The following is a 113413-nucleotide window of genomic DNA, read 5'->3' as shown; positions in this document are numbered from 1 at the left end:
GGTCGCGCAGGAACAGGTTGTCGTCGATCGGGTGCTCAGGCGTGGACAGCGACGACAATTCCATGCAGCCCAGCACACCGAGCCGGTAGTTGACCGACACGTAGACACAACCGCGGCGGGCCAGCGCGGCGCCGTCGTAGATCGGCGTCGCCGAACTGCCCAGAATGTAGCCACCGCCGTGCACGAAGAACATCACCGGCAGTGGACCTTCGGGCGGCGATTGCGGCGCAACCACGTTGAGCGTCAGGCAGTCCTCGCTCATCGGCTGGTACTTGCCGACCCCGACCATGGTGTAACGGCGTTGTTGCGGCGCGCAGTACCCGAACCCGTGGCAATAGCGCACGCCCGGCCAAGGCTCCGCGGGCTGCGGCGCACGCAACCGCAAGGACCCGACCGGTGGCCGCGCGTAGGGAATGGAACGCCAGCGGTGTACGCCGTCGCGCGTGAAGCCCTCGATGATCCCGGTGCCGATCTCTGCGCGGACGGTCCGTTCGTGCATCACTCGACGGTAGCGAACATCGCTCGCCCACGACGCGCCTGGTCGGCGCACGCGAACTCGACCGCTAGCCTGGCGGGATGCGCATTGCTGTGATCATCGCGGCGTCTGTGCTGTTGGCAGCGTGCTCGCCGGGTCGGGAAGCCGAACCGACGTCGCAACCCCGGTTGTCGGTGCCGACCGCCACGACGCATCCGAGCGCCAAACCGTCACCGACGACGACAACCTCTCCGCTGCCCACAACGGCTCCGGCCGCGGGAACTCCGATGCCGCAGGTGATCAAGTGGGTTGAGGCAGGAAAGCCGGCCGACGCCGCGGGTTTCCACACCGCCACGCGCGACGGCGAAACCACCGATCTCGGTGACGACGTCGCGTTCGTCGCGGCGGGTACCCGGTGCGCGACCGACAAATTGGTCGGTGGCCAACTGTCGTGCCTGGTCGAGGCCGACGGGCTGCCGGACAAGCCGTCGGACGTCGAGGGCAACTGGGTCGCCGGCTGGGTCGACTTCGCCGGCCCGACGGTGGACATCGGCGCACTACGCGGCGATCCGGGGCGATTCACCTACGGCGACGGCGCCGAACTGCCTGCCGGGCAGGCACTCGGATTCGGCGACTATCGGTGCCGCGCCGACGCCACCGCCCTGGTGTGCGTCAATTACGCACACCAGTCGGCCGTCCGGTTCAGCGCCACCGGTGTCGAGCCGCTCGGCTGCCTCCAGCCAGTCCCACCGCCGGTCGGCGTGGGCAGGCAGTTCAGCTGCCCGCCGGACTAGGCGACGCCTTTGCGTCTGAGGATCGGCAGCACGCCTTCGGCAAACCAGTACGCCTCTTCCAGATGCGGGTAGCCGGACAGGATGAACTCGTCGAAGCCGAGTGAGTGGTACTCGTAGATGAGGTTGGCGACCTCCTCGTGGCTCCCGACCAGCGCGGTTCCCGCGCCGCCGCGGACCAGGCCGACACCGGCCCACAAGTTGGGGTAGATCTCGAGCTGGTCCACCCGACCACCGTGCAACGCCGTCATCCGGCGCTGCCCTTCCGACTCCGACTTGGCATGCAGCGCAGTCGCTTTGGCGATCTGCTCCGGGCTGAGCTCGGCCAGCAGCTCGTCGGCCACGGCCCACGCGGCGGCCGAGGTGTCGCGGGAGATCGTGTGCAGCCGGACGCCGAACCGTACGGTGCGGCCACGTTGTTCGGCCAGTTTGCGGACCTGTTCGACCTTGGCGGCGGCGGCCTGCGGCGGCTCACCCCAGGTGAGGTACACGTCGACGTGCTCGGCGGCGATCGGCAGTGCGGCCGCCGACGAGCCGCCGAAGTAGATCTGCGGCAACGGGTCCGGCGGCGCCGAAACCCGCGCGTCGGCCACCGAGTAGTACTCGCCCTTGTACGTCAGCGATTCGTCGGGCCCTTGGCGCCACAGCGAATTGACGATGTGGAGGAATTCCCCGGTACGCGCGTATCGCTCGTCGTGGCTCAGCCAGTCGCCGAACCGGCGTTGTTCGACGTTGTCGCCGCCGCTGACGATGTTGAGCAGCACGCGGCCCTCGGAGAACCGCTGCAGCGTCGCGGCCTGCTGGGCGGCGAGCGTCGGCGGAACCAGGCCGGGCCGAAACGCGACGAGGAACTTGAGCCGCTCGGTCTCGGCGAGCAGCGCCGACGCGGTCAGCCACGCGTCCTCGCACCACGTCCCGGTCGGGGTCAGCACCCCTTCATAGCCCAGACGATCGGCCGCGCGCGCGATTTCGGCGAGGTAGCGACGGGTGGGTGCACGATAGTTGTCCGGGATGGTGTGATGCGTCGAGGCGTGCGACGCTCCGACGATCGAGCGGCTGTCTCCGTTGGTGGGCAGGAACCAGAAGAATCGAGCGGATGGCTGGACTGTCACGGACGTCCCCTTCCTAGTTGCGGTTGAGGTACAGGGGCCGCAGCTGATCGGCGAAGCGGCGGTCGACCCAGTTGGCGAAGTCGGGTGCGGCGGCGATCTGGCCCGATTGGGCGAACAGGTCGGCCATTTCCTGTTCGGACGCGATCAGCTGATCGGAGAGATCGGTCGGCAACCGCAGGCTGCGGCCCTGCGCAACGGTCGCCACCGCGGGGTCGAGCCCGACCTCGGCGGCGTAGCGCGACACCCACTGGTCGCGATGGTCGTTGGCCCATCGGACCGCCTTCGCGTAACGCACCAGCAGATCGGCCAGCGCGGTGTTGCGTTTCGGATCGGCCAGCGCCGCATCGGACGCGACGCCGAATCCGGCGCCGTTGGTGACGCCCGTCGCGCGCGCGATGCTGCGCACCGGAAGCTCCTTCTCGGCCTGGGCGGTGTAGGGATCCCACACGGCCCAGACGTCGACCCGGCGCTGCGTGAAGGCCGACAACGCATCGGCGGGTTGCAGGAACACCAGCTTCACGTCGGCCGGGCTGAGCCCGGCACGGCTCAGCTGAACGAGGGTATGACCGTGAGCCGAACTGCCTTTCGCGATCGCGATGCTCTTGCCGCGGAGATCGGCGACGGTCTGGATCGGCGAGTCGGCGTGGACGACGATCTGGTCGCCGAACCCGCCGCCGTCGTATGCCGATACCACCTTGACCTTGGCGTTCGACGCCGCACCGAAAATCGGTGGAGTGTTGCCGGTGATCGCGAAGTCGATCTTGCCCGCCGTGGCCGCCTCGATCTGTGGTGGGCCCGAGGTGAACGTCGAGAACGCCACCTTGTACGGCAGATCGTCCAGCGCGCCCGCGGCGCGCAGCAACGCTTCGGTGCCGCCCTTCTGGTCGCCGATCTGCAGCGTCACCCCCGCGAGCTCTGAGAGCGGCACCGTCGCGGGAGCCTGCTGAGGAGCCGAATTATCTTGCCGGGACACACAACCCGTGAGCAATCCGGCGACAAGCAGCAGTGCCGCGAATCTACGGGTGGATGCGGACATACGCGTTCTCCTCACGTCAGAGCGCGACGCCGAGGCTGTCTAGCAGCTCGGCCCGGTAGCGTTCGGTGTTGGCGGATGGATCGCCCGGCGATCGCCGGGAATCGGTGATGTCGAGCGTGTGCACCACCCGGCCCGCCTCCAACACCAGAACCCGGTCGGCCAGCGCAACCGCCTCGTCGACGTCGTGGGTGACCAGCAACACGCCGAAGCCGTGCTCGCGCCACAGGTCGAGCAGCAGCTTGCGCATGCTCAGCCGGGTCAGCGCGTCGAGCGCGCCGAACGGCTCGTCGAGCAGAAGCAGCTCGGGCTCGGCCACCAGGGCCCGCGCCAGCGAAACCCGTTGTGCCTGTCCGCCGGACAAGGTCAACGGCCAGGCGTCGGCGCGATCGGCCAAGCCCACGTCGGCCAGCGCCCGCTCGGCCCGGGCCAACGCCTGACCGCGCGAGATCCGGCTGCGGGTCAGGCCGTAGGCCACGTTGGTGCGGACGTCGCGCCATGGGAAAAGCCTCGGTTCCTGGAACGCCAACGCCGGCGCACCCGACACCACCCGCTCCCCCGTGTGGTCGGTGGACAACCCCGCCAGCACGCGCAGGACCGTCGACTTGCCGGATCCACTCCGTCCGATCAATGCGACGATCTCACCGCCGCCGATGCGCACCGACACGTCGCTGAGCACGTGATGTTCGCCGTACCATTTGTTCACGCCGCGCAGTTCACCGGCCACCTTGGTCGTTCGGTCCGAAATCACGGTCATGTGCGATACCTCAGGGCTCGACGTTCCAGCATGCGGACAATGGCATCGGTGCCGATACCCAACAGCGCGTAGACGATCAGCCCGAAGATGATGATGTCGATGCGCAGAAAGTCGCGGGCGTTGTTGATCAGGAAGCCGATTCCCTTGTCGGCGTTGATCTGTTCGGCCACGATCAGGGTGAGCCAGGCGATCGCGAGTGACTGCCGGAACCCGACCAGCACCTGGGGTGCCGCACTCGGCACGATGATGGTCCGGAACCGCTGCCAGAACGAAAAGCCCAGCACCTGAGCGGTTTCGAACAGTTTCGGGTCGACCTGACGTATCGCCGAGAAGGTGTTCAGGTACAGCGGGAAGCTCACGCCCAACGCGACCAGCAGCACTTTCGGCAGCTCGCCGATACCGAACCACAGGATGAACAACGGGATCAGGCCGAGGTGTGGCAGCGCCCGGATCATCTGCATCGGCGGATCGACCGTGGCCTCCAGCCAACGCGACAGCCCCACAGCGGTTCCCAGTGCGACGCCGACCACTCCGCCCAGCAGCAGGCCGACGATCACGCGGATCCCGGACACCTGCAGCGCGTCGGCGAGCTGACCGTTGCGGATTAGTTCGATCCCGGCCTCGAGGATCAACGACGGGGCCGGCAGGACGTCCTGCGATATCACTCCGACCGCACTGCCCAACTGCCACAGCGCAAGCAGAACAACGGGTGAGATCAGCCGGATGACGCCCCATTTACGTTCGCTCGACCGGCGATTGGCGACGGTCGCCGCAGGGGCGGCCAATTCGGTGGGACTGGTCACGGTGATTCGACGTTACGTACCCCGCCCGTCACGGGTAAGAGTTGAAATCGGACTGAGCGAAACCGGATACACGAAAATCCCCGCCGGATGTGTTCCGGCGGGGATTGATCGGTGCGGCAACGCCGCTCAGCCGAAGCGCGTGTTCCCGGTCACGAGCGAGGCGACCACGTCGTGGCCGTTGATCTTCGAGGTGAACGTTCCGTTCTGCAGCCGCACCAGCTGCTGGGCCTGCTGGAGCTTGCGCTTGTTGCGCACCTGGGACTGGAACTGCTGGGCGTTGAGCTGTTGGAGCTCGGCCTGTTCGAAGTCACGACCGCTGATGCCGCCGTTGAACTGCACGCCGACCGCAGAGCCGTCGGGACGCACGACCCACGACGCGCGCACGCCCTCGTAGTCGGCGGTGTACATACCGGCCGGATCGGCCACCGCCGCCGCGGTGAACTTGTAGTTCACGCCGTTCATCGTCAGGTCGCCCGTGGCGTCGGTGGCGGTGAAGTCCGCTTTGAGGGTGTCGCGGAACTTCGAGGTGATGTCGATGTTGCCGTCGGTCTGGTTTCCGAAGAACCAGGCCTCGTCGTCGACGCCGTTGCACGCGTAGGCGGTGACGTTGTTGCCGTCGACGGAGATGCCGATGGTCATCTTCTTGCCTTCGGACTCCATGTCGGCCATGTAGCGGACGGAGGCCGGAAGCGGGGCGGCGGCCGAGGTGGTGGTCGGAGCCGCCGATCCAGACGTTTCGGCCTCGGTCGACGATCCACCGGAGCAGGCGGGGATGGCGCCGAGGGCGATGATCGCACTGACGCCCACAAGGAGGTTGCGCAGGTGTTTTCTCATGTCACCAGCATGTATGGCGACGCCGTTACGCACATGAAGAATGCATGGAGATTGCATGGAGAACCGAGGCGAACCACAGCCGTCAGCCCGCGAGGAATGCCTCGACCTCCGCGCAGAACACCGGCCAGGCCGGTTCGGTGGCCGTCAGCAGGTGGTTGTTGCTCGCCAGGGCGACCAACCTGGAGTCGTCGATCAGACTGGCCAGTTCCTCGCCGAACTGCATCGGCACCCGATGGTCGTCGCGGGAGTGCATGATCAGTGTCGGGCAACGGACTTCGCTCGCCGCGTCACGCACATCGATGCGGGCGAACTCCTCCAGGAACCGCACCGCGTTCTCGGGCGAGGTGGTGCGCCGCTGCAGCTGGTCGAACGCCGCCCAGTCGGCGCGGGTGCCGTCCGGTAGGAACTGCGCGGCGAACACCTGCCGGAACGCCGGATCGTCACGTCCCCAGCCGACGCGCGCCAAGTCGAGATCCAGTGCGGCGGCCCGTTTTTCCTCATCGCCGACGGCACGTACGGCGCGCCCCCGCGCGTACGCACCGCACAGCACCAGCCGGCTGACCCGCTCCGGGTGCCGCGCCGCGTACGCCACCGCGACCGCACCGCCTTGCGAGACACCCAGCAACGGAAAGCGTTCCAGCCCCAGCGCCTCGACGACCGACTCCAGATCGGCGACCCAGTCCTCGAAGGAGAAGTCGGTGGCTTCCCAGTCCGACAAGCCGCAGCCGCGTTCGTCGTAGCGAATGAACGTGTGGTTGCGGGACAGATCGCGCACCCAATGGCTCCACACCGGGCTTTCGATGTCGTAGCCGAGATGGGTCATCCAGTTCGCCGCGCGCACGAGCGGCGGGCCCTCCCCCGCGACGGCGTACGCGAGCCGGACCCCGTCGGCGGCCCGACAGAACGCGATGTGCTGGCGCGGCGGCGGCTCCGGGTTGATCGGTTGCGGCGCGACGGGTTGCGGCGCGGGCTGGTCCAGCGGTGCGGCGATGGTGCCGACGAACTGATAGCCCCGGCCGCGGACGGTACGGATGTAGCGCTGCGATTCCCCGTCGTCGCCAAGCGCGCGGCGCGCCGCCTTGATGCGGCTCGTCAAAGCCGCTTCGCCGACGAATCGCCCACCCCACACCGAGTCGAACAGTTCCTCTTTGCTGACGAATCGATCGTGATGACTGATCAGTTGGGTGAGCACGTCGAACACCTGGGGCTCGACCCGGATCACCTCGTCGTCACGGCGCAACTCATAGCGCCCGGTGTCGAGGACGAAGTCGTCGAATCGCCAGGTGCGGGGCGATTCGGTGCGTTCAGGATCGGATGTGGCGGCCACCGACGCAATCGTAGGGCCCCGCGCATGTGAGGAGCAGATCAGACCCCGCGCAGATCAGACCTATCGCCAGCCGTCAGCGGCCTTGGCCGCCTGCATCAACGCATCGCACAGCTGGCGGAGTTCGTCGGCCCCGGCGCCCTCGTCGACCGCCGTCGCGAGATCCTCGGCCGCACAGCGGACCTGATACACCCGATCCGACAGTTGCGATGCCTCGTCGGCACTCAGCACCACCGAATCCGGCGCGAGCGACGTGCCCTTGACCATTGCGCGTTGTTCGTAGGCGCGCTGCCGGCAGGACTGTCGGCAGTACTGGCGGCGGCGTCCCATCTGAGCGTCGGAGACTTCGCGCCCGCACCACCGACACGGCTGCGGACGGTGGCGTCTGCTGTTCCCGGTGGCCATGTGTCCTGACTGTAGACGGACCCTTGCCGCATCCGGCGTATCATGGACGGTCGAGTCGGGAACTTGGCAACGCCGTTGTGCGTTGTGTTATCCGGGCCAAATCGCGTGATGAGGAGTGTTTGACGATGGCTGATCGTGTCCTGAGAGGCAGTCGCCTCGGAGCCGTGAGCTACGAGACCGACCGCAACCATGACCTGGCGCCGCGTCAGGTCGCGCGCTACCGCACCGAGAACGGTGAAGAGTTCGACGTTCCGTTCGCCGACGACGCAGAGATCCCAGGTACCTGGCTGTGCCGCAACGGCCTGGAGGGCACTCTGATCGAGGGTGACGTGCCGGAGCCGAAGAAGGTCAAGCCGCCGCGCACCCACTGGGACATGCTGCTGGAGCGTCGTTCGGTCGAGGAACTCGAAGAATTGCTCAAGGAGCGTCTCGACCTGATCAAGACCAAGCGTCGCGGTAGCTGAACGACGTAGACAGAAAGAACCGCGAGCGTGTGTACGCTCGCGGTTCTTTTTGCGTCTGGGCAGGTGTGCGCTAGCGGACGACACCGCGGGCGCGGTCGAGGCGGCCGCGGATGCCCCACTCGGCGACCTTGAACATCGCCTCGCGGATGTTGGATCCGCTCATCTTCGACACGCCTAGCTCGCGCTCGGTGAACGTGATCGGGACCTCTACGACGGTGAAACCGTTGTTGATCGCGCGCCACGTGAGGTCGATCTGGAAGCAGTAGCCCTTGGAGTCCACCGCCGACAGGTCGATCTTCTCCAGCACCTCGCGCCGGTATGCGCGATATCCGGCGGTGATGTCGTGGATGTCGACGCCGAGCAGGAACCGGGAGTAGGTGTTGGCGGTCTTGGACAGCGCCAGGCGCCGCCACGGCCAGTTGCGCACGGTGCCGCCGGGGACGTACCGCGATCCGATGGCCAGGTCGGCGCCCGCATCGACGGCGTCGAGCAGCCGGCTGAGCTCCTCCGGCGCGTGACTGCCGTCGGCGTCCATCTCGACCAGCACCGAGTAGCCGCGACCCAGGCCCCACTCGAACCCGGCCAGATAGGCCGCGCCGAGCCCGGCCTTGCTGGTGCGGTGCATGACGTGGACGCGATCGGGGTCGGCGAGTGCCAGCTCGTCGGCGAGCTTGCCGGTGCCGTCCGGGCTGCCGTCGTCGACGACCAGGATGTGAACCTCAGGGCAGGCGTGGTGTACGCGCCCGACGATCAGCGGCAGATTCTCCCGCTCGTTGTAGGTGGGGATGATCACCAGAGTGCGCTGACTCGGGCTCATGTTGCTCCTTCATCATCGCCGGCGTTTGCCGCCCGGCGCCGAAAACTTTTTGGCACGAACCTTCCATTGTGCATCATCGCCGTGAACAACGCGGTGCCAGCTACCCAGAGGACTGCACCGAAACCCGCGATGACCAGCACCGCCTGCACGATCGGACCCCACTGCGTCGCAGGCGTCAGGTCGGACTTGAGGCGGATCTGGCTGTCGAGGTACGCGGGCCGGAACCACTCGGTGCGGGCCAGCTCACGGCCGTCCGGGGCGATCACGGCGCTGATCCCGGTGGTGCCGGCAACGACGACGTAGCGGTTGTGCTCGACGGCGCGCAGTTTGCCGAACGCCAGTTGCTGGGAACTCATGGCCTCGTCGAACGTGGCGTTGTTGGTGGGCACCGCCAACACCTGGGCACCGTTGAGGACCGACTCCCGTGCCGCCCGGTCGAAGATGACCTCCCAGCACGTCGTGACCCCGATCGGGACTCCGGCCGCATGCACGACGCCGGTGCCGTTCCCCGGGATGAAGTAGCCGGCCCGGTCGGCGTAGGACGACAGGTGCCGGAAGAACCCGCGCCACGGCAGGTACTCGCCGAACGGTTGCACGATCTGCTTGTCGTGTCGCTCACCGGGGCCGTCGGTGGGGTTCCACACGATCACGGTGTTGTTGGCGACCGGATTGTCCGGGGTGTAGCCCGGCGCCTTGACCACACCGCCGACGAGGATCGGCGCGTCGATCGCCTCGGCCGCCGCCGTGATTTGCGCGGAGGCGTCGGCATTGGCGAGCGGATCGATGTCGGAGGAGTTCTCGGGCCACACGACGAACATCGGTTGTGCGGCACGGCCGGCCCGGACGTCGTCGGCCAGCCGCATCGTCTCTTTGACGTGGTTGTCGAGCACGGCACGCCGCTGTGCGTTGAAATCGAGTCCGAGCCGCGGCACGTTGCCCTGCACCGCGGCCACCGTGACGGACGGATCGTCGCCTGCGCCCATGCCGGAGTGGCGCACACCCGGCCACAGCAGAGCGGTCGACAGGAGCACCACGGCGACCGACACGCCGGGCAGCAGAACAGCGGGGGCGGGCACCCCGGGCTTGTGTCCGTGATGCCACCACCGCACGATCTCGAGCGCCACCACAGTCAGGCTGAACCCGGCCAGCGCGACGGCGAACGACAGCAGTGGCGCGCCACCCAGGCGTGCGATGGGCAGTAACGGACCGTCGGTCTGCCCGAATCCGACCACACCCCACGGGAATCCGCCGAACGGCACAGTCGACTTGAGCCATTCCTGGGCGGCCCACAGCGCGGCGAACCACACGGGCCAACCCGGCAGCTGTCTGATCACGACAGCGAGCACACCGAACAAACCGCAGAACAGGGCCTGCGCCGTGGCCAGCGCCAGCCACGGCACCGCCCCGACCAGACCGCTGATCCACGGCAGCAGCGGCACGTAGAACGCCAGGCCGAACAACAGTCCGTACCCGAACCCACCCGCGCGGGTGGTCGACCGGAGGGTGAGAACCCAGGCCAGTAGGCCGAATCCGACGAACGCGGCGAACCACCAGCCCACGGGCGGGAAACTCGCCCACAGCGCAAGGCCGCCGCCGATCGTCGCGCTCAGTTGCGGCCATCGGTCCGCCACCGCGCGGCCGAACCGGCGGGCCCACGCAGATCGCTTGGCCTTCTGGTCCTTGTCGACGTCCGCGTCGAGATCCGTGTCGAGGTCTGTGTCGAGGGCGTCGGGCAATGAATCGTGGTCGAAGTCGTCGGCAAGTTCGTCGTCGACGGGTTCGTCGTCGCCGATCGCCGGTATCACCTCGGTGACCTCGTTGGGCCCCTCCCGGAGCCGGTCGAACCGGCTGCCCGAATGCCTCGGCCGGTCGCTAGCCATGGATGGTGACACCTCGGCGGACCGTTTGACGACAACGGGGCAGCGCCACGCCGGCAGCCAGTCGCGGCAGTGCCGGGACGCGGGAGCGCGGGTCGGTGGACCAGCGCTGCGCGGCGTTAGCGGGTGCGCTGACCTCGAGATCGTCGGCGTCCCACACAGCAAAGCTGGCGGCCGCACCGGCCACCAGTGTCCCGGTGACGCCGTCACGCACGCCGCCCGCGCGCCACCCGCCGCGGGTGGCGGCGGCGAACGCGGCGCGGGCCGACACCGCACTCGACGGGGTGCGGTGCTCGATCGCGGCCCGAATCGTCTCCCAGGGGTTCATGCTGGTGACCGGGGTATCGGAGCCGAAGGCGAGGGGCACGCCTTCGGATGCTAACAGCGCGAGCGGGTTGAGCCGATCGACTCGATCAGGGCCGAGACGCTGCGCATACATGCCGTCGCGACCACCCCACAAGGCGTCGAAGTTGGGTTGCATACTCGCCGCGACACCCCACGTCCCGAGTTGGCGGGCCTGCTCCGGACTGACCATCTCAAGGTGCTCCAGCCGGTGGCCGCACCGCGCGACGGCCGGTGCCCCGAGCCGGTCGACGACGGTCGCCACGGCATCGACGACGGCCGTCACGGCCGCGTCACCGATGACGTGGAACCCGGCCGGGATGCCGGCCTCGGTGCAGGCGTGCACGTGCGCCGCGATGGTTTCGGCGTCGAGGTAGCGGTTGCCGCACGTGTCGGGGGCATCGTGGTACGGGGCGTGCAGCCAGGCCGTCCGCGAACCCAGTGCGCCGTCGACGAACAGATCGCCGGCCAGCCCGGTGGCGGCGGTCTCGGCGATGAGCGCCCTGGCGTGCTCGGCGTCGTGTGCGGGTTCACCCCAGTAGCCGATCACCTCGACGCCGTGGTCGAGCTCGCGCAGTTCCTGCCAGTCGACGAGGCCGCCGATCTGTGGCCCGGCGCATTCGTGCACGGCGACGATCCCGAGCGCGGCCGCATGGTCGAGCGCCGCGACACGCGCCTCGTGGCGTTGCCGTGTGGTCAGGCGGTCCCGGGCCGCGGCGCGGACCAGGTGGTGGGCGTCGGCGCGCAGCGGCTGCTGCGGCGAATAGCCCTCAGCTGCGGCCAGTTCGGGGACCAGCCGACGCAGCGCCGATGTTGCGACCGCCGAGTGGACGTCGACCCTGGCCAGGTAGGCGGGCCGGTCGCCCAGCACCGCGTCGAGGTCATCGGTGGTCGGCGGGGTGCGCTCGGGCCAGCCGGATTCGTCCCACCCGTGGCCCCACAGCGGTCCGTCCGGATGCTTCGCGGCGTGGTCGCCGATCAACCGCAGACAGTGTTGTAGCGAGGTGGCCGTCCGCAGATCGAGGCCGCGGAGGTTCAGCCCGGTGGCGGTGACGTGGACGTGACTGTCGACGAACGCCGGTGCCACGAAACCGCCGTCGAGGTCGACGATGTCGGCGCCAGGGAATTGTGCGCGGCCGACGTCATCGCTGCCGAGCCACGCGATCACACCGTCGCGCACCGCCATGGCGGTCGCGTCGGGATGGCTCGGGCTGTGGATGTGCCCGTTGAGCAGCAGCGTCGTCACGCTCAAGAACGTACTTGGCGGCCGGTGACGGCTCGTTATTCGGGCTGGGGCCTGATCGCCGGACGGGTTGGCGTCCAGGTGCCGGGTGCATCGTGGACGTCGATGACCTCGCCGTCGATGTAGTCGCGGCGCGGGGTGATGAACGTGACGTGCCGCGCGACGCCCCGCGCGGCCAGGCCCGCCGCCAAGGGACGCACCGCCGAGCGGGTGAGCGGGACGAGCATGAGCAGGCCCACTGCCGTGGTCACCAGGCCGGGGACGAACACCAGAACGGTGCCGAGCGCCACCAGGGCGCTGTCGGTGACCTGGGCACCGGGGTTGGTCGTGCCGCGGCGCAGCGTGGCGAGCTGCTTGCGCAGCTGCGAGCCGGCCAGCGCCAGCCCGACGACGAACGCGCCCACGAGGGCCAACAATGTCCAGCCGACGCCGATGGTGGCCGCGAGCGCGACGATCACCGCCATCTCCACGATCACGTAGAGCAAGAAGTACCGCATCAGCATGCAGTGACAACGGACGAGCGACGTCCAGGGTTCCGCCCGCGCTCAGATGTCGATGGCGGCGTGCGTTACGCCACGGCCCGGATTTCGAGCGCCACGTTGTTCTTCATGCCGCCGCGCAGCTTGGAGAAGAAGTTGAACGTCTTGCCGAGCAGCCCGTAGCGGCTGCCGATGGCGCGGTAGGCGTCGGCCGTGCGGACCGCGTTGACCGCCGCGACCGCTTCCACCGGCTCGCTCTTGGGATTGCCGCGCATGTCGCACTTGGCGATCGTGACGCGCGGGGTGTTGCGGATCCGCTTGACCTTCCAGGACTTTTCCTGCGTGATCACGATCAGGCCGTCGCCGTCCGGGGCGGCCCAGATCGGCGTCGGCTTCTCGCGGCCGTCCTTGGTGAACGTGGTGAGCAGGATGTATTCGGATCCCGCGACATCGGCGAAGGTGAGGGCCATGCCACGAACTTAGCGTGGGCTCACCCTTCGAGCTCGCCTTCGGTTTCCAGCAACACCTGTCGCAGCCCGTCGAGCGTGGCCTGTTCGGGGTGTGCCCACATGCCACGGCCCGCGGCCTCCAGCAGGCGCTCGGCCATGCCGTGCAGCGCCCACGGATTGGATTCGGCCATGAACTTGCGGTTCTCGTCGTCGAGCACGTATTCGGCCGACAGCCGCTCGTACATCCAGTCGGCCATCACGTGGGCCGTGGCGTCGTAACCGAACAGGTAGTCGACGGTCGCGGCCATCTCGAACGCGCCCTTGTAGCCGTGGCGGCGCATCGCGTTGATCCAGCGGGGATTGACGACGCGCGCCCGAAACACCCGGTTGGTCTCCTCCGACAGCGTGCGCGTGCGCACCGCGTCGGGGCGGGTGTTGTCGCCGATGTAGGCCGCGGGCGCTTTGCCGGTCAGCGCGCGCACCGTGGCGACCATGCCGCCGTGGTACTGGAAATAGTCGTCGGAATCGGCGATGTCGTGTTCGCGCGTGTCGGTGTTCTTGGCCGCCACGGCAATTCGGCGGTAGGCGCGGTTCATGTCGTCGGCGGCCGGTGCACCGTCGAGTCCCCGCCCGTACGCGAAGCCACCCCATGCGGTGTAGACCTGGGCGAGGTCGGCGTCGTCGCGCCAGTTGCGGCTGTCGATCAGCTGCAACAGCCCGGCCCCGTACGTGCCGGGCTTCGAACCGAAAATGCGTGTGGTGGCGCGCCTTTCGTCGCCGTGCTCGGCCAGGTCGGCTTGGGCGTGCGCGCGGACGTAGTTGTCGGCGGCGGGCTCGTCGAGACCGGCCACGAGCTTGACCGCGTCGTCGAGCATCGTCACGACATGCGGGAACGCGTCGCGGAAGAACCCGGAGATACGCACCGTGACGTCGATGCGGGGCCGGCCGAGCTCGGCGAGCTCGATGGGCTCGAGGTTGACGACGCGCCGCGACGCGTCGTCCCACACCGGCCGAACGCCCAGCAGGGCAAGCACTTCGGCGATGTCGTCGCCCGCGGTGCGCATGGCCGATGTCCCCCACACCGAAAGCCCGACCGACTGCGGCCAGCGGCCGTGATCGGTGCGGTAGCGCTCGAGGAGCGAATCCGCCATGGCGACACCGGTTTCCCAGGCGAGCCGCGATGGCACGGCCTTGGGGTCAACCGAGTAGAAGTTGCGGCCGGTGGGCAGCACGTTGACCAGGCCGCGCAGTGGTGAGCCCGACGGCCCGGACGCGATGAAGCGACCGTCGAGCGCCCGCAACACCTGGTCGATCTCGCGTTCGGTTCCGGCCAGCCGCGGGACGACTTCGGTCGCGGCGAACCGCAGGATGCGCGCGACCTCGGGGTTGTCCGTCAGCCGGTCGACAGCGCCTGGGTCCCAACCGCTTTCCTGCAGGGCGGCGACCAGCTCACGGGCCCCGGCCTCGGCCGCGTCGACCGCGGCGCGATCGTCGGAACCGTCCTCGGTCAGGCCCAGCGCCTGCCGCAGGCCCGGCACCGTCTGTTCACCGCCGAACAGCTGCCGGGCCCGCAGGATGGCCAGCACGAGGTCGAGTTCCCCTTCGCCGGTGGGTTTCTGGCCGAGTACATGAAGGCCGTCGCGGATCTGCACATCCTTGATCTCGCACAGCCAGCCGTCGACGTGCAGCAGCATGTCGTCGAACGAATCCTCGTCGGGACGGTCCTCAAGCCCCAGGTCGTGGTCCATCTTCGCGGCCCGCATGAGCGTCCAGATCTGCTGACGGATCGCAGGCAGCTTGCCGGGGTCGAGCGCGGAGACGTTGGCGTGCTCGTCGAGAAGCTGTTCCAGACGTGCGATGTCGCCGTAGGTCTCGGCCCGCGCCATCGGCGGGATCAGATGGTCGACGAGCGTCGCGTGGGCACGCCGCTTGGCCTGCGTGCCCTCGCCCGGATCGTTGACCAGGAACGGGTAGATCAACGGCAGGTCGCCGAGCGCGGCGTCGGTACCGCAGGCCGCGCTCATGCCAAGGGTCTTGCCGGGCAACCACTCCAGGTTGCCGTGCTTGCCGAGGTGCACGACGGCGTCTGCTTTGAAGTGGGCGTACGAGTCGCCGAATTGCCCGTCTAGCCAACGGTAGGCGGCCAGGTAGTGATGGCTGGGCGGCAGATCCGGGTCGTGGTAGATGGCCACCGGGTTCTCGCCGAAACCGCGCGGCGGTTGGACCACGATCACGACGTTGCCGGCCCGCATCGCCGCGATGACGATCTCGCCGTCGGGGTCACGGCTGCGGTCGACGAACAGCTCACCCGGCGGTGGACCCCAGTGCTCGACGATCGCGTCGGCCAGTTCGGCGGGCAGCGTCGCAAACCACGCGCGGTAATCCTTGGCGGACACGCGGATCGGGTTTCCGGCGAGTTGGCCATCGGTCAACCAATCCGGGTCCTGGCCGCCGCGCTCGATGAGTGCGTGCATCAGGGCATCACCATCGCCGGACTCCAGACCGGGGATGTCGTCGGCCTCGCCCAGGTCGTATCCGGCCTCCCGCATCGCGCGCAGCAGCGCGAGCGCGCTCGCCGGGGTGTCGAGGCCGACCGCGTTGCCGATGCGGGCGTGTTTGGTGGGGTACGCCGAAAACACCAGGGCGACGTGCTTTTCGGCGGCCGGGACGGATCGCAGCCGGGCATGCCGCACGGCCAGTCCGGCCACCCGTGCGCAGCGTTCCTGGTCGGGCACGTAGGAGATCAGGCCCTCGTCGTCGATCTCCTTGAAGGAGAACGGGACGGTGATGATGCGGCCGTCGAACTCGGGCACCGCGACCTGGGTCGCGACGTCGAGCGGGGTCAGGCCGTCGTCGTTACCCGACCACTGTTCACGGGAACTGGTCAGGCACAGCCCTTGCAGAATCGGAACGTCCAGCGCCGCGAGGTGGGCCACGTTCCACGAGTCGTCGGCTCCCCCGGCGCCCACCGTGGCCGGGGTCGACCCACCCGCGGCCAGCACTGTGGTGATCAAAGCGTCTGCGGTGCCGAGCAATTCGAGTAGTTCAGGTTCGGCGGTCCGCAGCGACGCGCAGAAGATCGGGAGCGGGCGCCCGCCGGCGTTCTCGATGGCGTCGCACAGCGCGTCGACATAGCCGGTGTTTCCGGCCAGCTGCTGGGCGCGGTAGAACAGCACCGCGACGGTTGGGCCGTCGGCGGCGGTGTTCGCCCGTTCCAGCACGCCCCAGTTCGGCGTGCTGACCGGCGGCGCGAAGCCGAAGCCGGTCATGAGCAACGTGTCGGACAGGAACGCGTGCAGGTTGCGCAGATTCTCGACGCCGCCCTGGGCGAGATAGATGTGGGTTTGCAGGGCCGCACCCTGCGGCGCGGTCGAACGGCCCATCAGGTCGGCGTCGGGTGATTGTTCGCCGCTGACGACGACGGCCGGCACGCCACTGGCCACGACCGTGTCGATGCCGTCCTGCCAGGCTCGGTAGCCGCCGAGGATCCGCACGACGGCGACGTCGGCACCGGCGAGCAACTCCTCCAGCTCGCCGCCGACCAGCCTCGACGGATTGGCCCACCGGTACTCCGCGCCGCTGGCGCGGGCAGTGATCAGATCGGTGTCCGACGTCGACAGCAGCAGGACGGTAGGAGCAGCGGACGTGGTCGGATCAGCCGGATCAAGTGGGTCAGACACTCACCATTCGTACCGCACCGGCTGCGGCAGTGGTGCAGTCGGTGCGGTACGCGACGGTGTCAGCGCTGGATTTCGCCGAAGCGGTCGTGCCACGACTGCCGGTACGGCCGGCCCGTGGCGGCCACGAGCACCAGTACGAACGCGACGAAGACGCCAAAGGCAAGCATGGTCGCTCCTTTCTAGAACCGGTTTCAACTTGCGGTACCGGTGGTCCCGGGTACTTGCCGCAAACGTACGCCCAAAGCCGCCGAAAATCGTCGATCTGTAAGGGACGGAACAGCTTTCCAGTTCTGTGACGGATGTCACATCTGACGGTAGTTGGCCGCGGTCCAGCGCTGCTCACCGATGAACGGGCGCAGCGCCAGCAGGTACACGACACCCGCCACCAGTGGGGCGAGCAACGGCACCCACGGCACCGTCACAGGCAACGCGGCGGCCGCCAGCGCCAGCACGGTGAACCCGATGGCGGTGAGCATCGTGGGGCGCGTCGTCGTCACCACCTCCGGGGTGCCGACCGCGTACCTGATCACGAGATACGCCACTGCCGAAAGACCCGCGAGGGCCGCGAACACCGGCTCGGGTTCGGACAGCGCGAGTGCGGACGCGGCCGCGACGACGGCAGCCGTCGCGACGGGCCGCAGCAGCAATGCGACAAGAACGCCCACCGCGGCGACCGCCGCTGCCACCAACGCCGGACCGTCCGCCGGAGCCGCCGTGGCGGCAGCCATGAGCAACCCGAACACCGTCGAGAACGCACGCGGGGCCGGTTGCGCCGACATCGTCACAACCGCCGGTGCACGTGCCGGTGCCGGTCGGGTATCAGGCGCATCGCGTCCTGCAACGGGCCGTCGCTTCGCCAGTGCACGACGTCGACGCCGATCGTGCTCATGTCGCGGTACATCGCCGACCGCTGCAGCGCCCACATCCGCGCGATCAGCGGATCCAGTTCGCCGTCGAACGGCGCCCCCTCCAGCACGTCGACCGCGACGACGTGGTGACCGCGCTTGGACAGTTCGATCAACGCCAGCGCGAATTCCGTGCTCAGCAGCGTCGAGAAGGCTACGACGATCGCACCGGGTGGCACTGCCGCGCGCGGGGCCAACGTGCCGGTCGTGGTTTCGAACCCGCTGCCGACGCCGAGCACGGCGTCGAGCACGCGGTAGAACTGCCTGCGCCCGATGTCGAGGCCGAGCCAGCGCGGCCGGCGACCGCCCAGCGCGACGATTCCCGCGCGATCGCCGTTGCGCAGCGCGCTCTGCACCACCTGGGCCGCGCCGCGCGCCGTACGTTCGGTGGCCTGCGTTGCCGGTCCGGGCGCCTGGTCGTGCGTGTCGATCAGCACGACGACGTCGGCCCCGCGGTCGGTGAGCCGTTCGGTGACATGCAACCGTCCCCGCCGCGCGCTCACGGGCCAGTTGACGGTGCGCAGATGGTCACCCGGCACATAGGGCCGCACGTCGGCGTACTCGACGCCGGGCCCGGTGTGCCGGGTCAGGTGGGTGCCGAGCCGATCGGGCAGTTCAGCCCGCGGGATCGGGGTGCCCTGCGGCGCGGCAAGCGGGAACACGTACAACTCGGCGGCCTCGACGGTCGCTTCCCCGACCATCAGCCCGCCGGGCGGGATCACCTCGACACGTGCCCGCACCGGATATCGGCCCCACCGCGTCGCCCCGGCCGCAACCGTGGCTCGGTCACTCGTCGCCGCACCGACGTCGACAGTCATGCCCCGGCTCGGCTGGACCGTGAGCACACAACCGGTACCGGGAGCGGCCGCGACGCGCACCGACACCGGGACAGTCTCGTTCTCGAAACACCGCACCGCGGCGGGCTCGCCGCACACCTCGACCCGGCCCGCCGGCCGCTGCCAGTGGACCGAACACAGCACGCCGAGCAGCGGAGCCGCGAAAACCACCAACTGCCAACGTGATCCGGCTACCGCGGCCACCAGCACCAACGCGGACGCGGTGGCGATGGCCTTGGCCAGTGGTGCCGCGCGCCAGTGCGGTACGGCTTCCACGCGACGGACCTCGGACATGGCCGGATCAGGCCGGCCCGGGATGGGTACGAGGCACCGGAAGCCTGCGCAGTAGTTCGTTCATCACGTCCGAGCCGTGGATGCTGCGCACCCACATCTCCGGGCGCAGGCTGATGCGGTGTGCGATCGCCGGGACCGCGAGCGTCTTGACGTCTTCGGGGATGACGTAGTCGCGGCCGAGCAGCAACGCGCGGGCCCGCGCCAACTGGACGAGGTCCAGTTCGGCACGCGGACTGGCACCGACCGCGACCTGCGGATGATGCCGGCTCGACGCGGCCAGGGCCACGACGTAGTGCAGTACGTCGTCGTGCACGCTCACCTGTTCCACCGCTTCGCGCATCGCGAGGAACTGCGGGCCGTCGATCACCTGGTGCACGTTGACCTCGGCCGACCCGCGGTCAAGCCGGCGCCGCAGCATCGCGGTCTCGTCGGCGGTCGAGAGATATTTGAGCTCAAGGCGTATCGAGAACCGGTCGAGCTGGGCCTCCGGCAACGGATAGGTACCTTCGTACTCGATCGGGTTGTCCGTGGCCAGCACGATGAAAGGGGCTGGCAGTCGGTGTGTTTGGCCGTCGATGCTGACCTGCCCCTCGGCCATCGCCTCCAGGAGCGCGGCCTGGGTCTTGGGCGGCGTCCGGTTGATCTCGTCGGCCATCAACAGGTTGGTGAAGATCGGGCCCGGCCGGAATTCGAAACGGCCGGACTGCATGTCGTAGACCGTCGAGCCGAGCAGATCCGCGGGCAACAGATCCGGGGTGAACTGCACGCGCGTGAACTTGAGCCCGAGCGCGGCGGCGAACGACCGCGCGATGAGCGTCTTCCCCAGCCCGGGAAGATCTTCGATGAGCACGTGCCCGCGGGCCAGCAGCGCGGTGAGGATCAGCGTCAGTGCCTCGCGCTTGCCCACCACGACACGTTCGATCTCGTCGAGCACGGCATGTGCGGTCGCAGCCGCCGACTCCTGCGCGGATACGGGCACCGGGCCGGTCATAGCCGCTCCAATCGTTCGAGGATCTCGCCGAGAACCGCGCGCCCCGGACCGGGCTCGTCGGCGCGGCCTGCCGAGGAGGCGACGTTGTTCGGATCCACCCACTGCCACAACTGTTCTCCGAACAGCATCCGGCCGGTCGCGTGGAACGCCGCGGGATCGCCGGCCTGGCGGTGCCCGGTTGCCGCGGCGAACTCCCTGGCCAGTCGCGGCCGCAGATGCCGGTCCCATTGCAGCCGCGTGGAATCGGCCCGCCGGATCAACGTTTCGGTCTCGGCCCGCCACTGCGCGAGCAACTCCGCGGCATCGTCGGAGGACGACCATCGATCGTCTGCCTCGTCGTCGGAGCGCAGCGACCAGCGCATCGCGAGCAACAGGATTGCCAGTGCCGCACCGGCCGCCCAGCCCACCAGGCTCCGATCGGGTAGCGCAACCGACCAGGCCTCGACCAGGATCACCAGCAGAAAGCCCGCCACCACAGTTCTTTTCACGCCAGGCTCCGTAAATCGGCAAGTACCCGGTGCAGCGCCGCCACCGCGGCGTCGCGGTGGGCCTCGGTCATCACGTGCGGGCTGAACCTGGCCTCGGTGAACAACTCGACGAGTTCGGTTGCGCTGTCGGCGGACAACGCGTGGTGGTTGACCGCGCGCGCCAGCACCTCCGACGGGGTGTCGGAATCCTGCGGTACCGCACCCGGTGCCTGCGCCAACCCGTGCTCCATCGCGGCGTAGCACGCGATGATCGCGGTGCGCGGGTCGCGGCTGAGATCTGCGATCTCGGCCAGGCCGAGTTCGGCTGCGCGCGCGAGAGTTTCGGGCCCGCCAGGGCTCGGCGGTGACGCGATGTGCTCGCCGTCGTCGAACCAGGTCCCCGGGCGCGCACGCCGTCTGGCCTGCACGACGGTGCCGAACGCCACGATCAGCAACAGGATCACGGACGCCACAGCCAGATACCTCAGCGCGCTGTCCCCGCCGCCGACGGGGTCGGGCGGTTGCTGCGGGGGCGACCCCGGCGGCGCAGAAGCCGGCGGTGACGACGACGGCGCCGGCTCATCGGGTTCGGCCAGGCGGGTGATCAGTACGAGCACCAGCAGCCACCACAACAGCGCCGCCAACGCGACAAGCGCCCACCGCCAGCGCAGCCGGACCTGCAGCCCGCGCAATTCCAGGCGTCCGAAGCCCTCATCACCGACTGGGCGGTCGAGTTTGCGGGGTGCGGCGATCACGGCGAACGCGAACCCCGCGAGCGCGACCGCCAGCAGGGCGATCAACGCCACGAGCCCGGCCGGCGAATCGGTCCGGGCCTCGGCGGGCGCACGCTGCCCGCCCGGCACATAACCGCGCAACGCGATGGCAGCCACGACTACAAGCGCGAGCACTGTGGCCACGCGCCCTGCCGCCTTATCGATGCCGGGCATTGCCTGGACAATCGTCGCACGGTTTTCGATCGTGGCCAGCGAAATGCTTTACCCGACCGCGCGCGGATGACGCAATGATCGAGTGAGTGAAACCCGCGCAACCAGCCTGACCATCACCAAACTCGGTGCGCACATCGGCGCCCGCGTCGAGGGTGTGCGCCTCGGCGGCGATCTGGACGCCTCGACCGTCGACGCCGTCAACGCCGCGCTGCTCGAGCACAAGGTGCTGTTCTTCCCCGATCAGCACCACCTCGACGACGATGGGCAACTCGCATTCGCGCACCTTCTCGGCACGCCCACCACCGCACATCCCACGCTGTCGCGCGGAGAGCAGGTGCTTCCCATCGACTCCCGCTACGACAAGGCCAACAGCTGGCACACCGACGTCACGTTCGTCGACCGGATCCCCAAGGCGTCCCTCCTGCGCGCGGTGGCGCTGCCGGACTACGGCGGCACCACGACGTGGGCCTCGACCGAGGCGGCCTACGATCAGCTGCCCGCACCGCTGCGGGCGCTGGTCGAGAATCTGTGGGCCACCCACACCAACCTGTACGACTACGCCGCCCAATTCCCGTCGCCGCACGGCGACAACCCCAGCGAGACCGAGCGCGCATATCGCGACCAGTTCGTCTCCGACTATTACGAAACCGAGCATCCCGTGGTGCGCGTGCATCCGGAGACCGGCAGGCGTGTCCTGCTGCTCGGCCACTTCGTGAAGAAGTTCGTCGGGCTCGGTTCGACCGAGTCGGCGGCGCTGTTCCGCTTGTTGCAGGACCGGATCACCAAGCTGGAGAACACGGTTCGGTGGAGCTGGCGGCCGGGTGATCTCGCGATCTGGGACAACCGCGCGACCCAGCACTACGCGGTGGCCGACTACGACGACCAGTACCGCAGGCTCAACCGCGTCACGCTCGCCGGCGACGTCCCGGTCGACATCCACGGCGAGCGCAGCCGCGTCGTCAGCGGCGACGCGTCGGCGTACTCGAACGTGGTCGCCCCGGTCGCGCTCGCCGGCTGATCCTTAGAATGGGTCCGGTATGGCTCGGACCCGTGACCACGACGCCTGCCCCGGCGCGCTGACCGTGCATCAGGCCGCCGATGGCGCCCTGGTGCGTATCCGGCTGGCCGGCGGCGCGATCACCGCGGCCCAACTCGCGACGCTCGCCGAGGTGGCCACCGAGTACGGCTCCCCCGCAATGGAACTCACGTCGCGCGGCAACATCCAGCTTCGGGGCCTCACCGACACCGCCGCCGTCGCCGGTGCGCTGACCGGGGCCGGGTTGTTGCCGTCACCGACCCATGAGCGGGTGCGCAACATCGTGGCCTCACCGCTGTCGGGCCGGTCCGGCGGCCTCGCTGACGTCAGGGGCCTGGCCGCCGGGCTCGACCTCGCCATCCAGGCCGAACCGGCGCTCGCCGAGCTGCCCGGCCGGTTCTGGTTCAGCCTCGACGACGGCCGCGGTGACGTGTCCGGATCGGGGGCCGATGTCGGCGCGCACGTGCTCGACGGCGACACCGCCGCCCTGTTGCTCGCCGGCACCGACACCGGGGTACGGCTGGAGGTCGCCGATGTCGTACCGACACTGGTCGACGTGGCGCGGCGATTTGTCGTGACGCGCGGGAAAGCCTGGCGGACAACCGAACTCGACGACACATCGGACTTGCTCGCGGGCTTGACCGCGAGTGCGCCCGCCGGCACCCGGTGGCCGCCGACCGTCAAACCGCCGGTCGGCTGGATCGAACAGCACGACGGCAGGATCGCACTGGGCGCCGGATTACCCCTAGGCCTGCTCGGCGCGCGCGAGGCGCAGTTCCTGGCGGCCATCGAGGCGCCGATGGCCATCACCCCGTGGCGTTCGGTTCTGGTGTTCGACCTGGACGAGGGCACCGCCGACGTCGCGTTGCGGGTGCTGGCCCCGATGGGGCTCGTGTTCGACGAGAACTCGCCGTGGCTGGACGTCAGCGCCTGCACCGGCAGCCCGGGTTGCGCGAAGTCGGCCGCCGACGTGCGGTCGGACGCGGCCGCGGCCACGGCCACCCCTTCACCGACACACCGGCACTTCGTCGGCTGCGACCGGGCCTGCGGCAGCCCGCCCGTCGGCGAGGTCCTCATCGCCACCGAGGACGGATACCGACTGCGTCAACCGCCCCCGTAGGGTTAGCGGGTGCTCGACTACATCCGCGATGCCGCCGAGATCTACCGGCAGTCGTTCGCGACGATCCGCGACGAGGCGGAGCTGTCGCGATTCCCCGCCGACGTGTCGCGCGTGGTGGTACGCCTGATCCACACCTGCGGCCAGGTCGACGTCACCGAGCACGTCGCCTATACCGACGACGTCGTGGTCAGGACGCATGCCGCGCTCGCCGCGGGCGCCCCGATCCTGTGCGATTCCTCGATGGTGGCGGCCGGTATCACCAGGTCGCGGCTGCCCGCCGACAACGAGGTGGTCTCGCTCGTGGCCGACAGCCGCGCACCCGAGCTCGCCGCGCGGCTCGGCAGCACCCGGTCGGCGGCCGCGGTCGATCTGTGGGCCGACCGGCTCGACGGCGCGGTGCTCGCGATCGGCAACGCTCCGACGGCCCTGTTCCGGCTGCTCGAACTGCTCGACGACGGCGCGCCGACGCCTGCGGCGGTACTCGGCGGACCGGTCGGCTTCGTCGGGTCGGCGCAGTCCAAGCAGGAGCTGATCGACCGGCCCCGCGGGATGTCCTACCTGGTGGTCACCGGCAGGCGCGGTGGCAGCGCCATGGCCGCGGCCGCCGTCAATGCGATTGCGAGTGAGCGGGAATGACCTCAAGAGGAGTGCTCTACGGCGTCGGCCTGGGACCCGGCGATCCGGAACTGGTGACGGTCAAGGCCGCCCGGCTGATCGGCGAGGCCGATGTCGTGGCCTACCACAGTGCCCGGCACGGCCACAGCATCGCCAGGAGCATCGCCGAACGCTATCTGCGGCCCGGGCAGCTCGAGGAGCACCTCGTCTACCCCGTCACCACCGAGACCACCGACCATCCCGGCGGCTATGCCGGGGCGATGGAGGATTTCTACACCGAGGCCGCCGAACGGATCGCCGAACACCTCGAAGCCGGGCGCGACGTCGCGTTGCTGGCCGAGGGCGACCCGCTGTTCTACAGCTCGTACATGCACATGCACACCCGGCTGACGCAGCGATTCGACGCCGTGATCGTGCCCGGCGTGACATCGGTCAGCGCCGCGTCCGCCGCCACCGGCACGCCGCTCGTGCAAGGCGACGACGTGCTGACCATCCTGCCCGGCACCCTTCCGGAGGACGAGCTCAAACGGCGGCTGGCCGACACCGACGCCGCCGTGGTGCTCAAGCTCGGCCGCTCCTATACCAAGGTGCGCGAAGCGCTTTCGACGACCGGCCGGCTCGACGAGGCCTACTACGTCGAGCGGGCCAGCACACCGCGCGAGCGGGTGGCACCCGCGGGCGAGGTCGACGCCGCGAAGGTGCCGTACTTCTCGCTCGCGATGATCCCGGGCGGCGAGCGCCGCCCCGCGAGCGAGGGCAGCGTGGTCGTCGTCGGGCTCGGACCCGGTGACTACGACTGGATGACGCCGCAGAGCCGGCGCGAGCTCGCGGCCGCGACGGACCTGATCGGCTACGGCCCCTACCTGGACCGGGTGGGCATCCGGCCGGGTCAGCGCCACCACCCCAGTGACAACACCGACGAGCCCGAGCGGGCACGGCTCGCGTGCACGCTGGCTCAGCAGGGTCGGGCGGTCGCGGTCGTGTCGTCCGGCGACCCGGGTGTGTTCGCCATGGCCACCGCGGTGCTCGAGGAGGCCAAACAGTGGCCGGGCGTCGAGGTGCGCGTGATCCCGGCGATGACCGCGGCGCAAGCCGTGGCGAGCCGCGCCGGCGCGCCCCTGGGCCACGACTACGCGGTGATCTCGTTGTCCGACCGCCTCAAGCCGTGGGATGTGATCGTCGAGCGACTGACCGCCGCCGCCAAGGCCGACCTGGTGCTCGCCATCTACAACCCGGCGTCGAAGACGCGCACGTGGCAGGTCGGCGCGATGCGTGACCTGTTGCTGACCTATCGCGATCCGAGCACGCCCGTGATCATCGGACGGAGCGTTTCGGGCGCGCGGCCCGGCCCCGGCGAGAGTGTCCGCGTGGTCCGGCTCGCCGAACTGGACCCGGCCGAGGTCGACATGCGCTGCCTGCTGATCATCGGATCGTCGCAGACACAGTGGTACAGCGACACGGCCGACGGCAAGACCGAAGAACGCGTCTTCACCCCGCGCAACTACCCGGACTGACTGTCGTCGATTTTTATTGACTGCTGTCAGAATCCCGATTAGTGTCCGGCGTCACACCTGTTCGATGGGAGACGCGTGGCACAGCAGGGCGCATCGGTACGTTCGCCGATCGATCGTCGACAACCCCAGCGCAGCGATCAGCGCCGCACCGCGATCCTGGAGGCGCTCGACGAGCACCTGATGCAGACCGGCTTCGACGCGCTCAACATCGCCGAAGTCGCGCGGCAGGCCGGGGTCGGCCGATCGGCTTTCTACTTCTACTTCGAGAACAAGGCGGCCGCGGTCGCCGCGCTGCTCGAGCCGATGCACGACGCGCTGCTCGCCGCGAACAACATCCTGGCCGACACCACCGCGCCGCCGCGCGCACGGATACACGACACGCTTGACGCGGTACTCCGGACGGCCGAAGACCACCGCTACCTGTTCCAGGCCATGCTGGAGGCGCGCGGAGTCAGCGGGGCGGTGCGAGACATGTGGGATCAGGCTCGCGAATCGTTCGTGCCCACGGTCGCCGCGGTGATCACCGCCGAGCGCGCGAGCGGCCGCGCGCCGGACGGGGCGGACGCACACGTTCTCGCGAGCCTGCTGATGGAGTTCAACGACCGACTGGTGGAGCGGCTCATCATCGGCGGGCCGCTGACCCGCCGTCAACTGCTGGAAGGTGCGGAGGCCATGTGGATGGGCACGATCTACGGAGTGGTGCGGTGACCGCGGCGGTGTCGATCCCCAGCAGGCCGGCCGACGTCACCTCGTCGTGGCTGTCGACGGTCCTCGGGGTCGAGGTCAGTTCGGTGGCGACCGCACCGATCGGCACCGGCCAGACCGGTGCGACGTATCGGGTGTCGGTCACCTACCAGGGCTCGACGGATCTGCCCGCGACGTTCGCGATCAAGCTCCCGTCGCAGGACGACACCGTGCGCGACCGCGTCGTCATCGGATACCGCTCCGAGCACGCGTTCTACACCAATGTCGCCGACCACGTGCAGATTCCGGTGCCGCACTGCCATCACTGCGAGATCGCCGGTGAGGGAGCCGACTTCGTGCTGCTGCTGGCCGATATGGCGCCTGCGGTCCAGGGCGACCAGATCGCCGGCTGCACCCGCGACGAGGCCGCGCTTGCCGTTCGGGCGCTGGCCGACCTGCACGGGCCGACATGGTGCGATGCGCGATGGGCGAACTTCCCCGGTATCGCCATGCCCAAGCCCGAACCGGATTCGGCGAAGGGCTTCGGCGACATCGCCAAGATGGCCGCCGACATCACCCTCGACAAACTCGGTGATCGCATGAGCGCCGAGAATCGCGAAACCTTGAGCGCGGCAATGTCCGTGGTGACTCCGTGGCTGCTGGCCGAACCCGACCGGTTCACCGTGCTGCACGGCGATTACCGTCTCGACAACATGCTGTTCGACCCCGACCGCACCCGCATCACGGTGGTGGACTGGCAGACTCTCGGCTCCGGGCTGCCGGCCCGCGACCTGTCGTATTTCACCGCGACCAGCTTGCTGCCCGAGACCCGGGCGGCGGCCGAAGCCGATCTGGTCGACGAGTACCACCGCACGCTGTGCCGCCACGGCGTCACTGGATACGACCGTGAGACCTGTTGGCGCGATTACCGATTGGGCATGCTGCAGGCACCGCTGATCACCGTGTTGGGGTGTGCGTTCGCGACGTCCACCGAACGCGGTGACGACATGATGGTCGTGATGGCCGAGCGTGGATGTCAGGCGATCCGCGAGCTCGGCACGCTCGACCTCATCGCAGCGCTCTGACCCACGCCTGCGCTTCGTCGACCGTGGCGACGGATCGCACGCCCTCGGGCAGCGGAGGGCGGTCCACCATCACCACCGCGACCCCCGCCGTGGCCGCGGCCCGCAGCTTCGGCTGGGTCATGTCGCCGCCGCTGTTCTTGGTCACCAGCGCGTCGATGTCGTGTTCGCGCAACAGCGCCAGCTCACCCTCGTAGTGATAGGGGCCGCGCGACAGCAGTAGCTCATGGCGGGCCGGCAGCGTTTCGGCGTCCGGCTCCGTGACGGCTCTGATCAGAAACCACGCGTCCACGTCGCGGAAGGCCGTGGTGCCCGACCGCCCGGTGGTCAGGAAGATCCGCGAAAACCGCTGTTGCGTGATCACTTTCGCGGCCTCGGTGTCCGATCCCACCAGGATCGCGTCGCCGGGCGGCCAGGCCGGCCGGGCCAGGACCAGATGCGGTAACCGCAATTCGGCGCAGACCTGTGCGGCATGCGCGGTGATGGTCGCGGCGAATGGATGCGTCGCGTCGACCACGCCGTCGACGGCGGAATCCACGAGCCAACGGCGCATCCCGTCGACCCCGCCGAACCCACCGACGCGCACCTCGCCGACCGGCAGCGCCGGATCGGGCACGCGGCCGGCCAGCGAGCTGATCACCTCGACGTCGGGGTGCAGCGCCGCAGCCAGCGCGCGCGCCTCCCCCGTCCCGCCGAGCAACAGGATCTTCATCGTCGGTCAGTGCCTGCTGCCGCGGCGCCGGCCGGACGAATACAGATAGCTGTCGGTGAAGCCCTCGGCGGCGAGCACGTCGCCGATCACGATCACTGCCGTGCGGGTCACCTGCGCGGCGTGCATCTTCTCGGCGATGTCGGCCAGGGTGCCCCGCAGGACGATTTCCTCGGGCCAGCTGGCGAAAGCCACCACGGCACAGGGCGTCTCGGGCCGGTACCCGCCGTCGATGAGCTGCGGCACGATGGCGTCGATCTGCGCGGCGGCCAGATGCAACACCAGCGTCGCCCCGGGCCGCGAGAGCGTGCGCAGGTCCTCACCCTCCGGCATCGCGGTCGACAACGTGGCGACCCGGCTCAGCGTGACGGTTTGCGCGACACCGGGAACCGTGAGCTCCCGGCCGAGCACCGCGGCGACGGCGGCGAAAGCCGGTACGCCCGGCACGATCTCGTACTCGATGCCCAGTGCGTCGAGCCTGCGGCATTGTTCGGCCAGTGCGCTGTAGATCGACGGATCTCCGGAGTGCAGGCGCGCGACATCGAGACCGGCCCGGTCTGCCGTGACCAGTTCGTCGACGATCTGGTCGAGGTTCAGCGGCCCGGTGTCCACCACCTTCGCGTCGGCCGGGCACAGGGCAAGCAGATCGGCGGGCATGATCGACCCGGCGTAGAGGCATACCGGGCAGCTGCTGAGCAACCGCTGGCCCCGCACGGTGATGAGATCGGCCGCACCCGGTCCGGCGCCGATGAAGTACACCGTCATCGCTTGACCACCGACCACTGCGTGACGGGCAGCGCCGGGCGCCACGCGGTGAATCCACCGACTGCGCCGCCCCGATAGTGCTGATACCGCCGCAACTCGCCACCTTCCTTCGAATACCACTGTGCGACTAGCGCTTCTGACTCGACCGTGACGGCGTTGACCACGAGCCTGCCCGCGGTGGGCAACCGCTCGTAACACGCGTCGACCAAACCGGCCTGGGTGACGCCGCCGCCGATGAAGATCGCGGCAGGCTGGTCCGCGCCGTCGAAGGCCTCGGGTGCCCCGTCACGCACCTCGACCCTGGCCCCGAACGCGGCCGCGTTGCGGGTGATCCGGTCACGCCGCGCGTCGTCGCGTTCGAATGCGACCGCGCGACAGCCTGCTCCGCTTCGGCACCACTCGATCGCGATGCTGCCCGACCCCGCGCCGACGTCCCACAGCAGTTCGTCGGGCCGGGGCGCGAGCGCAGCCATGGTGACCGCACGCATGGCCTGCTTCGTGATCTGTCCGTCGTGGTCGAACACGTCGTCCGGCAGGGTGGTCAGCATCCGGTCGTCGGGCAGATAGCGCACGGCCATGACGTTGAGCGCGTCGACGTCACGCGGCGGGCGCATCGCCCACTCCTGCGCGGCGGCCGAACGACGCAGTTCCCTTGGCCCGCCGAGCTGTTCGAGCACCGTCAGCTCGGAGTCGCCACGCCCGGTCTCGGCCAACAACTTCGCGAGGGCGGCGGGCGTTGTGCTGTCACGCGACAACACCACGGCCTGCCCACCGCGCCGCACCGCGGTATGTGGTTGGGCGGTGACCAGACTGATGATCTCGGTGTCCTGCACCGACCACCCCATCCGCGCGCACGCCAGCGTCACGCTCGATACGTGCGGCAGCACGGCGACGGCGTCCGGACCGTACATCCGGATCAGCACGCTGCCGATCCCGTGCAACATGGGATCGCCGCTGGCCACCACGTGAACGTCTTGGTCGGCGCCGTCCAGAAGCGTGCGCAGCGCGGGCAGCATCGGCGACGGCCAGGCCCGGCGATCTGCCGTCACGGTGTCGTCGAGCAGGTCGAGCTGGCGTCGTGAGCCGTAGACCACCTTCGCCCTGGCCAACTCCGCGCGCGCGGCCGCCGACAACCCCGTCATGCCGTCGGCCCCGATGCCCACCACAATGATCATCGCGGCATCCTCCGCCAGATCATCTGCGGCACAAACCGCGTCACGAAGATCATCGGCCGGATCGCCCACGGCACCCACACCGCACGTTTGCCCCGGGCGAGTGCCTCCGCGACCGCATCGGCGACCTGGGCCGGCGTGCTGGAGAACGGGGCCGGGTCCATGCCTTCGGTCATCCGCCCGATCACGAAACCGGGCCGCACGATGAGCAATTGCACGCCGGTCCCATGCAGCGCATCCGACAGGCCACATGCGAAACCGTCGAGTCCGGCCTTCGCCGACCCGTAGACGTAGTTCGCGCGGCGCACCCGCGCACCGGCGATCGAGGAGAACACCACGAGCCGGCCGCGTCCCGCCGCGCGCATGCGCTGAGCGAGGACCGTCAGCAGACTCACCTGCGCGACGTAGTCGGTGTGGACGACGGCGACGGCGTGCGCGGCGTCGGTCTCGGCGCGGGCCTGATCCCCCAACACTCCGAACGCCAGAACCGCGGTGTCGATCCGGCCGTGCTCGGATTCGATCGCATCGACGAGCCCCGGATGCGATGCGACGTCGTCGGCATCGAACTCGCAGGTGTGCACGGCCGCCGCACCCGCTGCGCGCACCGCGTCGACCTGCTCGGTGAGCCGGTCGGCGCCTCGGGCGGCCAACACCACGGTGGCCCCCGAGGCCAGCCGAACTGCGAGCTCGGTGCCGATCTCACTGCGGCCACCGAAAACAACCACGACACGACGATCCGTGTCAGCCGTGTCTTTCATGGCAGCGATTATGTCCTGCGCTAGTTTGGACATCGATGGCGAAGGCAACCACCCGGCTCACGAACGACGCGCTGGCGTTTCTCACCGAACGCCATCTGGCGATGCTGACCACGCTGCGCTCGGACAATTCCCCGCACGTCGTGGCCGTCGGGTTCACCTTCGATCCCAAGACGCACATCGCCCGGGTCATCACCACGGGCGGGTCGCAGAAGGCCGTCAACGCCCACGAGCGTGGCGTCGCGGTGCTCAGCCAGGTCGACGGTGCCCGATGGCTGTCGTTGGAGGGCAAGTCGACCGTGAGCACCGATGCCGACGCGGTACGCGACGCCGAGCTGCGCTACGCCCAGCGCTACCGGACCCCACGAGTGAATCCGCGACGCGTCGTGATCGAGGTCCGCATCGAACGGGTGCTGGGCTCCTCTGAACTGCTCGACCGCGGACCGGCCTGAACCTGCCTGAATCCCGGCCTATCGGGGCCTTACCGGTCGGCCCGCCTACGAGCGACAATGTCGCTGACGACGTCCCACCGACACCATGTGTCACTGGAGTCCCACACTGCAGGTAACTGCTGACACTTCTGCCTCAGCATTCTCACTCGTAACGCGATTTCGGCTGCCCGCATACGAGCGACATTGTCGCTCGCAGGACGGGCACGCAACCACTGAGACCGATGTGGCAGGGCGTCACTTCCGAGACAGATGTGACCACGCCCACTGTGACCGGCGATGCCGCTGAGACCGCTGAGGCGATTTGAGCGACATTGTCGCTAATAGGCGGGCGAACCGACCACACCGATCACCCGGCCGCCCAGCCGGGGCACCTACCGCACGGGCACCACGACGAGATCGTGCGCCTGGTTGTTGACCGACAGCGCCCCGTCTTCGGTGACGACGACGATGTCCTCGATACGCGCACCCCATTGCCCCGGGAAGTACACGCCGGGCTCGACACTGAACGCCATGCCCGCCTCGAGCGGCAGGTCGTTGCCCGCCACGATGTAGGGCTCCTCGTGCACCGACAGGCCGATGCCGTGCCCGGTGCGGTGCACGAACGCATCGGCCAGACCTTCGGCGGCAAGCACGTCGCGCGCCGCGGCGTCGACCTGCTCGGCGGTGATCCCGGGCCGCACCGCGGAAACCGCGGCCGCCTGAGCGCGCTGCAGTACCGCGTAGCGTCGCGCCACCTCGGGGTCGGGCTCACCGATGCTGTAGGTGCGGGTGCAGTCGGAGTTGTAGCCGGGCTCGTAGGGGCCACCGATGTCGACGACGACGATGTCCCCCTTCTTGAGTTCGCGGTCCGAGCATTCGTGGTGCGGATCGGCGCCATGCGGACCGGACCCGACGATGATGAACGCGACCTCCGAATGTCCTTCGGCGACAATCGCTTCGGCGATGTCGGCGGCGACGTCGGCCTCGGTGCGGCCCGGCACCAGGAACTCGGGCACCCTGGCGTGTACCCGGTCGATCGCCGCGCCCGCCTTGCGCAGGGCGTCGATCTCGGCGGAGTCCTTGATCATGCGCAGCCGCCGCAGCACGTCGGTCGCGAGTACGGGTACGACGCCGAGCATCTCGGCCAGCGGTAGCAGGTGCAGCGCGGGCATGGAATCGGTCACCGCGACGGCGACGGGCGCTCCCCCGAGCGCGTCGACCACGAGCCGGTACGGGTCCTCGCCGTCAACCCAATCAGCCACTGCAACACCGAGTTCGGTGACTGCCGATTCCTTGAGCGAGGCCAGCTCGAGGCGCGGCACCACGATGGTGGGGGCGCCGTCGGCGGGCAACACGAGAGCCGTCAGCCGTTCGAACGTCTGAGCGCGCGAGCCGACCAGGTAGCGCAGGTCATAGCCGGGCGTGATGACCAGGCCGGCCAGCGCCGGCCTCCGCGGCTGCGGCCGCGGCCGCCCGCAGCCGCTGGGCATAGACGTCTGTACTGAATCGGCTGATCGTCATGGCATCGAGGCTAATCGCTGCCGACCCGCTACTGTCGCTGGAATGTTGCGTGATATCCGCGACCTCGCCGCCGACCCCGACGCCGTCACCGCGGCCTCCTACCTGTTCCGGAGGATCAATTGAGTTCTGTCCTGCTGCTCGACGGCGCCAGCATGTGGTTTCGCTCGTACTTCGGTGTGCCGTCGTCGATCAAGGCGCCCGACGGCCGGCCCGTGAACGCCGTCCGCGGCTTCCTGGACTCGATCGCCACCCTGGTCGGCCGGGAACGGCCGTCGCGCCTGGTGGTGTGCCGCGACGACGACTGGCGGCCGCACTGGCGGGTCGAGCTGATCCCGTCCTATAAAGCTCACCGGGTGGCCGAGCCGGAGCCGGACGGTGTGCCCGACATCGAGGAAGTTCCCGACGAGCTCACGCCCCAGGTCGGCATGATCATGGAGTTGCTGGACGCGTTCGGTATCCCGACGGCCGGCGCGGCGGGGTTCGAGGCCGACGACGTGCTCGGCACGCTCGCCGGCCGCGAACAGCGTGATCCCGTCGTGGTGGTCAGCGGCGACCGCGACCTGCTGCAGCTCGTGCGCGACGAACCGAAGCCACCGGTCCGCGTGCTCTACATCGGTCGGGGCCTCGCCAAGGCCGTGAAGTTCGGCCCCGCGGAAGTGGCCGAGCAATACGGTGTGCCGGTCGAGCGCGCCGGCGCGGCATATGCGGAGCTGGCTCTGCTGCGCGGCGACCCGTCCGACGGGCTGCCCGGCGTCGCAGGCATCGGCGAGAAGACCGCAGCCTCGCTGCTGGCCCGTTTCGGCTCACTGAGCGCCATCCAGGCGGCCGCCGACGACCCGAAATCCAGTCTGTCGAAAGCACATCGGACGAAATTGCTCGCCGCGGCGGATTACATCGCGGCGGCCGAGCCGGTGGTGCGGGTTGCCACCGATGCGCCGGTGAAAATGTCGACTCCGACCGACGCGTTACCGCTGGCCGCCGGCGACCCGGGGCGGGTCGCCGAGCTGGCCGCGGCGTACGGCGTGAGCTCCTCGATCAGTCGACTGCAGACGGCCCTTGACCAACTGCCCGGCTGACGGCTACTTCGGCCGGCCGACCTCGTAGGTGCCGTCGTCGTTCTGGAAGGTCACCGTGACCTGACGCTTGGTGCCGTCGATGCTGACCTCGCACGTGAAGGTGTCACCCTTCTTCACCGTGGGGTTCTCGCCGTCGTTGCACTTGACGTCCTTGACGTTCTTGGCGCCATACCCGTTGGTCTCGTCGGTCAGGATCTGCTGAACACCGCTCTGGGCCTTGTTGATGTCGAGCTGAGTCGTCACCGCCCAGCCCGGTAGCCAGAACGCGGTGACCGCGACGGCGATGATCACCAATGCGACCAGACCGCCGACGATCCCGCCGATGACACCGAGCGACCGCTTGGATCCGTCGGCGGCGCCGGGCGGGGTGTACTGGCCGAACTGACCGGGCTGGCCGAATTGTCCGGGCTGTCCATATTGCGGTTGCTGACCGTACTGGCCCGGCTGGCCGTACTGACCCGGCTGACCATACTGGCCGGGCTGTCCCGGCTGACCGGCTTGACCCGGCTGGCCGTACTGGCCGGGGTAACCCTGCTGCTGGCCGAACTGCTCGGTCGACGGGTACTGCGGCTGCTGCGGCTGCTGGCCGTACCCCGGCTGCGACGGCTGCTGGTACTGCGGGTACTGCTGCTGCGGTTGCTGGGTGTATGCGGGCGGCTGCCACGCGGGAGTGTGGGTGGTCGGGTCATCGGAACCCCCGGCCGGCGGTTGCCACGCCTCGCCGCCCGACGGCTGATCCCTGCCGGGCTCCGGTTGCTGACCGGGCCACGGCTGCGAGGGATCAGATCCCTGCGGTCCGCTCATGATTCTCCTTGATCTGAGTTCGCTATCACCGTTGCCACACACTACCCCGCATCAACAGCCACGACGCCGCGTCGAACATCGTTGATGGCGCGTTTCGCGGTATTGCGCAGCGCGGGTGTGGGCGCCGCGTTGCGCACCTGGTCGAGCAGATCGAGCACCTGACGACACCACCGCACGAAATCGCCTGCGGGCAACGGCGAGCCCGAACCCGCCACGTCCGAAGCGGCGAGTGCGGTTGCCAGATCACCCGTCGTGGCCCAGCGGTAGATCGCCGCGACGAACCCCTCGTCGGGTTCGCGGCTCGGGGCGATGCGGTGGCGCTGCTCGTCGGCGCGTAGATCGGCCGACAGTCGCCGGGTCGCGACCAGCGCGCGGCGCAATCCCGCTGTCGGAGCGTCGACTCCCGGCGGCACCCCCGGCGAATCGCCGCGCGCCTCGAACAGCACGGCAGACAACACGCCTGCCAGTTCGGCCGGCTGCAACCCATCCCAGGCACCGTTGCGCAGACACTCGGCCACCAGAAGGTCACTCTCGCTGTAGATGCGGGCGAGCAGCCGGCCCGCATCGGTCACGCGCTGCTCGCCGCCGTCGGCTTCGATGAAGCCGCGTTCGCTCAGCAGCGCCACGATCCGGTCGAACGTGCGGGCCAGTGAATTCGTCGCTGCCGCGACTTTCTGTTGGATCTGGGCGTTGTCGCGTTCGATCCGCAGATAACGCTCGGCCACCCGCACGAGGTCCTCGCGGTCGGGCAAGTGGTGGGCCGGATGGCGGCGCAGCTGTTCGCGAAGACCCGCAAGCTCCGGATCAACGTCGCGCTCTGGTGCGCCGCGGCGCGATTTGTTCGACGGCACGTCCAGCCCGGCGGCCGCCGACCGCAGGGCCGACGCCAGATCGCGGCGCACGCGGGGCTGACGGTGCTCGACGCGTTTGGGCAGTGTCATCGCGCCGAGCCGGGCCGAGGCACCCGAGTAGTCGGCCGACGAGATACGCCCGGCCCAACGGTGTTCGGTCAGTACGAGCGGTCGCGGGTCGTCAGGGTCGCGGTCGGGTTCGAGGACGACGGCCAGCCCGCCGCGGCGGCCGTGCGTGATGGTGATGATGTCGCCGCGGCGCAGGTCGGCGAGCGCGTCGTTGGCGGCCTTACGCCGTTGCAGCCGTGAGGCTCTCGACTGGGCGCGTTCGCGTTCGCCGATCTTGGCGCGCAACCGCGCGTAGTCGAGAATGGGCGCGTCTTCACCGCCGAGTTCGTCGGCGCCGCCGAGTTCGGCGGCGATCTCGGCGAGCATCCGTTCACCGCGGCTGATGCCCCGCACGAGCCCGACCACGGATCGGTCGGCCTGATACTGGGCGAACGACCGCTCGAGCAGTGCGTGCGCCTGCTCCTGGCCCATCTGCTGCACCAGGTTGATGGTCATGTTGTAGCTCGGCGCGAACGAGCTGCGCAGCGGGAACGTGCGGGTCGAGGCCAGGCCGGCGACCTCGGCCGGTTCGGCGGTGCTGTCGTCGGGGCGCCACAGCACGACGGCGTGGCCCTCCACGTCGATGCCGCGACGGCCGGCCCGGCCGGTGAGCTGCGTGTACTCCCCCGGTGTCAACGGCACATGCTGTTCGCCGTTGAACTTCACCAGCCGCTCGAGCACAACCGTGCGGGCCGGCATGTTGATGCCCAATGCCAGTGTCTCCGTGGCGAACACGGCCTTCACCAGACCGGCGGTGAACAATTCCTCGACGGTGTGCCGGAAGACGGGCAGCATGCCGGCGTGATGGGCGGCGAGGCCACGCAACAGCCCTTCGCGCCATTGGTGATAGTCCAGCACGATCAGATCGGATTCGGCGAGATCGGCGCAGCGGCGGTCGATCACCGCGGCGATGGCCGCCCGCTCTTCTTGGGTTGTCAGCCGCAGCGGCGAGCGCAGGCACTGTTTGACCGCGGCGTCGCATCCGGCGCGCGAGAACACGAACGTGATGGCGGGCAGCAGGCCCGCGGAGTCGAGGCTGGCGATCACATCCGGCCGGCCCGGCGGGCGATAGAGCTGCGGTGGCCGAGCGCGGCCGCGCCCACGCGGCTGCCAATCGGCGAGCCGGTCGGCTTCCCGGCGATGGCTGATGTGGCGCAACAGATTCGGGTCGACGAGCATGCTGTCGCTGCCCTCGAACAAATCGAAAAGCCGCTTGCCGACCAGCATGTGCTGCGAGAGCGGCACCGGGCGGTGCTCGTCGACGACGACCGTGGTGTCGCCGCGCACGGTCTGGATCCAGCCACCGAATTCCTCGGCGTTGCTCACCGTGGCCGACAGGCTCACCAGCCGGACTTCCTCGGGCAGGTGCAGGATGACCTCTTCCCACACCGCGCCCCGCATGCGGTCGGCGAGGAAGTGCACCTCGTCCATGACCACGTGGGAAAGCCCGTACAGCGCCGGTGAATTGGCGTACAGCATGTTGCGCAGCACTTCGGTGGTCATCACCACGACGTCGGCGTCGCCGTTGATGGACTGGTCACCGGTGAGCAGCCCGATCTTCTCCGCACCGTAGCGGGCGATGAGATCATTGTGTTTCTGGTTGCTCAGCGCCTTGATCGGTGTGGTGTAGAAGCACTTGCGGCCGGCCGCCAATGCCAGGTGCACGGCGAATTCGCCGACGACCGTCTTGCCCGCGCCGGTGGGCGCACACACCAGGACGCCGTGCCCGTTCTCCAGCGCCTGGCAGGCCCGCAGCTGAAAACCGTCGAGTGCGAACGGAAGCTGCGCGGTGAACGCGGCCAGTTCCCGGCCCAGTTCGCCACGCGACCCGACATCGGCGTCAGGTGGCATCGTCGTCGACCGTGAGCCGAGACGGTGCGGAGACCGGGCTCGGCGCCTCGATCGGCTCGGCTTCGCCGATCGGCGCCGCCTCGTCCTCGGGTACTTCCAGGGCCTCGCGCCGAGCCTTGCGTTTGTCGTTGAACCGGGCCACCTGGATGGCGAATTCCAACAGCACGGTGAGTGCGCACGCCAACGCGAGCATCGTGAACGGGTCGGAGCCGGGCGTCGCGAACGCCGCGAACACGAACAGGCCGAAGATCAGACCGCGCCGCCACGCCTTGAGCCGCTCGTAGGTGAGCATGCCGACCAGGTTGAGCATGATGATCAGCAGCGGGAACTCGAAGCTGATGCCGAACACCAGCAGCAGGTTGATCAGGAACCCGAAGTACTTGTCACCGGACAGTGCGGTGACCTGGACATCGCTGCCGACCGTCAGCAGGAAGCCCAGCGCGGTGGCCAGCACCACGTAGGCCAGCACGGCGCCTGCGATGAACAGCACGGCGCCGAAGCCGACGAACACCATCGCGAACCGGCGTTCTTTCTTGTACAGGCCGGGCGTGATGAATGCCCACAGTTGGTAGAGCCACACCGGGCAGGCCAACACCACCCCGGCCGCCATGGCCACCTTGAGGCGCAGCATGAACTGGTCGAACGGCGCGGTGGCCAGTAGGCGACACTCCCCGTCCGGCGTGATGCTGGCCCGGGCCGACGCGGGCAGTGCGCAGTACGGGCCGCGCAGCCATTCGCCGAGGCTGTGGAATCCGAAGATGCCGTGGGTGTACCAGAGGAACCCGAAGATCGTCGTGACGACGACCGCGGCAACCGCGATCAGTAGTCGGTTGCGGAGTTCCTGGAGGTGGTCGACCAGCGACATGGTGCCGTCGGGATTGACCCGCGAACGCCGATGGCGGGGATCGAACTTCTTGAAGATACCGGGGGTCTGCACGTGCTTTGCTTCACCAGGCCTGTGGGAGACGCAGCCTCACGACGCGGCCGGTGACCGCGGTCAGGATGTCGGCCGAGTCAGGCCGTGTGGCGGTCCGGGGACTGCTGCTCGGGAGCAGGCGTCGTCTCGACACGCTCGGAGGTGATCGGCTTGGCGGGTGCAGCCTCCTCCGCTTTGGACTCGGACTGCATCTCCTTGATCTCGGACTTGAAGATCCGCATCGACTTGCCGAGTGAACGGGCCGCGTCCGGCAGCTTCTTGGCGCCGAAGAGCAGCACGAACACCGCGATGACAATGACCCAGTGCCAGGGTTGTAGACCACCCAATTTGGTTACCTCCAGACGTCTGAGGCGAGTCTACCCGTGTGCGGCGCCGGCGTCGTACGCGCGCAGCGCCTCTGCGGCCGCCCGCTGGACGCGCTGCGCCAACGAGTCCGGGGCCAGCACCCGCACTGCCGAACCGAACCCGAGGACGAATCGCGCCATCCATTCCTCCGACGCATACGTCATCGCCGCCTCGCAGGCACCGTCGGGTAATTCGGTGACCACGCGCAGCGGGTAGTAGTCGAACATCCACGCCGCCGAAGGCTCGATCAGCAGCGTGGCCGCCGGCAGCGCCGGATCGGCGTCGAACAACGACGTGTCGGGGCCGGCCTGGACCGCGGGCGGAGGCGGCGCCGCCGGGTCGTCGAGCAGGTGGGCGTCGACGATGCGGTCGAACCGGAACAGCCGCACCGCCTCAGCGCTGCGACACCACGCCTCCAGGTAGCTGTTGTCTCCGACGAGGACCACACGGATCGGATCGACCGTGCGGCTCGTGAGCGAGTCACGCGAGGCCGAGTAGTACTCCAGCGTCACGGCGCGACCGTCGCGCACCGCGGCCCGCACGGCCGCGGCCGCACCGGATTCCGCCGGAATGGACTCCTCGACCGCGGCCCGCTGGCTGCCCGCGGCGGATTCGATCTTGGCGATCGCGCTGCGGGCGGCTTCGGGATCGACCATGCCGGGCACGTCGACCAGAGCACGCAACGCGACCAGAACCCCGGTGGCTTCCGTCGACGTGAGCCGCAGCGGGTGATCGACACCCGCCGAGAACGTCACTTGGATCGTGTCGCCGACGAAGTCGAAGTCGATGAGGTCGCCCGGGCTGTAGCCGGGCAGGCCGCACATCCAGAGCTGGTCCAGGTCGGCGTCGAGCTGTTTGTCCGATACGCCGAGCGCTGCCGCCGCCTCGGCCCGCGTCACCTTCGGATTCGCCTGGAAGTACGGAACCATGTTGAGCAGCCGTACCAGCCGTGTCGACACCTGACTCATGCGCGATCCGCCTCCGGCTCCTCGCTGACCCTCATTACCGGCCGCCTCCCGCCTGCGCCCTCAACCGCGCCACCACCTCATCGCGCAAGGATTGCGGTTCGAGCGCCACCGCATCCGCGCCGTAACTCGCGATCTCGCGGGCCAGCCGATCCGACATCCCGAGGTCGACGGTGATCTCCTCGCCCGCGCGTCCGCCAAGCGTCCGGGGCGCGGTCGCAACGGCCTGGCGGCGCAGTGCGGTCGCGCGCCCGCCGGCGATCCACACCTTGGCCTGTTCCCCGGTCGGCATCTCGGCCACCACGCGGCTGACGATCTCGCGAAGGTTCACCCCGTCGGGTTTGCTCACCACGCCGGACGGGCCGACGGGCCTGACTCCGGAGTCGATGCGGGACAGCCGGAAGGTGCGGGTGTCGTTGCGGTCACGGTCGTGCCCGACGAGGTACCACCGGCCGCGGTGCGTGACGATGCCCCACGGTTCGACGTTGCGCGTCGTGTACTCGGCGCTGCGCATCGGACGATGCTCGAACTGCACCGCGCGCCCGGAATCGATGGCGGACAACAGGATTCGCAGCACCTCCTCGGAGCCGCGGAGCCCGGGAAGCGTCGCGGTGGAGGCGATGGCAACCCCGGCGTCGTCGGCGTCCACGTCGACGCCCGCCGCGCGCAGCTTGAGCAGTGCGCCCTGCGTTGCGGTGACCAGTTCGGGTGACTGCCACAGCTGGGTCGCCACGGCCACCGCGGCGGCCTCGTCGGCCGTCAGCTGCACGGGCGGCAGCGCATACGAGTCCCGGTTGATGCGGTAACCCTCTGTCGGGTCGAACTTTGACACCCGGCCGGTCTCCAGCGGGATGCCGAGATCGCGCAGTTCGTTCTTGTCGCGCTCGAACATCCGGGAGAACGCCTCGTCACTGGGGCTGTCGGCGTAGCCGGCGACACTCGTGCGGATCTTCTCGGCGGGCAGGAATGTCCGGGTGGACAGCAGTGCGATCACGAGGTTCATCAACCGCTCGACTTTGGAGACCGCCACTCGCAACAGCTTAGGGCGTCGGTTGTCCGCAACCGTAGATCGGCGGGCCGGAAGTGTCGCCGGACGAGGCCCAGCCCGCCGTCCGGGCTACATGCTGGCGATCAGCCGCTTCACGCGCTCGTCGACCGACCGGAACGGATCCTTGCAGAGCACGGTCCGCTGAGCCTGGTCGTTGAGCTTGAGATGTACCCAGTCGACGGTGAAGTCGCGGCCCGCTTCCTGTGCGGCGCTGATGAACTCGCCGCGCAGTTTGGCTCGCGTGGTCTGCGGCGGCGTGTTGACCGCGGCGTCGATGTCCTCGTCGGTGGTGATCCTGGCGGCCAGGCCCTTGCGCTGCAGCAGATCGAACACCCCGCGACCGCGCTTGATGTCGTGATAGGCCAGATCGAGCTGGCTGATCTTCGGGTCGGACAGCTCCATGTTGTAGCGGTCCTGGTAGCGCTGGAACAGCTTGCGTTTGATCACCCAGTCGATCTCGGTGTCGACCTTCGCGAAATCCTGGCTCTCGACCGCGTCGAGCTGACGTCCCCACAGGTCGACGACCTGTTCGATCTGGGTGTTCGGCTCGCGGGTCTGCAGATACTCCACGGCGCGGGTGAAGTACTCGCGCTGGATGTCGAGCGCACTGGCCTGGCGGCCGCCGGCGAGCCGGACCGGACGCCGACCGGTGAGGTCGTGGCTCACTTCGCGGATCGCGCGGATGGGGTTGTCGAGCGAGAAGTCGCGGAACGGAACCCCGGCCTCGATCATCTCCAGCACGAGCGATGCGGTGCCCACCTTCAGCATGGTGGTCGCCTCGCACATGTTGGAGTCGCCGACGATGACGTGCAGGCGGCGGTACTTCTCGGCGTCGGCGTGCGGCTCGTCGCGCGTGTTGATGATCGGGCGGCTGCGCGTGGTCGCGCTGGAGACACCCTCCCAGATGTGCTCGGCGCGCTGGCTCAGGCAGAACGTGGCTGCCTTGGGCGTCTGCAGCACCTTGCCCGCGCCGCAGATGAGCTGACGCGTGACGAGGAACGGCAGCAGGACGTCGGAAATCCGCGAGAACTCGCCGGCCCGCACGATCAGGTAATTCTCGTGGCAGCCGTAGGAGTTGCCCGCCGAGTCCGTGTTGTTCTTGAACAGGTAGATGTCGCCGCCGATGCCCTCGTCGGCCAGTCGCTGTTCGGCGTCGATCAGCAGATCTTCCAGGACGCGCTCACCGGCGCGGTCGTGGGTGACCAGCTGGATCAGGTTGTCGCATTCGGCGGTCGCGTACTCGGGATGGCTGCCCACATCGAGATACAACCGGGCGCCGTTGCGTAGGAAGACGTTGGAACTGCGGCCCCACGACACCACCCGCCGGAAGAGATAGCGGGCGACCTCGTCGGGACTGAGCCGGCGATGGCCATGGAACGTGCAGGTCACACCGAATTCCGTCTCGATGCCCATGATTCGTCGCTGCACGTTATCGAGCTTACGGGGTGGCTCACAGGAACGGTGGGCAAGGCGTGGTTTGCGCGTCGCCCGAGTCGGCTCATCCCGATACAGTCAGCGAGCCCGGTGTCATGCCGAGAATCCGCTCGAACGCCTGCAGGTATGCGCCGAGCACGCGTTGCGCGCGCGGTCCGCTGATGTCGATGCCGCTGTGCCCGTCCTGTTCGATCGCGGCGGCGTAGGCGTCGGCCAGTACACCGTCCAGGCCCGCGATGAACATCGCGGCCTCGTGCGGGAACGCGGTGTCGAACACGCCTTCGTCGCAGCCCTGCCGGATGATCGCTTCGAGCATGGGCACCGAGGTGCGCATCGACTCCTGGGCAAGTTTCTGCCGGAACAGCGCGTTCTCGTCGCGCCACAGCTGGACCAGTGTCGCCACCGCCGTCGGGTTGTCGGCCTTCCAGGTGGCGGACGCGTTCATGTAGGCGTTGAGCTTGTCGATCGCGCCGAGACCGGCGTCGTCGACAACCGCGCGCAGCGGCCGCGACGCGCTTTCGGCGAGCGCGTCCACGATGCCTTCCAGCAGCGCCTGTTTCGAGCCGAAGTAGTGGTAGAGCGCACCTTTGGACATCTGCAGCTTGGCCAGCACGTCGTCGATGGTCATCTTCTCGTAGCCCTTGTCATGCATGAGCTGCAGCGCGACGTCGAGGATCTCGCCCCGGCGTGCGGCGTACTCCTCGGGCTTCACGCGACGGGCCAACGCGACCTCCTGTTGACGGTGACTTCTCCGCGAGCCTACTCTAAAAATAGACCGTCCGTCGGTTTATTGATTGGAGTCTCATGCCGCAGGCAACCCTCGAAGCTCAACAGCGCACCCGGTCGTTCGCCCGCGTGCTCGGCCCGTTCGTCGCGCTCGCGACGCTGATCATCGCGATCCGGCTGCCCGACCTCACCGGCCTGCTCGGCGGCCTGTTCGACAACGCTGTCCTGCCGTGGATGCTCGGCGCGGCCATGCTCGTGATGGGCCTTGTCGTGATCGCGTTCCACCAGTACTGGTACAGCGTCACCGCCGTGCTGATCTCGCTGTTCGGCTGGTTCGTGGGGTTGCGCGGGCTGGCGATGATGGCGATTCCGTCGGCAATCGATTCCGGGGCGAACGCGACCGTCACCAGCCCGGGCCTGCTCGTGGCCGCGCGGGTCTTCTTCCTGCTGCTGACGGCGACGGGGCTGTGGCTGACGTATGTGGGCTGGCGGCCGGAGCGCGCGACGTAGTAACCCTGGCGTGGCTTCGCCTACTTGTCGGACCCGTCGCTTATACAGTCCTGTTGGATTCGGCGACGAGGAACAGGCGGGTGACCGGCGTGCTGTCAGGGGAAGTTCGGAATCAGATCGATCGCATCTGGGATGCGGTGTGGTCGGGCGGGATGTCGAACCCGCTGGAGGTGGTCGAACAGATCACCTACCTGCTGTTCATCAAACGGCTGGATGACGAGCAGGAACGGGCGCTCGAGAAGGCGCAACTGCTTGGCAAACCGGTCCAAGGTGCGCCGTTCCCGGTCGGCCGGGACGAGTTGCGTTGGTCCTTCATCAAGAACATGCACCCCGACGACGCCTACGACGCCGTCGCCAACCAGGTGTTCCCGTACATCCGGGAGATGGGCGGTGACGACTCGACGTTCGCCGAGCACATGAAGGATGCCCGGCTGACGATCCCCAGCCCTGGGCTGTTGGCCAAGGTGATCGACATGCTCGACGAGGTCCCGATGGCGGATCTCGACACCAAGGGCGATGTCTACGAGTACCTCCTCTCCGAGATCGCGAGCGCCGGCAAGAACGGCCAGTTCCGCACACCTCGGCACATCATCAAGCTGATCGTGGAGATGATGGCCCCCAAACCAGGTGACACCATCGTCGATCCGGCGTCAGGAACCTGCGGATTCCTCGTCGCAGCAACCGAGTACATGCGGGCACACCACGCCGACGAGATCGCCGGCAACAAGTGGCGCAACCACTTTCACCACGAGATGTTCACCGGTTTCGACTTCGACCGGACCATGCTGCGGATCGGGTCGATGAACATGCTGCTGCACGGCGTCGAGCAACCCGATGTGCGCTACCGCGACTCGCTCGCCGAGGCCAACACCGCCGACGCTGAGAACTATTCGATGGTGTTGGCCAATCCCCCGTTCGCCGGGTCGTTGGACTACGAGAACACCGCCAAGGATCTGCAGCGGATCGTCAAGACCAAGAAGACCGAACTGCTATTCGTCGCGCTGTTCCTTCGGCTGCTGACACTCGGTGGCCGCGCGGCGGTGATCGTGCCCGACGGCGTGCTGTTCGGATCGACGAAGGCGCACAAGGAGCTGCGCCGCATGCTCGTGGAAGACCACAAGCTGGACGCGGTGGCAAAACTGCCGTCCGGCGTGTTCAAGCCATACGCCGGTGTCTCGACGGCGGTGTTGTTCTTCACCAAGACCGGTGTGGGCGGCACGGATTTCGTGTGGTTCTACGACGTGAAGGCCGACGGGTACTCGCTAGACGACAAGCGCACGCCCTTGCTCGACGTGGACAAGTTGGGGCCGCTCGCAGAGCTGTCCGAGGACGAGCACGAGAAGAACAACCTCCCTGATGTCCTCGAACGATGGACGCTTCGGGACGGATCCGAACGCAATAGGGGGCGAACCGACCAGTCGTTCTGCGTGCCGCGGGAGGAGATCGCCGACAACGGCTATGACCTGTCGATCAACCGGTACAAGGAGATCGTCCACGAGGAAGTCGAGCACCGCCCGCCCACGGAGATTCTCGATGAGCTGGTCAAGATCGAGGATGAGATCCGCGAGGGTATGTCCGAGCTTCGGCGGATGCTGGCGGGACCGAAATGAGCCGATGGCCATCAGTTGCCCTAGACGAACTGGCCACCATAAACCCAGGGCTAGAAAGATCGCCAAAAGCTGAAGAACCCATTTCCTTCCTAGGCATGGCAGATGTGTCCGAATCAGGTACAACATCTCAAGGTTGTGAACGTTTATATAGGGAAGTCAAGAACGGATATACTTCGTTTCAAAATGGCGATATTTTGGTGGCGAAGATAACTCCATGCTTTCAGAATGGGAAGATCGCGCTCGCAAGCATTACTCATCAATACGGTTTTGGATCAACCGAATTTCACGTCGTGCGACCACGAAATGCAATCAATCCGCGATATCTACTTCACTATTTGCGCCAATCTCAGATTCGCATTGAGGGCGAAAGTCGCATGACGGGTTCTGGTGGCCAACGGCGTGTACCGACGAGTTTCTTGACAACACTGCCCGTTCCACTTCCTTCTCATGACGAACAGCGTCGTGTCGTCTCAATCCTCGACCAAGCCGAACGACTCCGCAGACTCCGAAGACAAGCAATCGCGTCGACTAGCGCTTTTATAGATTCGGTATTCGTCCAACTATTCGACCCTTCTGCACCGGCAATATCGCTTGGAGAGATAGCGGACATCGCCTCTGGACTCACGAAGGGGCGGCGCCTTAACCCGACAGCCTCGACACGATCAGTTCCCTATATGGCAGTGGTGAATGTGCAGGACCGCCGACTCGATCTGTCCATGGTCAAGATGATCGATGCAACCCCCGCTGAAATCGACAAGTTTGCATTGAAGGAGGGCGACTTATTGCTAACGGAGGGGGGAGACCCCGACAAGCTCGGGCGGGGCACCGTGTGGCAGGGAGAGATTCCCGAAGCGATTCATCAGAACCACATATTTCGCGTTCGCGTAACAAATAAAGACTGCGAGCCACTCTATTTAAATTGGTTGATTAGCAGTCCGTACGGCAAGAAATATTTCATTCGTTCAGCGAAACAAACGACGGGGATCGCTTCGATCAACAAGTCGCAACTATCCAGTTTTCCCGTAGTGTTGCCGCCTAAAGGCCATCAGGTGAAATTCGTAGATGCCGTTCATGACGTCCAATCGCTGTCATCGAAGCACACCCGAGCTATCCACCACCTTGATGCTCTGTTCGCAGTCCTCCAAGCCCGAGCCTTCGCCGGCGAGCTATAGCAATGCCGTTCACGCCGCGATACACGATCACCAACGCCACCACACGTGACCTGGCGAAGATCGAGCGCGCCCGCGGATTTCTCGAAGGGGCAACACTTTCCGAGGAATGGCTCGACCGGATGGGCCGGCGTGCGTTGCTTCTCGAAGCGCATCACACCACCCACATCGAGGGCACGCAGTTGACCATCGAGGAAGCCGCGCAACTGTGGAATGGCGCCGACGTAGAGAACGTCGACCCCGACGACCGCCGGGAACTGCTGAACTACCGCAACGCTTTCGACCTCGTCGCGTCATCGCTCGCCCATGGCGAACCCATCACCGAGACGTTGATCCGCGCCATTCACGCTGACTCGTTGCCGGTGTGCGGGGCGGTGAGGGTGCCCCAGGCGCCTATCGAACCGTGCAAAACCATGTCGCGGATGCAGTGACTCGCCGCATCATCTACACGCCGCCCCAACCACACGATGTCGGCCCGCTGATGCAGGAACTCGTGGACTGGTTGCGCGAGCCGGGTGACGTGCATCCGGTTTTGGTCGCGGGGATCGCCCAGTTCCAGCTCGTGCACATTCACCCGTTCGTCGACGGCAACGGGCGCACCTCCCGGTTGCTTTCGACGCTGGTGCTCTACCGAGCCGGCTACGACTTCAAGCGGTTGTTCACGATCAGCGAGTTCTACGACCGTAACCGCGCCGCGTTCTATTCAGCCCTGCAACGAGTCCGCGAAGCGGGCATGGATCTAACCGGGTGGATCGAGTTCTTCGTCTCTGGCTTGGCCACCCAACTGCTCGAAGTGCAGGAACGCAGCACCGCCGCCATCACCGCCGAGCAGATCGGGCGAGCCCATGGTCTCGGCCAGCGCCAGGTCGCGGTACTCGACGAACTGCTCGCACAAGGGCAAGCGGGTGTAGAAGATCTTGAGGTCGCGTTCCCGAACGTCAGCCGTCGCACCTTGCAGCGCGATCTGGCCGCGCTCCTCGACGCCGGTTTGATCACGACCTCAGGTGACCGCACCGACCCCACCCGCCGGTATCGTGCCTCGCCCCCCGAGCTGTGACAAGCTGTGACAGCGAGCTGTGACAGGACTTGTCACACCCCTTCCGTAACGTGCGGCGGTTGCCCAGAAAACGGCAACGCATATGCCAAGATCAGCGACGGGAGGGAGGCCAGGCGATGACCGGTAACTTCGAGTTCCTCAAGGCCCAGTGGCCGCGACTCTATGCCGAGGCGCGTAGCGCCGAACGTGATGCGCTGTTCGACGCGCGGACCACCTGCTTCTATGCCCGTCGGGCCGTCGAGCACACAGTGGCGTGGCTCTACCGCATGGAGGGCATCGACGAGGCGTACAAGAGCGACCTCGCGGCACGGATCAATAAGGCCGAGTTCGTCAACCTGGTCGGTCACCCGGTGCGGCAGAAGCTCGACCTGATCCGCAAGCTGGGCAATGTCGCCGTGCACGAGCACAAGCCGGTGCCCAAGGACAAGAGCCAGGTAGTGCTGCGCGAACTGTTCCACGTCATGTCCTGGCTTGCCCGCACCTACGGCGCCGACGAGGCCAGCAAGCCCGATCCCGCCGCACAGTTCAATCCCGCCTTGCTCCCCAAGCCCGCGGGCCAGGCCGTCGCCAAGTCAATCGCCCAGATCACCAAGCTCAACGACGAGCTCAAGGCCAAAGACGCCGCGTTGGAAGCGGCGGCGGCCGCCAAAACCAGCCTCGAGGCCGAACTCGCCGCCGCCCGGGCCGAACTCGCCGCCATCAAGGCCGCCAATCAAGCGAAACCCGACCTCCATGACTACGACGAGGCCACCACCCGCACCGAGTTCATCGACGCCGATCTCTTGGAGTCTGGCTGGACGCTCACCTATGACCGCGACCGCGAGTTTCCGGTGCAGGGCATGCCCGACGGCAAGACCGGCTATGTCGACTACGTGCTGTGGGGCGGCGACGGCAAACCCCTCGGCCTCGTCGAGGCCAAACGCACGGCCAGGGACGCGAAAGCCGGGCAGGAGCAGGCCAGACGCTACGCCGATTGCCTGCAGCAGATGTTCGGACAGCGGCCGATCATCTACTACAGCAACGGGTTTGAGCACCACGTCTGGGACGATCTGCAGTACCCGTCGCGGCCGATCAACGGGTTCCACACCCGCGACCAGCTCGAGCTGCTCATCCAGCGCCGGGCCACTCGGAAACCATTGGTAGACATCGCAATCCCGCCGGGGATCGTCGATCGCCCCTACCAGGAGCGCGCCATCCGCCGCGTCCTGGAGCGGTTCGAGATCGAGAATCAGCGCGAAGCCCTGTTGGTGATGGCCACTGGGGCCGGCAAGACGCGGACCGTCATCGCCCTCACGGACATGCTCGCCCGCGCGAACTGGGTCAAACGAGTCCTCTTTCTCGCCGATCGCGTTGCGCTCGTCAAGCAGGCGGCCAATGCGTTCAAGAGCTTGCTGCCCGATTCGGCACCGGTGAACTTGTTGACCGACAAGAACACCGACAGCCGCGTCTACGTGGCGACCTATCCCACCATGATGGGCTTGATCGACGAAACCAATGGCGGCACACGTCGATTCGGCCCCGGTTACTTCGACCTGGTGGTAATTGACGAAGCCCACCGCTCGGTGTACCGGAAGTATCGCCACATCTTCGCGCATTTCGATTCGCTACTGCTGGGCCTCACCGCCACGCCCGAGGAGGAAGTCGACCGCAACACCTACCAGCTGTTCAAACTCGAAGACGGAGTTCCCACCGACAACTACGGCCTCGACGAGGCGATCGACGACGGCTACCTGGTGCGGCCCCGCGCCGTTGTCGTTCCGCTCCATTTCCCTTTGCGCGGGCTGCGATACGACGACCTGTCCGAAGAAGAAAAGGACGAGTGGGACGCGACTGAGTGGGACGAGGAGGATGACGACGCGCCTGACGTCGTCGCCGCCGACGCCGTCAACAAGTGGCTGTTCAACGCCGACACCGTCGACAAGGCACTCGAAGTGCTCATGCGGCACGGCCATCGCGTCGCCGGAGGCGACCGGCTGGCCAAGACGATCATCTTCGCGCGGAACAATCGGCACGCTCAGTTCATCGCCGACCGGTTCAATGCCAACTATCCCGAATACAAGGGCGAGTTCGCTCGCGTAATCACCCATGCCGTCGAATTCAGCCAGGCCCTGATCGACGATTTCTCGCAACCAGCCAAGGCACCGCACATCGCGATCTCGGTGGACATGCTCGACACCGGCATCGACGTGCCGGAGGTTGCCAACCTGGTGTTCTTCAAGCCTGTCCGGTCGAAGTCCAAGTTCTGGCAGATGGTCGGCCGCGGCACCCGGCTGTGCCCCGATCTCTACGGGCCGGGACTGGACAAGAAAGACTTCCTGATCTTCGACATCTGCGCCAATTTCGAGTACTTCGGTCAAGACCTACCCACCGCCGACGGTGTCGTCACAAAACCCTTATCCGAGCGGCTCTTCGCCGCCCGCACCGAATTCGTCGGTTCGCTGGACAAGCAGCGGGCGTACCCGGAACTACGGGCGGATATTGCCCACGTGCTGGTCCATCACGTTCAGGGCATGCGACTGGACAATTTCATCGTCAAACCCAAACGTGCCGTCGTCGAGAAGTACTCCGACCCCAAGAACTGGGAGTCGCTGGTCGAGGAACAGATCGCTGAACTCATCGCTGATGTCGCCCCGCTGCCGACCACCGTGCGGGACAGCGACGAGCCCGCGAAGAGATTCGACCTGATGGTGGTACGCAGCCAGATCGCCGTCCTGCAAGACCACGACTACGAGCCGCATCAGGTGCGTATCCGCGAGATCGCCGATGGTCTGCTCGACCAGCTGAGTATTCCCGAGATCAAGAAACGCGAGGAACTGCTGCGTGAGGTTGCCAGCGACGAGTGGTGGCAAGACATCACTCCGCCGATGCTGGAACAGGCACGCCGCCAGTTGCGCTCGATCGTCGGGCTCCTCGAGAAAAAGAAGCGCCCGTTCGTCTACGCCGACTACGAGGACACCCTGGGCGACGTCACCGAGGTTGCCATGCCGGCTCTCGCACAATTCACCGACATCGACCGATTCAACGCCAAGGTCTACGACTTCTTGGTCCGCCAACCCGACAACCTGGCGCTGCAAAAGCTCAAGAAAGCACACCCGCTCACCGAAACCGACCTGCAGTCACTGCAAGAGCTTCTGCTCGCCAGCGGCGTCGCGGACCCCGCCGACCTCGACCGGGCAGCCGACACAGCACACGGTTTCGGGCGGTTCATCCGGTCACTGATCGGACTGGACCGTCAAGCCGCCACAAGCGCCTTCGCAGAGTTTCTCGACGGCAAGACCGCCAGCGCCGATCAGATCCAGTTCATCCAACTCGTGATCAACTACCTCACCCGTCACGGCAGCATGTCGCCGGACCTGTTGTTCGAGCCACCGTTCACCGACAACGCTCCGAAAGGAATCGCCTCGGTGTTCGACAGCGCAAAGGCCCGCGCCGTGATCGATGTCATCGAGCAGCTCAACGCTTCCGCTGACGCCGGCTGATCGGCCAACCCGGCACATAACCCGGCGGCGGGGATGAGAATTGAACGATGTCGTCGAGGTCGTCGCGCAGCGCTCCGGTGGACGGATTCCGACTGGCCTTCGACCGGCACGGCATCTCGGGCGGCCCCGCGGTCATCCTGCTGCACGGCTGGCCGGGTAACCGGCGCGATCACCGGCACGTCGTCCCGCTGCTGACCGATATCGCCGACGTCGTCGTACCGGATCTGCGCGGCTTCGGCGGCTCGGACAAGCACGCGGTGTCGGTGCAGCACTTCTACAGCGCGAGTGCCCAGGCCGCGAGCGTGGTGGGACTCATCAACGAGCTCGGCCTCGACGATGTGGTGCTGGCCGGCTATGACGTCGGCAGCCGGGTCGCCCAGAGTGTAGCCCGCATGCATCCGCACCTGGTCAAGGCGCTCGTGCTGTCACCGCCCCTGCCCGGCGCCGGGGACCGCGTGCTGAGCCCCCACGCCATGCACGAGTTCTGGTACCAGGCATTTCACCAGCTCCCGATCGCCGACCGCATGATCGACGGCAATCCCGACGCCGTGCGCGAGTACCTGCGCCACTTCTGGGACCACTGGTCGGGCCCGAGTTTCCAGGTCTCCGAAGACGACCTGGACCGCCTCGTCGCGGACTACGCGCTGCCCGGCGCGTTCACCGCGTCGCTGGGCTGGTACCGCGCCGGGGCGGGCACCGTCGCGCAGTCTCTCACCGAGCTGCCGCCCGGCCGCGCCGTCAAGATCCACGCCAGCACCGATGTGCTGTGGCCTCAACACGATCCGCTGTTCCCACCGGACTGGGCCGACCGGCTCGAGCACTACTTCGTCGACGTCCGGCTCCACAAGGTCAATGGCGCAGGTCATTTCACACCGGTCGAATGCCCCGAGGAATTCGCCGCGCTCATCCGGCGCGCGGTCAGCTGACCGGCGGCTTGAGCCCGTCCAGTACGAAGCCGAGGTGACGGCGCCATACGGCGTCGCATCCGTCGGCCATCGCGATCACCTTGGACATCGCCCACATCAGTGTCGCGAGGTCTTCGGTTCCGAAATCGGTGCGCAGCACGCCCGCCTGCTTGGCGCGCTCGACCACCTCCTCCAGCAGCCCGCCTGCCCTGCCGCACTCCCCCGCGACGTCGACCGAGCCCACCGGGTTGCGCGCGATCGCATCGTTGATGCTCCGATCGGTGGCCTGCATCGAGAACAGACCGTCCAGGAAGCCGGTGAACCCGCGCCACGCATCGGGATCGTCGAGAGCGTCGCGCGCCATCCGGTCGATGGCGGCCAACCGGTCGGGCAGCACCGCATCGAGCAATGCACCGCGGTTCGGGAAATGGTTGTAGAGGGTGCCGATGCTGACGCCGGCGTGCCGCGCGATCTCGTCGAGCGGCACGTCGACGCCGCGCTCGGTGAACAGTTCGGCGGCGGCCGTCACCAACCGGTCCCGATTTCGGACCGCATCCGCACGCATCGCCGCCACCGGCCCAGCATAGCGAAGTTGAGGGCATACTCAACTTGTGCTAGTAAGTTGAGTATGACCTCAACTTCTGCTCCCGTTCTGGTGGTCCTCGGTGTGGGACCCGGCCTCGGGATGTCTGTCGCACACCGCTTCGGCGCCGAGGGCCACCGCGTGGCTCTGATTTCGCGTTCGCCACAACGACATCCGGACTATCTGGCGGCACTGGCCGACAAAGGCGTCGAGGCCGCCGCATATGTCGCCGACGCCAATGACTCGGGCCGGTTGCGCACGGCGCTCGACGCGGTCCGCGACCGGTTCGGCCGCATAGACGTGGGTTACTACGGCCCGGCCGCATTCGAGACGGCGCCCACCGGTGACATCACCGGACTCGATGCCGCGGGCGCACAGGCTGCGCTCGACGGCGTCGTACCTGCGGTCGACTTCGCCTCGCAGCTGCTGCCGGAGATGCGGCGGCGCGGTAGCGGAGGTTGCTGTTCGCCGGAGGGCTGAGCAGCGTGGTGCCGATGCCGCCGCTGGGCGGTTTGGCACTCGCCGCGGCGGCGCTACGCAATTACGCCGTCACGCTCCACGCGGCACTGAAACCCGAGGGGATCTACGCGGGCACCATCACCATCGGCGGTCTGATCGAACGCGGCGACATCCACCGGGCGATGGCAGATAACGCCGAGTTCGCCGGCGCGACGACAGGCACCATCAACCCCGACGATCTCGCCGAGCAGCTCTGGCGCCTCTACCGCGAGCGCACGGCGGCCGAAGAGGTGGTCAACCTACTCGTCTGACGGCTTCTCGTCCGCCGCAGGCGGCGAATCAGCTTCGGGCAGCAGGGCTTCCAGCGCCGTACCGGTGATCCGGCGGAACGCGCGACGGGGCCGCTTGGCATCGAGCACCGCCACCTCGAGGGTCGACGGGCCGAGCGTGCGCGCTTCGGCTCCGTTGCCGCTCGCGCTCAACGCCGCGACGGCGATCTTCACGGCGGCAGCCAGGTCCGCGTTCTCGACGTAGGACTCCCCGAGCGCGGTCGAGATCGGCTCGGTGGTACCGCCCATCACGACGAAGTGCGGCTCGTCCGCGATCGACCCGTCGTAGGTGATGCGGTAGAGCTCGGGTGCCTTCGTCTCGCCGTAGTGCGCGACCTCGGCCACGCACAACTCGACCTCGAACGGCTTGGCCTGTTCGGTGAAGATCGTGCCGAGTGCCTGTGCGTAGACGTTGGCGAGCTGACGGCCGGTCACGTCGCGACGGTCGTAGGCGTATCCGCGGGTGTCCGCGTACTGGATGCCGGCCACCCGCAGCTTGTCGAACTCGTTGAACCGTCCGACCGCGGCGAAGCCGACGCGGTCGTACAGTTCGCTGACCTTCTGCAGCGACCGCGAGGGATTCTCGGCGACGAACAGAACGCCGCTGTCGTAGGCGAGCGCGACGACGCTGCGGCCGCGGGCGATGCCCTTGCGCGCAAGCTCGGAACGCTCGCGCATCGCCTGCTCGGGCGAGATGAAGTACGGAAAGCTCATCAGCCTTCACCGCCCGTCCGCGTACGGCGCGCGATGACCTCGCGGGCGAGTTCGGCGATGCGTTCCTCGGAGATCTCCTCAGCCCCTTCTGCACCGATGGTGACCGCGGTCGGATAGATGCCACGCACCAGATCCGGTCCGCCGGTCGCCGAGTCGTCGTCGGCGGCGTCGTAGAGCGCCTCGATGGCCACCTTCAACGCCGAATCCGCGTCGACCGCTTGCGGATACAGCTTCTTGATCGAGGATTTGGCGAAGATCGAGCCGGAGCCCACGGATTGGTACCCCTCCTCCTCGAGGTTCCAGCCGCCCGCGGCGTCGAACGACACGATGCGCCCGGCGTTCTGCGGATCGGGATCGTCGACGTCGTAGCCGACCAGCAGCGGCAGCGCCACGAAACCCTGCAGGGCCGCACCGAGATTGCCGCGCACCATGATGGCCAGCCGGTTGACCTTGCCGCGGAACGTCAGCGGCACACCTTCGACCTTCTCGTAGTGCTCCAACTCGACGGCGTACAACCGCGCGAACTCCACGGCGATGGCCGCCGTACCGGCGATGCCCGTCGCGGTGTAGTCATCGGTGATGTAGACCTTCTGGACGTCACGACCGGCGATCATGTTGCCCTGCGTGGAGCGACGATCGCCCGCGATGACGACGCCGCCGGGGTATTTGAGCGCGACGATCGTGGTGCCGTGCGGCACCGCGTTGGTCGCGTTCACCCCGTCGGCGACGCGGTTGACGGGTAGCAGTTCGGGCGACTGCCGGCGCAGCAGATCAGAGAAGGACGATAAATCCACAGGTACGGAGGGTGCTCCGAGAGTCGGTTGGGTGAAGGCCAGATGTTCGTACTTCGGCCAGGTCACTGTCCGCCCTTTTGGACGTACGCGCGGACGAAGTCCTCGGCGTTCTCTTCGAGAACGTCGTCGATCTCGTCCAGCAGGTCGTCGGTCTCCTCGGCGAGCTTCTCGCGACGCTCCTGGCCGGCGGCCGAAGCACCGGGGAGGTCGTCGTCCTCGCCGCCGCCACCGCCACGCTTGGTCTGCTCTTGAGCCATCGCTGCCTCCTGCAATTGTCATCGGCGGGCTCACTCGGGCTCACTACGGCCCACCGGTTCTTCCACAGTACCGGTAGGCATCCGAATTGCTCGGGATAGCGCACCGGTGGGGACTTCTAGGTGGTCAGTTGTTCGACCAGCTCCACGGCGCTGTCGACGGAATCGAGCAGTGCGCCGACGTGTGCCTTGCTGCCGCGCAGCGGTTCGAGGGTTGGAATCCGGACGAGCGAATCGCCGCCGAGGTCGAAGATCACCGAGTCCCAGCTCGCCGCGGCGATGTCGGCGCCGAAGCGGCGCAGGCACTCACCGCGGAAGTACGCGCGGGTGTCGGTGGGCGGATTGTCGACCGCGTCGAGCACCTGCTGTTCGGTGACGAGCCGCTTCATCGAACCGCGTGCCACCAGCCGGTTATACAACCCCTTGTCGAGCCGCACGTCGGAGTACTGCAGGTCGACGAGGTGCAGGCGCGGCGCGGACCAGCTCAGGTTCTCCCGGTTGCGGAAGCCTTCGAGCAGCCGCAGCTTGGCCGGCCAGTCCAGCAGGTCGGCGCATTCCATCGGATCGCGCTCGAGCAGGTCGAGGACGTTGGCCCAGGTTTCGACGACGTGGCTCGCGCGCGGGTCGGGATCGCGGCTGTCGACCAGCTTGGCCACGCGGTCCAGATAGATCCGTTGCAGCGCAAGCGCGGTCAGCTCGCGGCCGTCGGCGAGTGCCACGGTCGCCCGAAGGGACGGGTCGCGGCTGATGACGTGCACGGCGTGCACGGGGCGGGCCAGCGCCAGGTCGCTGAGGTCGATACCTTCCTCGATGAGGTCGAGCACGAGCGAGGTCGTGCCGACTTTCAGGTAGGTCGACGTTTCGGCCAGGTTGGCATCGCCGATGATCACGTGGAGTCGCCGGTACTTGTCGGCGTCGGCGTGCGGCTCGTCGCGGGTGTTGATGATGCCGCGCTTGAGCGTGGTTTCCAGACCGACCTCGACCTCGATGTAATCGGCGCGCTGCGACAGCTGGAACCCTGGCTCGTCGCCCGAGGGCCCAATGCCGACGCGGCCCGATCCGGTGACCACCTGGCGCGACACCATGAACGGCGTCAAACCGGCGATCACGGCCGAGAACGGTGTCTGACGACTCATCAGGTAGTTCTCGTGCGAACCGTACGAGGCGCCCTTGCCGTCGACATTGTTCTTGTAGAGCTGCAGTTTGGCGGCCCCTGGCACGCTCGCGACATGGCGGGCGGCGGCCTCCATGACGCGTTCGCCCGCCTTGTCCCAGATCACCGCATCCATCGGATCGGTGCACTCGGGAGCCGAGTACTCGGGATGGGCATGGTCCACATACAGCCGGGCGCCGTTGGTCAGGATCATGTTGGCGGCCCCGACCTCGTCGGCGTCGACGATCGGCGGTGGGCCCGAGGATCGGGACAGGTCGAATCCGCGAGCGTCACGCAGCGGCGACTCCACCTCGTAGTCCCACCGCGTGCGCTTGGCCCGCTGGATCCCGGCGGCGGCGGCATACGCCAGCACCGCCTGCGTCGACGTCAGGATCGGATTTGCGGTCGGATCGGACGGCGACGATATGCCGTACTCGACCTCAGTTCCGATAATCCGTTGCATGGCCTCAGCCTAGGTGACGCTGGTTGCGCACCGGGCTGCCAGGTATTCGGGCCGCCGCCGCGGCGCCGCGTACGGCTCCTCCAACTTGTTCTCGACCGAGTTGAACACCAGGAAGATGTTCGAACGCGGCAACGGCGTGATGTTCGAGCCCGACCCGTGCAGCAGGTTGGCGTCGAACCACAGCGCCGAGCCGGGCGGCCCGGTGAACTGGTCGATGCCGTGCTGATCGACGGCCTTCGTCAGCGTGGTCTCGTCGGGGACGCCGATGCTCTGCACCACGAGCGAGGTGTCGTGGTTGTCCTCCGGCGTTGCGCCCACGCACGGATAGAACGTCTGGTGCGAGCCAGGGATGACCATGAGCGAGCCGTTGTACGGGTAGTTGTGCGTCAGCGCGATCGAGCAGGACACGGCACGGATGGCCGGCATGCCGTCCTCGGCGTGCCAGGTCTCGAAATCCGAATGCCAGTAGAAACCCGTACCGGTGAAGCCCGGCATGAGGTTGATCCTGGCCTGGTGGATGTAGACGTCGCTGCCGAGCAGTTGGCGCGCGACGGGCAACACCGTGTCGAGGCGGACCACCTCGGCGACGAGCTCGCTCAACAGGTGCGGCTCGAAGATCGAGCGGATCGACCCACCCGGCTCCCGGATGACCCGGGGATCGCCGGGCTCGAGATCCGCTGCGATCCGGTCGAGTTCGTGCCGCAGCGACGGCAGCCGGTCGTCGGCGACGGTGTCGGGCCGGATGAGATAGCCCTGTGCCGACATCCGGTCGAGACGGTCCTGATCGAGCGGGCCGTCGGTCGCACTCCCCCACACCGTGGGGTCCTGCCGCGGGATCGGCGCGATCGCGTGATCGAGGCGCGTCGGGTACGGGTCCTCGAGGGCGGGTGACGCGCTCATGCGACCGACTGCGGCGGCGGGTAGGCGCCGGTCTCGTCGTGGACTTCCTGTCCGGTCACCGGCGGGTTGAACACGCACAGCATCCGGAGCTGCTCGTCGCACGTGACGCGGTGGCGCTCATGGCCGTTGAGCAGATACATGGTGCCGGGCCTGAGCGGGTGGCGCTCACCGGTCTCCAGGTTGGTCAGCGTGCCCGTACCCTCCACGACCCAGACGGCCTCGACATGGTGCTCATAGCGGAACTCGTTGACCGAACCGGCCTCGATGGTCGTCTCGTGGAACGAGAAGCCGACACCGTCGCCGGCGAGGATGATCCTCTTGGACCGCCATGTCCCGTCCGACACATCGCGGTCGGTTCCGGTGATTTCTGCGGTGGTTCGCACAATCATGTGGGTTTCTCCCTCTCAGCTCAGGGTGACAGCGATCGATTCGGCCAGGATGTCGAGTCCGGCTTCGAGGTCGGCTGCCGAAGTCGTCAGTGGCGGAAGCAGTTTGACGACCTCGTCGGACGGCCCGCTCGTCTCCATCAACGCACCCCGGCCGAATGCCGCCCGGCACACCTCACCGGCCCGGACATCGTCTTCGAACTTGAGTCCCTGCGCCATCCCCCTGCCCCGCGCCGACACACCGTCGTAGCGTGCGGCGATCTCTTCGAGCCGGGCCCTGATCAGGTTGCCCTTGAGGGTCACGTCGGAACTGAATTGGGATGTCGCCCAGTAGTTTTCGAGTGCGGCGGTGGCGGTGACGAAGGCCGGATTGTGTCCGCGGAACGTGCCGTTGTGTTCACCGGGCGCCCACACGTCGAGATCCCGCCGGAACAACGTCAACGCCATCGGCAATCCGTAACCGCTCACCGACTTCGACAACGTGACGATATCGGGCACGATGCCCGCGGCCTCGAAGCTGAAGAACGGCCCGGTGCGGCCACAGCCCATCTGGACGTCGTCGACGATGAGGAGGATGTCGCGGGTACGGCACAGATCCGCAAGGGCCTGCAGCCATTCGATGCGCGCGACGTTGAGACCGCCTTCGCCCTGCACGGTTTCGACGATCACCGCAGCGGGCCGGTTGAGCCCGCTCCCGGAGTCGTCGAGCACCCGCTCGAACCATTGGAAGTCCTCGGTCACGCCACCGAAGTAGTTGTCGTAGGGCATCGGCGTGGCGTGCACGAGCGGGATGCCGGCACCGGCCCGCTTCATCGAGTTACCGGTGACCGACAGTGCGCCGAGGGTCATCCCGTGAAAAGCGTTGGTAAAACTGATGACCGACTCGCGGCCGGTGACCTTCCTGGCGAGCTTGAGCGCCGACTCGACGGAGTTCGCCCCGGTCGGCCCCGGGAACTGGACCTTGTAGTCGAGCCCGCGCGGCTTCAGGATCACCCGTTGGAACGCCTCCAGGAATCGCTGCTTGGCCTCGGTCGCCATGTCCAGCGAATGCACGATTCCGTCGGAAGCCAGGTACTGCATCAATGGCGCCTTGAGGGCCGGGTTGTTGTGTCCGTAGTTCAGCGCGCCCGCTCCGGCAAAGAAGTCGATGTAACGACGACCGTCGGTGTCGGTGACCCAGGAGTCCGTGGCGCTCTGCATGACCGTGGGCCAGCCGCGGCAGTAGCTGCGAACCTCGGATTCGACCGAGCTGAACACCTCGGGCAGGTCGGATTCGGTCATCGGTGCTGTCGTGGCGAGCGTCAAGATTGATCCTCCGATCAAAGGAAATCGCTACTTATCAAACGGTTTCGAGCGTGCGGCCTCAGCGGGACAGCGGGGTCGCGATCGGGCCGATCCGCAGGATCGGCTCGTCCTCGTGGCCGCCTTCGGCATCGAGGAGATCGCTCTCGAAATGGGGGTGTTCGACGAGGGGAACGCCGTGGCGGCGCGCGAAGGCGCCGAAGAACGCGCGTGACGCCGTATTGCCCGGCGACACAGTGGCTTCCACGGTGATGGGATGTCCGCGCCGTTGCGTGCGCACGCGGTGCACGAGGCCGTCGAGCATCGTGCTCGCCAGCCCACTGCCCTGCGCCGACGGCGCCACGGCAACCTGCCAGACGAACAGCACGTCGGGCCGCGGTGGTGGGTGATATCCCGTGATGAACCCACGCAGTTCGCCGCCGGATTCGGCCACAATTGACGTCGCAGCAAAATCGGTCGCCAGCAGCAGGTAGGCGTAGGTGGAATTGAGATCGAGCACTCCGGTGGCCGCCGCGAGTTCGCGGATGCCGATCGCATCGGAGCCCTGCGGCAGGCGCAGGAATTCTTCCCGGGAATGGCGTCCCGGGGCGCTTTCTAAAACGCGCATATCGAGTTGAGAGTCACCACCGAACAGTCAGCAATCATCGTCAGTTCACGTCATCGGTGCCTGGGACCGTAAGCACACGCGGGGGTCATGATCAAGCCGCGACACCGCGATCGGCGCCGGATCGGGTTCGCGACAACCGCGCTTGACCTGCGGAAACGCCGCGACCGAAAGATTTTGAAGAAACATCAGTGACGTTATCGAATCGTTACCTTGCGGTCCGGCGCCGCCTCGCCCGGTTCGCGGCAGTCGCGCCGTCGCCGCGTCTCGGGCCGGAATGAAATGTCGCCCGAGCCATTTCACCCGTCGGCAATTCGCTATTCCTCGGGAAGTCATTCCTTAGCTGAACAAAAGGCGAATTGACGGCAAACATTGACAACTCGGCGATCTCCCGCTCGCCTCCGGATCGGCCGTTGAGCAGGGGAATTCCCTCTGATGACGCCTTCTCAGCGTCCTCACAGCGATTACTTGGCACTCTCATCCGGCCTCTAGGTCAACGGTGACCGCAGCGAGGTTTATCGGCGTTGACATAGCTAGGGAGAAAATGAAGGCAATCAGTCGGATGCTGATCGCGTTGACAACCGCGATTATTGCGGCCGTCGCGGGTCTGTTCGCGAGCACGGGTACCGCACATGCTGGTCTGGACAACGAGCTGAGCCTGGTTGACGGTCAGGACCGCACCCTGACCATCCAGCAGTGGGACACCTTCCTCAACGGTGTGTTCCCCCTGGACCGCAACCGCCTGACCCGTGAGTGGTTCCACTCCGGTCGCGCCAAGTACATCGTCGCCGGCCCCGGTGCCGATGAGTTCGAGGGCACGCTGGAGCTCGGCTACCAGATCGGCTTCCCGTGGTCGCTGGGCGTTGGCATCAACTTCAGCTACACCACCCCCAACATCCTCATCGACCAGGGCAACATCACCCAGCCGCCGTTCGGTCTGGATTCCGTCATCACGCCCAATCTGTTTCCCGGCGTGTCGATCTCGGCTGACCTGGGCAACGGCCCCGGCATCCAGGAAGTCGCCACCTTCTCGGTCGACGTCTCCGGTGCGGCCGGCGGCGTGGCGGTCTCCAACGCCCACGGCACCGTCACCGGTGCGGCCGGCGGCGTGCTGCTGCGTCCGTTCGCTCGCCTGATCGCCTCCACCGGTGACAGCGTCACCACCTACGGCGAACCGTGGAACATGAACTGATCGCGGCACAATGGAAGCCAGAACAGGGCCGGCGCCTCACGTTTCGCCATGTCATGCTCTCGTTGACAATTGACTGGTTGCCCGAAACGTGACGCGCCGGCCACCCGCGCATGAAGGGATGTACCGCAGGTGAAGGTGCTGGTCGTCGAGGACGAGCCGCGGCTGGCATCGACGCTGACCGTGGGACTGCAAGCCGAGGGCTTCGTCGCGGTGACGGCCTCCGACGGCGTGGACGGCCTGTGGCAGGCCACCGAGCACGACTTCGACGTCGTGGTGCTCGACATCATGCTTCCCGGCATCAGCGGTTACGAGGTGTTGCGGCGGATGCGCGGGCAAGGCGTGTGGACGCCGGTGCTGATGCTGACCGCCAAGGACGGTGAGTACGACCAGACCGACGCGTTCGATCTGGGCGCCGACGACTACCTGACCAAGCCGTTCTCCTTCCGGGTTCTGGTCGCCCGGCTGCGCGCGCTGGTCCGCCGCGGTGCCCCGCAACGGCCGACGGTGCTCACCGCGGGCACGCTGTCGCTGAACCCGGCGCGCCGGACCGTCGAACGATGCGGGACGTCGATCGCGTTGACGCCGCGCGAGTACGGGCTGCTGGAATACCTCATGCGCAACAAGGACACGGTCGTCACCAAGACCGAGATCCTCCACAACGTATGGGACGCCCACTACGAGGGACCCGACAACGTCGTCGAGGTCTACGTCGGATACGTGCGGCGCAAGATCGATATCCCCTTCGGCACCAACACCATCGGCACGATCCGCGGGGTCGGCTATCGGCTCGATTCCGGTGCGTACGACGCACCGGCCAGGGGCAATTGAACGGTCACGCGCGTCCCGCCCGCTGGGCTGTCCTCGATTCGCACGCTACCGTGATGTGCGGCAACGACTTCCGCGACGATCGCCAAGCCGAGTCCCGACCCGCCGCCGCGGCGTGACCGGTCCGGGTCGAGCCGGACGAAGCGATCGAACACGCGCAGCCGGTCCGGCTCGGGAATGCCGGGCCCGTCATCGCCGACACTCATGACAGCGCGATCGCCGTCGGTGTGCACCGAGATGTCGATCAACGAAACCGTATGTCGCGCCGCGTTGTCGACGAGATTGCGCAGGACTCGCGCGAGCGCGCCGGCGTCGCCGGTGACCCGCGTCGGGCTGATGTCGGCCCGAATCTGCAACGACGTTTCGCGCCGGAGCTTCTCGGCTTCCCGCGCCGCGAGATCATCGAGATCGACATCGTCGTGCCCCATGGCGAGCCCGTGCTCATCGGCACGCGCGAGCAACAACAGGTCGTCGACCAACAACCGCATGCGGTGCGCCTCGGGCATGAGGGTGCTGACTGCCAGTTCCTGGTCGAGCAGCTCGGGGTGATCGGCCGCGACTTCCAGTGCCGAGATGATCGTCGCCAAGGGGCTGCGCAGTTCATGGGAGGCGTCGGCGACGAACCTCTTCTGCGCGGCGTGGCCGTCCTCGATGCGGGCCAGCATCTCGTTCATGGTCTGCGCCAGCGCGGCGATCTCGTCGCGGCTGTTCGGCACCGGCACCCGCTCGGCCAGATCGGACGTGCTGATCTCGGCGACCCGTGTCCGGATCCGGTCGACCGACCGCATCGACCGCCGGACGAGCACGAACGTGGCCGCCGCCGACACCCCCATGACAAGCGGTGTCCACACGGCGAGCGCGATGGCGACGGCCTGCACGGTCGACATCACCGCCTCGGTGCCCTCGCCCACCAACACGATGTACCGACCGCTGCGCGTATCGACTGTTCCTGAGCTGAACTGGATCTGGCCGAACGGCGAGGCGTGTTCCGGTATGCCGATCTGCAGTCCGGGACCGATCTCGTCGAGCGGGATCAGCGGCGTGGTCGGCGCCGATGGCGATCTCCGGACCACCGTCCCGTTCGGCGTCATCACCTGCACGGCGAGGACTCGTCGGTCGGTGGCGAGCAACGTGGCGTCGAGCTGGGCCGGTCCGCCGGATTCCAGGTCGGCGGAGATCTGACCCACCCGATGCACCGCCGCGCTCTCGACCCCGGACAGCAGGGTCCGGTACACGACGGCGGCGAGCACCACACCGGCCACCGTGAGTGCCACGAACACCACGCTGCCCGCGACCGCGGCCGAGCGCGCCGACACACCCCAGTATTTGGGCTGGAACAGCCGGGCCAAGCGGTCGGGCATGCGCGTCATATCCCGACCAGTCCACCACCAGAGCCAGGTTCGCGCCATCTCGGCGTGCTGCACCGCCGCGCCGAGGGAAGTCGCGCACAATATGCCCGTGGCCGACATGCGCGGTGTGCACGATTGGTTTCTCCACCGCGGGCTGCCGTTGGTGCTGACCCGGCGAGTCCGGTCCCACCGGCTGATCGAACGGTCGGCGCCCATGGTGGGCGCACTCGGGGGCGTGATCGCGCTGATGCTGACGTTGGCCGAGATCACCGAGCCCGACGTCGACGTCGGCGCGGTGATCAAACTGGGCGTGCTGACGGCGGTGTTGTTCGCCGCACCGTTCGCACTCGAATTGCTGCACCGTGCCAGGACGACCCGCGGCGACGCCGGAAGACGGTCCGCGGCACTGCTCGTGATGGCGCTGTTCGTGTTCGGCCTGCCATTCGCCGACGGCGGCTTCTCCGGTTTCGCCGCGGCGGAGGCGATCGGCTTCGCGGTCGTCGCAGCACTGGCGGTATGGCTCACCTACCTCGGGTTCGGCTCGATCGCGTTGTGGGCCTTCCGGTTCGCCTGGGTGCAGCTCGGGGCACTGGGCACGTTGATGAGCCGGGCGCTGCCGTTGATGATGCTGACCGTGGTCGTGTACTTCACCGGCGAGCTGTGGCAGTTGTCGGCGCGCATGACACGCCAGCGGCTGTGGGAGACGATCGCGTTCCTGGCCGCCATCGCGATCTTGTTCATGGTCGCCACGATTCGCGACGAGGTCCGGGCGCTGCGGGAGGACCGCGCGGCACTCGACGACCCCGCCACGCTGCTGGCCGGTACCCCGTTGGCGTTGGAAACCGGGCGGGAGGCGCCGCGACGGACACCGCTGTCGTTGGCCGAGCAGTTCAACGTGGTGGCCGTCATGGTCGTGTCCCAGGCGATTCAGGTGGTGTTCTTCACCATCGGACTGTTCGTGTTCTTCCTCGGGCTCGGGATGATCGCGATCCCCGACGATGTGCTGGTGCTCTGGTCGGCCGAGGAGGTCTGCCAGGTGGGCGAACCGCCCTGCGCCGGAACGTGGTTCGGCATCCACATCCCGCTCCCCCAGACCGTGGTGCACATGTCGTTGTTCGTCGCGGTGTTGTCCGGGCTCTATTTCACGGTGAGCACAAGCGTCGATCCGTTGTACCGGCAGCGGTTCTTCGATCCGCTGATCGCCGACGTCGCGGTGAGCCTGGCCGGCCGTGACGCGTATCTGGAGCTTGAGCGTCGGTGACCGGCGTCAGAATGGCCCGGCCCCAGCCGGTGCCCGTCAACACGAGCACCGCGCCGGCGAACCCCGCGACCGTCACCGCGTCTCCGGCCAGTGTCACGCCGATGCCGGCGGCCCACAGCGGCTCGGTTCCCAACAGCAGGCTCACGCGCGCCGGATTCGCCGTCGCAAGCGCACGCAGCTGGATCAGGAATGCGAACACCGTGCACGCCAAGGCCAGATAACAGGTGAGCACCCACTGTGCCGGGTTCAGCGTCGTCATCAAGGCGCCGACCGACTGCCCCGAGGCGCCGGTGAGCACCATCGACACCGCGGCCACGGTGACCAGCTGAACGAGAGTCGTTCGGGCCGGGTCGATCTCACGCGCAACAGACAATCGCGCCATCGTGACCACGTGGACGGCGCGCAACAGTGCCGCGGCGGCGACGACCATGTCACCGGTGCCGGGCACGGCCCAGCCGCCCGCCTGCGTCAGCAGCCCACAGCCGACCATCGCGAGTGCGCCGGCAACGTAGAACCGCGGCGCGACGGCCGACCGCTGCAGTATCGGCGTCGCCACGATGGTCAGTGCCATGATCAGTCCGGCGTTGGATGCCGAAGTCTGTGTCACGCCATAGGTTTCGCATGCGCAAACGGCCGCGAGAAGGATTCCGCCCACCGCGCCCGATGCCACCTCGGCCTTCGTCAGAGCCCGCAGCCGGCGGCTCAGCACGATCGACAGAACCGCTGCGGCAATGGCGAACCGCACGGTCAGCACGGCGAAAACGGTGTCGGGGCCGGCGATCGCCTTCATGGCCAGGTAGCTGGATCCCCACACCGCGGCCACGCACAGCACAGCGAGGTCTGTACGGCGGTTGGGCATGACGACCAGCCTGCGAGCCGACCTCAGTTCAGTCAAGCTAATGTTTCTTCAGTTTATATGTAGAATTTCTACATGGATGCGGGTCGCCTGCGGATGCTGCGCGAACTTGCCGATCACGGCACGGTGGGCGCGGTCGCGCAGGTGCTGTCCATGACACCGTCGGCCGTGTCGCAGCAGCTGAAAATCCTGGCGAAAGAGGCCGGCGTGCCGCTGGTCGAACCCGACGGCAGACGGCTGCGGCTCACCGATGCCGGCCGGGTTCTCGTGGGTCACGCCGACGCCGTGCTGGCGGCGCTCGATCGGGCGAAAGCGGAGATGGATGCCTACGGCACAACGCCGCGCGGCACCGTCAGGGTGTCGTTCTTTCCGTCCGGCGCCGCGATGTTGTTGGCCCCGTTGATCAGCGGTGCGGCACGTCGCGGGGTCACGATCCTCGGCCGCGATATCGACCTCCCCGCAGCGCAGGCACCTGCACAACTCGCCGACTTCGACGTGGTCGTCGTCCACCGCGACGATCGCGATATGTCGCCATGGGGACCGCGGTTCGAATCGATCGAGCTCCTGCGGGAGCCGCTCGACATTCTGCTGCCGCCCGGACACCGGCTCACCGAACGCGACCACGCTCGGCTCGCCGAGCTGGCCGACGAGGAGTGGGTCGGTGTCGAAGGTGGACTCATGGTCGACGACGTACTCAACTCGCTCACGATCCTGTCCGGGATCGCGCCCCGAATCGCGCAGCGGGTCAATGACTTCCGCGTCGCCGAGGAACTCGTCCACGCCGGCATCGGTATCGCGTTGATGCCCAGGCACGTGCGGTTGGCCCGCGCCCTGGTGCGCTTGCCGATCAGCGACATCACCTTGGCCAGGCGTGTGGAGGCCATCACCCGCGCCGGGGCGAGCGCGCGGCCGGCGGTGGCCGCGACACTCGACGTGTTGTGCACCGTCGCCGGCGACATCACCTCAGCAGCCGCCGAACATGCTCGCGGGCAATCCGTTCGGCCAGCTCGGCACTGACCCGATCGGGCTCGACGGCGACCGAACAGGCGAGCCCGTCGAGCAGTGCCAGCAGCTCCACCGCCGCCAGGTCGGCGTCGACGCCCGGTGCGGCGGCCGCGATCGACTCGGCCAGCCACTTCGCCACGCGCGCCCAGTCTTCGCGGTGACGCACCGCGGTCTGCTCGTCGACCGCGGCTCTCGCGAGCCGTAACAACCACGCCACGCTGATGTCGCGATCTCGTGGATCGGGACACACGAGGGCGACCGCGAGATCCTCCAAGCGCTGCGCAGCGGGTGCATCCGGCGACAGCCGCTCACCGAGCCGGGCCAGGAACCGTGCATTGGCGCGGTCCATCGCGGCGGCCAGCATCGCATCCTTGGTCGGGAAGTGATGCTGCACCGCGCCGATCGAAACCTTCGCCAGCGCAGCGACTTTGCGCACCGATACGCCTTCGAATCCGTCGGCCACCAGCACGCTCAGTACCGCATCGGCCATCCGCTCATACGGCGCGCTCACCGCTCAAGCATACTCCCACCAATACGTTCGTATGGTAGCGTGCGCGGCATGCCCTCGACACGGCTGCAGTCGCTCGACGTCCCGCGCGGAATCGCGATACTCGGCACGTTGGGCACCAACATCTGGATCTTCACCAACCCCGAGGGCCTGATCGGCTACCTCAACGGCCCCGCCGACTCCCCCTGGCGCGGCGTGGAAGTTGCGTTGCAACTACTGGCGCAAGGCAAGTTCCTGGGATTGCTGACCGTCATGTTCGGAATCGGCCTTGCCTTACAACAACGTTCGGCCATCGCGGCCGGGCAGCGGTGGCCCGGCAGCTATCCGTGGCGCGCACTGCTGCTGCTGATCGACGGCATCGTCCATTTCCTGCTCTTCACCGAGTTCGACGTACTGATGGGCTACGCCATCACGGGTTGGATCGTCTCGTATCTGCTGGTGACGTCGCCGCGCACGCAGCGCCGGATCATCGCCACCGCGGCCGGCGTCCACGTCGCGATGCTGGCACTGCTCACCTGGGCGCTGCTGGCGATGCCCGCACCCGATGGCCCGGCACCGAAGCTGGACCCGAATCCGTATGCGGACGGCTCATTCTGGGACCTGGTGCTCTTTCGCATCGATCATCTGGCGCTGTTCCGCCTGGAGACCGTGCTGATCTTCCCGATGTCGATAGCCCTGTTTCTCTTGGGCGCGCGCCTCTTTCACGCCGGGGTGCTGGAGGCGCGTGGAGCCGCACTACGGCGCAGGCTCATGTGGATCGGTCTCGCGGTGGCGCTGCCGCTCGACATCGCCCTTGAGGTGGCCGGCGGGGACACCGGGCTGATTCTGGCCCGTTACGGCGTGGCACCGTTCGTGTCGCTGGCCATCCTTGCCGTGGTCGCCGAACTCTACATCCGGCGGCCAACTCCCGGCTGGCCCGGCCGGCGGCTTGCCGAAGTCGGCCGAATGGCGTTGTCCAGCTATGTGTTACAGAACGTCGTCGCCTCGTCGATCTGCTACGGCTGGGGCCTCGGGCTGGCCGCGACGATTCCGGAATCGCAGCGGGTTCCGGCCACCGTCGCGATCTACCTCGCGGTGGCCGCGGTCGTGATGGCGTTCGCGCACGTGTGGCTGCGCAGATTCCGCCGGGGCCCGGTGGAGTGGCTGTGGAACACCAGCTACCGGGCCCTGGCGGGCACCGCGACTACAGGTACTGACCCAGGTTCGACTCGGTGTCAATCGCCCGCGACGCACTCGAGCTCTTCCCGGTGACCAGCGTGCGGATGTAGACGATCCGCTCACCCTTCTTGCCCGAGATCCGGGCCCAGTCGTCGGGATTCGTGGTGTTCGGCAGGTCCTCGTTCTCGGCGAACTCGTCGACGATCGAATCGAGCAGGTGCTGGATACGCAGACCGGGCTGACCGGTCTCCAGCACCGACTTGATCGCGTTCTTCTTCGCCCGGTCGACCACGTTCTGGATCATCGCACCGGAGTTGAAGTCCTTGAAGTACATGACTTCCTTGTCACCGTTGGCATAGGTGACCTCCAGGAACCGGTTGTCGTCGATCTCGGCGTACATCCGGTCGACGACCTTCTCGATCATCGCCTTGATGCACAGCGCGCGATCACTGCCGAACTCGGCCAGATCGTCGGCGTGGATCGGCAGATCCTCGGTGAGGTACTTCGAGAAGATGTCCTGTGCCGACTCGGCGTCCGGCCGCTCGATCTTGATCTTGACGTCCAGGCGGCCGGGCCGCAGGATCGCCGGGTCGATCATGTCTTCACGGTTCGACGCGCCGATGACGATGACGTTCTCCAGGCCCTCGACACCGTCGATCTCCGAAAGCAGCTGCGGCACAACCGTCGTCTCGACGTCTGAGCTGACGCCGGTGCCGCGGGTGCGGAAGATCGAGTCCATCTCGTCGAAGAACACGATCACCGGGGTGCCTTCGGAGGCCTTCTCCCTGGCGCGCTGGAAGATCAGCCGGATGTGACGCTCGGTCTCACCGACGAACTTGTTCAGCAGCTCCGGGCCCTTGATGTTGAGGAAGTAGCTCTTCGCCTCACGCGCGTCATCACCACGGACCTCGGCCATCTTCTTGGCCAGCGAGTTCGCCACGGCCTTGGCGATCAGCGTCTTACCGCAACCGGGCGGGCCGTACAACAGCACACCCTTCGGCGGACGCAGCGAGTACTCGCGGTAGAGCTCCTTGTGCAGGAACGGCAACTCGACGGCGTCGCGAATCTGCTCGATCTGGCGTCCCAGGCCACCGATGTCGTTGTAGCTGACATCGGGCACCTCTTCGAGCACCAGGTCCTCGACCTCGGCCTTGGGGATCCGCTCGAACGCGTAACCCGCCTTGGTGTCGACCAGCAACGAGTCACCGGGCCGCAACTTGCGCGGACGGCTGTCGTCGAGCACGGCCTCGGGATCCTCGGGCAGATCCTCCGCGGCGACCAGCGGTTCGGCCAGCCAGACGATGCGCTCCTCGTCGGCATGCCCGACCACGAGAGCGCGGTGGCCGTCAGCCAGGATCTCGCGCAGCGTGCTGATCTCACCGACCGCTTCGAAGGTGCCGGCCTCGACGACCGTGAGCGCTTCGTTGAGCCGGACCGTCTGGCCCTGCTTGAGTGTCGCGGTCTCGATGTTGGGTGAGCAGGTCAGCCGCATCTTGCGGCCCGAGGTGAACACGTCGACCGTGTCGTCCTCGTGAGTGGCCAGCAGTACGCCGTAACCGCTGGGCGGCTGGCCCAGCCGGTCGACCTCCTCGCGCAGGGCGAGCAGCTGCTGGCGGGCTTCCTTGAGGGTGTCCATCAGCTTGGCGTTGCGCGCTGCCAGCGAGTCGATCCGGGCCTCGAGTTGGTGAACGTCCCGCGCGCTGCGCAAGCCGCTCTGGGGCCCTACCGCGTTCTCCAGTTGCTCGCGCAGAATTGCGGCCTCCCGGCGCAACGCTTCAAGCTCAGCGGCATCTTCACTGGACATGTGCGCTGCAAAACCCTCGGGGAAACCTTCCGAACGCTCTGACTCACTCATATTGCGCTCCCTCCCGCACCGGAAGTTGGTGCAGTAACAACTTCAACGCTACCGGCGATTCAGCCTTTGTGTGCGGTCTAGGAACTCGACACACCAGCACCACTGTTAGCCTCTTAGTTCAGTTGGTCCGATCGAAAGGACAGTCGTGACCCCGAAAACCCTCGTTACCGGCTTCATCACCGCAGCTGCAGCGGCCGCTGTGGTTGGCGGCGCCGCGGCGGGTGTGACTTCCATTGCATCCAGCGGAATGTCGAGCGCCCCAGCCGTCCAGCCGGTCGTGTTCGGCGCCCCGCTGCCGCAGCTTCCCGCGCCCGATCTCGAAGCACCGCTGGTCCAGACCCTGCAGGCGCTCGCCGGTGGCGGTTCGTTCAAGGGCAAGGCGCCCTACATCCAGGGCGGTATCGGGCGGGTCGAGAGCATCGCCGCGGACCGCGCCTACAACCAGGCCGCCGCCGAGGGCAAGTTCCCCTTGACCTTCGTCGTCGCCAACATCAACCAGGAGGGCGGCGTCGCTTACGCCGACGTCACCGCGACCGCGGCGACCGGCGGCACGGCCACCCAGAACATCCAGTTCGTGGCAGGCCCGAGCCCCACCGGCTGGCAGATCTCGAAGGGATCGGCCCTGTCGCTGCTGTCGTCGGTCGGCTGACGCGGGTCGTTGATCCGTTCCCGAATCGCAGTCCTGAGTGCCGCCACGGTCACCGTGGCGGCACTCGGGCTATCGGGGTGCGGCAACGACGACCGGCCTGCCGCGACGCCTGCCACCTCACCCACGGCGTCGGAGCTCATGCCGCCGCCACCCCCGCCCGCTGACCCGCTACCCGCCCCGGATGCGCTCACCGGAGTCCTCTATCGACTCGCCGACGTCAACGTCCCAGGCGCCGAGAAGGTCAACCTCGTCGAGCAGTCGACCCCGGACGATGCCGCCGCCCTGGACAAATTCGGGCGCGCTCTCGTCGACAACGGCTTCACGCCGCTGAGCTTCGAGGCCACCGATCTGGCGTGGTCGCAGTCCGAACCCGGCAACGTGGTCGCCACGATCAACGTCAGCACCGCGGGCGACGAGCCGAGCCGCCGGTTCAGCTTTCCCATGGAGTTCACGCAGAGCGGCCCAGACTGGCAGTTGACCAGACACACCGCCGACCTACTGCTTGAGATGGGTGCCGCCGCGGCCCCATCGCCGACGCCGCCCCGCTGACATGTGGATCGGCTGGCTGGAATTCGATCTGCTGCTCGGCGACGTGCACTCGCTCAAGCAGAAACGCTCGGTCATCCGGCCGGTGATCGCCGAACTGCAGCGCAAGCTGTCGGTATCGGCCGCCGAGAGCGGCAATCAGGACCTGCACCGGCGTGCGGGCATCGGCATCGCCGTCGTGGCCGCAGACCGCGCGCACGTGGTCGACGTCCTCGACGCCGCCGAGCGCATGGTCGCCGGCCGCCCCGAGGTCGATCTGCTCTCCACGCGCCGCGGTCTGCACCGCAGCGACGACTGAACTAGATACCGCCGCCGAGTTGCCGTTTGCGCCGCAGCGGCATCGGCGCGACTGCGCCCGGCGCCAATTTGCGCACGCTGATCAGGAATGCCGTGTGGCCGCGCATCGTGTGCTGCGGGCGCACCGCGAGACCCACGACGTGCCAGCCGCGCTGCATGCTCTCCCACGCGCGCGGTTCGGTCCAGCACTGCTGCTCACGCAAAGCCTCCACCGCGCGCGACAGCTGGGTCACGGTCGCGACGTAGATCATCAACACCCCGCCAGCGACGAGCGCCTGCGAGACCGCGGGCAGCACGTCCCACGGGGCGAGCATGTCGAGGACGACGCGGTCCATCTCGGGCCCCGTGTACTCGGCGACGTCACCGATCACGAGATCCCAGTTCGGTGGCCGCTCACCGAAGAACGTGGTGACGTTCCGCTCGGCGTGCACGGCGTGGTCATCGCGGACCTCGTACGACGTCACCCGGCCTTCCGGTCCGACGGCGCGCAGCAGCGAACAGGTCAGCGCGCCTGATCCGGCGCCCGCCTCCAGCACGCGCGCGCCGGGGAAGATGTCGCCTTCGTGCACGATCTGCGCGGCGTCCTTCGGGTAGATCACCTGCGCGCCGCGCGGCATCGACATCACGTAGTCGACCAGCAGCGGCCGCAGCACGAGGAACTGATCACCGCTCGTGGATTTGACGACACTGCCTTCCGGCAGCCCGATCACCTCGTCGAACGGGATGATGCCGCGGTGCGTGTGGAACTCGCCGCCCGGGTTGAGCACCATCGTGTAGTGCCTGCCCTTCGCGTCGGTGAGCTGCACGCGGTCACCGACGGCGAATGGTCCTGTTCTTGGCACAGTGGTCCAGCTTGCCAGTTGCGCCGACGGGCCGAGTGCACGGGGTTCCGCAAATTTGTCACCGGCCGGTCATAGGCTGCTGAGTATGAGTGACGAGCCGGCCGCAGTGGTGCGTCGTCCAGCGTTGTCGCCGTCGCGGGCCAGCGATTTCAAGCAGTGCCCGCTGCTGTACCGGTTCCGCGCGATCGACCGCCTCCCCGAGCCGCGCTCGACTGCGCAGCTTCGCGGATCGCTCGTGCACGCCGCACTGGAGCAGCTCTACGGGCTGCCCGCGGCCGAGCGGGGGCACGACACCGCGATGCGGCTCGTCGAGCCGGCCTGGGACCGCGTGGTGGCCGCTGAGCCCGAATTGGCCGACATCGAACAGCCCGCGGTGCTCCTCGACGAGGCTCGGGCACTGTTGTCGGGTTACTACCGGCTGGAGGATCCGACCCGATTCGATCCCGAATGCTGTGAGCAGCGGCTCGAAGTGGAGCTGGCCGACGGCACCCTGCTGCGCGGGTTCGTCGACCGCATCGATCTCGCCCCGACGGGTGAGTTGCGCGTCGTCGACTACAAGACCGGCAAGGCGCCGCCCGAGGCCAGGACCCTCGCCGAATTCAAGGCGATGTTCCAGATGAAGTTCTATGCCGTCGCGTTGCTGCGATCGCGCGGCGTGATGCCTGCCCGGTTGCGGCTCGTGTATCTGGCCGACGGCCAGGTGCTCGACTACGCCCCCGACCATGACGAACTCGTGCGTTTCGAACGCACCCTGATGGCCATGTGGCGAGCCATCCAGGCCGCCGGAGCGACCGGTGATTTCCGGCCGAATCCGTCGCGGTTGTGTTCGTGGTGTGCGCATCAGACGTTGTGCCCGGCGTTCGGCGGGACGCCGCCGCCGTACCCGGGTTGGCCGGAGGAATTCGCTGCATGATCGGGTGCCACTACCGTCGGACCGGGTCCGACGGTGAGTTCCAGTTGTTCGAGTCCACCGCCGACACCCGGAGTAACTGGGATCCGGCGATTCAGCACGGGTCGCCGCCGCTGGCGCTGCTGACCAAGGCGATCGAAGAGCTCATGGCCCCATCCGGGTTGCGGATCGGGCGGTTGACGCTGGACATCCTCGGCGCGATTCCGGTTGCGCCGGTGCGCGTTCGGGCGTGGGTCGACCGTCCCGGCGCGCGGATCTCGATGGCCGTCGCGGAGATGGCCGCCGCCCGGCCCGACGGCACGTGGCGCGCCGTGGCGAAGGTGTCGGCATGGCTGCTGGCGACCAGCGACACCAGCGACGTGGCCACCGACCGCCACCCGCCGCTCGTCGAGGGTGAGGCCGCCGAGGTCGCCCACAACTGGGAAGGCGCACCCGGATACCTCGACACCGTGTCGTGGCGGCGCCAGCGCACCGCGGAAGGCGAGGCCGCCGAGGTGTGGATGAGTCCGCTGACACCGGTGGTCGACGACGAGGAGACGACGGCCATCCAGCGGCTCGCACTCGTCGTGGATTCCGCCAACGGCGTTGGCGCAGCGCTCGATCCGCAGCGGTTCGTGTTCATGAACACCGACACCTCGGTGCATCTGCACCGTCTCCCGGAGGGCTCGGACTTCGCGTTGCGGGCGCTTGAGTCGATCGGCCCGGACGGCATCGGTGCCACGACAGCCGAGATCTTCGACCGCAAAGGGTTCATCGGGACCTCCGCGCAAACCCTGCTGGTGATGCGGGCACCGTGATCGACCCGCTCCGCCGTCAGTTCGAGCTCGCCTGGGCGCTCGCCGATCTGCACCTGGCTTCGCTCACCGCCGACGACTTCCTCTGGGCCCCAGCGCCTCTGGTGTGGACCGTGCACCAGGACGGGTCGGGACGCTGGTACCCCGACTGGGCCGATACCGAGCCGGACCCGATCCCGGTACCCACCATCGGCTGGCTCACTTGGCACATGATCTTCTGGTGGTCGACGGCGCTCGCTCACTTCACCGACCAGGTGCCACCGCAACGCACCGAGATCGACTGGCCCGGCACCACGGCTTCGGTCGAACGCATCCGAACGTTGGCCACCCAGTGGCGTGATCTGTTGGATTCGTTGACGGCCGCGGATCTCGCAGCCGCCGCGGACTTTCCGTGGGGTGAGGGGTCCGGCCGCACCGCCGCCGACACCGTCCTGTGGCTGCACGTCGAGCTCACGAAGAACGCTGCCGAGATCGGTCAGCTGCGCATGCTGCGCGCGGTGAGCTGACCGAGCTCTCGGCCTCGCCGGTCTACACCCAGGGCGTGCTATGCGGCGACTCGGAAGACTTGGAATTCGACGATGGGTCCGGGTTGGATGCGTCCTTGTCCGACGAAGATGGTTTGGTTGACCCATTTGTATTTGGGGTGGCCGGATTCCAGGCGTGGGGTGGTGACGAAGTAGTGGTCTCCGAAGTCGGTGCCGGTGGTGGCGCCGCCGAGGGCGTCTGCGGCGGCTTCGGTGACTTCGACCAGGCCTTGGTAGCTCATGTAGATGACGGCGCCGTCGTCGGTGTAGAACTGGGCGCGTACGTCGAGTCGGCCGTAGCCGTCCTCGCCGGCCAGTAGCCAGTCTCCGCCGCCGGGGGCGGCGGTTCCGCTGAATCGGTTGCCGGTGACTTTGCCGCCGGTGACGGCGAGGACCTGGCGTAGTCCGTAGGGTCCCGGGCCGACGATCTGGGGTTCGGCAAGCTCTGCGGTGTAGCTGAACTCCGGTTCCAACTTCATTGGGCCGCACCCACTCCGGCGGCAGCCATCACAGCTGACATGCCCTCGGCGATCACGTCGGGTCCGAAAGCCTCGACCACGACGTTGGGATTGAAATACTCGCGGATCAGCACAACCTTGCCGTCCCGGATCCGCATGTGGGTGCAGTAGGTGTTGGCGTAGACCTTTCCGGTCTGCGTGACCGTCGCCTTTCCGTGCAGTTCCAGAATGAAGAGTTCCGGGTCGGTCGTGTCGTGCACGGTCAGCGAATCGATCCGGAGGTCCGGCACGGAGTAGAAGAACCAGTCGATGAAATGACCGATCAGATGCCGGCCAGCGACGGTATCGGCGAGCGGCTCTGGAGCGAAGGGCATCTCCCAGACGGCATCCTCGGCAAAGATGTCCTTCCACGCCTCCAACGCCTCGCCGCGAGGTGGACCATCATCAAGGGCCGACCAGAATCGCTCAACCGTCGCGCGGTTGTCCGTTTGTACGCTCATGCGCCGCCTCCATCCTTTGGTCGGCTGCTGACTCAGCCGAGTGACCAAATCGACATTGCACGATCTGTCGTTAATAGTCAACAGTGTGTCGACACCATTTTCGACGTTGCGTTGACTACTACCGACTACTCGTCTACTCTCGTGGATGGACTTGCCGCCGTTCCGCGGCACTCGCGTACCCCCCCACAAACGAGGAATCGCCATGAAAACGACCAACAATCGCCTCTTCCGGCTGCGGCGGCGGCCGCAAGGCCAGGTCACCGAGCAAGACCTCGAATGGGTCGAGGAGTCCATCGGTGCACTTGCCGACGGGCAGGCGCTGGTCCGCACCCTGTACCTGTCGCTCGACCCGACAAACCAGGTCTGGATGAGCCAGTTGCGCTCATACATCCCGCCGGTCGAGTTGGGCGCGGTGATGCGCGGCCTCGGTGTCGGGCAGGTGGTCGAAAGCCGCCGAGACGATCTGCCGGTCGGCGCGTTCGTGCTCGGCTTCACCGGGTGGCAAGAGTATTGCGTCGCTGACGATTCCGTTCTGGAGTTCCCGTTCACCGTTCTGCCGGACCCGCTGCCTGCGCCGCTTCCCGCATTCCTCGGAGTACTCGGCCACACCGGCATTTCCGCGTTCATCGGCGTTGAGCTGGGCGATCCTCAGCCGGGTGAGACGGTTGTCGTCTCAGCCGCGGGAGGCGCCGTCGGTTCTATCGCCGGACAGCTCGCAAAGCAGCGTGGCGCCCGGGTGGTCGGCATCGCCGGCGGGGCTGAAAAGTGCCGACATCTGGTGGAAGAGCTGGGATTTGACGCATGCGTCGACCGACACTCGGACAACTGGCGTGAGCAACTCGACGACGCGACCCCCGACGGCGTCGACGTCGACTTCGAGAACGTGGGCGGCCCCATCATGGACCATGTGCTGGGCCGGCTGAACATCGGCGCCCGCGTGGCGTTGTGCGGTCTGATCTCGGAGTACGACACCTACAGCGAGAACGGTGACCAACCGGGCCTGCGCAACGCCAACCAGTTGCTCATGCAGCGAGCGACCTTGCGGGGCTTCATCGTTACCGACCACATCGACCGCTACGCCGAGATCATCGGAAAGCTCGCTGCGGCACTGGGCGAAGGCTCATTGACATACGACGAGACCATTGTCGAAGGCCTGGAGAACGCTCGGGAGACGCTCAATCAAGCGCTGTCCGGCGGCACCCGAGGAAAAGCGGTCGTCCAGGTCGCACCTCTCCCCTGAGCTCCAGGGCCCATTCAGAGCACTGAACCAACACCGAGCCGAGTGTCACCGGATTTGGGACTCACGTCATTTCACTGATGCACAACAGCTTTCTTGCGGTACAACGTGACACCGGGCGAGCGCAGGCGACCTCGATATGGCGGCATTCCGACAGACAGACCCCGCTCATTCGGCCGACTGAGCGGTCACGTTAGCGGGTGAAAGTTCCCGTGACTCAGCTGATCCCGTCCGGATTTGGCGGCTGCACCTCGCGCCGGAGGATCTTGCCGGTCGGGCCTTTGGGCACGGCGTCGACGAACCAGATTTCGCGCGGGTACTTGTACGCTGCGATTCGGCCTCGGACGAAGGTTTTCAGTTCGTCGGCGTCGGCATGCGCGCCACGTTTGAGCGCCACGGCCGCGCCGATCTCCTCCCCGAGGTCTTCGTGTTTGATGCCAATCACGGCTGCTTCAGCGACCGCAGGATGTTCGTAGAGAACTTCCTCGACTTCGCGGGGATACACGTTGTATCCACCTCGGATGATCAGATCCTTCTTCCGATCGACGATGGTGTAGTACCCGTCGCTGTCGCGCGTGGCGATGTCCCCAGTTCGGAACCACCCATCGGGGATGGCTTCGGCTGTTGCGTCAGGCCGGTTCCAGTATCCCTTCATCAGATTCTCGCCCTGAATGGCGATCTCGCCGGGTACGCCGTCGGGAACGTCTGCGCCGTCGTCGTTGACGATCCGCAGCGCGCAGCCCCGTACGGGTATCCCGATGGTGCCGGGTCTGCGTTCGTGCCCGGGTTGGTTGAAACAGGCGATTGGTGCCGTCTCCGACAGCCCGTACCCTTCGTAGATCTCGCAGTCGAACTTCTTCTCGAACGCTCTGAGAATTTCGACGGGCATGGGTGCGCCGCCGGTGATACACGTGCGGAGCGAGGACATGTCGGTGTCGTCTGCGTCGGGAGAATGCATCATCGCGGCATACATGGTGGGCACACCCTCAAGAACCGTCACTCGATCGCGTGCCACCACCTCCAGGGCCTTCGTCGCGTCGAAACGTGGAACGAGTGTCAGCAGGGCAGCGGCTTTGACCGCTGCATTGAGTCCGCAGGTGAGGCCGAAGACATGAAACAACGGCAGGCAACCGAGGATCACGTCTTCGGGGCCCACGTTGATCAAGGTGTCCACTGTCGTCGCGGCGTTGGTCGACATGTTCCGGTGGGTGAGTTCTGCACCCTTGGGCCTTCCTGTGGTCCCGGAGGTGTAGAGGATGACAGCGGTGTCGTCGTCGGTTCGATCGGCTGCCTCATAGATCGCGTTGCCGGACATGTTGATTGGACCCGTAGGAGGTACCAATACCGAACGAATCCCAACCCTCTCCGCCGCGGCCGACACGACGGCATCGCTCCCGTCCAACCCGTACACCAGCTTCATACCCGAGTCGGTGAGGTAGTACTCGACCTCGCGCGCGCTGAGCAACGGATTCATCGGCACTGCAACCGCTCCCGCCAGGAGGGCACCGTAGAACAGCACGGGGTACGCGGGGACGTTTGGAAGCATCAGGCCCACGCGGTCGCCGGGGAGCACGCCCCGGGCTCGCAGATCTCCGGCCACAGCCGCGGCGCGCTGATGTAGCTGCCCGTAGGACAGGACGTACTCTTCGAGCTTCACGGCTGGCCGGTCGCCATATTTGTGGGCGGTCGCGACGAGATTGCCGGCGAGGTTGGACACGGTTGACTCCTGCTTTGAAATAGAGCTCGCATTTCATTCCGCGGCCGGCGTGCGAATCCCGTTTGAGCGCAAGCAGAACAGCGGCCAAATCTGAGCAGACGGTCGGCGCCGGCACGAACATCAAGAGCCGGGCCGATGCAACACGCCCAGTATGCACTCCATGTGCAGTATTATCAACACATCGTCGATTAAATTTGCCGGTGCGTCCCACTGCGCTACACGGGCTTCGTAGTTGGTCTGACCTATCATGGTCGTCATGGCGTCCACTTCATCTTTCAGCCTTGGCGCAGCGGAAACACGGGTGGGCCGGCGAAACATCAAAGGCGACAGGCGCGAGCAGGCAATCCTGGAAGGTGCTTACGACCTGTTGCGCACGGCGCCCCTGCGCAACATATCCATCGACGATCTCACCAAGCGCGCGGGGTTGTCGCGCTCATCGTTCTACTTCTACTTCGAGTCCAAGTGGCAGGTACTGTCCGCGCTGCTCTCGCGGGTCACCGCCGATGTGTTCCAAGCGTCGCAGCTGATTTTTGAGCGTCCCGCCGGGATGCCGCCGGAGGCGGCCATCGAGCACGCGGTCAAAGAGGTCATCCAGGTCTGGGAGCGCCACGGTCACGTTCTCCGTGAAGTCGGCGACGCCGCGGCGGCCGAGCCGGACCTGCAGACGCAGTGGGACACCATCCTCGGCCGTTTCATCGACGCATCGGCCGCCAGCATCGAGCGAGACAGAGCTGCCGGCGTGGCGATCGACGGGCCACCGGCCAGATCGTTGGCCGCGGCGTTGATGTGGATGGGCGAACGCAACCTCTCGTTGATGAGTATGCGCAGCGAGAATGCAATTCCGTTGGAGAGCATGGCCGAAACGGTGACCACCATTTGGCTCCGGACGGTCTACGGCCTCGACTGGAAGCCTGCTGAAAAATCTACTAAGCGCCGCAAGCCCTCTGCGAAGAAGGCGTGATCGACGCCTTTCGCAGAGGGCTCACCTGAGTTGAAGCGTGCGCTCGGAAACTACTGGTTGTCCAAGGCCATTTTCGTCATGTTCAGCCCCGGCATGAGCATGTGACCGCCCTCGACCAACATCTCGAGGCCTGTCGTCCATCGTGATTCGTCGGAGGCAAGCCACAGCACCGCCTCACTCATGGCCTGCGGCGGCAGCAGGCCCACATCCCGGAGAACCGCCCAGTACTTCGCGCCCTGTAGATCCTCTTTGACGCCATTTCCGGGCCCTTTCCCCGCGCAAAGGTCATAACCACCTTGCCAATCCAGGGCGGGAGTATCAGTGGGCCCGGGAAGGAGCGAGTTGACTCGAATGCCGTACTGGCCGAACTCGAGTGCGGCGCTCTTCGCCAATCCGAGTACGCCGTGTTTCGACGCGACATAGTGAACGTAGTGGGGAGATCCCTCGACACCATTGCCGGACGAGGTGATGATCACCGAGCCACCCCCGCGCGCCTTCATGGCGGGGGTTACCGCCTTGAGGGTGCGCCAGGGCCCCATGATGTTGACGTTGAGCACATCCAGGAACTCGTCCTCGGGAATGTCCGCGAACGGGTGCACCGTCCAGATGCCGGCGTTGGCCACTGCGACATCCAGCCCGCCGAAGGCCTGCACCCCCTCCGCGACCAACTTCTCCAGCGGGGCCTGCTCACGAACGTCGCCTTGATGCGCGATGATTCGCCGGCCCAGCGCCTCCACTTCCTTGACCGTGATCTCGAGATCGGCGGCCGTGGCAACCGGATACGGAACTCGGCCGTTCGCCGGGCAGTCGAAGGCCAGGATGTCTGCACCTTCCTGGGCGAGGCGGATCGCGTGTGCCCGCCCCTGGCCTCGGGCCGCGCCGGTGATGAGCGCGACCTTTCCTTCCATGCGTCCCATGTTCACTCCTTAGTTGGTGATTTGTTTACGGCCGGCCTGTCAGTGAGACCGTTTGTGGGCCAACGGATATAGATCGCGACCTCACGCGGCCGGCCTGATCAGCTGGAGCAGGACATCGATTCCGGGAGGCTCGGTCCAGACATGGGTGGCGTCGCCCATCAGAATCGGTGCTGCGATCGGATCCGCGCGTCCAGGCCCCCGGATCGCGCAACCGACGAGTTCAGGGCCATCGGCGTGGTGTAGCCGTAGGGCCACGTGGTCAAGCTTTGCCGGTGCTCCGCCGAGGGCTGCATCAAGCGCGTCGGGGTCGTGGACGGTGTACAACTCGACCTCTGCCCCGGAAACATTGAGGAACGTCGCGCTGATGCCCATATCCGGAACATCAACCGTGCGAGCAACTTCGACGCCAAATCGATCACACCACTGCGTACGTGCGAAGTCCAGGTCGCGCACGAGGATTCCGACGTGGTCGAGCCGAACCGGTCCGGCGGCTGGTGGCGAGGTCACTGCCGGCCCGCCGCGACGAAGTGCGGTGCAAGGCCCGGCGTCGGCTCAGTCCAGCGCTGCGTGATCACTTTGGACCTCGTGTAGAAGCGGTAGCCGTCATAGTTGAGGCCGTCATCTCCGAAGCGTGAGTCGCCCCATCCACCGAAGGCGAACCAGGAAATCGGCACGGGGATAGGCACATTGATCCCGACGCTGCCAGCCGTCACGCCCCGGCTGAACCGACGTGCCGCCGTGCCGCTGCCGGTGAAGATGACTGCGCCGTTCCCGTAGGGGTTGTCGTTGACGATCTGCAGGGCCTGCTCGAGATCGTCGGCGCGCACGACGCTGAGGACCGGTCCGAACACCTCGTCGCGGTACAGGTCGCTCTCGACGCTGACGCGGTCGACCAGACTCGGGCCGATGAAGTAGCCGTCCCCTGCCGCAGGCCGGTCACGGCCGTCGACGATCAGTTGCCCGCCCTGCTCAACCGAGCGTTCCAACGCCCCGCGGACCCGATCGAGCGCGCCCGCTGAGATCAACGGCCCCATGTCGATACCCGACGCCGCGCCGTCGCCCACCTTGAACGCTCTTGCGCGGTCGGCGATCTTGTCTACCAGCGCGTCTGCCGCCGAACCGACGGCGACCGCGACCGTCACGGCCATGCATCGCTGACCCGCGGCACCGTACGCCGCCGACACCAGCGCATCGGCGGCAGCGTCGAGGTCCGCGTCGGGCATCACCACAAGGTGGTTCTTGGCGCCCCCGAGGGCCTGCACCTTCTTGCCGGCCTCAGCCGAGCGCCGGTAGATCGCACGCGCTACCGGAGTGGACCCGACGAACGACACTGCCGCGACATCGGGGTGGTCGATGAGCGCCTCGGCTGCTTCGACACCGCCGTGCACCACGTTGAGCACGCCGTCCGGCAGTCCCGCCTCGCTCATGATCTGCGCCAACTGCACCGATGCCGAGGGCACCTGCTCACTTGGCTTGAGCACGAACGTATTCCCGCACGCAATCGCGGCCGCAAACATCGACACCGGCACCATGACCGGAAAGTTGAACGGCGTGATTCCAGCGCACACTCCGAGAGGTTGCCGGAAGGAGTATGTGTCAACCCCGTTGGCGACCTGCTCGGCGTACTCGCCCTTGAGTTGCTGCACAACCGAGAGCGACACGTCGACGGCTTCGATCGAGCGCGCCAACTCTCCCCTGGCGTCCGCAAGGGTCTTGCCCTGTTCGGCGGTGATGATCGCCGCCAAATCGTCGATCTGCTCATGCAGCAGCACCCGGAAGCGGTGCAGCACCGATGCACGGACGGGGCCGGGGGTATCGGCCCAGGCCGCCGCGGCATCTCGCGCACTGACGACGGCTTCGTCGACCGCATCGGCGCCGCCAAGCACGACAGTGCCGATCACGCGCCCCGTAGCGGGATCATGGATGTCGGCGCGTGGCCCCTCCGTCGAGGACACGGCCGCGCCGCCGATCCAATGCGGGACGGTGTCAAGAGATACATCGATGGTCACAGCAACTCCAATGCTCGGTAAGGCGAATGTCCTCGGCGACAACCAGGCTCAGTCCTGCAGGTCGCGCGGATGCGGCAGGTCGGGGAACATCTCCAGGCCGTAGTTGACCTTCAGGTTCTCGACCTCCGCCTGCAGCTGCTCGGGCGTCCGAAGCTCACGGTTCCGGGCTTCGTAGAAGTACTTGTCGATGCCGCCGTTGGGTTCGAAACCCGCACTGTCGGGCCCTGGCACGAACACCACGAGAATCCGGGCTTCCTCACCGACCACCTCATAGGTGTGCCGCTGATCCTTACGCCCCCAAACGAACTGGCCCTTCTTGGCGTTGTACGAACCGGCCTCGGTATGGATCTTGATCTCGCCGTCCATCACGAAGAAACCCTCCTCCTCGCGGTGGTGGATGTGCCAGACCGGCTCAGTTCCGCGTACCCAGTTGGTCTCGATGACGATCAGCTGGCCGTTCGTGGACTCACCGGTCGCATGAATCCAGAAATCCACACCCGTCATGAAGTCGCCGGTCATGTTGAAGTGGATGTCTTCCCGGTGGGAGACGTAGCTCTCGCCATCCCGTGAAGTTGTCGGTTGGATCTGGTCGACGTCAGATCTGGTGGCCATGTCAATCCCTCTTCTGTCGGTGTGACGCCATGCGCCGGTGTTCGGCATCACGGCCTACCGGAGTTGAGATTAGACTCACAGTCGACTGTAGTCAACACAGTGTCTACTTTGCGAAAACCGTGCCGCCTTGTCGCCGTCAATCCGAAAATCGACAATGTGTTGACTATCACCGACGTATGGTGCACGCTCAGATCCGCCGCGGAGCCGAAGGCAGACGCGCTCGAAAATGGAGGTAGATCAATGAAGTTGGAGCCGGAATTCAGCTACACCGCAGAGCTTGCCGAACTCCAGATCGTCGGCCCGGGACCCTACGGACTACGCCAGGTCCTCGCCGTCACCGGCGGCAAAGTCACCGGCAACCGATTCAGCGGAACCGCCGCCCCCGGCGGCGGAGACTGGCTACTGGCCGGCGAGGACGGCTACGGCCGACTCGACGTACGCGCCCAGTTCTACACCGACGACGGCGCCGTCATCTACATGAGCTACCAAGGCCTCGTCGAAGTCACCGAAGCCGCCGCAGACGCCCTCGGCGGCGCCACCACCGGCACCGACTTCGGAGACCACTACTTCGTCACCACCCCACGCCTGGAATCCGGCCACCCCAAATACAAATGGGTCAACCAAACCATCTTCGTCGGACAAGGACGCATCCAACCCGGACCCATCGTCGAATTCCAAGTCTTCCGAGTCACCGCATGAGTGTGCTGCATCCGCAGGTCCAGCGGCTGTTGCAGACCCTGTCCGAACGCCCCGCCGCACAGCCGTGGGAGATGTCAATCGCGGCATACAGGGAGGCGGGCGAGAAATTGATCGCGCTGGCGGGTAGCGTCGATACTCGTTGCACCGTAATCGATTTCACCATCCCCGTCCGCCAAGGGGTGGTCGCGGCGCGGTGCTACCGCCCACCCGAATCTGGACCGGCGCTGCCGGGCGTCGTTTATCTGCACGGCGGGGCATTCGTACGCGGAAGCCTGGACACCCACGATCGGCTCTGTCGAAAACTCTGCGTGCGGGGCGAGCTCATCGTGATTTCCGTTGCATACCGCCTCGCGCCAGAAAACCGGTTTCCCCGCGCTCACCATGATGCCGCCGATGCGTGTTCGTGGGTAAGTGAGCATGCCGACGAACTCGGCATCGATGTCGAAGCTCTCGCGATCGCAGGCGATTCGTCGGGGGCCGCACTGGCGGCGAGCGTTGCGCTCGCCTCGCGAGAACAAGGCCCTCCGATCAAGGCGCAGGGCCTGCTGTGTCCGGCGCTAGATGCCACCATGAGCAGTGACTCCGTCCAGCGCTACAAGGACGGCCCATTTCTCACCCGGGCCGCGCTCGAATGGGCGTACGACATGTACGTACCCGAGATCGACGACCGTCGTTCGACCCTCGCCTCACCGTTGCTGACGCAGAATTTCGTGGGCGCCCCGCCTGCTGTAATCGTCAGTGCTCAGGTGGATCCCGTCGCCGACGACGCCCACCGCTACGGCGAAAACCTCGCTGCGGCAGGGATCAACGTCAAAGCCCATGAGTACGAAGGCATGCCACATAGCTTCCCGTTGTTGGCAGGTGTGGTCGACGATGGCGATCACGCCATCACGGTATTCGCGAGAGAACTCGCCGAGCTGCTCAAATAGGCACTCTGGTGCGGCGAGCGGTGAGCACGCGCCTGTTCGAACAGCCACCGGCACAACATATTACCGGCGCGCAGTGGTTCCGCATCGGTCCCACAATCTTCCGTCGTCCAGACCGTCCAACCAAAGGAAACCAACGATGATTCCCTTTCCAGGTGACGAATATGCGCCCTTCCCGCGACGCCGCCGCGGCATCTCACGTCATAGCAGTCCCCGGTCGGCGGGGATCTGGGTCAGGGCGATGGTCGTTGCCCTCTGCATCGTTGTGTCAGCGCCGTTTTCGGCGAACATGCCGAATGCCCGGGCGGACGAATCACGGTACTTGGCATTCTATACGCCACCGAATCCCTTGCCCGAGGGCGTGCCGGGCGACCTCATCCGCACGGAACCATCCAGACTGGTACTGGAGCCGTCCGGACAACTGGGTTCATTCGTGGGAACCGGAACTCGAATCATGTACCGCAGCACCGACGCTCAGGGCCATCCCGTCGCGGTGACCGGCACCTACATCGAACCTCACGTCCCGTGGCCCGGCAACGGACCCCGTCCGTTGCTTGCCTACGCGACCGCCCCGTACGGGATGGGAGAACAGTGCGCTCCGTCTCGCCTGTTCAACCAAGGAATCCACGCCTCTTTGGACACGGGTTTCGACCTGATGTTCAATCTTGAGGAGGGATTCATCGCGACCCTGCTGGCGCGGGGCTTCGCGATAGTGGTCACTGACGGTGTCGGTTTGGGAGTTCACGGTCAGATGGCGCCACAGTTCCTGAACCGGGTGGCAGGCGGGACGGCACTCAACGACGCCGCGCGTGCGGCGATGAAACTGCCCGACACCTCGTTGCGTCCGGATGGGCCCGTCGCGTTCTGGGGCTGGCTGGCCGGCGGCGGACATTCAGCGTTGGCCGCGGCCGAGCTGGCCGGCGCGTACGCACCCGAACTCGATGTTGTCGGAACCTACGCCAACGGTGCGACAACCGACCTGCCCAGCATGTTGCCGCCCCTTGACGGGAACCAGCTCGCCGGGTCACTCGGCTGGGTGCTGAGAGGCATTCAAGAGGCGTATCCCGATATGACACAACCGATTGCGGACTCCCTCACCCCGCGCGGCGCGGAAATGCTGGCCAACACCAGTAGGCAGTGCATGATCCAAACCGGCATCGACTACGCGTTCCGGCATCTGCAGCCATGGTTCAAAAAGGATCTCTATCAATCGGTGCGGGAGGAGCCGCTCGCCTCGATCCTGGCAATGCAGCGGATCGGGAACGTGAAACCCACTGGGCCAGTTTACCTCTCACACAATCGGTGGGATTCCTTCGCGCCGTATGAGTCGGTGGTGGCCACCGCGCGAGATTGGTGCGCGCTGGGAGCCGACGTCACGTTATGGACCAACGAACAACCGCCGTTCCTCAACAAGATGAACACCAATGCACTGTTGACCGCCTTCGTCGATGGCGAGCGGAGCATGGCGTGGATCTCCGACCGCTTCAACGGGGTACCCGCCACAGCCACCTGCGCCTGACTCGCCCCTAGAGACAGCAGAGAACCGGAATACCCTTGAGCGCACGGCAGGTTGGTTTAGAAGTGACGCATCCGAACCTCGGCTCCTTCGGCGTTTTCGGCCTTTTCGAGCAGTGGAAACAACTGACCGGCGCGCAACTCAGGGACATCGAGGCACTCGGCTATGGCGCCATCTGGGGAGGCGGCTCGCCGCCGGCTGACCTCGACTGGGTTGAGCCGCTCCTCGAACAGACCGAGAAGCTGCAGGTCGCAACGGGTATCGTCAACATCTGGTCGGCCGAGGCCGGGTTGCTTGCCGAGTCGTTTCACCGCATCGAGGCGGCCCATCCTGGGCGGTTCCTGCTCGGGATCGGAGTCGGGCACCCGGAGCTGATCGCCGAGTACAAGAAGCCCTATGACGCGCTCACCGAGTATCTGGACAAGCTCGACGAGTACGGAGTGCCCAAGGACCGGCGCGTCGTCGCCGCTCTCGGCCCACAGGTGCTCAAACTGTCCGCACGCCGGAGCGCCGGAGCCCACCCTACCTGACCACCCCGGAGCACACTGCGAAGGCGCGTCAGTTGGTCGGCGCTGATGCGTTCATCGCCCCTGTGCAGAAGGTGGCGCTGATGGCCGACGCTACACAGGCACGGGCCGTCGGGCGGAAGTCTCTCGACATCTACCTGCACGGGACCAACTACGTGAACAACTTGAAGCGGTTGGGGTTCACCGACACCGACGTCGCGACACCCGGCAGCGATGCCCTGATCGACGCCCTCGTCGCGTACGGCAGCGCCGAAGCCGTCGCGGCCAGGCTCAAAGAGCATCTGGCCGCCGGCGCCAATCACGTGCCCGTGCAGGCCCTGACCGGACCCGAGACCCTGATTCCTACGCTCGCCGCACTGGCCGGACCGCTTGGCCTCCACTGACCCCCGATGGACGGGCATGCGCCGGCGTGCCGCCAAGGCAGCTATGGATGCCGTAACCGAAAGCCAGGTCGACGGCTGTAGGTTCCCAGTTTCGGTGACACTTCGCCCCATATCTGCGTGTCACGACTTCTTCCAGGCCGCGTTTGCGCACGCCCCGCCGTGACATATCGCGGGCATATTCAGAACCACATACGTGCCGACAACAGCGCACCGCATTGACTGAAGCCATGACTGTGAACAGCTACCGCTCAGTGCAATTGGTCCTTCTTGCAGTATCTGTCCTGCTCGCCACCGCACTTCTCGGCGTCCTCGTGCACGAGGACGTGGTGTCCCCGTCCTCGGCGGCGGGGGCAGCTATCCTCGTCAAACACCACGACCTGCTTCGCCCGCCCGGTGCGGCGCCGTCACGCTCCCGAGTCGGCGTCGCCGACGGTGTCGTTGACGACGAAGTGACGGTCTTCGACGAAACTTCTCCGGCCGTCGTCAATCTCGACCCCGACCTGCTCGGCGCTTTGCGCCTGGCGGCAACGCAGGCAGCAGACGAAGGTGTCGTATTCGCTGTCAACAGCGGTTGGCGTTCGCCCGCATACCAGGAACAGCTTCTGCGTGAGGCGATCGCGCAGTACGGGTCGGCAGACGAAGCCGCTCGATGGGTGGCCACGCCGGCCACGTCCGCTCATGTGTCGGGCGACGCGGTAGACATCGGGCCCGCCGAGGCCGCGTCCTGGTTGTCCACGCACGGCGCCGAACACGGGTTGTGCCAGATCTACACCAACGAACCGTGGCATTTCGAACTGCGTCCGGACGCGACCAATCACGGCTGCCCGCTGCTGTATGCCGACCCGACGGAGGATCCAAGGATGCAGAAGTGAGCGTCCGTCATCACGCTGCGCGAATGGTTCGCACCATGGCCAGTTCGCGCGGTGATCGGTCAACGGGGTCGCCGCCGCCATCACCCGCTTCGACGAATCCGTGCCGTCGGTAGAAATCAATGGCGCGCGTGTTGTCCGCGATGACACGCAGGGTCAACTCGGTCGCACCCTGCTGGCGGGCCCACTCGATGATCGCTTCGACCAGCAGGCCGGCCGCCACGGATCCTCGTGCGTCGGGGCTGACCCACAGCGATCTCAACTGACACTCATCTGCTGACACGATGAGTCCGCTCACCAAGCCGATCGGCTGGCTAGCCCTCCCTGCCACCAGGTTGTAAGCGGTTCTCGTCTCGAAGCGGTCACGCCATCGCGGCAAGCCGATGCTCGACCACTCGGAAAGTCGCGCCGTGAACGCGTCAGGTGCGTCCGTCAGCGCCGCGATGCGAAGCCGGCACCACAAATCCCACTCGTCGGCGCCGATCGGCCGAACCGTCACGTCCCGATCAGTCGACTCGGACAATCTGCCCCGGCCTATTGTTCACGAATCAATCTTCCCTCCGCTTCTCGATCGCCGCTCGAACGGGCGGTCCGCATGGTGAGGTGACGACACCGCACGTCGGCGAACTTGGCGGGTGGGTGCTGTAGGTTCCCAGTTTCGGTGACACTTCACCCGCGGTCTGAACTCGACTTTTCACGAAAATCCCAGCACGTGTCATACAAGATCAATCCCAGTTCCGTGTCATACCGGAGCCTCAACGTAGCCGTGGTTCGTGGCTCCTTCCGAGGTTTGCTCACACGCGACCACAACGTCCTCGTCTTCGGCCACCCGTGAGCTGCTGACGCGAGTCCCGTCGTACCAGGAGTTGACGCCAGGCCACCCCATCGAGACGAGTCGCCGGACGCTCCGTCGAAAATTGGGCCAGCGCAACGTGATCGCCCTGACGGGCGTAGGCGCGGCATCGTCATGGCACTCGCTGCAGAAGCCGAACGCGACCGTCCGGAAGATCGTGCCTACGTGGCACAGTCGGTCCAGGGTGTCTTGCTCGTGATGCCGGTGTGGGGTCTGTGGTGATTGTAGTGATGCCGCCAGCTCTGGTAGGTCGTTGCTCGGGCTTCATCGCAGAAGTAGGTATCGGCGTAGGCCCATTCTTGGTTGAGGGTGCGGTTGAATCGCTCCACCTTCCCGTTGGTCTGCGGGCGGTAGGGCCGGGTCTTCTTGTGGGCATGCTTCTTGTTGTTGCGGTTGCCGACGGTGCGGCCCAGCGCTTATCGGTGCGCGCACACTCGCCCGACAGCTCGCCGCTACCGACGGTGACCACGAAACCGCCTTCGCTGCATACGAAGCCGAGCATCGACCCTACATTACCGACAACCAGGCCAAAGGCCGCGCGGCGAGGCAACATGTGAGGTGACGTGCCGAGACCCTGACCGCGGCTACTTGAGGGTGCTTGCTCGAGGACGCAACCGTGGACGAAATCAGAACGTTGGTACCGGCGGCGCGAGCACCGCGCCGCCGGTATTGCCCAAGCCTTTTGGTTCAGGTTGAGCCGTCGCTCATTTCCTCGCTTGTCTCCTCGAGCGAGCGCTCTTTGGTTTCCACGCCCCAGCGCACCATCGCTGCGAGGCCGATGAGCAGCACGACGGCGAACATTGCGAATACGGCGCCTAGACCGAATCCACTGGCGAGCAGCCAACCAACGACAGTGGGGGCGATAACGCTGGCTAGCCGGTTCATTGAGCTTCCGGCCGAGGTGCCCCAGCCACGGATCCGGGTTGGGTAGAGCTCGGGAATGTAGAGGAACAGTCCAGCGGCTGGAACGTAGCAACCGATCGCGATCAACAGTCCAGCGGCAAAGAGCGTCGGCCAGCCGGTCAGGCCCGCCTGCACCATGGCGAGGCCCACCACCGCGCCCGTGATCGCCACGGTGTAGCCCGCGATCAATGTGGGGCGCCGTCCGAGTCTGTCGACGGTGAGTGCGAATAGGTAGACGACAATCAACTGAGCGGAGGCCACCGCCAGTGTGAGATAGAGCGATTCACTGATCTGTAGTCCGCCGATGGACACGTAGAGCGACGGGAGCCACACCGCATAGCCGTACGTCACGAAGTAGGTGGTGAACCATAGTGTGCCGTTGAGCATTGTGCGTGTGCGGTACGCCGGGCTGAAGATCTCTGCTAGCCGGGTGGGCGCGGTAGGACTGGCATCGTCCCGTCGTTCAGGAGCGGGCAGGTGTTTGTTATCTCGGGTGGCAGCGTCCTCGAATTGGACAACAATCCGCTCTGCTTGATCGAGTCGGCCCTTGCTCATCAACCATCGAGCCGACTCGGGGAGAACGTGGCGGGCCAGCAGGACAATCAGCAGCGGCAAGACGCCGAGGGCGAACAGCACCCGCCATGCCACATCTGGTTCGACCACGGCGAACACTGCCAAGCCTGCCAGCGGTGCGGCGAAGACCCCCCAGGCAAAGACAGCCTGGTAGAGCATGACGGCGCGGCCTCGGCGTCGTGCGGGCGCGTACTCGCTGATCAGAATCGCCGCTACTGGGGTCTCGGCGCCCAAGCCGATGCCCTGAAGCAGTCGGGCGACTGTCAGCGCTTCCAGACTCCACGCGAAGGCGCAGGCCAGGCTAAGCAGGCTGAACACGGTGATAGCGATCAGAAATGCCTGCCGTCGGCCAATCCGATCGGCGACAGCACCGATCACAAGAGCCCCGAGGAACTGGCCCAGATAGCCGGAGCTGATCAACAGGCCGGTGCCGAGCATTCCTTGGCCGAGGCTGGCCGCTATCGCCGTGAGCGCAACTCCAAGGACAAGAGAATCGAATGCGTCGAAGAATGTGCCGGCTGCCACCACGACGGCGACCTTGCGGTGCCGCCTGGTCATCGGGATGCGATCCATTCGCGCGGCCAGCGTTGCCGAGGTGTCCGCGGCCTGCTTGTCAGAGGTGTTGTATTCAGCTGAAGTCATGAGTGACTCGTCTCATTGAAGGCCAATCTCTATTGGTGGCGAGGTTTTGTGGCGCGGGTTTATATGTCGAACAACGACTCGGCGTTACCGTGGGCGATCTTGTGCCGATCCGACTCACTGATCGGCAACTCTCTGAGAAAATGTTGAGCGTCTTCCATTGACGTATATGGATAGTCCGCCGAAAAGAGAATCCGATCGGCCCCCACCTGTAATAGCAAGTTCAGAAAGCTGGGAACGAAATTGAACCCGGCGATTGTGTAGTGCACATTCTCCCGGAAATAGGCAGTGATTCTGCGTTCCAGTTGGGTGTCTGCAAAGCTGTCATAGACCTGCTCGATGCGCGGCAGCATGAAAGGCAGCGCCTCGCCGAGGTGGCCGATCATCACCTGCAACCTGGGGAATCGGTCGAACACTCCGGCCAGCACCATGCGTAAGAGGTGGTTTCCGGTCTCCATGTGCCAACCCCATGCGCTGGCAGCGAGTATCCGGCCGACCTCCGCCGAGAAATTGCCGGTGTAACTGGCATCGATCACCGTTTGGGGCGGCATGGTGGGATGGAGATAGATCGGCACCTGCAGTTGCTCCGCCTTGGCCAGGATCGGCCAGAAGAACTCGTCATCGAGGTAGCGGCCTCCGACGTGCCCGTTGACCATTGCACCGAGAAAGCCCAGTTCCGTGACGGCCCGAGACAGTTCGCCGGCAGCGTCCTCCGGCGATGCAGTGGGTAGCGCAGCGAATCCGCGCAGACGAGTTGGATGGGCGGCAATCGCGCTAGCCACTCGGTCGTTGATCGACCGTGCCCATCCCGGAGCTTCGGACTGCGACAACTGCTCAAGACCCGGTGACGTTAGTGACAGCACTTGGACGTCGACGCCGGCCGCATCCATCGCCGCAATCCGGCCGGCACCGAGATCACATAGGACGTGGAGAGTGTCTTGTCCCCATGCGGCGGCCAGGTGCCCGCCAGGGCCACCAGCGAAGTCGGGTGTGGCGAAATGCTCTTCAAGAGTGATCGTTCGCATACTCGTCATCTCCACCCCCGGCTAAAGGTGCCGATAATATTTCCCCGCCACACACGCGCGCGCCTCCGTGACGCACAGTTGCAATGTCCGACGATTTTCAATGGCTCTCTCCTATATATGCGGTCATTTAGCATGGCGTGCGTCGGTGGCCTCATTTCCGGCGATGTCTGCGGCTTGCGTGGAGCGGTTGCAGACCATGTTCGAATAATGTGCCCCATTCGAATTGGGTCTTCTAACCGACGTGTTTTGAGCATCGGGATGCCCGGAGTGATCTTTCCGGCGACAAACAGGCGGTGATTCCGTCTTACTTGAGGATCGAAAATCTCAGTAATCGTCGGCTGGTGTTCGCTCAGCTCTGCGCCTCAGACAGGACATGAGCGCCCGTATTGCCGCGGCGAGCAGCATCAGGCCGAACATTGCTGTGTCAGTGGTCATCTCGTCGAGCGATTCACGTGTCGTTGAAGCTGTCGCGCCAGGCGGGCGCTATAGCCGCGCTCGCGCGAAGTTGTTGGACTATCCGTCTGTCCGCGCAACCCAGACAGTGCGGAGATTGGTGAACTCTCGCACTCCAGCGGCGCCGAGTTCGCGACCATAGCCGCTGCGCTTGATCCCGCCGAATGGCACGCGTGGATCCGACATCACCAATGAGTTGATGAACAGGACGCCCGATTCGATGCGACTACCCACGGTCACCGCATGGTCGACGTTTTGGCTCCACACACTCGCGGCCAGACCGTACTCGCTGGAGTTGGCCACTGCGACGGCTTGATCGTCATCATCCACCCGGATCAGGGTCGCGACAGGCCCGAAGGTCTCTTCGGCGAGTACCGGCATGTCGTCGGTCGCATCAGTGATCACCGTGGGGGCATAGAAGTTGCCGGCGCGGTCGAGCCGTCGGCCCCCGGTGAGCACAGCGGCGCCCTGCGCCACAGACTCCTCAACTTGCTTTGCCACTTGATCGAGGATGTCAGGTCGGGCGAGCGGGCCCACGGTGGTGGCGGGGTCGGTGGGATCACCCACTACCAAGGCCTCGACGGCTTCCACGAACTTCGTTTGGAATTGATCGGCTACATCCTTGTGCACCACAATACGTTTGGCGGCGATGCAGGTTTGACCAGTGCACATGAATCGGGATTTGGCCGCGTGCGCCGCCGCGGTTGCGATGTCCGCATCGGCGAGTACCACGAAAGGATCGGACCCGCCGAGTTCGAGGACACTCTTTTTGAGTGCCCGCCCCGCCGCAGCAGCAACATACGCTCCCGCGCGGGTGGATCCGGTCAATGTGACTGCTGCGACCCGGGAGTCAGAGATGAGTCGGTCGACCATAGCGGGGACCTCGGACTCGTCGATGACTAAGGTACGCAGCACACCGATGGGCAGGTCGGATGCCTCGATTACGGCCTCGATCGCCAGTGCGCTACCTGTCACGTTGGGGGCATGTTTGAGCAGCACCGTGTTGCCGGCCAACAGCGCCGGGATGGCGAACCGAAAGACCTGCCATAGCGGAAAATTCCAGGGCATCACGGCCAGAATCACACCGAGCGGCTCATAGACGATTTGGCAGGATTGTGCCGGCACCGCAATGGATTCCGGTTGGAGATAGCTTGCGCCGTCTTCTGCATACTGACGGCACTGCCGTACGCATTTGTCGACCTCTGCAGCGGCCTCCGCCAGTGGTTTCCCCATTTCTGCAGTGACCAGGGCCGCCAGCTCATGCCGACGTGTTTCCAGCGCGTCGGCGACGGTGCCGAGCAAGCGTGCGCGTTCCTCGGCCCCCACACGTCGCCATGTCAGTCCGGTCGCATGGGTTTGTGCTAATACCTGCTCGATTTCGGTGTTGGTGAGCACTGGATAGTGCTGTAAGGGCTCGCCGGTGGCGGGGTTGATGGTGAGGATGGTGCGGGTGTCTGTGGATGTCATGGCTCTCCTGTGAATCGAATGTCGCGGTGCAGCGGTCAGGCTTGGCGATATCTGGGGCCGCGTTCGACAACGCGCATCAGCAGGTCCTCGTCGATGTCTCCGCCGATTTGAGCGGTGCGAGGCTGCTGCCCGGTGTATCCGAGTCGCTTGATCACGTCGCGGTTTGTGTAATAGCCGCCCGCGACGATCAAACAAACAGATTGATAGAGAACGGGATCAGTGGTGCGCAGATGGTCGAGGGCGGCCGCAGGGGGAACTCCACGGGTACGGGCCCACGCCATCTGTAAGTCATTGACAAGATCGGGTCGGGCTTTGAGAACAATGTCAAGTTGAGCGGCGCTCACCCCTGCATCACTTGCCGAGGGCATCGTTTCCGATGCGGGAATGAGGAGGTTTCCCACCTCGCTGAGCCAGTGACGACATTCGTCGGTGACGCCTGAATCACGGCTGTGGACGGAGGGTTGTGACGTTGCGATGATGGGCATCGGAAGCTCCTGAACCGTGGGGGCGTTCATGCGGGAACCTTCTGGTTGCGGCGATTGGCGATGAGATGTTCGGTCGATCGCAGAGCCAGTGCGCTGATAGTGCTGGTCGGGTTGACTCCACCGGAGGTGACGAAGACGCTGCCATCGACAATGTAGAGATTGGGAATGTCATGTGAGCGCCCGTACGGGTCGACTACCGAAGTCTGCGGGTCGTCACCCATTCGCGCCGTGCCGAGAAGGTGCCAACCCGAGTAGCGCATCAGCGATTCGACTGCTGTGTCGTAGGCACCGGCGGCCTGCATGGACTCCACAGCGCGAGCGATGTGGAAGTCGAGGAGCCTGCGTGAATTCTCACTCACCGCGTAGGTGATCTTCGGTGCTGGGATACCAGACGAATCGGTGAGTGCGGCGTCGATAGTCACTCGGTTATTAGCGTCGGGCAGATCTTCACCGAAAATTCCCCAACTGATCGTGCGTCCGAGGTGTCGGCGCACGTGGTCATGATGCGCTTCGCCCCAGACGTCCTCGCCTGCGCGTGTTGGCATCGCTGCGTTGAGCGGCCCCCCGGTCGGAGCCAGGCTCCACTTCGCCCCTCGCACGAAATCGCGATCGGGCGAAGTCTCATAAAACTCATAGCACGCAATCTTGGCTCCTACGTGGCCATTCCAGCTGGAGAGGTCTTCATCGAAGTAGCCCGTGACATTGGCGAACGGGTGCACCATTAGGCGCCGTCCAAGTATTCCGCTGGAATTGGCCAGGCCGTCGGGATGCTCGGACGTTGCAGAGTTCAACAGAATCCGCGGTGTCCCAATGGCATTGGCAGCAAGAATGACAACGTCGGCATGGACGGCATCCCACGAACCGTCAGGGCGCACGAATTCAGCACCGGAAGCTAAACCGTTCGACGACATGAGAATTCGAGATACCCGGGCACCTGTATGGAGGCGCACACCATTGGCGGTCGCGTCGGGCCAATGCGTCAGGTCAGTAGAGGCCTTGGCCCCCTCCGGACAACCCTGCATGCATGCGCCGAACTGTACGCATGGGCGCCGCCCTCGATACGGAGCCGAAAGCACCGCCTGCGCAGCCGGCCACCAGTGCCATCCGAGCTTGTCATGAGCCCGTGCCATTCGTGCCCCGATCGAGCCGATGGGCAGTGGAGGAAGCGGCGGGCCCGCGCCCTCGGGATAGGCGGGATCTCCCTCGACACCCGAGACTCCAAACGCCTCATCGGTGCGCTGGTAGAACGGTTGCAGGTCGGAGTAGCGCAGCGGCCAATCGTCGGCGACACCGTCGAGGGTGCGCACCCGAAAATCCGACGGCAGCAACCGAGGCCAATCTCCCGCGTAGAGGATCATGCTGCCTCCGACACCGGCGAACATCAACGGGGCGATGTCAGACGCGTTGTCGTTGATCGGGTAGTCCGCGGTATTGCTCCGTACGTTGGGACTACCCGACCACTGCTTGCGCGCCTCCAGCTCGTAAGTGCTTCGTTGCGCCGGGTAATCGGCACGTTGCGGCCAATTCCCCTGTTCCAGACAGACCACGTCGAAGCCGGCAGCCGATAGAGCCCCTGCGGCGACACCACCCGACGCCCCAGCGCCGATGATCAGGACGTCAGCGTGTTCCATAACGATCCTTTCCAGCGCTTGAGACGCCCAACGCGGTTGGTAAGCGCTTTCCCGACGACCATAGGTGGTAAGGCCATCGTGTGGCAAGCGTCACTTCGAAGAAGCAGGCCCCAGCAGAGTGAAACGCAGGGAAGGCCGTGGCTCAGCGCGCGAAGTCTGTGGACGCCGCAGCGGGCGCCGTGCTCGACCGAACCACGAGATCAGCCGACACGTGGATGTTTCGAGGACGGCCGGTGCCGGCATCGTCGGCACTGAGGATCATCTCCATCGCCTGGGCACCCATCTCTTCCAGCGGCAGTCGGACCGTCGTCAAGGGCGTGCGCAGGTCGGCAGCAAACCATAGATCGTCGAAGCCGACCACCGACACATCAGTGGGCACCTGGCGGCCGAGTTGTTCGGTCACAGCAGCCAAGGCGCCGGCCGCCATCAAGTCGTTGAGCGCGAACACCGCGGTGATCTCGGGATCGCGGTCGAACAGTTCCAAGGCCGCAGAGAAGCCGCCATCACGACTGAAACCACCCCCTGCCACGGGAATTCGCTCCGTCGCAAGCCCGAATGCCGACCAAGCGTCCATGAAGCCCGCCAAGCGGTCACGCACCGAGAACAGAAATGAGGGGCCGAGGATGACCCCGACCTTGCGGTGCCCGAGATCGTACAAATGTCGAGCTACTTGGGCGCCGCCACGCGTGTTCGCGGGCAGCACCGTCGGATACGGCAAACCGTAGTCACTCACGAGCGCGACCCGCCCGCCACTGCGTTCAAATCCAGCCAGCGCCTCGTCGAGCGCCTCAGTGTGGCCCTCGCGAATCACCCCGCTGCCTGCGAGAAGCAAAGCGCGAACTCGCTGCGCGCGCAGCCGCTTGACGTAGTCGATCTCCCGGTCGGGGTCGTGAAAGGTGTTGGCCAGCGTTGTCAGTAGTCCGTGCCGGGCAGCTACCGTCATCGCGCCGCGGGCGATCGCGCCGAAATACGGGTCATCCACCTCGTGAACGATGAGGCCGACCACCGAGGTCGCCGAACGCGCGAGCGCTTGAGCAGGGCCGTTGGAGACGTAGCCGAGTTCCTCGGCGGCGCGGCGGATCCGAGCAGCGGCAGCTTCACCGACCACGCGCTTGCTGCCGTTGAGCACTCGCGATGCAGTAGCCAGCGATAACCCCGCCCGGTCTGCCACGTCCTGCAGAGTCACAACGCTGCTCTCCACCACCGTCCTCCGTCGTCTTGCACTTAACCAGCAACTCTAGTCGCCCACTTGGCCGACCGGCCTAGAGCCAACCGTGTCCCAGACCCGAACAGCACCCGATTGTTGCGAGACTCACGGCGACCGTGTTTCCATGGAAAGCGCTTACCCAAATTGGTCGAAATCGGAGGAATCCATGCCACCTACGCGTATCGGAATTATTTTGAACGGGGCCTCCGGTCGGATGGGCTATCGCCAACACCTCACACGCTCGATCCTGCCGATCCGGGACCAGGGCGGGGTCTTGCTCTCCGACGGCCAGACTCGAAGTGCAAGTGGAGCCGATGCTGGTCGGGCGAGACCTCAAGAAGCTGAGCGAGATCGCCGACCGCCACGACATCTCCCATATCTCCACCGACCTCGACGTGTGCTTAGCCGATTCCCGGTGGGACATTTATGCCGACTTCTTAGTCACAAAGGCACGAGTTCCCGCACTGCGCAAGGCCATCGATGCCGGCAAGGCCATCTACACCGAGAAGCCCACGGCCGAAACCTTCGACGAGGCGCTCGACCTGGCGCACCGTGCTCGGCGTGCCGGCGTCAAGAACGGTGTGGTGCACGACAAGCTGTTTCTGCCCGGGCTCACCAAACTCAAGCAGCTGATCGACTCAGGCTTTTTCGGTCGAATCCTTTCGGTGCGCGGTGAATTCGGGTATTGGGTGTTCGAAGGTGACTGGCAATCCGCCCAACGACCCAGTTGGAACTACCGTGCCGAGGACGGTGGCGGAATCGTGGTCGACATGTTCCCGCATTGGAACTACGTGCTCGAACACCTTTTCGGGGCCGTGGAATCGGTCTACACGCAGACCTCCACCCATATTCCGTCCCGTGTCGACGAGGCCGGCAACCCTTATGTCGCAACGGCAGACGACGCGGCCTATGCCATTTTCGGGCTTTCCGGTGGGATTATGGCTCAGCTGAACTCCAGTTGGACTGTCCGGGTAAACCGCCGAGAACTCGTGGAGTTCCAGGTCGACGGAACGCACGGCAGCGCCGTAGCTGGACTGTTCGACTGCCGCGTTCAGCACCGCAACGTCACTCCCCGACCGGTCTGGAACCCAGATCTACCCGACACCCACGACTATCCAGCCGACTGGATGTCAGTGCCGGACAACACTCCGTTCGACAACGGCTTCAAAGCTCAGTGGGAACAATTCATCCGCCACGTCGTCGAGGACGGACCGCATCCCTACGACTTTCTTTCGGGTGCCAGAGGCGTACGTTTAGCCGAGGCCGGCTTGGAAAGCTCGCGCACCGGTAGCCGAATTCATCTCGGGCAGTTGGGCGCCGATCACCACGACGACCTCGCCGTGAGCGTCCGATGACTGTGATTTCACTGATCGATGAGGCCGGAACACTCACCACGCACGAACTCCGCGACTACGACTTCAGTCAACCCGACTCGGCAGCACCAACGTCGCGGATCGCATACGCCGCCGCCCACGTCGTTCCCCGACTCACCGGCAACAATGTGCCAGGTGCCCCAGCCGATATCGATTGGGACGCAACCATGCAGTTTCGCCACCACCTGTGGTCGTGGCATTTAGGTGTGGCCGACGCGATGGACACCGCCCAGCGCAACATGGGTTTCGACGCTGTCGCGGTTCGAGAGCTGATTAGGCGCAGCGCGGCAGAGGCGCAGTTTGTCGGTGGAGCGCTGGTGGTGGGCATCAACACTGATCACGTGGCCACGACATACATTTCGCTCGACGAGGTCATCGGCTCGTACGTCGAGCAGCTTCACTATGCCGAGGATGTGGGCGCTGAAGTCGTCATGATGGCCAGCCGCCATCTCGCACGGGTCGCCGACGGAACGGCAGATTACCGCCGCGTATACGACGCAGTACTGTCTCGCGCTGGAAGACCGGTTATTCTGCACTGGCTGGGAACACCATTCGATCCAGCACTGGCGGGCTACTTCGGATCCGACGACAGCGCAGCCGCCCGCGCAACGGTGCGCGCGATCATCGAAGATAACATCGACCAGGTCGCCGGTATCAAAGTGAGCCTCCTCGACGGGACCACAGAAATCGCGCTTCGACGTGAACTTCCTGACTCTGTCAGGGTTTTCACCGGCGACGACTACAACTACGTCGACCTCATCGCCGGTGATGCTACGGGTCACTGTGACGCGCTCCTCGGCGCATTTGCCACCTGTGCACCCATCGCATCAGCCGCACTGTCAGCACTTGACAAAGGCGACGAGCGCGCATTTCGCGCGCTCCTGGAACCCACCCAAGCGCTGGCCCGTCACGTCTTCGCCACCCCCACCGAGTACTACAAGACCGGTGTGGCGTTTCTGTCTTGGCTCAATGGTCACCAGCCAGCGTTTGCGATGGTCAGCGGTCTACATTCGGCACGAAGTCTGCCTCATCTGTCGAGACTGGTGCAGCTCGCCGACGCCGCAGGTGCACTCGAACACCCCGAACTGGCCGCACAACGCTGGACTGATCTACTGACCGTCTACGGTGTCCGATCGACGGTGCGCTCATGACATCGCATCAGCGGCTGTCGCTCAACCAGGCCTCCATCAAGTACGCCGCACTAGGCGAGGCCCTCACCGTCACCGCCGAGGCCGGTATCAGCGCAATTGGGCTCTGGCGTGAGCCGGTAGCCGCTGTCGGTCTGGCCAAGGCCGTCGGGCTGGTCAGCAATGCCGGCCTACGCGTATCGAGCCTGTGCCGGGGCGGTTTCGTCACCGCCCCAGGGCAGTCCGCCCGTGCGGACGCACTCGCCGAGAACCGCCGTGCCATCGAGGAAACCGCCGCACTCGCCGCGGCCGGCGCCGAGGGTTCTGCCGCCGTGCTGGTACTCGTCGCTGGAGGTTTGCCCGCCACCGACACCGACCTCAATGGCGCTCGCGAACGCGCGCAGGACGCAATTGGCGCTCTCGTTGATGACGCGACGGCCGCAGGCGTCACCCTAGCCATCGAGCCCATGCATCCCATGTATGCGGCTGATCGCGGGGTGATTTCGACACTGCGCCAAGCGCTCGACATCGCGGCTCCGTTCCCGGCCCACACCGTAGGCGTGGTTGTCGATGCCTTTCATGTCTGGTGGGACCCAGAGGTTTTCGATCAGATCGCCCGGGCGGGAGCCGAACACAGGATCGCCTCCTACCAAGTCAACGACTGGATCACCCCATTGCCCGTTGACAGCCTGCTCGCCCGCGGGATCATGGGCGACGGCCACATCGACCTGCGCGCACTCACCGAAGCAGTCGAGGTAGCCGGCTACACAGGTGACGTGGAAGTGGAGATCTTCAACCAGGACCTCTGGAATATGCCGTATGGGCAAGCCGCAGCCATGATCTCGGAGCGGTTTGACGACATCGGGCTGTCCTACGGGTCGATCAGGCCGCCGAATCAGCGGCACTCCTAGCCACACGAAAGAAGCACGATGAAACCAGCACCGAAATACCAAGCCGCGATGACCCTCTATCACCGAGGCGACCGAGGAATTTGGGAGCACCACCTGTTCTCGCTCATGCGACAGCACTATCGCGACAGTGAATTAACCGGCCTACGAGAAGATCTCATCGGACTCAGCACTGTAGGTTGGGTCGACGTTCTCGACCAGCGCGAGCACCGCGGCCAAATACTGCGCCAATACCGTCTCGCCGAATCGGTCAGGCCCCTCATCGAGTACCAGCTCAACCTCGACACCTACCTTCCCACCGACCTCGACGCCGTGACCATTTCCCGCAAGGACCCATCGCGATGACCCATCTCCAGCCCGCAGGCGCCACCAATCTCGCTGAACGGTCCCGGCTGGCCGACGGTAAGAAGACGCGGATGGGCATGATCTATGCCGTCCTAGCCGCCCCAGCACTAGGACTCGCCTTCGGCTTGCTAGGCTCAATCGTCGGCGCGCCGCCCTTCAATATCGAAGCCCCCACTGGTGCATTCGCGCTCGTTGCAGTACTCCAAGTGCCATTCGGCGTCCTGGGCGTCGCGGTGTTTCTCGCAGTCAGCGGCACTTGGCGCGACGCGCTGCGAGTTTTGGGACATCGGGTCAGCTGGTGGAACCTGTTCGTTGCCGTCGGCGGATTCGTCGGCGACCTCTGCTTCGCCGCAGCATCAGGCCTCATCGGCGGCGCACTCGCGGGAGCCGTCGGCGGACTCGCAGGCGTCGTCGGTGCAATCATCGGCGCCGCGCTCTACCGCGAACGAATCCTGCGGCCCTCAACGCTACTCGGGCTTGGTGCCCTGGCCATCGGTATATGGCTTGCCGTCTCCGGTGGCCAGATCGGCGCTCCGACACAAGGACTACACTTCGCAGTCGGTCTACTGATCATCATTGTTGCCGTATTGACTTGGGGCTTCGAGAGTTTCGCAATCGCAGCGGGCACAGATTTGATGCCGGCCGAGGGGTTCCTCTGGTGGCGAGCATTTCTGGAACTTGTTATCGCCAACGCACTCTTGTTCCTCCTGTTCCCCTCCGGCCGACAAATCGCCCGGCTCGCATGGACGGACCCGCGTCTAATCGCCATGGGAGCCGTCATCGGCCTCGGCTGGGCCATCTGGATGATCATGGGCTACTACATCGGAATTTCCTACGCCGGCGCCGTGCGCGGTGGAGTACTGACCAACACCCTTGCCTTCTTCTTCATCGCATTCTTCTCGCTGACCGTCTACGGCGCCCCATTCAGCGCGATCGTCATAGTCGGCTCGATATGCACCGTCGTAGGCGCGATGTTCATCGTCACCGAGCCCAAGTCCTACATCGCGCGTCAGCGCGGATAACGAGCCAAGGAAACCTCATGGATGAGCAGCCAAACCCACAAGCAGACTCCGAATCCCTGATCGCCGACACCTATCTCGCCGGCGCGCGGACAGCCAAAACTCGACGGCTATCAGCACTGATCGTGTTGTGCGCGCTGTTGCTTGGCGTTCTCGTACTCATCTACATCAACGACTGGTACGCACAATCAGGCGGCGGCGGCGCAGGCTGGGTGTTCTGCGGCATCGTGGTCGCGCTATGCGCGATCGGCGGCGTATTGATCGACATCTTCTACCGAAAGGACCTCTGACATGGACAGCAGCGAACCCAAATCATCCGCGACAGCGCTCCCGCTTCTCGATGCCCGAGCCTGGGCACTCGGATTTCTCGTCTTCTCCGTCATCGTCGCCGTAATCTTCTCCCAGTACCTAATCGACTTCATCGCCAGTGCCCACTGAATCCACTCAACATCGGATCGTTTTGGTACGCAATAAGTTCAAGGGCACACTGAACACCAGCTAGTTCGCCGACGCGATGAACGGGGATGCGCTGATGCTGGCATTGGTCGCTGTGTGGCGTCCCCCATCGCCGATGGGTTATGGCAGCGTTGGACGGGCGTGCACCAACCACACGCGCATGTAGCCTCAAGCTGACTGATAGCTGATATTCGACATGCTCACGTGACGTCGCCAGAAGGGATATGCGCGGGACGCGTCGCCACGACGACGAGAGACGGCCATGCTCGCAGCAGACGCCGGACACCCACTTGCTTCACACGACGACCTGACTCGCCAGGACGTGATCGAGGCGGCCCGCGTCGGCGCGTCAGTATGCGAATTCCAGCTAACGCTCGAGTTGGGCAGCGCTCCTCGCCCGCCCATCGCGTCCAGTCCGGGAGTCAACTACGAGTTTCGAACTTATGCTAGAACGCCCCCGGGTCCAGGAGCCGGGTGATCTCCTTCCAGATCGGCCGCGCAGCAGGCTTGAGCCGAGGAGTCAACGAAGAAGCAACGCTATACAATTGATGATCTCTGCCCCAGTCGCCTGTTGTGAATCGCTCTGTCGAAAGAGACGTTGCCAGCTCGCTCAATACTTCCGCCTGGCCGTCGATAGGCCCGAGCAGAGGTGGGATCATCGATAGCGCCCACTCCGTAGTCCTCGCTCGCCCAGCCTCGTCAAGCAGTAGCGCGTAGACAACACCTCGCCGATAGTCGGGTGGCCACCGATCGAGTGCCGATGACTCCGCGCAGGCCTCTACTCCTTCGATGCGGACATTGAATGTCTCCCGCATAGCCCGGACACCTACTGCATTTCCTAGTCTGCGCTGCATCGCACCGTCTAGATCAGCAATGTTTGCGGCGCGCAGCCGCTCGGCGAGCTGTCCGCCGTAGAACACCCCGCCGTTCAAGAGATCGTTAATCAGTGTCGTTGGCTGACCGAAGATTAACGACTCAAGCCGTCGTAGAGCCCATCGTACCCACAGCATCGCTGCAGCAACCGTGACGTCGACCATCTCTAACTCGACGACCGGCTCACGTGCTCGACCGTGGCCCGATCCGAACGAGTTGCGGATCTCGCGCAAGCGACGAACGATTTTCTTCGCACCCTGAACGACTTCGCGGAGCTCGGGATCTTGAGTCAAGTCCCGACCGGGTTGGCGCTGAAGAACCGAATGTGCTTCTTCAATCGCTTCGACGTAGTCCATGTTCGCTGGGGCCACACCACCCCGTTCCGTCACCACCACCCGTGCCACGCACTCTGCGAGCTCCTTCGCTTGCCCGATAACTAACGAACGATCTGCGCTGTGAGTGACAGAACCCTTCAGGCGGTCGCGATGCGCGATAACCGTGCGCCAAGCCTGCGCATCAATTCCTACCGGCGGCGCGAGGTCGAAATCATCTGCCATGTAAGGAAGCATCGCATGCGAAACGGTCGGCTGGTGGCACCGCCCGACGGAGCGCGTTCGCCGAGGGTGTCGCGCGTCATGGACGCGGCCGGCTCGACCAGAACCTATCGGAGACACTCTGAACAAACCCGGAAGCGTCGCTCATCGATGCCGGGTTAACCCAAGCAGCATGGGCGACGTCTGGGGTTCCCCTGAACCCCCGTTTCGTGTGATACCGGAGCCTCAACGTAGCCGTAGCATGTGGCTCCTTCCGGGTTTGCTCGCGGGCGATCGCATCGTCCTTGTCTTCGGCCACCGGTGAGCTGCTGCCGTGATTGCGGTCGTACCAGGAGTTGACGCCGGGTCATCCCATCGAGACGAGTTGGCGAGCTATCCGCTGAAACTTCCGGCATAGCAACGTGATCGGCCTGACGGGTGTAGATGCAGCATCGTTATGACAGTCGCTGCAGAAGCCGAATGCAACCGTCCGGCAGATCGTGCCGGCGTGGCACAGTCGGTCCAGCGCTAGCTTGGCACGCTTGGTCGGCCCTACTCCACAGCTATGGAGGGCAGCAAAGACCAAAGCAGCAGTTGTATCGGTGGGCGGGACGGACGCGGCGAGAGGGCGTCACAACATCGGGTGGCTGGCTGATCGTGGTGGCGTCGGTAGCGGTCTTTGCTGATCATGGTGCGGAGTTGGCGGGTGGCGACGGTGAGGGTCTTGACGTCATAGATGCCGCGATCGATGATCCCGATGGCTATGGCGCGGGAGCCGGCCAGGCGCGAGCGGTTGGTGCGTTCCCCACTCTGCGATTGTGTCGTGACCGGCTCTCTTTCGGCAGTCAAGGACACGGTGTCGCGGCATAGCGAGCGCATCGCGTCATACACGGCCTGGCGTAATGTCGATTTGACTAGTCCATCCCAGCGGTCGGCGTCTTCGAGTGCAGAGATCGCGGTGAGTAGGTGGTCGATGCCCAGGTGGGTGCTCAGCGTGTAGTACAGCTGGGCGACCTCGGTCGGCTCGCGGTGCTCCAGGCCGGCGATCTCCACGATGTCGAGGATGTAGAAGCAGTAAGTGCAGCGTCTTAGGTGCACTGTGGAGATCGATCGCCATCGGGGTTCACCCGCCCAGGGGCATGCAGCAATGTGTGGCTGGCCACGGCATTACGCATCCTTCCCGTGTCCGCGCCACGCCCCACGGTGTTTGAGCACCTTCATGCAGACCATCGTCTCGGTTAAGAGCACACCCGGTAACACGCGCAGTTCGCTGCTGATGAGTTGTAGGAGTGCATCGTCATCCACGCAGTCGACTTCAATGACGACATCGAAGCAGCCAGCAGTGAGAACGACGTGGGAGACTGCGCAAGGTCGGCGAGCCGGCCTGCCAACTTAGTGATGTCTCTGGAACACCGAATTCCGATCCTGGCCCGGCGCGCCACTCCAAACCGATGCGGATCAGCCAAGCGAAGACCCGAACAGCACCCGATCGTTCCAGGTTCCGGATGCGCTGCCGTGCAGCGGATTCGGAGATTCCGACGCCTTTGGCGATGCCTGCACATGAGCGTCGTCCATCTCGCCGCAGCTCCGAGATGATGTCGAGATCGATCTCGTTGATCACCGGGGTGCGCCTAACACGTCTAAACCGAGTTCACACATCGGAACCCGACGTGCGAACTCGTGTCGTTCACACCGTGCCCTTGCCGTGCCGATGGCCGGTACCGTCTGCAGTAATCGGGCGAGCATAGATGTGATCCTCCTTTCGTCACCTTTCGGTCGTCGTCCCGCCGAGATGCAGATGGACAGCATCCCGACTCGGGGCGTGTATCGGCCGCCCTGCTGGCGTGTGATGCCCTCCAGGCGCTGCTCGTCCATTCCCAGACGTTTCCGATCATGTCGTAGAGTCCATAGGCGTTGGCAGGGAACGCCTTAACGGGTGTCGTGTACGGATGACCGCCATGGTGGTGCCGCCTCCAGGGGAACTGACCGATCCAGATGTTCGCCATCGCCATCCCACCGGGTGTCAGTTCACTGCCCCAGGCGTACTCGCAGTCGCGAAGGCCGCCTCGTGCCGCGTGCTCCCACTCTTGCTCGGTGGGCAGCCGTTTGCCTGCCCACCGAGCGTAAGCGTCAGCATCCACCCACCCGATATGGACGACCGGATGATCGGGTGCCATCCTCCAGTCCGAGTCCGGACCTAATGGTGCGCGCCAAGATGCACCCGGCTGCCATCGCCACCACCGAGTCCAGTCGCTGAGATTGATCGGTCCGGTGGATGCGGTGAACACCATCGAGCCGGGCACCAACATATGGTCCGGCGCGTCGGGAAAGTCTTCAGCCTTCGGTGGACGTTCCGCTATCGTGCAATAGCCAGTGGCGGAGACGAATTCAGCGAACTGGGCGTTAGTCACAGGATGTTCGTCGAACACCACCGTCCCAATAGGCTCGTCACGCCGCGGCCGCTCCTCCGCGTAGTGATGATCGCTACCCAGCTGAGCAATACCGCCGGGAATTACGAGCGTCTGCATGGCGGCGGCTACTGCTGAGCGATCCGATGGTTTAACCTCCGTTCGGCATCGTCAGGGGCTCGGTCAGAGACGCTGAGCTTGACCTCAACGACGCGGCCGTTGAAGTCCGGCGCCATGTCGTCGTACCGCGACGAGACGGGCGTCCCTAAATCTGTTGCCACATCCAGCGTTTCGTGACTAGAGAACACCAGGGGCATCGTTTCGGCCAAGCTGCCCGAGGATTCCGGTGTGCCGTCGACCCATAGAGCTAGTTCAGCGTTGCCCCCCATGCCGGACCCGCGGTAATCGAAGCGCATCTCAATGACGTGGGTACCGGGTTTCAGCCGATCTGCAGCCTCGACGTCGACGGTCCAAAGCCCGAAGTAGTTGTAGGTGTACACCGGTCGGCCTTCGACGATGTGCAGCGCCCACCCACCGAATCGTCCACCCTGTGCCACGATGACACCTTCGCCGCCATCGGCACCCACCTCGACGGTGGCTGCCACCCGGTGGGTGCAGTTCTTCAGGTTGATGGCAGCGTCTTCGTAGATCCTGGTCATGCCGTGCTTAAGGATCATCTCCTCACCGCCGTTATCGCGTGCTGGACGCGGCGCCAATTGTGGGCTCATTCGCTCGAAGCCGCGGTCGTCGATGGGTAGCACGCTGTTGCGAGCGGCTTCTATCATGAACAGTTCCTTGAGCCTGGCGAGCTTGTCGGGATTCTGCTCGGCGACATCGATAGCCTGCGACCAGTCATTGGTCAGGTCGTAGAGTTGCCACTCCTCCGTCCGCATATCCGGTTTCGCCGCGGTGGACCAGGGAGTGCGGTGTTTGACCGAAGCGATCCAGCCGTCATGATAGATGGCGCGATTACCCATGGTCTCGAAATACTGTGTCAGCCGCCGGTCTGCAGCGTCGGGATCCTCGAACGTGTACAGCATGCTCGTACCATCGACGGGCTGCTGAGCCACGCCCGCAAAACTCTCGGGCGCGGGCACGCCGACAGCTTCCAACACGGTCGGGTACAGGTCCGTGACGTGGTGCCACTGATGGCGATGCTGACCATGCGCCTTCAGGCCGGCCGCCAGTGAACGACCATCCCGTCCCGGGTACCTCCGAAATGCGAGGCGACCTGCTTCGTGTACTGATACGGAGTACACGTCGCAACGGCCCATCCGGCCGGATACAGAGGGTAGGACTTGGGTCCACCCACCTCGTCCAAATGCTCGACAAGGTAATCGATCTCATCGTCGATACCGCTATAGCTGCGGTCCGCGTTGAGGGTGCCGTTGACCGACCCTTCGCCGGAAGCGCCATTGTCACCAAGAATGTAGAAGATCAGCGTGTTGTCAAGCTGCCCACTGTCCTGCAGCGCGTCGACGACCTTCCCGATCTGGGCGTCGGTGTGTTCGGCCATCGCCGCATAGGTTTCCATGTACACCTCGGCGACCCGCTTGGCCTCCGGGCTCAGTTCGTCCCAGTGCGGCAGGCCATCTGGCCACGGCGACAGCACTGCCTCTTCGGGCACTATCCCCATCGCCTTCTGACGCGCCAGCGTCTGCTCGCGCAGTGCGTCCCATCCCTTTGCGAAGGCGCCTCGGTACTTCTCGCGCCAGCTATCGGGCACGTGCAACGGCGCGTGGGTGCCTCCCATCGACATGTAAAGGAAGAACGGCTTATTCGGCCCAAGCGCCCGCTGCATGTCTAACCACCGCACGGCCTGGTCGGCGAGGTCCTCCGATAGGTGGTAGCTAGGATCGTGATCTTTATTGGGTTCGACCGGGTACGTGCCGTCGTAGAGTAAAGGGTCCCAATGGTTCATCTCGGGTCCGACGAAACCATAGAATTTTTCGAAGCCTTCACCCGTTGGCCAGCGGTCAAACGGGCCTGCCGGTGAGACCTCCCACATTGGTGTCTGATGCATCTTGCCGAAGGCCGCGGTGTTGAACCCGTTGGCGAGGAGGACTTGCGCCAGTGTTGCGGCGCTATCCGGGCGCACTCCGGTGTAGCCGGGTGCGGTAGTCGAGAGTTCGCAGATGGCTCCCATGCCGACGGCATGAGAATTGCGGCCCGTCAACAGCGACTGTCGAGTGGGTGAGCACATGGCGTTGACATGAAACCGTGAGAACTTGGCTCCGCCGCCGGCGAGGCGCTCTGCCGTCGGCATCTCACACGGACCCCCGAACGCGGTGGACGCGCCGAATCCCATGTCGTCGAGGAGGATGATAAGCACGTTGGGTGCGCCTGTCGGAGCGGGAAGCCCGGGTTTGGCCGGTGTCGGCAGTTCGGTGTCGTGGATATACAGGGCGCCGGGGTTTCGTGTGCTCGGTGCGGGGACCGGCTGAGGGAGGTTGACACGGGAGGGATTGTTCTGCACGGGATCTTCCTTCACTTTCGTTCAGTGGATGGGTGGTCGAAGAATGCTCTGCGATGTTCGAACCAGGTTTTTCGCTCCGTCTTTCCGTTTAGCATTTCCCCGCCACGACGTTCTCAGCGAAGGCCGTCTCGAAGAGGTCGGGAATCTCTGCCGGGTTCGGCGCCGCCGGGATCTTCCCTTGATCGGCGAAGTACTTCCCTTCGGCTACCAGGGTTTCCCCCAACGGGCTTAGCTTTTCCGGCGTTGACGACAGCTGCTGGAGCGCCGCGTTCGGGTCCAGCACGAATTCGACGGGAAGGAGCAGTTTCAGCTTGTCAGCTGGGATATGCATGTCCCTCTGCATAGCGGTATACGCGGCATCCGGATCCTTGAGCATCGCCGTTTGCGAGGCTGCGTAGTCGCACACGAATTTCTGAACGAACTCGGGGTCGTCGTCGATGACGGCTTGTGAAACCATCACGAATTGAGGATCGCGCTGGCTGCCCAGCTCGTTGGCGCCGGCAGCGAGCATGTCGGTGCCCGCTGGTTCCCAAGCAACTGCGGCATCGATCTGCCCGGTCCGCAAAGCCGCCGGCTGGGATTCCGGAGCGAGGTCGACGATCTGTACCTGATTGATGCTCATCCCGTTCTTTTCCAGAAAGGAGATCAGGGCATACTCGAGGATCGATCCTGGAACGACGGCAATCTTCTTGCCCACTAGGTCTTGAGCCGAGCGAACGTTCTGACCTCCGACCACCTTGAAGATGGCGTCACTGGTAACCCAGACGATTTTGGACGCCACGTCGTTGCCATGGGCGATGAGCGCTGCCGGCCCAACCACATCGGTCAACGCCGCAAGATCGCCACGCTTGAGCAGCGGTAGCGCTGCGGGGCCGGAATCGATCACGGCGGTCTTGATGTCGAGGTCGACGAACTTTCCCGTCAAATTGCCGGCGCGAAAGGTGCTGGGCTGATTGAAGATGCCGATTGTCTTCGTGCCGGACGAGCCGTCGGCGCTATTTGAGTGCGGGGTGCAGGCAGCGGCGGCGATCGCGACCATGGCGATGGCGGTGATGGTGGTAATTTTCATTGTGTCCTTCTTCGTTCGCTACGCCGAATCGCGTAGCGCTTGTTGTTGCGCGATGAGGTTTCGGACTTTGAGCCGCAGATCGATGAAGGCCGGGGTGGCTACCGTGTCATAGGTCCGTGGTCGTTCGAGGTCAACGTCGATGATGTCGACGACCCGCGCCGGGCGACTACCGAGGATCACGACACGATCTGAGAGCAGAAGTCCCTCTTCGATGTCGTGCGTGACGAACAGCACCGTCGAGTTGTGACGTCGCCTGATGTCGAGAACGAGCGCCTGCATTTCAGTGCGTGTTTGCGCATCAAGAGCGGCGAATGGTTCATCCATGAGCAGTAGCTGAGGCTCGTTGACCAGTGTGCGCGCGATCGCCACTCGGTGCTGCATCCCGCCGCTTAACTCGTAGGTCTTGTAGTCCTCGTAGCCCGCCAGGCCGACTTCGGCCAGCATCGCCTCGGCATGGTGCCGAACATCGCGGCCAACCTTCCGGGCTCGGGGCCCGAACTCAGTGTTCTGCCGGACTGTCATCCACGGATAGAGCGCTGGTTTCTGGAAGACGAAGCCGCGATCTGGACCCGGCTTGGCTACGACCTTGCCGGCGCTTGTGACCGTCCCGGCGCTAGGTTCTTCGAAGCCTGCAACGATGTTCAGCAGTGTGGACTTTCCACAGCCCGAAGGCCCCATGATTGAGACAAACTCACCGGCGTGGACGTCTAAGGACACCCCCTGCAAGATGGGTGCGTTGTTGCGCTTGCCGGTATAGCTGTAAGCAACGTCCTTAAGCTGCAGGGCGATGTCCACGTTGTATTCCTCCAGCTTCGATTGCTGAGTCGATGTCATGCCGTCCCCCGCCAAGGAGATGCCAGGCCGTAGAGCAGCCGCAGGCCGATGTCACTGATAAGCGCGAGCAGGGCGATGACGATGATGCCGACGAAGATCGTTTCCGTCTCCAAGTACCTTCCTGCTTGCAGAATGCGGTATCCGATGCCCTCGGTAGAGGCAATCAGCTCCGCCGCAACGACGCAGCTCCACGCGAGACCCAATGAAATTCGCATTGCGGTGATGATGTCCGGGATGGTGGCGGGGATGACGACCTTGCGGATCAGTGTCCACCGCGAGGCGCCTAGGGTCAGCGCTGCACGTTCCAGCGACCTGTCGACCCCTTCGATGCCGGCCACGGTGGCCACGGTGAGGATGGGCACCGTGGCCACGAAGATGAGGAAGATCTTCGAGGTCTCGCCGATGCCGAGCCACACGATCAGGAGAGGGATGAAGGCGAGCGGTGGAACGGCGCGTCCGGCTTGCAGTATCAGATCAAACGGTATGCGCAGGTATTGATTTGTCGACATCAGCGCACCGAGGGGTACGCCGACGCCGATGCCCAGCGCCCATCCGCTCATGACTCGGGTGATGCTGTATCCGACGTCGGTCCACATCGTTGATCCCGATGCGAACAACAGCTGCTGCGCACGAGACCACACCTCCCCGGGGCCCGGAAGGATCACCCTGTCGTCGATGAACCGCGCCACAAGCGTCCACGCGACGAGGAGAACGAGCATCCAGATAGCCGCGATGATGGCGGGCTTCGCTCTGCTCATTGCCCCTCCACGTTTGGTTTTCGCGCGTCGTCGCGTCTGCTCGGGTTGGCCCGCGCCGTCGCTGCTTGTCGTTGACTTGGCTGCCGGCACAGTTGATTCGAGGCCGGAGCGATCTAGGGCTTGCAACAGTGCTCCTGGGTTCATGGCGGATTCTCTAAGAGCCGCATTCTCTGACTGACACGGGCCGCCCGCATCAACATGGCGCCTAATGGGCCCGTATAGCGTTGCGCTGCAACTTGTTCACTCCCCCACCAACGTGGGGTTAGTAGAGTGCTATCTATCACTATGGCGCGCGTCGCGATCCACGTCAAGTATTGCAGCGGAAGCGATTTGGGACACATTTGGGCCTACGTGCTTGAACTCCAGATGAAGGATGACCCAGGCGCGGTCGTCACGGTGGCAGACCGGAGCTGCGCAACACGCAATTGAAACATGTTGCGCAACAGTGGATTAAAACAATCGCTGCGGCCAGCTCGGCAGCAGGGGAATGGGTGCCGCTCTCCGCAACCCGTGCAGGGCCGTGTACCACCAACGCGGGATTGGTGAAGTGGGGCACATGGTCCAACGTCGGACTACGTTGACGCTCAATGCCTCTCGTATATCTGGAGTGTGGAAGGCCTGTTTATCGAGAGGCGGCGTCTCGCTAAGGCCGCGAGCAATAACGGGCGCTCGACACCTTCGACCGCCTGGTGCCCTCCTTGGAATACCTCCACCATCGCTGATCAGTACTCGTCTCCCTTAAGCCCGAACCTCGACGATGGCCAGGGCTCAACTGTGTACCAAATCGGCTTTACGCGAGCAGGATTCGTCCCTACGGGACACACAGGGCTATGCCGCTAGCGGTGTGCACTCATGACATGCTTGATGCGTGTGTAATCCTCGAATCCGTAGACCGACAGGTCCTTTCCGTAACCCGAGATGCCGAAGCCACCGTGAGGCATCTCCGATACGAATGGCAAGTGATCATTGATCCACACACAGCCGAAGTTCAGTTCCCCGCTGATCCGCGTGGCCGTGCCGTGGTCTGAAGTCCACGCGCTGGCCGCGATGCCGTAGGGCACACCGTTAGCGAGGCGGACTGCCTCTGCCTCGTCATCGAACGCTTGGATGGTGACGACAGGTCCAAAAACCTCCTGCTGGACAATGGCGTCGTTCTGGGCCACGTTGCCGATGACCGTGGGAGCGAAGTAGAAACCACGATCACCCACTTGAGCACCGCCGGTCAGAACCGAGGCGTGCTCGGGCAGGGTAGACACGAAGCGCGCCACCTTGTCGAAGTGCTGGCGATTCTGCAAGGGTCCGAGCGCCGCCGACGTATCATCAGGGGCGCCGGGACGGTGACTTTGGGCCTCGGCGACGAGGGCCTCTGTGAAGTCGTCGAGGACAGAACGATGAACGATAGCCCGCGTCGCGGCGGTGCAGTCCTGGCCCGCATTGAAGAATGCGGCCGAAGCGATTCCCTTAGCGGCCGACTTGACGTCACTGTCGCCGAAAACCACAGCGGGTGCCTTGCCGCCCAACTCTAGGTGCGTGCGCGCCAGCCGCGACGCTGCTGAACGAGCAACCTCGATGCCGGCGCGTACCGAGCCCGTGATTGCCACCATGGCGGGGATGTCGTGCTCGACCAGAAGCCTCCCGGTGCGGGCGTCGCCGTTGACGAGATTGAAGACCCCCGGCGGGAGGATCTCTCCGGCCAGTTGAGCCAGCAAGACAGTGGAGCGAGGCGTCGTTTCGCTTGGCTTCAGCACGATGGCATTGCCGGCTGCCAGAGCGGGGGCAATCTTCCACGCAGCCATGCCGAACGGGTAGTTCCATGGCGCCACTTGAGCGATGACTCCGATAGGTTCCCGCCGGATGCTCGATGTGTGTCCCTCAAGGTACTCGGCGGTGGCCGCTCCGTTGAGTAGTCGCGCGGCACCCGCAAAGAACCGTAGTTGATCAGCGCCCTGCTCCACTTCCTCGGAGGCGATGTATCGCTTGAGCTGCCCAGTGTCTCTGGCCTGCAGGGCGACTAGCTCGCCACTGTGCGCCAACACGGAGTCTGCTAACTCAAGCAGCAGACGTTGACGCTCTCCGGGTGTGACGCGTCGCCACGTTTCGAACGCGTCGGCTGCAGAGCGGACTGCGGCATCAACCTCGGCGGATCCCGTGACGGGTGTTTGACCGTTGGGCTCGCCAGTCGTCGGGTCGACTAGCTGGGTGAATTCGTCGGTAGCCGGCCTCTGCGAGCGCCCTCCGACGAAATTCACGATCTCGTCGTTCGAATCGCTCTTCGGGTAGCTCGTCATCTGACGATCCTTTCTCTGATTCTGCTCACCGGGTTGACTGGCGGGTTGAGTGCGCAGGGGTGTGTAGTCCACCGTGAGTGATGGCGACCACATAGATAAGGCGCAGACTGTCGCCGATGCCGTAGGGGTCGTGACAATGTGTTGCCTCGAAAGGCGCCGCCTGCAAGATGGAGCTCACGGCTAAGCGAGACGAAGGTCGGAATTTCGAGTGCGCGCAGTTGATGGCGACTTCTGGCCGACCTTGCCCAGATTGCTCAACGCCT

The 113413-nt window shown here is 65.7% G+C and carries 113 protein-coding genes and 3 pseudogenes (1 of these 116 running past the window's edge); 44 read left to right on the top strand and 72 right to left on the bottom strand.

The features are described from left to right. Positions 1-499, bottom strand: the 5' portion of a protein-coding gene (locus ACOI2T_RS15035; RefSeq protein ID WP_409501798.1) for a carboxylesterase/lipase family protein. The gene continues 1007 nt to the left of window position 1, outside the view; the window shows 499 of its 1506 coding nt (coding positions 1-499); it begins with the start codon at positions 497-499; its stop codon lies beyond the left edge, outside the window. 77 nt (positions 500-576) lie between these two features. On the opposite strand from ACOI2T_RS15035, the gene ACOI2T_RS15030 reads away from it, so the two are divergent. Continuing rightward, positions 577-1269 carry a hypothetical protein gene (locus ACOI2T_RS15030; RefSeq protein WP_409501797.1) on the top strand — a complete coding sequence of 231 codons (693 nt, stop codon included), beginning with the start codon at positions 577-579 and terminating at the stop codon, positions 1267-1269. On the opposite strand, the gene ACOI2T_RS15025 is transcribed toward ACOI2T_RS15030, so the two are convergent. The 7 genes from ACOI2T_RS15025 to ACOI2T_RS14995 all read right to left on the bottom strand — a co-directional run bounded on the left by ACOI2T_RS15025 (position 1266) and on the right by ACOI2T_RS14995 (position 7534). Beyond that, positions 1266-2378 carry an LLM class flavin-dependent oxidoreductase gene (locus ACOI2T_RS15025; RefSeq protein WP_409501796.1) on the bottom strand — a complete coding sequence of 371 codons (1113 nt, stop codon included), beginning with the start codon at positions 2376-2378 and terminating at the stop codon, positions 1266-1268. The genes ACOI2T_RS15030 and ACOI2T_RS15025 overlap by 4 nt on opposite strands. A gap of 13 nt (positions 2379-2391) precedes the next feature. Further along, a complete protein-coding gene (locus ACOI2T_RS15020; protein WP_409501795.1) occupies positions 2392-3414 on the bottom strand; it encodes an ABC transporter substrate-binding protein in 1023 nt (340 codons plus the stop codon). A gap of 16 nt (positions 3415-3430) precedes the next feature. Next, entirely contained in the window at positions 3431-4168 is a 738-nt protein-coding gene (locus ACOI2T_RS15015; RefSeq protein WP_409501794.1) for an ABC transporter ATP-binding protein, read from the bottom strand. Beyond that, positions 4165-4971, bottom strand: a complete 807-nt coding sequence (locus ACOI2T_RS15010; RefSeq protein ID WP_409501793.1) for an ABC transporter permease — start codon at positions 4969-4971, stop codon at positions 4165-4167. Before ACOI2T_RS15010 ends, ACOI2T_RS15015 begins: the two co-directional genes overlap by 4 nt. A 126-nt stretch (positions 4972-5097) precedes the next feature. Continuing rightward, entirely contained in the window at positions 5098-5805 is a 708-nt protein-coding gene (locus ACOI2T_RS15005) for a hypothetical protein (RefSeq protein ID WP_085149723.1), read from the bottom strand. Between the two features lie 82 nt (positions 5806-5887). Beyond that, the gene (locus ACOI2T_RS15000) at positions 5888-7132 is read right to left on the bottom strand and encodes an alpha/beta hydrolase (RefSeq protein ID WP_409501792.1); all 1245 of its coding nucleotides are present in this window, start codon (positions 7130-7132) and stop codon (positions 5888-5890) included. 60 nt (positions 7133-7192) lie between these two features. Continuing rightward, on the bottom strand, positions 7193-7534 hold the full coding sequence (locus ACOI2T_RS14995) for a hypothetical protein (RefSeq protein WP_085149719.1): 342 nt from the start codon (positions 7532-7534) through the stop codon (positions 7193-7195). A gap of 125 nt (positions 7535-7659) precedes the next feature. On the opposite strand from ACOI2T_RS14995, the gene rbpA reads away from it, so the two are divergent. Further along, entirely contained in the window at positions 7660-7998 is a 339-nt protein-coding gene (gene rbpA, locus ACOI2T_RS14990) for an RNA polymerase-binding protein RbpA (RefSeq protein WP_003880369.1), read from the top strand. Positions 7999-8068: 70 nt separating this feature from the next. Here the strand turns inward: rbpA and ACOI2T_RS14985 are convergent, their stop codons facing one another. From ACOI2T_RS14985 to ACOI2T_RS14935, 11 genes are all read right to left on the bottom strand, one after another. Continuing rightward, the gene (locus tag ACOI2T_RS14985) at positions 8069-8815 is read right to left on the bottom strand and encodes a polyprenol monophosphomannose synthase (protein ID WP_067852828.1); all 747 of its coding nucleotides are present in this window, start codon (positions 8813-8815) and stop codon (positions 8069-8071) included. Further along, positions 8812-10695 carry an apolipoprotein N-acyltransferase gene (gene lnt, locus ACOI2T_RS14980; protein ID WP_409501791.1) on the bottom strand — a complete coding sequence of 628 codons (1884 nt, stop codon included), beginning with the start codon at positions 10693-10695 and terminating at the stop codon, positions 8812-8814. The genes ACOI2T_RS14985 and lnt overlap by 4 nt, the downstream gene beginning before the upstream one ends. Next, positions 10688-12280, bottom strand: coding sequence for an amidohydrolase (locus ACOI2T_RS14975; protein ID WP_409501790.1), 1593 nt, complete (start codon positions 12278-12280; stop codon positions 10688-10690). Before ACOI2T_RS14975 ends, lnt begins: the two co-directional genes overlap by 8 nt. A 35-nt stretch (positions 12281-12315) precedes the next feature. After that, positions 12316-12780, bottom strand: coding sequence for an FxsA family protein (locus tag ACOI2T_RS14970; RefSeq protein WP_067852833.1), 465 nt, complete (start codon positions 12778-12780; stop codon positions 12316-12318). 65 nt (positions 12781-12845) lie between these two features. Then, positions 12846-13226, bottom strand: a complete 381-nt coding sequence (locus tag ACOI2T_RS14965) for a PPOX class F420-dependent oxidoreductase (protein ID WP_067852834.1) — start codon at positions 13224-13226, stop codon at positions 12846-12848. Between the two features lie 20 nt (positions 13227-13246). Next, positions 13247-16885, bottom strand: a complete 3639-nt coding sequence (gene cobN, locus ACOI2T_RS14960) for a cobaltochelatase subunit CobN (protein ID WP_409501789.1) — start codon at positions 16883-16885, stop codon at positions 13247-13249. A gap of 302 nt (positions 16886-17187) precedes the next feature. Beyond that, positions 17188-17664 (bottom strand): hypothetical protein, encoded by a 477-nt coding sequence (locus tag ACOI2T_RS14955; RefSeq protein ID WP_409501788.1) that lies wholly within the window; start codon positions 17662-17664, stop codon positions 17188-17190. Between the two features lie 2 nt (positions 17665-17666). Beyond that, complete coding sequence (locus ACOI2T_RS14950; protein ID WP_409501787.1) at positions 17667-18920, bottom strand: DUF58 domain-containing protein; 1254 nt, start codon at positions 18918-18920, stop codon at positions 17667-17669. Between the two features lie 7 nt (positions 18921-18927). Beyond that, positions 18928-19911, bottom strand: coding sequence for an AAA family ATPase (locus tag ACOI2T_RS14945; RefSeq protein WP_409501786.1), 984 nt, complete (start codon positions 19909-19911; stop codon positions 18928-18930). Beyond that, a complete protein-coding gene (locus ACOI2T_RS14940) occupies positions 19908-20399 on the bottom strand; it encodes a hypothetical protein (protein WP_409501785.1) in 492 nt (163 codons plus the stop codon). The genes ACOI2T_RS14945 and ACOI2T_RS14940 overlap by 4 nt, the downstream gene beginning before the upstream one ends. Beyond that, positions 20396-21325, bottom strand: a complete 930-nt coding sequence (locus ACOI2T_RS14935; protein ID WP_409501784.1) for a DUF4129 domain-containing protein — start codon at positions 21323-21325, stop codon at positions 20396-20398. Before ACOI2T_RS14935 ends, ACOI2T_RS14940 begins: the two co-directional genes overlap by 4 nt. Before the next feature lie 82 nt (positions 21326-21407). Between ACOI2T_RS14935 and ACOI2T_RS14930 the strand changes: the two genes are divergently transcribed. The 6 genes from ACOI2T_RS14930 (at position 21408) to ACOI2T_RS14905 (ending at position 27379) form a co-directional block, all read left to right on the top strand. Continuing rightward, positions 21408-22343, top strand: coding sequence for a TauD/TfdA dioxygenase family protein (locus tag ACOI2T_RS14930; RefSeq protein ID WP_067852846.1), 936 nt, complete (start codon positions 21408-21410; stop codon positions 22341-22343). 19 nt (positions 22344-22362) lie between these two features. Beyond that, positions 22363-23481 (top strand): precorrin-3B synthase, encoded by a 1119-nt coding sequence (gene cobG / locus ACOI2T_RS14925; RefSeq protein ID WP_409501783.1) that lies wholly within the window; start codon positions 22363-22365, stop codon positions 23479-23481. Between the two features lie 9 nt (positions 23482-23490). After that, positions 23491-24117, top strand: coding sequence for a precorrin-8X methylmutase (locus ACOI2T_RS14920; RefSeq protein ID WP_085149698.1), 627 nt, complete (start codon positions 23491-23493; stop codon positions 24115-24117). Next, the gene (locus ACOI2T_RS14915; protein WP_067852852.1) at positions 24114-25610 is read left to right on the top strand and encodes a precorrin-2 C(20)-methyltransferase; all 1497 of its coding nucleotides are present in this window, start codon (positions 24114-24116) and stop codon (positions 25608-25610) included. The genes ACOI2T_RS14920 and ACOI2T_RS14915 overlap by 4 nt, the downstream gene beginning before the upstream one ends. Positions 25611-25685: 75 nt before the next feature. After that, positions 25686-26318, top strand: coding sequence for a TetR/AcrR family transcriptional regulator (locus tag ACOI2T_RS14910; RefSeq protein WP_409501782.1), 633 nt, complete (start codon positions 25686-25688; stop codon positions 26316-26318). Continuing rightward, complete coding sequence (locus ACOI2T_RS14905) at positions 26315-27379, top strand: phosphotransferase family protein (protein ID WP_409501781.1); 1065 nt, start codon at positions 26315-26317, stop codon at positions 27377-27379. Before ACOI2T_RS14910 ends, ACOI2T_RS14905 begins: the two co-directional genes overlap by 4 nt. On the opposite strand, the gene ACOI2T_RS14900 is transcribed toward ACOI2T_RS14905, so the two are convergent. Genes ACOI2T_RS14900 through ACOI2T_RS14885 form a run of 4 tightly spaced genes read right to left on the bottom strand, consistent with a single transcriptional unit; the run spans position 27363 to position 30780 of the window. After that, a complete protein-coding gene (locus tag ACOI2T_RS14900) occupies positions 27363-28088 on the bottom strand; it encodes a cobalt-precorrin-6A reductase (protein WP_409501780.1) in 726 nt (241 codons plus the stop codon). The genes ACOI2T_RS14905 and ACOI2T_RS14900 overlap by 17 nt on opposite strands. Before the next feature lie 6 nt (positions 28089-28094). After that, on the bottom strand, positions 28095-28850 hold the full coding sequence (gene cobM / locus ACOI2T_RS14895; RefSeq protein WP_085149689.1) for a precorrin-4 C(11)-methyltransferase: 756 nt from the start codon (positions 28848-28850) through the stop codon (positions 28095-28097). After that, complete coding sequence (gene cbiE / locus ACOI2T_RS14890; RefSeq protein WP_409501779.1) at positions 28847-30025, bottom strand: precorrin-6y C5,15-methyltransferase (decarboxylating) subunit CbiE; 1179 nt, start codon at positions 30023-30025, stop codon at positions 28847-28849. The genes cobM and cbiE overlap by 4 nt, the downstream gene beginning before the upstream one ends. After that, positions 30022-30780 (bottom strand): decaprenylphospho-beta-D-erythro-pentofuranosid-2-ulose 2-reductase, encoded by a 759-nt coding sequence (locus ACOI2T_RS14885; RefSeq protein WP_409501778.1) that lies wholly within the window; start codon positions 30778-30780, stop codon positions 30022-30024. The genes cbiE and ACOI2T_RS14885 overlap by 4 nt, the downstream gene beginning before the upstream one ends. Positions 30781-30815: 35 nt before the next feature. On the opposite strand from ACOI2T_RS14885, the gene ACOI2T_RS14880 reads away from it, so the two are divergent. Then, positions 30816-31229, top strand: coding sequence for a F420-dependent biliverdin reductase (locus tag ACOI2T_RS14880; protein ID WP_067852867.1), 414 nt, complete (start codon positions 30816-30818; stop codon positions 31227-31229). 371 nt (positions 31230-31600) lie between these two features. On the opposite strand, the pseudogene ACOI2T_RS14875 reads toward ACOI2T_RS14880, so the two are convergent. Continuing rightward, positions 31601-32729, bottom strand: a pseudogene (locus tag ACOI2T_RS14875) (M24 family metallopeptidase). 152 nt (positions 32730-32881) lie between these two features. On the opposite strand from ACOI2T_RS14875, the gene ACOI2T_RS14870 reads away from it, so the two are divergent. Next, positions 32882-33805: a 5'-3' exonuclease gene (locus ACOI2T_RS14870; RefSeq protein WP_421877315.1), complete on the top strand. Its 924-nt coding sequence runs from the start codon at positions 32882-32884 to the stop codon at positions 33803-33805. Between the two features lie 3 nt (positions 33806-33808). Here ACOI2T_RS14870 and ACOI2T_RS14865 read toward each other — a convergent pair whose 3' ends face one another. The 8 genes from ACOI2T_RS14865 to ACOI2T_RS14830 all read right to left on the bottom strand — a co-directional run bounded on the left by ACOI2T_RS14865 (position 33809) and on the right by ACOI2T_RS14830 (position 42872). Continuing rightward, on the bottom strand, positions 33809-34609 hold the full coding sequence (locus tag ACOI2T_RS14865) for a DUF4333 domain-containing protein (RefSeq protein ID WP_067852871.1): 801 nt from the start codon (positions 34607-34609) through the stop codon (positions 33809-33811). Positions 34610-34650: 41 nt separating this feature from the next. Then, positions 34651-37419: a DEAD/DEAH box helicase gene (locus ACOI2T_RS14860; RefSeq protein ID WP_409501775.1), complete on the bottom strand. Its 2769-nt coding sequence runs from the start codon at positions 37417-37419 to the stop codon at positions 34651-34653. Beyond that, positions 37409-38356, bottom strand: a complete 948-nt coding sequence (tatC, locus tag ACOI2T_RS14855) for a twin-arginine translocase subunit TatC (RefSeq protein WP_067852875.1) — start codon at positions 38354-38356, stop codon at positions 37409-37411. Before tatC ends, ACOI2T_RS14860 begins: the two co-directional genes overlap by 11 nt. Positions 38357-38433: 77 nt before the next feature. Then, a complete protein-coding gene (gene tatA, locus ACOI2T_RS14850; protein ID WP_409501774.1) occupies positions 38434-38682 on the bottom strand; it encodes a Sec-independent protein translocase subunit TatA in 249 nt (82 codons plus the stop codon). Positions 38683-38712: 30 nt separating this feature from the next. Continuing rightward, positions 38713-39669 (bottom strand): helix-turn-helix transcriptional regulator, encoded by a 957-nt coding sequence (locus ACOI2T_RS14845; RefSeq protein ID WP_409501773.1) that lies wholly within the window; start codon positions 39667-39669, stop codon positions 38713-38715. Positions 39670-39703: 34 nt separating this feature from the next. Continuing rightward, complete coding sequence (locus tag ACOI2T_RS14840) at positions 39704-40696, bottom strand: helix-turn-helix transcriptional regulator (protein ID WP_409501772.1); 993 nt, start codon at positions 40694-40696, stop codon at positions 39704-39706. Between the two features lie 87 nt (positions 40697-40783). Continuing rightward, the gene (pafA, locus tag ACOI2T_RS14835; RefSeq protein WP_110775373.1) at positions 40784-42142 is read right to left on the bottom strand and encodes a Pup--protein ligase; all 1359 of its coding nucleotides are present in this window, start codon (positions 42140-42142) and stop codon (positions 40784-40786) included. 70 nt (positions 42143-42212) lie between these two features. Then, the gene (locus tag ACOI2T_RS14830) at positions 42213-42872 is read right to left on the bottom strand and encodes a TetR/AcrR family transcriptional regulator (protein WP_409501771.1); all 660 of its coding nucleotides are present in this window, start codon (positions 42870-42872) and stop codon (positions 42213-42215) included. A gap of 80 nt (positions 42873-42952) precedes the next feature. Here ACOI2T_RS14830 and ACOI2T_RS14825 point away from each other — a divergent pair, with 80 nt between their 5' ends. The 7 genes from ACOI2T_RS14825 (at position 42953) to ACOI2T_RS14795 (ending at position 51625) form a co-directional block, all read left to right on the top strand. Further along, the gene (locus ACOI2T_RS14825; protein WP_409501770.1) at positions 42953-43384 is read left to right on the top strand and encodes a hypothetical protein; all 432 of its coding nucleotides are present in this window, start codon (positions 42953-42955) and stop codon (positions 43382-43384) included. 89 nt (positions 43385-43473) lie between these two features. Continuing rightward, on the top strand, positions 43474-44994 hold the full coding sequence (locus ACOI2T_RS14820) for a type I restriction-modification system subunit M (protein ID WP_409501922.1): 1521 nt from the start codon (positions 43474-43476) through the stop codon (positions 44992-44994). Beyond that, positions 44991-46166: a restriction endonuclease subunit S gene (locus ACOI2T_RS14815; protein ID WP_409501769.1), complete on the top strand. Its 1176-nt coding sequence runs from the start codon at positions 44991-44993 to the stop codon at positions 46164-46166. The genes ACOI2T_RS14820 and ACOI2T_RS14815 overlap by 4 nt, the downstream gene beginning before the upstream one ends. A 2-nt stretch (positions 46167-46168) precedes the next feature. Beyond that, positions 46169-46594 carry a Fic/DOC family N-terminal domain-containing protein gene (locus ACOI2T_RS14810; protein WP_409501768.1) on the top strand — a complete coding sequence of 142 codons (426 nt, stop codon included), beginning with the start codon at positions 46169-46171 and terminating at the stop codon, positions 46592-46594. Further along, complete coding sequence (locus tag ACOI2T_RS14805) at positions 46591-47220, top strand: Fic family protein (RefSeq protein WP_409501767.1); 630 nt, start codon at positions 46591-46593, stop codon at positions 47218-47220. The genes ACOI2T_RS14810 and ACOI2T_RS14805 overlap by 4 nt, the downstream gene beginning before the upstream one ends. A gap of 116 nt (positions 47221-47336) precedes the next feature. Continuing rightward, on the top strand, positions 47337-50699 hold the full coding sequence (locus ACOI2T_RS14800) for a DEAD/DEAH box helicase family protein (RefSeq protein ID WP_409501766.1): 3363 nt from the start codon (positions 47337-47339) through the stop codon (positions 50697-50699). A gap of 47 nt (positions 50700-50746) precedes the next feature. Then, positions 50747-51625: an alpha/beta fold hydrolase gene (locus ACOI2T_RS14795; RefSeq protein WP_409501765.1), complete on the top strand. Its 879-nt coding sequence runs from the start codon at positions 50747-50749 to the stop codon at positions 51623-51625. On the opposite strand, the gene ACOI2T_RS14790 is transcribed toward ACOI2T_RS14795, so the two are convergent. Beyond that, positions 51618-52169: a TetR/AcrR family transcriptional regulator gene (locus tag ACOI2T_RS14790; RefSeq protein ID WP_409501921.1), complete on the bottom strand. Its 552-nt coding sequence runs from the start codon at positions 52167-52169 to the stop codon at positions 51618-51620. The genes ACOI2T_RS14795 and ACOI2T_RS14790 overlap by 8 nt on opposite strands. Before the next feature lie 63 nt (positions 52170-52232). Here ACOI2T_RS14790 and ACOI2T_RS14785 point away from each other — a divergent pair, with 63 nt between their 5' ends. Beyond that, positions 52233-52667: an SDR family NAD(P)-dependent oxidoreductase gene (locus tag ACOI2T_RS14785; protein ID WP_409501764.1), complete on the top strand. Its 435-nt coding sequence runs from the start codon at positions 52233-52235 to the stop codon at positions 52665-52667. 14 nt (positions 52668-52681) lie between these two features. Next, positions 52682-52957: a hypothetical protein gene (locus ACOI2T_RS14780; RefSeq protein ID WP_409501763.1), complete on the top strand. Its 276-nt coding sequence runs from the start codon at positions 52682-52684 to the stop codon at positions 52955-52957. On the opposite strand, the gene prcA is transcribed toward ACOI2T_RS14780, so the two are convergent. The 8 genes from prcA to ectA all read right to left on the bottom strand — a co-directional run bounded on the left by prcA (position 52946) and on the right by ectA (position 59548). Beyond that, positions 52946-53689, bottom strand: a complete 744-nt coding sequence (gene prcA / locus ACOI2T_RS14775; RefSeq protein WP_067852892.1) for a proteasome subunit alpha — start codon at positions 53687-53689, stop codon at positions 52946-52948. The two genes, ACOI2T_RS14780 and prcA, sit on opposite strands and share 12 nt — an antisense overlap. Next, positions 53689-54549: a proteasome subunit beta gene (gene prcB / locus ACOI2T_RS14770; protein ID WP_409501762.1), complete on the bottom strand. Its 861-nt coding sequence runs from the start codon at positions 54547-54549 to the stop codon at positions 53689-53691. Before prcB ends, prcA begins: the two co-directional genes overlap by 1 nt. Continuing rightward, entirely contained in the window at positions 54546-54740 is a 195-nt protein-coding gene (locus ACOI2T_RS14765) for a ubiquitin-like protein Pup (protein WP_003880265.1), read from the bottom strand. The genes prcB and ACOI2T_RS14765 overlap by 4 nt, the downstream gene beginning before the upstream one ends. 116 nt (positions 54741-54856) lie before the next feature. Next, positions 54857-56353, bottom strand: coding sequence for a pup deamidase/depupylase (gene dop / locus ACOI2T_RS14760; protein WP_067852896.1), 1497 nt, complete (start codon positions 56351-56353; stop codon positions 54857-54859). 9 nt (positions 56354-56362) lie between these two features. After that, a complete protein-coding gene (gene thpD / locus ACOI2T_RS14755; RefSeq protein ID WP_409501761.1) occupies positions 56363-57253 on the bottom strand; it encodes an ectoine hydroxylase in 891 nt (296 codons plus the stop codon). After that, complete coding sequence (locus tag ACOI2T_RS14750) at positions 57250-57642, bottom strand: ectoine synthase (RefSeq protein ID WP_409501760.1); 393 nt, start codon at positions 57640-57642, stop codon at positions 57250-57252. The genes thpD and ACOI2T_RS14750 overlap by 4 nt, the downstream gene beginning before the upstream one ends. Positions 57643-57657: 15 nt before the next feature. Further along, positions 57658-58920 (bottom strand): diaminobutyrate--2-oxoglutarate transaminase, encoded by a 1263-nt coding sequence (gene ectB / locus ACOI2T_RS14745; protein WP_409501759.1) that lies wholly within the window; start codon positions 58918-58920, stop codon positions 57658-57660. Positions 58921-59002: 82 nt separating this feature from the next. After that, the gene (gene ectA, locus ACOI2T_RS14740; protein WP_409501758.1) at positions 59003-59548 is read right to left on the bottom strand and encodes a diaminobutyrate acetyltransferase; all 546 of its coding nucleotides are present in this window, start codon (positions 59546-59548) and stop codon (positions 59003-59005) included. Between the two features lie 541 nt (positions 59549-60089). Between ectA and ACOI2T_RS14735 the strand changes: the two genes are divergently transcribed. Together ACOI2T_RS14735 and ACOI2T_RS14730 are read left to right on the top strand one after the other, a co-directional pair. Beyond that, the gene (locus ACOI2T_RS14735; protein ID WP_409501757.1) at positions 60090-60737 is read left to right on the top strand and encodes a porin MspA; all 648 of its coding nucleotides are present in this window, start codon (positions 60090-60092) and stop codon (positions 60735-60737) included. A 129-nt stretch (positions 60738-60866) separates the two neighbouring features. Further along, entirely contained in the window at positions 60867-61565 is a 699-nt protein-coding gene (locus ACOI2T_RS14730) for a response regulator transcription factor (protein ID WP_409501756.1), read from the top strand. On the opposite strand, the gene ACOI2T_RS14725 is transcribed toward ACOI2T_RS14730, so the two are convergent. Next, entirely contained in the window at positions 61517-62923 is a 1407-nt protein-coding gene (locus ACOI2T_RS14725) for a sensor histidine kinase (RefSeq protein WP_234790942.1), read from the bottom strand. The two genes, ACOI2T_RS14730 and ACOI2T_RS14725, sit on opposite strands and share 49 nt — an antisense overlap. 91 nt (positions 62924-63014) lie before the next feature. Between ACOI2T_RS14725 and ACOI2T_RS14720 the strand changes: the two genes are divergently transcribed. Then, positions 63015-64172 (top strand): hypothetical protein, encoded by a 1158-nt coding sequence (locus tag ACOI2T_RS14720; RefSeq protein ID WP_409501755.1) that lies wholly within the window; start codon positions 63015-63017, stop codon positions 64170-64172. Here the strand turns inward: ACOI2T_RS14720 and ACOI2T_RS14715 are convergent. Continuing rightward, the gene (locus ACOI2T_RS14715) at positions 64054-65031 is read right to left on the bottom strand and encodes a DMT family transporter (protein ID WP_409501754.1); all 978 of its coding nucleotides are present in this window, start codon (positions 65029-65031) and stop codon (positions 64054-64056) included. The two genes, ACOI2T_RS14720 and ACOI2T_RS14715, sit on opposite strands and share 119 nt — an antisense overlap. Before the next feature lie 72 nt (positions 65032-65103). Between ACOI2T_RS14715 and ACOI2T_RS14710 the strand changes: the two genes are divergently transcribed. Further along, the gene (locus tag ACOI2T_RS14710; protein WP_409501753.1) at positions 65104-66045 is read left to right on the top strand and encodes a LysR family transcriptional regulator; all 942 of its coding nucleotides are present in this window, start codon (positions 65104-65106) and stop codon (positions 66043-66045) included. On the opposite strand, the gene ACOI2T_RS14705 is transcribed toward ACOI2T_RS14710, so the two are convergent. Continuing rightward, positions 65987-66544 (bottom strand): TetR/AcrR family transcriptional regulator, encoded by a 558-nt coding sequence (locus ACOI2T_RS14705; protein ID WP_409501752.1) that lies wholly within the window; start codon positions 66542-66544, stop codon positions 65987-65989. The two genes, ACOI2T_RS14710 and ACOI2T_RS14705, sit on opposite strands and share 59 nt — an antisense overlap. A 48-nt stretch (positions 66545-66592) precedes the next feature. Here ACOI2T_RS14705 and ACOI2T_RS14700 point away from each other — a divergent pair, with 48 nt between their 5' ends. Beyond that, complete coding sequence (locus ACOI2T_RS14700) at positions 66593-67792, top strand: DUF418 domain-containing protein (RefSeq protein WP_409501751.1); 1200 nt, start codon at positions 66593-66595, stop codon at positions 67790-67792. Here the strand turns inward: ACOI2T_RS14700 and arc are convergent. Then, positions 67725-69554 (bottom strand): proteasome ATPase, encoded by a 1830-nt coding sequence (arc, locus tag ACOI2T_RS14695; RefSeq protein WP_067852917.1) that lies wholly within the window; start codon positions 69552-69554, stop codon positions 67725-67727. The genes ACOI2T_RS14700 and arc overlap by 68 nt on opposite strands. A gap of 145 nt (positions 69555-69699) precedes the next feature. Between arc and ACOI2T_RS14690 the strand changes: the two genes are divergently transcribed. The 3 genes from ACOI2T_RS14690 to ACOI2T_RS14680 are packed head-to-tail and all read left to right on the top strand — an operon-like array spanning position 69700 to position 71047. Next, positions 69700-70203 carry an MTB12 family secreted protein gene (locus tag ACOI2T_RS14690; protein WP_085149622.1) on the top strand — a complete coding sequence of 168 codons (504 nt, stop codon included), beginning with the start codon at positions 69700-69702 and terminating at the stop codon, positions 70201-70203. A gap of 9 nt (positions 70204-70212) precedes the next feature. Next, positions 70213-70752 (top strand): lipoprotein LppK, encoded by a 540-nt coding sequence (lppK, locus tag ACOI2T_RS14685; RefSeq protein ID WP_409501750.1) that lies wholly within the window; start codon positions 70213-70215, stop codon positions 70750-70752. A gap of 1 nt (position 70753) precedes the next feature. Then, complete coding sequence (locus tag ACOI2T_RS14680; RefSeq protein WP_067852927.1) at positions 70754-71047, top strand: DUF503 domain-containing protein; 294 nt, start codon at positions 70754-70756, stop codon at positions 71045-71047. 1 nt (position 71048) lies between these two features. Here the strand turns inward: ACOI2T_RS14680 and ACOI2T_RS14675 are convergent, their stop codons facing one another. Continuing rightward, on the bottom strand, positions 71049-71888 hold the full coding sequence (locus tag ACOI2T_RS14675; protein WP_409501749.1) for a tRNA (adenine-N1)-methyltransferase: 840 nt from the start codon (positions 71886-71888) through the stop codon (positions 71049-71051). An 85-nt stretch (positions 71889-71973) separates the two neighbouring features. Here ACOI2T_RS14675 and ACOI2T_RS14670 point away from each other — a divergent pair, with 85 nt between their 5' ends. Genes ACOI2T_RS14670 through ACOI2T_RS14660 form a run of 3 tightly spaced genes read left to right on the top strand, consistent with a single transcriptional unit; the run spans position 71974 to position 74098 of the window. After that, complete coding sequence (locus tag ACOI2T_RS14670) at positions 71974-72801, top strand: RecB family exonuclease (protein WP_067852931.1); 828 nt, start codon at positions 71974-71976, stop codon at positions 72799-72801. Then, positions 72798-73595, top strand: coding sequence for a thioesterase family protein (locus ACOI2T_RS14665; RefSeq protein ID WP_409501748.1), 798 nt, complete (start codon positions 72798-72800; stop codon positions 73593-73595). Before ACOI2T_RS14670 ends, ACOI2T_RS14665 begins: the two co-directional genes overlap by 4 nt. Further along, a complete protein-coding gene (locus ACOI2T_RS14660; protein WP_409501747.1) occupies positions 73592-74098 on the top strand; it encodes a DinB family protein in 507 nt (168 codons plus the stop codon). The genes ACOI2T_RS14665 and ACOI2T_RS14660 overlap by 4 nt, the downstream gene beginning before the upstream one ends. Positions 74099-74136: 38 nt before the next feature. Here ACOI2T_RS14660 and ACOI2T_RS14655 read toward each other — a convergent pair whose 3' ends face one another. Both ACOI2T_RS14655 and ACOI2T_RS14650 read right to left on the bottom strand, forming a co-directional pair. After that, the gene (locus ACOI2T_RS14655) at positions 74137-74595 is read right to left on the bottom strand and encodes a DUF3237 domain-containing protein (RefSeq protein WP_409501746.1); all 459 of its coding nucleotides are present in this window, start codon (positions 74593-74595) and stop codon (positions 74137-74139) included. After that, positions 74592-75122 (bottom strand): nuclear transport factor 2 family protein, encoded by a 531-nt coding sequence (locus tag ACOI2T_RS14650; RefSeq protein WP_409501745.1) that lies wholly within the window; start codon positions 75120-75122, stop codon positions 74592-74594. The genes ACOI2T_RS14655 and ACOI2T_RS14650 overlap by 4 nt, the downstream gene beginning before the upstream one ends. A 154-nt stretch (positions 75123-75276) precedes the next feature. Here ACOI2T_RS14650 and ACOI2T_RS14645 point away from each other — a divergent pair, with 154 nt between their 5' ends. Next, entirely contained in the window at positions 75277-76314 is a 1038-nt protein-coding gene (locus tag ACOI2T_RS14645; protein WP_409501744.1) for an NADP-dependent oxidoreductase, read from the top strand. 214 nt (positions 76315-76528) lie between these two features. On the opposite strand, the gene ACOI2T_RS14640 is transcribed toward ACOI2T_RS14645, so the two are convergent. Further along, a complete protein-coding gene (locus ACOI2T_RS14640) occupies positions 76529-78028 on the bottom strand; it encodes a long-chain-fatty-acid--CoA ligase (protein WP_409501743.1) in 1500 nt (499 codons plus the stop codon). Positions 78029-78275: 247 nt separating this feature from the next. Between ACOI2T_RS14640 and ACOI2T_RS14635 the strand changes: the two genes are divergently transcribed. After that, positions 78276-78989 carry a TetR/AcrR family transcriptional regulator gene (locus ACOI2T_RS14635; protein ID WP_409501742.1) on the top strand — a complete coding sequence of 238 codons (714 nt, stop codon included), beginning with the start codon at positions 78276-78278 and terminating at the stop codon, positions 78987-78989. Between the two features lie 50 nt (positions 78990-79039). Here the strand turns inward: ACOI2T_RS14635 and ACOI2T_RS14630 are convergent, their stop codons facing one another. The 4 genes from ACOI2T_RS14630 to ACOI2T_RS14615 form a co-directional block, all read right to left on the bottom strand. After that, a complete protein-coding gene (locus tag ACOI2T_RS14630) occupies positions 79040-79906 on the bottom strand; it encodes a mycofactocin-coupled SDR family oxidoreductase (RefSeq protein ID WP_409501741.1) in 867 nt (288 codons plus the stop codon). Positions 79907-79987: 81 nt separating this feature from the next. Beyond that, positions 79988-80359: a VOC family protein gene (locus ACOI2T_RS14625; protein WP_421876864.1), complete on the bottom strand. Its 372-nt coding sequence runs from the start codon at positions 80357-80359 to the stop codon at positions 79988-79990. A gap of 50 nt (positions 80360-80409) precedes the next feature. Then, the gene (locus ACOI2T_RS14620) at positions 80410-81915 is read right to left on the bottom strand and encodes a CoA-acylating methylmalonate-semialdehyde dehydrogenase (protein WP_409501739.1); all 1506 of its coding nucleotides are present in this window, start codon (positions 81913-81915) and stop codon (positions 80410-80412) included. A gap of 48 nt (positions 81916-81963) precedes the next feature. Then, positions 81964-82527, bottom strand: coding sequence for a cupin domain-containing protein (locus ACOI2T_RS14615; RefSeq protein ID WP_085149588.1), 564 nt, complete (start codon positions 82525-82527; stop codon positions 81964-81966). Between the two features lie 240 nt (positions 82528-82767). Here ACOI2T_RS14615 and ACOI2T_RS14610 point away from each other — a divergent pair, with 240 nt between their 5' ends. From ACOI2T_RS14610 to ACOI2T_RS14590, 5 genes and pseudogenes are all read left to right on the top strand, one after another. Then, the gene (locus ACOI2T_RS14610; protein ID WP_409501738.1) at positions 82768-83226 is read left to right on the top strand and encodes a DUF3237 domain-containing protein; all 459 of its coding nucleotides are present in this window, start codon (positions 82768-82770) and stop codon (positions 83224-83226) included. Continuing rightward, a complete protein-coding gene (locus ACOI2T_RS14605; RefSeq protein ID WP_409501737.1) occupies positions 83223-84155 on the top strand; it encodes an alpha/beta hydrolase in 933 nt (310 codons plus the stop codon). The genes ACOI2T_RS14610 and ACOI2T_RS14605 overlap by 4 nt, the downstream gene beginning before the upstream one ends. Positions 84156-84393: 238 nt before the next feature. Next, positions 84394-85671 carry a lipase family protein gene (locus tag ACOI2T_RS14600; RefSeq protein WP_409501920.1) on the top strand — a complete coding sequence of 426 codons (1278 nt, stop codon included), beginning with the start codon at positions 84394-84396 and terminating at the stop codon, positions 85669-85671. Between the two features lie 62 nt (positions 85672-85733). Further along, positions 85734-86578 (top strand): annotated as a pseudogene (locus ACOI2T_RS14595) (LLM class F420-dependent oxidoreductase). A 227-nt stretch (positions 86579-86805) separates the two neighbouring features. Next, positions 86806-87450 (top strand): M15 family metallopeptidase, encoded by a 645-nt coding sequence (locus ACOI2T_RS14590; protein ID WP_409501736.1) that lies wholly within the window; start codon positions 86806-86808, stop codon positions 87448-87450. A 10-nt stretch (positions 87451-87460) separates the two neighbouring features. On the opposite strand, the gene ACOI2T_RS14585 is transcribed toward ACOI2T_RS14590, so the two are convergent. The 8 genes and pseudogenes from ACOI2T_RS14585 to ACOI2T_RS14550 form a co-directional block, all read right to left on the bottom strand. Further along, complete coding sequence (locus ACOI2T_RS14585) at positions 87461-87946, bottom strand: GNAT family N-acetyltransferase (protein WP_409501735.1); 486 nt, start codon at positions 87944-87946, stop codon at positions 87461-87463. A 515-nt stretch (positions 87947-88461) separates the two neighbouring features. Further along, a pseudogene (locus ACOI2T_RS14580) lies at positions 88462-88674 on the bottom strand (integrase core domain-containing protein); the annotation flags it as partial. Between the two features lie 313 nt (positions 88675-88987). Then, positions 88988-90418 (bottom strand): MFS transporter, encoded by a 1431-nt coding sequence (locus ACOI2T_RS14575; protein WP_409501734.1) that lies wholly within the window; start codon positions 90416-90418, stop codon positions 88988-88990. A gap of 59 nt (positions 90419-90477) precedes the next feature. Beyond that, positions 90478-91440 (bottom strand): amidohydrolase family protein, encoded by a 963-nt coding sequence (locus ACOI2T_RS14570; protein ID WP_409501733.1) that lies wholly within the window; start codon positions 91438-91440, stop codon positions 90478-90480. 513 nt (positions 91441-91953) lie between these two features. Beyond that, the gene (locus ACOI2T_RS14565) at positions 91954-93360 is read right to left on the bottom strand and encodes an NAD-dependent succinate-semialdehyde dehydrogenase (protein WP_409501732.1); all 1407 of its coding nucleotides are present in this window, start codon (positions 93358-93360) and stop codon (positions 91954-91956) included. Positions 93361-93395: 35 nt separating this feature from the next. Then, positions 93396-93875, bottom strand: a complete 480-nt coding sequence (locus tag ACOI2T_RS14560; protein ID WP_409501731.1) for a hypothetical protein — start codon at positions 93873-93875, stop codon at positions 93396-93398. Next, complete coding sequence (locus ACOI2T_RS14555) at positions 93872-95476, bottom strand: GMC family oxidoreductase (protein WP_409501730.1); 1605 nt, start codon at positions 95474-95476, stop codon at positions 93872-93874. The genes ACOI2T_RS14560 and ACOI2T_RS14555 overlap by 4 nt, the downstream gene beginning before the upstream one ends. A 142-nt stretch (positions 95477-95618) precedes the next feature. Then, positions 95619-96677 carry a LacI family DNA-binding transcriptional regulator gene (locus ACOI2T_RS14550; protein ID WP_421876857.1) on the bottom strand — a complete coding sequence of 353 codons (1059 nt, stop codon included), beginning with the start codon at positions 96675-96677 and terminating at the stop codon, positions 95619-95621. Between the two features lie 320 nt (positions 96678-96997). On the opposite strand from ACOI2T_RS14550, the gene ACOI2T_RS14545 reads away from it, so the two are divergent. Genes ACOI2T_RS14545 through ACOI2T_RS14515 form a run of 7 tightly spaced genes read left to right on the top strand, consistent with a single transcriptional unit; the run spans position 96998 to position 101893 of the window. Further along, positions 96998-98038: a Gfo/Idh/MocA family protein gene (locus ACOI2T_RS14545; RefSeq protein WP_421877311.1), complete on the top strand. Its 1041-nt coding sequence runs from the start codon at positions 96998-97000 to the stop codon at positions 98036-98038. Then, the gene (locus tag ACOI2T_RS14540) at positions 98035-99207 is read left to right on the top strand and encodes a dihydrodipicolinate synthase family protein (protein WP_409501727.1); all 1173 of its coding nucleotides are present in this window, start codon (positions 98035-98037) and stop codon (positions 99205-99207) included. Before ACOI2T_RS14545 ends, ACOI2T_RS14540 begins: the two co-directional genes overlap by 4 nt. Next, on the top strand, positions 99204-100094 hold the full coding sequence (locus tag ACOI2T_RS14535) for a sugar phosphate isomerase/epimerase family protein (RefSeq protein ID WP_409501726.1): 891 nt from the start codon (positions 99204-99206) through the stop codon (positions 100092-100094). Before ACOI2T_RS14540 ends, ACOI2T_RS14535 begins: the two co-directional genes overlap by 4 nt. 18 nt (positions 100095-100112) lie before the next feature. Beyond that, the gene (locus ACOI2T_RS14530) at positions 100113-100436 is read left to right on the top strand and encodes a hypothetical protein (RefSeq protein WP_409501725.1); all 324 of its coding nucleotides are present in this window, start codon (positions 100113-100115) and stop codon (positions 100434-100436) included. Continuing rightward, positions 100433-101458 (top strand): DMT family transporter, encoded by a 1026-nt coding sequence (locus tag ACOI2T_RS14525; protein ID WP_409501724.1) that lies wholly within the window; start codon positions 100433-100435, stop codon positions 101456-101458. Before ACOI2T_RS14530 ends, ACOI2T_RS14525 begins: the two co-directional genes overlap by 4 nt. Positions 101459-101475: 17 nt before the next feature. Then, positions 101476-101745 carry a hypothetical protein gene (locus ACOI2T_RS14520; RefSeq protein ID WP_409501723.1) on the top strand — a complete coding sequence of 90 codons (270 nt, stop codon included), beginning with the start codon at positions 101476-101478 and terminating at the stop codon, positions 101743-101745. 1 nt (position 101746) lies between these two features. Beyond that, positions 101747-101893 (top strand): hypothetical protein, encoded by a 147-nt coding sequence (locus tag ACOI2T_RS14515; RefSeq protein ID WP_409501722.1) that lies wholly within the window; start codon positions 101747-101749, stop codon positions 101891-101893. A 464-nt stretch (positions 101894-102357) separates the two neighbouring features. Here the strand turns inward: ACOI2T_RS14515 and ACOI2T_RS14510 are convergent, their stop codons facing one another. The 11 genes from ACOI2T_RS14510 to ACOI2T_RS14460 form a co-directional block, all read right to left on the bottom strand. Further along, positions 102358-103341 (bottom strand): abortive infection family protein, encoded by a 984-nt coding sequence (locus ACOI2T_RS14510; RefSeq protein WP_409501721.1) that lies wholly within the window; start codon positions 103339-103341, stop codon positions 102358-102360. Between the two features lie 528 nt (positions 103342-103869). Further along, entirely contained in the window at positions 103870-104370 is a 501-nt protein-coding gene (locus ACOI2T_RS14505; RefSeq protein WP_421876852.1) for a hypothetical protein, read from the bottom strand. Positions 104371-104484: 114 nt separating this feature from the next. Then, a complete protein-coding gene (locus ACOI2T_RS14500) occupies positions 104485-104622 on the bottom strand; it encodes a hypothetical protein (protein WP_409501719.1) in 138 nt (45 codons plus the stop codon). A 10-nt stretch (positions 104623-104632) separates the two neighbouring features. Further along, a complete protein-coding gene (locus tag ACOI2T_RS14495) occupies positions 104633-104938 on the bottom strand; it encodes a winged helix-turn-helix transcriptional regulator (RefSeq protein ID WP_409501718.1) in 306 nt (101 codons plus the stop codon). A 19-nt stretch (positions 104939-104957) separates the two neighbouring features. Then, on the bottom strand, positions 104958-105845 hold the full coding sequence (locus ACOI2T_RS14490; protein WP_409501717.1) for a formylglycine-generating enzyme family protein: 888 nt from the start codon (positions 105843-105845) through the stop codon (positions 104958-104960). Positions 105846-105853: 8 nt separating this feature from the next. Continuing rightward, entirely contained in the window at positions 105854-106822 is a 969-nt protein-coding gene (locus tag ACOI2T_RS14485; protein WP_421876849.1) for a hypothetical protein, read from the bottom strand. 74 nt (positions 106823-106896) lie between these two features. Then, positions 106897-108216 (bottom strand): sulfatase-like hydrolase/transferase, encoded by a 1320-nt coding sequence (locus ACOI2T_RS14480; RefSeq protein WP_421876847.1) that lies wholly within the window; start codon positions 108214-108216, stop codon positions 106897-106899. A gap of 73 nt (positions 108217-108289) precedes the next feature. Beyond that, positions 108290-109270: an ABC transporter substrate-binding protein gene (locus ACOI2T_RS14475; RefSeq protein WP_409501715.1), complete on the bottom strand. Its 981-nt coding sequence runs from the start codon at positions 109268-109270 to the stop codon at positions 108290-108292. 18 nt (positions 109271-109288) lie between these two features. Further along, the gene (locus tag ACOI2T_RS14470; RefSeq protein WP_409501714.1) at positions 109289-110104 is read right to left on the bottom strand and encodes an ABC transporter ATP-binding protein; all 816 of its coding nucleotides are present in this window, start codon (positions 110102-110104) and stop codon (positions 109289-109291) included. Further along, positions 110101-111006, bottom strand: a complete 906-nt coding sequence (locus ACOI2T_RS14465; protein WP_409501713.1) for an ABC transporter permease — start codon at positions 111004-111006, stop codon at positions 110101-110103. The genes ACOI2T_RS14470 and ACOI2T_RS14465 overlap by 4 nt, the downstream gene beginning before the upstream one ends. A gap of 692 nt (positions 111007-111698) precedes the next feature. Then, a complete protein-coding gene (locus ACOI2T_RS14460) occupies positions 111699-113150 on the bottom strand; it encodes a gamma-aminobutyraldehyde dehydrogenase (protein WP_409501712.1) in 1452 nt (483 codons plus the stop codon). Positions 113151-113413 lie beyond the last annotated feature (263 nt).

Origin of the sequence: Mycolicibacterium wolinskyi str. Jessa 2025, from assembly GCF_049241375.1 — a bacterium.
Lineage (GTDB): Bacteria > Actinomycetota > Actinomycetes > Mycobacteriales > Mycobacteriaceae > Mycobacterium > Mycobacterium wolinskyi.
Note: the sequence above shows the minus strand (reverse complement) of the source record. Positions and strands in the feature narration are given on the sequence as shown.

Coding starts and splice junctions, on each gene's coding strand:
- ACOI2T_RS14935 (WP_409501784.1), bottom strand. CDS start 21,325: ATGCCCGGCATCGATAAGGCGGCAGGGCGCGTGGCCACAGTGCTCGCG.
- ACOI2T_RS14965 (WP_067852834.1), bottom strand. CDS start 13,226: ATGGCCCTCACCTTCGCCGATGTCGCGGGATCCGAATACATCCTGCTC.
- ACOI2T_RS14825 (WP_409501770.1), top strand. CDS start 42,953: ATGCCGCAGGCAACCCTCGAAGCTCAACAGCGCACCCGGTCGTTCGCC.
- ACOI2T_RS14845 (WP_409501773.1), bottom strand. CDS start 39,669: ATGAGTCAGGTGTCGACACGGCTGGTACGGCTGCTCAACATGGTTCCG.
- ACOI2T_RS14725 (WP_234790942.1), bottom strand. CDS start 62,923: ATGCCCGACCGCTTGGCCCGGCTGTTCCAGCCCAAATACTGGGGTGTG.
- ACOI2T_RS14460 (WP_409501712.1), bottom strand. CDS start 113,150: ATGACGAGCTACCCGAAGAGCGATTCGAACGACGAGATCGTGAATTTC.
- ACOI2T_RS15020 (WP_409501795.1), bottom strand. CDS start 3,414: ATGTCCGCATCCACCCGTAGATTCGCGGCACTGCTGCTTGTCGCCGGA.
- ACOI2T_RS14985 (WP_067852828.1), bottom strand. CDS start 8,815: ATGAGCCCGAGTCAGCGCACTCTGGTGATCATCCCCACCTACAACGAG.
- ACOI2T_RS14520 (WP_409501723.1), top strand. CDS start 101,476: ATGGATGAGCAGCCAAACCCACAAGCAGACTCCGAATCCCTGATCGCC.
- ACOI2T_RS14815 (WP_409501769.1), top strand. CDS start 44,991: ATGAGCCGATGGCCATCAGTTGCCCTAGACGAACTGGCCACCATAAAC.
- ACOI2T_RS14535 (WP_409501726.1), top strand. CDS start 99,204: ATGACATCGCATCAGCGGCTGTCGCTCAACCAGGCCTCCATCAAGTAC.
- ACOI2T_RS14530 (WP_409501725.1), top strand. CDS start 100,113: ATGAAACCAGCACCGAAATACCAAGCCGCGATGACCCTCTATCACCGA.
- ACOI2T_RS14600 (WP_409501920.1), top strand. CDS start 84,394: ATGGTCGTTGCCCTCTGCATCGTTGTGTCAGCGCCGTTTTCGGCGAAC.
- lnt (WP_409501791.1), bottom strand. CDS start 10,695: ATGGCTAGCGACCGGCCGAGGCATTCGGGCAGCCGGTTCGACCGGCTC.
- ectB (WP_409501759.1), bottom strand. CDS start 58,920: ATGACCGAATCCGACCTGCCCGAGGTGTTCAGCTCGGTCGAATCCGAG.
- ACOI2T_RS14570 (WP_409501733.1), bottom strand. CDS start 91,440: ATGCGAACGATCACTCTTGAAGAGCATTTCGCCACACCCGACTTCGCT.
- cbiE (WP_409501779.1), bottom strand. CDS start 30,025: ATGATCATTGTGGTGGGCATCGGGGCCGACGGCATGACGGGGTTGTCG.
- ACOI2T_RS14655 (WP_409501746.1), bottom strand. CDS start 74,595: ATGAAGTTGGAACCGGAGTTCAGCTACACCGCAGAGCTTGCCGAACCC.
- thpD (WP_409501761.1), bottom strand. CDS start 57,253: ATGAGCGCGTCACCCGCCCTCGAGGACCCGTACCCGACGCGCCTCGAT.
- ACOI2T_RS14995 (WP_085149719.1), bottom strand. CDS start 7,534: ATGGCCACCGGGAACAGCAGACGCCACCGTCCGCAGCCGTGTCGGTGG.
- ACOI2T_RS14765 (WP_003880265.1), bottom strand. CDS start 54,740: ATGGCTCAAGAGCAGACCAAGCGTGGCGGTGGCGGCGGCGAGGACGAC.
- ACOI2T_RS14865 (WP_067852871.1), bottom strand. CDS start 34,609: ATGAGCGGACCGCAGGGATCTGATCCCTCGCAGCCGTGGCCCGGTCAG.
- cobM (WP_085149689.1), bottom strand. CDS start 28,850: ATGACGGTGTACTTCATCGGCGCCGGACCGGGTGCGGCCGATCTCATC.
- cobG (WP_409501783.1), top strand. CDS start 22,363: ATGGCTCGGACCCGTGACCACGACGCCTGCCCCGGCGCGCTGACCGTG.
- ACOI2T_RS14970 (WP_067852833.1), bottom strand. CDS start 12,780: ATGCTGATGCGGTACTTCTTGCTCTACGTGATCGTGGAGATGGCGGTG.
- ACOI2T_RS14515 (WP_409501722.1), top strand. CDS start 101,747: ATGGACAGCAGCGAACCCAAATCATCCGCGACAGCGCTCCCGCTTCTC.
- ACOI2T_RS14810 (WP_409501768.1), top strand. CDS start 46,169: ATGCCGTTCACGCCGCGATACACGATCACCAACGCCACCACACGTGAC.
- ACOI2T_RS14555 (WP_409501730.1), bottom strand. CDS start 95,476: ATGGAACACGCTGACGTCCTGATCATCGGCGCTGGGGCGTCGGGTGGT.
- ACOI2T_RS14700 (WP_409501751.1), top strand. CDS start 66,593: ATGCCCTCGACACGGCTGCAGTCGCTCGACGTCCCGCGCGGAATCGCG.
- ACOI2T_RS14795 (WP_409501765.1), top strand. CDS start 50,747: ATGTCGTCGAGGTCGTCGCGCAGCGCTCCGGTGGACGGATTCCGACTG.
- ACOI2T_RS14945 (WP_409501786.1), bottom strand. CDS start 19,911: ATGACCGGCCCGGTGCCCGTATCCGCGCAGGAGTCGGCGGCTGCGACC.
- ACOI2T_RS14720 (WP_409501755.1), top strand. CDS start 63,015: ATGCCCGTGGCCGACATGCGCGGTGTGCACGATTGGTTTCTCCACCGC.
- ACOI2T_RS14870 (WP_421877315.1), top strand. CDS start 32,882: ATGTGGTTTCGCTCGTACTTCGGTGTGCCGTCGTCGATCAAGGCGCCC.
- ectA (WP_409501758.1), bottom strand. CDS start 59,548: ATGCGCGTTTTAGAAAGCGCCCCGGGACGCCATTCCCGGGAAGAATTC.
- ACOI2T_RS14790 (WP_409501921.1), bottom strand. CDS start 52,169: ATGCGTGCGGATGCGGTCCGAAATCGGGACCGGTTGGTGACGGCCGCC.
- ACOI2T_RS14525 (WP_409501724.1), top strand. CDS start 100,433: ATGACCCATCTCCAGCCCGCAGGCGCCACCAATCTCGCTGAACGGTCC.
- ACOI2T_RS14610 (WP_409501738.1), top strand. CDS start 82,768: ATGAAGTTGGAGCCGGAATTCAGCTACACCGCAGAGCTTGCCGAACTC.
- ACOI2T_RS14635 (WP_409501742.1), top strand. CDS start 78,276: ATGGTCGTCATGGCGTCCACTTCATCTTTCAGCCTTGGCGCAGCGGAA.
- prcA (WP_067852892.1), bottom strand. CDS start 53,689: ATGAGCTTTCCGTACTTCATCTCGCCCGAGCAGGCGATGCGCGAGCGT.
- ACOI2T_RS14800 (WP_409501766.1), top strand. CDS start 47,337: ATGACCGGTAACTTCGAGTTCCTCAAGGCCCAGTGGCCGCGACTCTAT.
- ACOI2T_RS14490 (WP_409501717.1), bottom strand. CDS start 105,845: ATGCAGACGCTCGTAATTCCCGGCGGTATTGCTCAGCTGGGTAGCGAT.
- arc (WP_067852917.1), bottom strand. CDS start 69,554: ATGAGTGAGTCAGAGCGTTCGGAAGGTTTCCCCGAGGGTTTTGCAGCG.
- ACOI2T_RS14955 (WP_409501788.1), bottom strand. CDS start 17,664: ATGTCGGCGCAACCGGCCCCGCGTGCGTTCTCGACGGTGTTCGGGTTG.
- ACOI2T_RS14575 (WP_409501734.1), bottom strand. CDS start 90,418: ATGACTTCAGCTGAATACAACACCTCTGACAAGCAGGCCGCGGACACC.
- ACOI2T_RS14900 (WP_409501780.1), bottom strand. CDS start 28,088: ATGAAGATCCTGTTGCTCGGCGGGACGGGGGAGGCGCGCGCGCTGGCT.
- ACOI2T_RS14950 (WP_409501787.1), bottom strand. CDS start 18,920: ATGTCCGAGGTCCGTCGCGTGGAAGCCGTACCGCACTGGCGCGCGGCA.
- ACOI2T_RS15005 (WP_085149723.1), bottom strand. CDS start 5,805: ATGAGAAAACACCTGCGCAACCTCCTTGTGGGCGTCAGTGCGATCATC.
- ACOI2T_RS14510 (WP_409501721.1), bottom strand. CDS start 103,341: ATGGCAGATGATTTCGACCTCGCGCCGCCGGTAGGAATTGATGCGCAG.
- ACOI2T_RS14785 (WP_409501764.1), top strand. CDS start 52,233: ATGACCTCAACTTCTGCTCCCGTTCTGGTGGTCCTCGGTGTGGGACCC.
- ACOI2T_RS14665 (WP_409501748.1), top strand. CDS start 72,798: ATGATCGGGTGCCACTACCGTCGGACCGGGTCCGACGGTGAGTTCCAG.
- ACOI2T_RS14630 (WP_409501741.1), bottom strand. CDS start 79,906: ATGGGACGCATGGAAGGAAAGGTCGCGCTCATCACCGGCGCGGCCCGA.
- ACOI2T_RS14565 (WP_409501732.1), bottom strand. CDS start 93,360: ATGACATCCACAGACACCCGCACCATCCTCACCATCAACCCCGCCACC.
- ACOI2T_RS14475 (WP_409501715.1), bottom strand. CDS start 109,270: ATGAAAATTACCACCATCACCGCCATCGCCATGGTCGCGATCGCCGCC.
- ACOI2T_RS14465 (WP_409501713.1), bottom strand. CDS start 111,006: ATGAACCCAGGAGCACTGTTGCAAGCCCTAGATCGCTCCGGCCTCGAA.
- ACOI2T_RS14880 (WP_067852867.1), top strand. CDS start 30,816: ATGGCGAAGGCAACCACCCGGCTCACGAACGACGCGCTGGCGTTTCTC.
- ACOI2T_RS15015 (WP_409501794.1), bottom strand. CDS start 4,168: ATGACCGTGATTTCGGACCGAACGACCAAGGTGGCCGGTGAACTGCGC.
- ACOI2T_RS14540 (WP_409501727.1), top strand. CDS start 98,035: ATGACTGTGATTTCACTGATCGATGAGGCCGGAACACTCACCACGCAC.
- ACOI2T_RS14680 (WP_067852927.1), top strand. CDS start 70,754: ATGTGGATCGGCTGGCTGGAATTCGATCTGCTGCTCGGCGACGTGCAC.
- ACOI2T_RS14735 (WP_409501757.1), top strand. CDS start 60,090: ATGAAGGCAATCAGTCGGATGCTGATCGCGTTGACAACCGCGATTATT.
- ACOI2T_RS14560 (WP_409501731.1), bottom strand. CDS start 93,875: ATGAACGCCCCCACGGTTCAGGAGCTTCCGATGCCCATCATCGCAACG.
- ACOI2T_RS14860 (WP_409501775.1), bottom strand. CDS start 37,419: ATGCCACCTGACGCCGATGTCGGGTCGCGTGGCGAACTGGGCCGGGAA.
- ACOI2T_RS14710 (WP_409501753.1), top strand. CDS start 65,104: ATGGATGCGGGTCGCCTGCGGATGCTGCGCGAACTTGCCGATCACGGC.
- ACOI2T_RS14885 (WP_409501778.1), bottom strand. CDS start 30,780: ATGAAAGACACGGCTGACACGGATCGTCGTGTCGTGGTTGTTTTCGGT.
- dop (WP_067852896.1), bottom strand. CDS start 56,353: ATGCAACGGATTATCGGAACTGAGGTCGAGTACGGCATATCGTCGCCG.
- ACOI2T_RS14780 (WP_409501763.1), top strand. CDS start 52,682: ATGCCGCCGCTGGGCGGTTTGGCACTCGCCGCGGCGGCGCTACGCAAT.
- rbpA (WP_003880369.1), top strand. CDS start 7,660: ATGGCTGATCGTGTCCTGAGAGGCAGTCGCCTCGGAGCCGTGAGCTAC.
- ACOI2T_RS14645 (WP_409501744.1), top strand. CDS start 75,277: ATGAAAACGACCAACAATCGCCTCTTCCGGCTGCGGCGGCGGCCGCAA.
- ACOI2T_RS15030 (WP_409501797.1), top strand. CDS start 577: ATGCGCATTGCTGTGATCATCGCGGCGTCTGTGCTGTTGGCAGCGTGC.
- ACOI2T_RS14590 (WP_409501736.1), top strand. CDS start 86,806: ATGACTGTGAACAGCTACCGCTCAGTGCAATTGGTCCTTCTTGCAGTA.
- ACOI2T_RS14915 (WP_067852852.1), top strand. CDS start 24,114: ATGACCTCAAGAGGAGTGCTCTACGGCGTCGGCCTGGGACCCGGCGAT.
- ACOI2T_RS14605 (WP_409501737.1), top strand. CDS start 83,223: ATGAGTGTGCTGCATCCGCAGGTCCAGCGGCTGTTGCAGACCCTGTCC.
- ACOI2T_RS14670 (WP_067852931.1), top strand. CDS start 71,974: ATGAGTGACGAGCCGGCCGCAGTGGTGCGTCGTCCAGCGTTGTCGCCG.
- ACOI2T_RS14545 (WP_421877311.1), top strand. CDS start 96,998: ATGCTGGTCGGGCGAGACCTCAAGAAGCTGAGCGAGATCGCCGACCGC.
- ACOI2T_RS14750 (WP_409501760.1), bottom strand. CDS start 57,642: ATGATTGTGCGAACCACCGCAGAAATCACCGGAACCGACCGCGATGTG.
- ACOI2T_RS14470 (WP_409501714.1), bottom strand. CDS start 110,104: ATGACATCGACTCAGCAATCGAAGCTGGAGGAATACAACGTGGACATC.
- ACOI2T_RS14715 (WP_409501754.1), bottom strand. CDS start 65,031: ATGCCCAACCGCCGTACAGACCTCGCTGTGCTGTGCGTGGCCGCGGTG.
- ACOI2T_RS14615 (WP_085149588.1), bottom strand. CDS start 82,527: ATGGCCACCAGATCTGACGTCGACCAGATCCAACCGACAACTTCACGG.